Genomic DNA, 114,491 nt, shown 5'->3' on the forward strand with positions numbered 1-114,491 from the left:
GCGATCTGGCCGGGTTCGCGCCCGAGGCCGCGGCGCTGGAACTGGTCGTGGTGGGCGCCCATTACGACCCGGTCGAAGTCCTGCGCCCGGGCTGGCCCCTGCACCACGAACTCGACCAGCTGGCCGCGCGCGCGCCCGGCCGACGCGAATCCGAAGGCCGCATCGTCGCCTTCGGCGCCCACGAAGACCGCCTGCCGGGCACCCTGCCGCCCTCGCCCGACTTCGTCGGCGGCCCGCTGCGGCTGGTGCCGTTCCTGCTCGGCGGCGACCCGGACATCGCCGCGCGCGTAGGCGACGCCTTCGAAAGCACCCTGCTCGAACGCGGCATGGCCGGCGCCGACACCGCCCTGGCCGCGCAGGAGGCGTTCGGCCTGCAGGTCGAGCATGCGCGCTACCTGACCGTGCACGACCTGGCCGCGATGATGGCCATGCAGTACGAGCATGCCGGCCTGGCGCCGCTGTGGCCGATCCTGGAAACCGCGCTGCTGCAGCCCGACGGCGAGGAATGGCTGGACGCGCCGCCCGAGCCGCTGGTCCATTACGCCGACGGCGAAGCCCGCATCGCCCTGTTCTCGCCGCCGGCCTGGCATGCGCGCTACGCGCCCGAAGCGCCCTGCGACAGCGACGACGGCCGCGCCCAGCTCAATCGCCGCTACCAGCACTTCGAAGCGCGCCTGCGCCAGTTCGCCGCGGTGCTGGGCGCGCATGGCGTGCCGGCGACCTTCGTGCATTGCGACGACGGCGCGAACGCGCGCGAGCAACTCTGACCGCAGCCCCCGCTGTGGGGTAGGAGCGGCGTAAGCCGCGACCGGGATGTCTTCGAGACCGGGTTGCGCGCCGCCGCGCCGTTGCCGATCGCGGCTTACGCCGCTCCTACACGAGAGTGGTTGCTGCGCTGCATTGCGTGGAAACGCGCAAGCCGGGATTCCCCACGCTCGCTCGCCGCTTCAGCCCTTGGCGAACTCGGTCTCGAAGATCGCATAGCCCGCGTCGTCCATATCCAAGGCGCGATAGGTGCTTTGCGCAGTGGTGTTGGCACGTTCCACGTACAACCGCAGCCCGATCACGCCCGGCGTGGCCTGCGCCAACGCGGCGACGTGGCCGTGCATGGCCTGATAAACGCCTTGGCGGCGGTGCTCGGGCGCGACGTACACGCTCTGGATCCACCACCAGTCGCCGTTGCGCCAGTCGCTCCACTCGTGGGTGAACATCAGCGTGCCGGCGGCGACCGCGATGGTTTCGCGGCCGGCGACCTCGACCTCGCGCATCGCCACGAAGTAACGCGCCTTGGCCGCATCGGCCAGGCCGGCCGCGACGCCGGCGCGCACGGTGTCGGGATCGAGCCGCTTTTGCTCGGTTTCCCAGGCCATCGCGATCATCCAGTCGGCGATCAGGTCGCGGTCGGTGGGCTCGGCATCGCGGATACGCAGGCGGGTCATGGCGGCAAGTCGGCTCGTGGGTGACGCACAGGATAGCCGCGGCCGGCGCTGTGGCGCGGCCATCGCAGCCTGCGTTCGCAGCGCGATCCACGCTGGGATGCGCCGTACATCGTGCAGCGGCGCGCAAGCCATGCGCGCCGCCGCGGCGTCGGCCGGGAACTCAGTGCGAAACCGAAATCACGCCGCAGGCCACGCGCGCACCGGCATTGCCGGCCGGCTGGCTGACGTAGTCGTCGGGCGCGGCGTGCACCACCACCGCGCGTCCGGCGACGTCGTTGCCGGCGCCGCCGCCCAGGGTCACCGCACGCGCATGCACGTCGACCTTGGCCACGCCGTCGGCGTCGGCGACCAGGTTGTTCATGTCGCCGCCGTGGTGGGCGCCGCTGTCGACCTTGCCGTGCGGGCTCATGCCAGGATTGAAATGGCCGCCGGCGCTGCTGGCGTCGACCGCGCTGCAATCGCCTTTCTCGTGGATATGGATCGCGTGCACGCTGTTGGGCGCGAAGCCGCCGATCACGCCGGTCAGGCGCACGCCGTCGGCGGTCGGCACGATCGTGACCTTGCCGCTGACCAGACTGCCCGAGGCCGAGGCCAGGATCGCCTGGCCGGACTGCGCGGTGGACACCGGCTTGGGCGCCGGCGGCGCCGCGGTCTTCTTCGGCGCCGAGCCGCAGGCGGTCAGGACCACGGCGGTCATGGCGATCAGGACGGTGCGGGCGGCGATGTTCATGGCGGCTCCAGGTGCTGGCGGCGAGAGGGAAAGAGAAGGGGAAGCGGAGGCGCCACGCTAGCGCGGCAGCGGTTCAGTGCTGGTGAAACTAGCTGCGCTTGCGGCCGGAGCCGAGCTTGCGGGTCAGCGTGTTGCGGCCCAGGCCCAGGCGCGCGGCGGCTTCGCTGCGGCGGCCGCCGGTGTGTTCCAGCGCGGCCTCCAGCAAGGCGCGGTCGAAGCGTTCGCGCGCATGAGCGTGGATGTCCTGCGCGCCCTCCGACAGTCGCACCCGCGCCCACGCGGCCAGGCGCGCGTCCCAGTCGTCGTCGGTGCGCGCGGCGGCGCTGGCGCTCAGGACTTCGTCCAGGTCGGCGCGGGCGATGCTGTCGCCGGGCGCGAGCGCGGCCAGGCGCCAGCACACGTTCTCCAGTTCGCGCACGTTGCCGGGCCAGTCGTGCGCCTGCAGACGCTCCAGGGCCGCCTTCGACAAGCGCTTCGGTGCGGCCGCGAACTTGGCCGCAGCGGCGGCGAGGAATCGCTCGGCGAGCTGGCCGATATCGGCGCGGCGCTCGCGCAACGGCGGCAGGCGCAGCCGCACCACGTCGAGCCGGTGCAGCAGGTCGGCGCGGAAGCGGCCTTCGCCGACCAGCGTTTCCAGGTCCTGGTGGGTGGCCGCCACCACGCGCACATCGACCCGGATCAACTCGCGGCCGCCGACGCGGAAGAATTCGCCCTCGGCCAGCACGCGCAGCAGCCGCGTCTGCAGCGGCAGCGGCATGTCGCCGATTTCGTCCAGGAACAAGGTACCGCCGTCGGCCTGTTCGAAGCGGCCGATGTGACGGCGCTGCGCGCCGGTGAAGGCGCCGGCTTCGTGGCCGAACAGTTCGCTTTCCAGCAGCTCGGCCGGAATCGCGGCGGTGTTGAGCGCGACGAAGGGCCGCAGCGCGCGCGGCGACTCGCGGTGCAGCGCACGCGCGACCAGCTCCTTGCCGGTGCCGGTCTCGCCGGTGATCAGCACCGACAACGGCGCCTGCGCCAGCCGGCCGATGGCGCGGAACAAGGTGCGCATGGCCGGGGTGTCGCCGATCAGCGCATCGGCCGCGGCCGCATCGGCGGCTGCGGCGACCGGCTCGGGCGCGCCGCGTTCGGCGCCGAGCGCGCGCGCGGCCAGGGCGACCGCATCGTCGAGATCGAAGGGTTTGGACAGGAATTCGTGGGCGCCGCCGCGGAACGCGCCGGCGGTGCTGGCGACATCGGTGTAGGCGCTCATCACGATCACCGGCAGGCGCGGCGCCGCGGCCTTGAGCTTGTCGAGCAGGACCAGACCGTCGTCGCCGGGCATGCGCACGTCGGTGAACAACAGCTCGGGCGCACCGCGCTGGGCCAGCGCGTCGAGCACGTCGTGCGCGTTCTCGAAACCATCGACGGCGTAGCCGGCCTCGCGCAGCGCGGTGGCCAGCACGAAGCGCACGCTGCGATCGTCGTCGACCACCCAGACCCGTGCGGGCGCGGACGTGGCGTTCATGCGGACGGCGTCTCCTCTTCGATCGGCATCGGCAACAGCAAAGTGAACACGGTGTGGCCCGGACGCGAGCGGTAGGCCAGCGAGCCGCGGTGTTCGCGCGCGACCTGCTGCGCCAACGCAAGCCCGAGGCCGCTGCCCTCGGCACGGCCGGACACCAGCGGCAGGAACAACTGCTCGGTGAGTTCTTCCGGCACGCCGCGGCCGTCGTCGGCGATGTCCAGGCGCAACGCGATCGCATGCGCGGCGTCGGCAATGCGCACGCCATGCTCGGCGCGGGTGCGCAGGGTGACCTGGGTCGCGCCGGCTTCGATCGCGTTGCGCACCAGATTCCACACCGCCTGCATCAGGCGGTCGGCGTCGCCGGCGAACTCCGGCAGGCTGGGGTCGTAGTCGCGCACCAGGCGCACCGCCCAGCCGGCCTCGCTTTCGGCTAGGCGCAGCACGCGTTCGAGCACGGCGTGAATGTTCAGGGCCGCATGCGCGCGCGGCGGCGCCGGGGTCAGCAGTTGATCGAGCAGCGCGGTGAGGCGGTCGACTTCGCTGCCGATCAGGCCGACCAGCTCGCGCGAATCGCCGTTGCCGTTGTTGCCGTGGTCGAGCCGGCGCGCCAGCAACTGGGCCGCACCCTTGACCCCGGCCAGCGGGTTACGCAGCTCGTGCGCCAGCCCCTTGAGCGAAGCCGACAGCGCCGACGGCAGCAGCAGCGCCGGATCGTCGCCGGGGAACTCATCGACCGGATGCACTTCCAGCAACCAGCCGCCGTCGTCGAGCCGGCTCAGCCACAGATCGGCGAAGCGCTCCTCGCCGTCGGCGTAACGCAAGCGGGCCCGGCGCAGGCGCAGCGACTCGTCCATCGTGGTGCGGGCCAGGGCCGCGGCCAGGCGCCCGTCGCCCGCATCCAGACCGGCCAAGGGCCAGCCCGGCAAGCGCCGCACGCTGACTCCGAGCCAGCGCGAGAACGCCGCATTGCAGCCCAGGATCGCCCCGCCGGCATCGCTCCAGGCGAGCGGCGTGGTCAGGCTGTCCAGGGCCGGCGGCGGGATGGAGTCAGGGGGCATTGCACCATCTTAGTGCAAATTTGAGGCGGCTCGGCGGGGCGTGGCGAGCCCGGCGACGGTGGGCAGAATCGTAATGTTCGTACGTTTTGTACCAACCATGCGAATTCTGGATTTGCCGGCCTGACCCTATCGATTATCCGACATTGGCATCATCTGGACGATCGATCCCCTGGGATTCTCTAGGGAATAGGTAGGCAGTGTTAGTTAGAATGTAACGATGCTGAGCGAAAGCGCGAAACGCCGTATCCACGGCTTCCTGTCCGGTGAAGCCTGGAAGCGCCGGATCGCGTTGTGGAGCGGCGCCGTCGCGGTGGCCCTCGTAGCGATTGTCTTTGCCAAGCTCGGCGACGCTGCCAGCCGCTTGTTCGCCTCGGCGCTGGCATTCTCGCCTTACTGGGCACTGGTGGTCACGCCGGCGGTGTTCGCGCTGCTGGCTTGGGCCGCCCGCGGTAGCCTCAAGGGCACCCGCGGCAGTGGCATTCCCCAAGTCATCGCCGCGGTGCAGTCGCGCGATCACGGATTGCGCGAAGGCTGGCTCTCGCTCAAGGTCGTGACCGGCAAGTTGCTGCTGACCGTGGCAGCCCTGGCCGGCGGCGCCTCCATCGGTCGCGAAGGGCCGACCGTGCACATCGGCGCCGGTATCATGCATGCGGTCGGTCGCGTCATGGGTTATCGCGATCCGTACCAGATGTCCCGCTTCCTACTCGCCGGCGGCGCGGCCGGTATCGCCGCGGCGTTCAATACACCGTTGGCCGGGGTGGTATTCGCGATCGAAGAGCTCAGCGGCACCTTCGAGCACCACTTCTCCGGTGTTCTGCTGACCGCGGTGATCGCCGCCGGCGTGGTCTCGCTGGGACTTATGGGCAACTACGCCTACTTCGGTCATGCCAACGTCGCGTTGCCCTTCGGCACGGGTTGGTGGGCGATTGCGCTATGCGGCGTAACTTGCGGGTTGCTCGGTGGCGCGTTCGCGCGCCTGATCGTGGCGGCAGGAGCCGCGCGTCCGCGGTGGCTTTTCGACCAACGAGCCCGCTCGCCCGTACTGTTCGCCGCATGCTGCGGCCTGACCCTGGCGTTGCTCGGGCTGTGGCTGGGTAAGGGCATGTTTGGTACCGGCTACGAGCAGGCACGTGAGCTATTGCAGTCCGACCACGCGACGGGCGGCCTGTTCGGCGCGGGCAAGCTCGCCGCCAATTTGGCATCAAGCCTCGCCGGCATTCCCGGCGGCTTGTTCGCACCCGCATTGGCGGTCGGCGCAGGCCTGGGCGATAACCTGTCTGCACTCGCGCCCTCGGCGCCGCACCAAGCGGTGATCTTGCTGGGCATGTGCGGCTACCTCGCCGGACTAACGCAAGCGCCGCTGACTTCGGCGGTAATCTGCATGGAAATGACCGACAACCGCGAATTGATGCTGCCGGTGCTGGCGACGGTACTTCTTGCGCGTGCATGCTCGGCGCTGGTCTGCCACACGCCCATCTATAAGGCACTGGCAGCCCAACTCATCGAGCCAGACGGCAGAAACGGCACGGGGTAGAGCCCGACTGCAGCCCTGCGATGTCAAGCTGCAAGCTGACGGCCGAAGCCGACATTCGCAACATCTCATCTTTCCGTCGAACTCCCGGCGATGGGCGAAGTGTCACTCCTCAAAAGGACGCAAAACGACCGACTTGGCGAATAATGCCCCCGCCTCGTGCACCTGTCGACGTAAGGAGGCGCTGCCCAGGACATCCACGTTGGCCTCGATCCCTTGCTCGCGCAACAGCGAGGCGACCGTTTCCGCCCGCTGTCGCGCCAGCGCCGCGCTTCCACCTGAGCCCGTGACCCGCAACCGATTCACTCGCCATCGGTTGGCGGCCCAGACCGCAATCTCAACTTTGTCCTGCCCTGCCGGTTCCAACTTTGCGCTGTCATCGGCGAACCCAATCACAGGCATCGATCGCAAGGCAGGCATGCGCTCACCTATGCCAAGTCTAGCTTTCCGCCCTCTTTCGTTGGTTCGTCGTTGGCTGCATCCTGGCCTGATCGATCCAGCGCTTGCACGATCCCTCCCTCCGCTCGTACCGCCTCGAGAAATCCGCGCCCCCATTGGGCCAGATCGTGATGCCGGACGATGTCGAACAATTCGGCCAAGCGCGAAGGCGTAGTAAACATCGCTCGGTGCTCCAACGCGACATCGGACCGGGGTCTGTGGCCCGCCGTGGAGGTCTCGTACCGGACGAGCCCGCGGAAAGAATGCGGAAAGAGTTGCAGACGCTGTGACGGTCCAGCCGAGCGTCAAAACCAACCGTGGCTGCGATACCAAGCGACGGTGTCGGCCACGGTTTGTTCGAGTGGCCTGAACTTCAGGGCCAGTTCGCGTTCGCTCTTGGCGTGGTCGAAGTTGGTGCGCCCGGCTTCCTTGACCATCAACCGCACCGTGGCGAGGCTGAGCAGGATGGGCCGGCCGCTGATGCGCGCATAGATTTCCTGCACCGCCGCCAGGGCGTACAGCAGCGGCAGGGGCAAGTCGCGCGTCGGCGTTTTGACGTCGGCAATCCGGCCCAGCACGGGAACGAGTTCCCGCATCGTCATATGCCGGCCGGCGGCTAGATACCGTTCGGCGCGCCTGCCGCGCATCGCCGCTGCGATATGGGCCTGCGCCACGTCGCGCGCGTCGACCACTGAAAAGCTGCCGGGCACCAGCCCGGGCAGTTTGCCCAGCGCCACATCGTTGACGAATTGGCCCGAGGAGGTGGGGCCGATGTCGGCCGGCCCCCACATCCAGCCGGGCAGCACCAGGCTCGCGTGCATATCCGGGTGCAGCGCCAAAAAGCGCAGCACGGCTTGATCGGCCAATATCTTGCTGCGGTAGTAGTCGTCGGCATCGCCCAATTCGCGCAGGCAGGTTTCGTCGATCGGCGTGCCCGGCGCGCCATTGAGCACGCCGATCGACGAAGTCTGGACGAACCGGCGCACGCCGGCGGCGTAAGCGCGTTCAATCAACGATTCGGTCCCGTCCACGTTGATGCGTTTGAGCTGCTTCCAGTGGCTGCCGCCCTTGTAGTTGTCGCGAAAGAAGGCCGCCGTGTGGAACACGACATCGCTGCCGTGCAGTGCGGCGACGAAAGCGGGTACATCGGCCATGTCGCCCAGGACGAGTTCGACCCCCGCCAACCCAGCGAATTGTTGCTCGCCCTTGGCCAGGGAGCGGACCAGTGCCTTGACCTGGACGCCCTGCCGGACCAACTCGCGCACGAGGTTGTTGCCGAGCAGGCCGGTCGCGCCGGTGACGAACGCGGACTTCAGTTGGGGAGCACTTTGCATGGCAAGTGAAATTCAAAATTCGATTGAAATTTAATCTGCCTGGAATGATTTTGGATGTCAAGCGATATCTGAGTTGCAGGTGATCGGCAATTCATGTGATCTTTGGCGCCATGAGCGAACCCACGCCCAAAAAGCGGCTGAGCCGCGAGGAAAGCCAGGCGCAGACCCGCGCGCGCCTGATCGAAACCGCGCGGCAGCTGTTCGTCGCGAACGGTTACGCAGGCACCTCGATCCGCGACATCGCCGACCGGGCGGGTTATTCACAGGGCGCCTTCTACTCGAACTTCGCCAGCAAGGAGGAAGTCCTTCTGGAGTTGCTGCGAGGTCACATGGAGGCCGAAGCCGCGCAACTTTCCGAGCTCATGGACGGCGGCGGGCGCGCGCCCGAGCGGATATTCGGCGAGCTCGAGTCCTGGGCCGCCACCCTTAACCGCGACGTCAGCTGGTGCGTGCTGTCGATCGAACTGCAGTTGCACGCCAAGCGCAGCCCGACCTTCGCCGATAAGTACCAGCGTGTCTGGGATGCGCACCGGGCCGGGCTCGGCGGCGTGATCGGCAAGTTGTTCGCCGCCCTCGGGCGCCGGCTGCCGGCCGAACCCGAGAAGCTGGCGGCGGCCTTCATGGCCTTGGCTCACGGCTTGGCGCTGCAAGGCGCGGGGGCGCGGCCCGATCCGTCGGGAGGGTTGATCCTGCTATTTCTGCGCGGGCTGATCGCGAACGCCGAACCGGTCGACAGCGCGCCGGCCGCCTAGCCCGAGCGCGATTGATCTGGCTGCGCCTGGTGTTGTGCGGCGGCGCATCAGCAACCGTTGCCGGGCACCCAAAATTTTTGCGGCGGTATGTTTTTGGCCATCGTAGAAGCGGGAGCACCCAGATGGCTCGAATCCTTGTCGGAACGGCGAGCTGGGCCGATCCCAGCCTAGTCAAGACGAAGCGCTCCTATCCGAAGGATGTTCCTCAGCCGAGGCCGCTTCGCGGCTCGGCTCATTTCATCAGCGAGCGGTGAAACTCAAGGTGGTCCAATCGCGCATGGCTTAAGGTCATACACAATATGAAAGCCCGTCTGGCTCTACTTGCTTTCTTGATCTTCATCGCTGGATGCAGCCCACGGCCAGCCGTGGATCAAGTCACTATCAAGCTGCATGGTCAGAAACCTAATGAGGTTGTAGCGCTCATCGAAGGGAAGCTGTTAGCACATGGTTTCAACAGAACAGGCGCCAGTCAGCCCGGTCGCCCAGGCTTGCTGGAAGTCTATTCTTATGAGAGTGGACGAGAGACGTACGCGAACGTGTATGTCAATTCGCCACGCTGTGTAGGGTTTGTAACCTTGGTCGATCTGGATACGAAGGATCGGACATTCGCAAAGGCTGTTTTCCTGGACGTGATGACGGTCTTAAAGAAGGACAGGGCCTTCTCTTTCACCATTGGCGAGTGCTCGAATCCACCTCAATCGATGTGATACGGTGACGTCTGACCGTCGCGAAAATTTAGCAGAGCAAACCGCCAAAGCCCTGCTCCTGGCTTGCTCTCCACAGCGGATGAGGTGCTCAAGCCGAAGCCGCTTCGCGGCTCGGCTTGAGGGCTGTACGTCAGCCCCGCTTACCAACCATGTGATTCTGTCCAACTGCGCGCTCGGGGCCTCGTCAATTGAAGGGGGGCGAGGGTCGCAGGCACGCCAACGACGGGGCACTCCCGGCATCGCCCATGCATCAACCCTCGCGCCGCACTGCCCGCCACGACGAGTGGATGGCCGCATCGGCGAAATCGGCGGCTTCATGCGACGCGTCTGCTAGCGGCACTTCGCCTGCGGTCCGATCGAATCGACTGCGACGCCACGGGCCCGTCGGCGCAGAACCGCATGTGCGATCCATACGCCGGCCCGCATCCGATACCGATGGACGCGGCGCCGAAGGAGGCGGCGCACGGCGAACTCACGCCTTGTTTTGCGATCGCGGTCGTCGCATCCTGACACGGTGAAGAAATCGCCTCCCACCGCCGCCGAACTCGCCATCCTGCGCATCCTGTGGCGGGACGGGCCCGCGACGGTGAAGCAGGTGCATGAGGCGGTGTATGCCGGCACCGACACCGGCTACACCAGCGCCCTGAAGATCCTGCAGAACATGCTCGCCAAAGGCCTGGTCTCGCGCGACGCCGATGCGCGCCAGCACGTCTACAAGGCTTCGGTCTCCGAGCGTCCCACCCTCAACCGCCTGGTGCGCAGCTGGATGGACAGCGCGTTCTCCGGATCTTCGCTGGCCCTGGCCATGCAAGCGCTCGATGCGCGTCCGATCGATCAGAAAGAGCTGGCGGAGTTGAAAGCCGTGATCAAGCGGCTCGAAGCCGATACGGACTGACGGTGGCCTCGGTGACGCTGGCCTATGTCTTCGAGCTGCTGGCGTTCGCTCTGGTCGGGACCTTGCTGCAAGGGACCCTGCTGTGGATGTCGTGGCGTTTGCTGAGCCGCGCGATTCCCGTCTCCTATCCGGTGTTGCGCTATCGCGTCGCCGGCGCGCATTTCGCGCTGCTGGCGGCCTTGCCGCTGCTGACCGTCGCATTGTTCCACCTGTTTTTCGCAGCGATGGGCGCCGAGATTTCGCGGGAGAAGCCGTCCGTCGAGCTCCCGCCCCTGGAGAGCAGCGCAGCCTACCTGAGCATGCTGGCCGGCATCGCAGCGTGCTGGTTGCTCGGCGCCATGGTCCATTGCCTCAAGCTGCTGCGCGAGTGGGCGGGCTTGGCACGCATTGCGCGGAGCGCGGCGCCGGAAAATCTGGTCGCCGCCGTCGATCGCTTGGGCAAGAAGATAGGTGCGCGCTGCCTGGTGCAACCCTGCATAGCCGCTGTCGCCAGCCCGCAGGTCGTCGGGTTTCGCCGGGCGAGCTTGATGATCCCGAAGGATTTCATGACGGCGCTGCCCGCAGCGGAGCGCGACGCGATCTTGCTGCACGAGTTGGCGCACGCGCGCAGGCACGACTTCGCCTGGAATCTGATGCAGAGGTTCGGCCTGGCGCTGGTCTGGTTCCATCCCGCGGCGTGGGCGCTCTACAACAGCATAGCGCTGGAGCGAGAGGCCGTTTGCGACGCCATGGCGGTCGGCCAGGGCGCCTCACCGAAATCGCTCGCGCAAGGCCTGTTGCGTCTCGCAGAGCGCCGCAGCGGGCACGCGATCGCCATGGCGTCCGCCAGCGGCGCCACCCTGAGCGATCGCGTACATCGGCTGCTCGCTCCCGCGGCCGCTCCAGCCTCGTTGTTGCGGCGCACGGCGATTGCGGGCGGCGTGCTGGCTTTGTTCGGCGTCGCCGCCACGCTCGCCGAGCCGGGCCTCAACGCCGCCCGGATGCGCGAGCTGTATATCGCGAGCGGTTTCGGCCCCACGGTGGTGGTCAATGCACGCGATCCTGCCGGCGCCTTCGGCTTGCGCATCCGCCAGGGCCGGGTCGTACAAGCCTCCATCGAACGGCAGTCCGTGCCGACGGAGCGCATCATTCAAAAGGGCGACCAAGTCATCCTGCTCGGACCGAACCGGCGCCCGGCCGTCTCGCTGCGGGTGTCCGCCAACGGCAGGATTCGCTGGGACGCGCGCGGCTAGCACTGGGCCCGATGCTGATATACGATGCCCGTCGTAGATAAATACGACAACCATCGTAGAGAGATCGAATGGACCTGCTCTCCGCCTTTTCCCGCCACCGCCTGGCCGTCGGCCTGGCCGTCCTGTTACTGCCGTCGCTGGCGCCGGCCGCTCCCGACCCGGCCGATGCGGCCCGGGTATTCGCGGAGGCCGAAGTCATCTGCCGGCGCGACGGCGGCAAGCTCTGGGGGCAATCCTTGTGCGGCCCCATCCTGTTGGTCGACTACACGGACCGATCGGTCGTGGCCAACGTCGCCGATGCGCAAGGCAAGCTCATCGCCTCCGGCAAGGCTTTCACCGGCACGCTGCCCGAGAGCGTGATCATCGCCAACACCCCCACCGAATGGTCGGGCGTGCGCTGGACTCAGCTGCTGTGGCCCTTGCCCACGGAAGAGGCCAAGCGCCATGTGCTGCTCTCGCATGAGCTGTTCCACCGCATCCAGCCGGCGCTCAAGCTCACGCGCGACGAGGTCGGCAACCAACACCTCGACACGCTCGAAGGCCGCTACCTGCTGCAACTGGAATGGCGTGCATTGGCGCAGGCATTGAAAGCGCCTACACCCGCCGAGCGGCGCGCGGCCGTGTCCGACGCGCAGCTGTTCCGCCATGAGCGCTATCGCCTGTTCCCGCAGGCTTCGGTCGAGGAAGGCCACCTCGAGATCAATGAGGGCGTTCCCGAGTACACCGGCGTGAGACTGGGGCTGACCGATCCCCAGGCGCGCATCGCCTTCGCCGAGTACGACCTGTCCGCGTTCGTGCAGGCGCCGACCTTCGTGCGCTCGTTCGCCTACGCCACCGGACCGGCATACGGCTTGCTGCTGGACGAGCACGATCCGGCATGGCGTGGAAAGCTGGGCGCCGGGCAGCGCCTCGACCAGTTGCTGAGCCTGGCGATGCAGCTGCCCGATCCGGATTTCGCGACCCTCAAGACGCGGGCCGCGCGCTACGACGACGGTACGCTCAGATCGTCGGAGGAATCGCGCGACAGCCAGAAGCGCAAACACCTGGCGGAGCTGAAAGCGCGCCTCGTGGACGGTCCGGTGCTTATCGTTCCGCTCAAGAAGACCAATCGCCAGTTCAACCCGCAAACCCTGCAACCGCTGGGCGAGTTGGGCATGGTGTATCCGACCCTGCGATTGACCGGCGAGTGGGGCGCCCTGCAGGTCGAAAGCGGCGGTGCGCTGCTCACCCAGACCCAGGCGACGGTCTCCACCGACGGCGTGAACCCGTCTGCGACCGAAGGCGACGGATGGCGGCTCGATCTCAAGCCGGGCTGGTCGGTGCGGCCGGGCGATCGAGCCGGTGACCTGATCGTGGTGCAAACAGCCAGCCAGTAATTCAGCGGGCGGAACTCCGAGCGTCGCCGGAGTTCCGCCACGGTGGAAGACCGGACTAATCCCTGGTCAGGTCGCAGACAGCGCACTGACCATGACGTAATACCCATCGGGATCGCGCAGCGCGAACTCCTCGGTGCCGGTGCTCGGATTCACGCTGGGCTCCTCTTCCAGCACCGGAACCAGCGCCCGCGCCCGGGACAAGGCCTCGGCGAAATCATCGACGCGGAAAAACAAAAGCAAGCCGTTGCCTGGCGTGGCGGAATCGGGGCTGGTCAGCGAAGGATGCTCGTGGGAACCCCACGCGTGCAGGCAGAGCAGGACCGTTCCGTCCGAGTCGAGAATCTGCCCGAAGTAGGTATGGCCGGGAGCCGACGCCGGTATGCCCAGCAGCGACTGGTACCACTTGAAACTGGCAGCCACATCGCTGACGCCGATAATCGTCCAGGTGCGCTTCATGGGGCCTCCTGTGGTCCGACTGCGGTTCGAGCTTGGACGTCGCCCAGCTTATGCCACTTCTGTGATCGTCTGTTGAAACGCCGTGGCCGTGCGCTGAAGCGCACTATCCGGGCTGGCGAATCTCTAGGCCCTCGCGATCCGACTGCAGCCGCACCGATTGTTCCCGTCCCGGCAGCGCCCGCTCGACGGTGCCGCCGGCGATATCCGCGCGCAGCGAAGCGCTGTCGAAGTTGTCGGCCGATGCGCGGCGCGGCTCAGACTCGGTCGACGACTCCGGCCACGCCGGCATGCTTGGCGCAGTGCGCGCAACAATAGAACGCGCTGCCGCTTTCGATGCCGTGGCCGATGATGGGGCACTGACAGTGCGCGCAACGCGGCGCCAGTGCGTAGATCGCGCATTCGAACGAGTCGAAGGTGCCGCTGCGTCCGCCCATGTCCACCCGGAAGGCCTTGTCGTAGTCGTTGCCGCAAACGTCGCAGATCGCCATGGCATGCTCCCATTGCCGTCGTCCTGCGATCGACCCTACGCGCCGCCGGGTTAAGCGCGGCTGCTGCGGGTGTTAGCGCCGCGTGTACGTCAGGACTTGCGCGGCTCCGTCGGCGGCTTCACCCGCACCTTGTTTCCCTCGGCCAGCAGGGCGTTAGGCGCCTGCACCACGGTGTCGCCGGGGCTCAGGCCGGAGACGATCTCGATCTCGCTGCCCAGGTTGCGGCCCAGCGCGACGTTACGAAATTCCAGGGTCGAATCCTTGCGCACGCAGGCCACGCGCGGGCCGGCGCCGCCCTGGATCACCGCCGAGATCGGCACCAGCACCGCGGGCGCGGCGCGCGGCACCTTCAGCCGCACTTCGCCGACCATGCCGGCGGGGATGCGGCCGTCGGCATTGGGCAGGCGCAGTTCCACGCGCATCGATCCCAGGTCGCGCGACAGGCTCTGCGCGCTGCGCGCGACTTCGGCCTGGAAGCTCTCGCCCGGCAATTCCGGGAAGCGCACCTCCGCCTGCAGGCCGGCATGCACCTGCAATGCGGCGCTCTGCGGCACGTCGACCACGATCCGCAGCGGGTCCAGCGCGTTGATCTCGAACATGGGCGCGGCCGAGGCGGCCGAATCGGCGACCACGCGGTCGCCGCGCTCGACGTTGCGCGCCGCGACCACGCCGGCGAACGGCGCACGCACGCTCTGGAACGCGCTGCGTTCGCGTGCGCTGGTCAGGCGCGCCTCCGCGGCGGCGCGCGCGGCGGCGGCGGCGTCGCGGTTGGCCTTGCGGTCGCTGTACATCTCCTTGGAGATCGCACCGGAGCCGACCAGCACCTGGGCGCGGTCGTAGTTGACCTGGGCCAGTTCCTGATCGGCGTTGGCCTGGTTCAGATCGGCGACGGCCTCGCGCACGGCCTGATCGACTTCGGGCGCGGAGATCGTCGCCAGCACTTGCCCGGCGACGACGCGATCGCCCAGATCGGCCTGGCGCTCGCGCACGAAGCCGGTGGCGCGGGCGTAGATCTGCACGGATTCGCCGGCGTAGGCGCGCGCCGGCAGGCGCAGTTCGAGTTCGCCGTCGGCGGCCTTGGCGGCCACGGTCAGCACTTCAGGCAATGTGCTTACCGGAGCGGTCTCGGCGTCGCTGCGGCCGCAGGCGGCGAGCGCGGCGACGACGAGCGCGAGGCCCAGCGCCAGCGCGCCGCGGGGCATCAAACGAATGCGGTTGCTGCGGAAATTCATGGCACTGACCTTCATGGCGTCGCTCCTGCCCCGGCGGTGCCGGCGGCGGCTGTGGATTCGGCGTTCGCATGTCGCGCGGCGCGCCGTTTGATGTAACGGCCGAGCACGGCCAGGATCGAGGGCACCAGCACCAGGGTGGCCGGAGTGCCGAACAGCAGGCCGCCGATCACCGCGCGGCCCAGCGGCGCGTTCTGTTCGCCGCCCTCGCCCAGGCCGATCGCCATCGGCACGATGCCCAGCACCATCGCGCTGGCGGTCATCAGCACCGGACGCAGACGCACTGCGGCGGATTCGTAGGCGGCCAGTTCCGGGTCGTGACCTTCGGCGATCAGGCCGCGCGCGAAGCTGGTGACCAGCACACTGTTCGCGGTGGATACGCCGATCACCATCATCACGCCCATCAGCGCCGGCACGCTCAGCGGCGTACCGGTGACGAACAGGCCGACCGCGGCGCCGGCGATCGCGACCGGCAGGCCGGACATCGCCACCAGCGGCTGGATCCAGGACTGGAAGTTCACCACCAGCACCAGGAACACCAGCACCGCCGACATCAGCAGGCCTGCGGCGAGTTCGCCGTAGGCGCTCTGCATCTCGCCGGCCTGGCCCGCGATCTCGATGCGGTTGCCGGGCTTGAGGCGGCCTTCCATCTCGTGGGTGATCGCGGTCAGGCGGTCGTAGACCGAACCCAGGTCGGTGCCCTGCACATTGGCGAGCACGCTGATGGTCGGCGCCAGGGTGGTGCGGCCGATGCTGGCCGGCACCGTGCGCGGCGTGACCGTGGCGATGCTGCGCAACAGCACCGCCTGACCGTTGGGGCCGATCCGCAGCGGCATGTTGAGCAGGGTGTCGATGTCGCCCAGGCGCGCCGGCGGCGCCTGCACCTGCACGGTGTAGGCGATCGCGTTGACGGTGTCGGTCCAGTACACCGGCGACACCGTGCCGGCCGACCCCAGCACCGCAAGCACGGCACGGCTGGCCTGCTGGGTGTCCAGGCCAAGTTGGGCGGCGCGGGTACGGTCGATCCTGACCTGATACTCGGGCAGGTCCAGCACCTGGCGCAGGGCGATGTCGACCGCGCCGGGCACCTGCTGCAGGCGCGTCTCGATCTCGCGCGCCAGCGCCAGGTTGCCGGCGTTGTCGCGGCCGATCAGGCGCACTTCGAACGCGGCCGCAGCCGAACCGGCCAGGGTGCGGCTGGTCGCGTCCGGCGGACGCTCGAATACTTTCACCTCGGGGAATTTCTGCGCGATGCGTTCGCGCAGTTGCTTCAGGTACAGGCGACTGGGCGCATGCGGCGAACGCAGCTGCAGCATCACCTCGGCCTCGAACGAACCGACCACGGCGCTGTCGACCAGCGAAAGATTGATCGCGTCGGGCACGCCGATCTGTTCGTAGACGGTCTGCAGCTCCTGCGGCGGGATGATGCTGCGGATCTCGCGCTGGATCTGGGTCACGCGCGCCGCGGTTTCCTCCAGGCGCATGCCCGAGGGCATCCGCACCTGCAGGCGCAGCTGGCCGGCGTCGACCTGCGGGAAGTATTCGCGCCCCAGCATCAGCGCCGAACCCGCGCCGAGCGCGACCAGCAGCAGCGCCGCCAGGGTCAGCACGCCGCCGTGATGGCCCAGCCGCACCAGCAGCGCGTGGTGGCGCTCGCGCAGGCTGTCCAGCGTGTGTTCGACGCGGTGGTTGAGCACCAGCAGCCGCTTCTCCGGCGCCCAGCGCGGGTGCTTGCGGCTTTCGATGTCGGCCGGCAGCAGCAGGTAACACAGCACCGGGATCAGCGTGCGCGACAGCAGGAACGAGGCCGCCATGGCGAAGATCACCGCCAGCGCCAGCGGCGTGAACACCCAGGCCGACAGGCCGGTCATCAGCAGGATCGGCGTCAGCACGATGCAGATCGCGACCGTGGACACGAACTCCGGGAACACCACCTCGCGCGCGCTGTCGAGGATCGCGGTGCCCACGTCCTTGCCCAGGGCGATGTTGCGGTTGGTGTTCTCGACGTCGACCACCGCGTTGTCGACCAGGATGCCGATCGCCAGCGCCAGGCCGCCCAGGGTCATCACGTTGAAGGTGTAGCCCAACAGGTGCAGCATCGCCACCGAGGCCAGCAGCGCCAGCGGGATCGCCGACAGCACGATCAGGCTGGAGCGCCAGGAGCCGATGAACACCAGCACCACCAGCGCCACCAGCAGGCCGACCAGCAAGGCTTCGTGCTGGATCGAGCCGATCGCGTTGTCGACGAATACCGACTGGTCGAAGATCGGCGCGATGCGCATGCCCGGCGGCGCCGAGGCTTCGATCTCGGGCAGGCGTTCGCGCACCGCGCGCACTATCTCGACCGCGGACGCGCCGCCGAGCTTGATCAGCGCCACCGACACCGCGCTGGAACCGTCCATGCGCGCGACGTTGGTCTGCAGCGCGCCGCCGTCGCGCACCGAGGCGACGTCGCGCACGTAGATCACGCTGCCGTTGCGCGCGGCCACCGGCAGGTCGAGGAACTCGGCCGCGGTCGCCGGGCTGGTGTCCAGCGAGATCTGCAGCTCGCGCGCGCCCTCGCGGATCGCGCCCGAGGGCAGGGTCGGGCTGCCGCGCTCCAGCGCCGTGGTCACGTCGCTGGGGGTGAGGCCATAGGTCTGCAAGGCCGCGGGGTCCAGGTCGACCATGATCTGCCGCGCCGCGCCGCCGTAGGGCAGGGTCATGCGGATGCCGGGGATGGTCTGGATCTGCGAACGCAGCTGCAGGCGCGCGTAGTCGTAGAGCTGTGCTTCGGTCAGCGAGTCCGAGGACAGCACCAACTGCAGCACCGGCGTGCTCGACACGTTGTTGCGGATCACCAGCGGCGGCGAGGTGCCGGGCGGCATGCGCCGCAGGATGGTCTGCGAGACCGCGGTGATCTGGCCCAGGGCACGGTCCAGACTGACCGTGGGCTGGAAATCGATGCGCACGATGCTGGCGCCGTTGATCGACTCCGAGCGCACTTCTTTGAGATCGTCGACGGTGTTGAGGATCGCCGCCTCCGAGAACGAGGTCAGCTTGGCCGCCATGTCGGCCGCCGGCAGGCCGTTATAGGTCCAGACCAGGTTGATCGAGGGAATGCCGACCTCGGGCAGGATGTCGGTCGGCATGCGCCGCGCCGACAGCGTGCCGAACAGCAGGATCAGGATGGCCAGCACGCCGATGGTGTAGCGGCGGTTGAGCGCGTATTGAACGATCCACATCGCGACGTATCCGGGTGCGAGGGAACCGCGGCCGGGCGCTGGAGGCGGGGCGCACGGGCGCCGCGCCGGGGCGGACCCGGTCGGGTCGGGGGGAGACGGCTACGTTAGGGGTTGCGGCCCCCGCCGGGTAAGTACATTGCTGCCGAATCTTTGCCCGATCCTGCAATTTGCCTATTCCGGCACGCCGAACGGCAGAATCCGCAAACATAATCGGGGTATCCCCCATCGGATGCTGGGAGCCATGAACGCCAATACTTCCGCCGAGTCGGCCGCCCGCAACGGGTTCTGCGCCCCGCAAGCCGAGCTGGCCGACCGGATTGCCCGATCGACGGCCGACGACGGCGTCCACGCCACCGCGGTGCCGTCGCTGTACCTGATCCGTTCCAGCACCCCGACCCCCTGCAAGCCGACCCTGTACGAGCCGCGCCTGTGCATCGTCGCCCAGGGCAGCAAGGTCGCGATGCTGGCCGGCGAGACCTACCACTACGACCCACTGAATTACCTGGTGGTGTCGGTGACCCTGCCGATGATCGGCCAGATCACCCAGGCCTCGCCGGAAAAGCCCTACCTGTGCCTGCGTCTGGACATCGACCCCGAGGAGATCGCCGCGCTGATCCTCGACGCCGGCCCGCAGGCGCCGTCGGCCGGCATCGATCGCGGCCTGTATGCCGCGCGCGTCAACGCGCCGCTGCTGGACGCGGTGCTGCGGCTGATGCGGCTGCTGGATACCCCGGCCGACCTGCCGGTGCTGGCGCCGATCGCCTTGCGCGAGATCTACTACCGGGTCCTGGTCGGCGACCTCGGCCATCGCCTGTGCGAACTGGCGATGGCCGACACCCGCTCGCACCGGATCGCGCGCGCGGTCGAGCTGCTGCGTCAGCGTTACCTGCAGCCGCTGAGCATCGACGACCTGGCGCAGTCGGTGCACATGAGCATCTCCTCGCTGCACCATCAGTTCAAAGCCGTGACCACGATGTCGCCGCTGCAGTTCCAGAAGCAGCTGCGCCTGCACGAGGCGCGACGGCTGATGCTGGTCGACGGCATCGAAGCCGGCGCGGCCGCGCACAAGGTCGGCTACGAAAGCCCCTCGCAGTTCAGCCGCGAGTACAAGCGCCTGTTCGGCGCGCCGCCGCGCTCGGAGATCGTGCAGATACGCAGCAACGCGCGGCTGGCCTGAGCCGCGCGCTCAGTCCATGCACACCGCTTCGACGTTGTGGCCGTCGGGATCGATGAGGAACGCGGCGTAGTAACTCGGGCTGTAGTCCACGCGCAGTCCCGGCGCGCCGTTGTCGCGCCCGCCGGCCTCGACGCCCGCCGCATGGAAACGCTCGACCGCGGCGCGGTCGGGCGCGCGGAAGGCGACGTGGCTTTGTCCCTGGGCCTTGGCGTCCTCGTACAGCCACAGCGCCGGTGCGCCGTCCGGGCCGAGTCCGGCCCCGCCCTCGTAACGCGAGTCCAGGCGATGGCCGAGCGCGCCGAGCGCGGCTTCGTAGAAACGTACGCTCGCGTCGAGATCGCGAACCTTCAGGCCGATATGGTCGTACATGGCGGAACCTCCGTAGGTGGAGGCTCAGCTTGCGACGTAGGCGCGTATGCGTTCTTGGAGAATCTTGCGGTCGCCGCGCGCGGCGCGGCGGAAGCCGCGCGGCGACACGCCGGCGGCGCGGCGAAAAGTGCGGACGAAATTGGACAGGTCGGCGAAACCGCTGTCGTAGGCGACCTCGGTGATCGAACGGCGCGCGTCGGCCAGCAAGGGCACCGCGCGCCGCAGCCGCGCGCGCAGCAGGTACTGGTGCGGGGTCACGCCGAGCACCGCCGAGAACAGGCGCAGGAAGTGGAAGGCGCTCAGGCCGACGCTGGCGGCGGTACGCTCCAGATCGACCGCCTCGTGCGCATGCGCGTCCAGCCACAGCGCGGCCTCGATCGCACGCCGGCGGTCGCGCGCCTGCGCGTGCATCGCCCGCGCGTCGCGACCGCCGACCAGGCCCAGGTAGCGCTGAGCGAACAGCAGGCCGAGCTCGTCCACACCCAGATCGCTGCGCCCGTCGGCCGCGGCCTGGGCCAGTTCGCCCAACACCATCAGTTGCGGCAACGGCGGCAGGCCCGCGGTGGTCCAGCTGGCGCTACCGCAGCGGCGCGCGCCGGCGAGTTCGTCGACCAGCTCCGGCGCGAAGTGGAACGACAGGCATTCGTCGCCGCACAGGTGGTGGTCGTGCGTGCACAGGTATTCGTCGCCGGAGCGGCCGATCAGCACCGAGCCGGCGACCAGTTCGTAGCTGCGCCCGCGGGCCTGATAACCGAAGCTGCCGCGGCGCACGTAGGCCAGCGAGTGGCGGCCGTGCTGCTCCAGGAACGGCGCGTCGTCCGGACCGGCCTGGCAGCGGTAATCGACTACCGTCAGCGGCCCCTGCAGCAGCGTGGTCACGTGCATGCGCCGATGCTAGCACCGCGGGTATTGCGGGTGCGGGTGCGGGTGCGGGTGTTATGGGTGCGGGAAGCCGCCTACCGAAGTTGGCGGCTTCCCGACCGTCTTTGCGCGGCACCTCGGAACTTCGATCGGCCGCGCCGACCCACCTGGAAACCCACCCCTCGCAGCAGCGGCGCGGAGTCGCGCATGGCTACGGTTCGTGCCGCTACGGCGTTTGCAGTCGGACGCGATCCGCGCCGCTGCTGCGAAGAGTCGAGCGGCGCCGGCGCCGGAGGCCGGGCCGGAGGGACGCCCCTCCGGCCCATGCGCTCAGTTCTCGTACGCGGTTTCGCCGTGCGAGGTGATGTCCAGGCCTTCGCGTTCGGATTCCTCGGCCACACGCAGGCCGATCACCAGCTTGACGAAGCCGAACGCCAGCACCGACACCAGGCCCGACCAGAGCACGGTGATCCCGACGCTCAAGGCCTGCACGCCCAACTGCGCGGCGATCGAATCGTTGCCCGCGCCCAGGCCGAAGCCGCCCAGCGACGGCGAGCTGAACACGCCCGTGAGCAGGGCGCCGATGATGCCGCCCAGGCCGTGCACGCCGAACACGTCGAGCGCATCGTCGGCACGCAGCAGGCGCTTGAGTCCGTGCACGCCCCACACGCACAAGGCGCCGGCGATCGCACCGATCGCGATCGCGCCCATCGGTCCGACCGTGCCGCAGGCCGGCGTGATCGCGACCAGACCGGCCACCACGCCCGACGCACCGCCCAGCATCGACGGTTTGCCCTTCATCACCGCCTCGACCAGGCTCCAGGCCAGCGCCGCGGCGGCGGTCGCGAGCAGGGTGTTGAGGAAGGCCAGGGCTGCGCCGGCGTTGGCTTCCAGGTTGGAGCCGGCGTTGAAGCCGAACCAGCCCACCCACAGCAGCGAGGCGCCGATCATGGTGAAGGTCACGTTGTGCGGCTTGATCGCCTCACGCCCGTAGCCCACGCGCTTGCCGACGAAATAGGCGCCGACCAGACCGGCGACGCCGGCGTTGATGTGGACCACCGTGCCGCCGGCGAAATCGATCGCGCCCTTGGCGAACAGATAACCGTCCGGCCCGTACCAGACCATATGCGCGATCGGCAGGTAGGCGAAGGTGAACCACAGCGCCGAGAACAGCAGTACCGCCGAGAACTTGATGCGCTCGGCGAACGCGCCGACGATCAGCGCGCCGGTGATGCCGGCGAAGGTCGACTGGAAGGCGACGAACACGTACTCCGGCAGCGACACGCCGGCCGTGAAGGTCGCCGCCAACGTGTCCTTGTTGACGCCGGCCAGGAACAGTTTGTCGAAGGTGCCGATGAACGCGCCCGGGAAACCGGCGCTGCCGCCGCCGAACGCCAGGCTGTAGCCGTAGGCCACCCACAGCAGCACGATCAGCGAGAACACCGCCAGCACCTGCATCAGCACCGACAGCACGTTCTTGGAGCGCACCAGGCCGCCGTAGAACAGCGCCAGGCCGGGCACGGTCATCAACAGCACCAGCAGGGTCGAGGTCAGCATCCAGGCGACGTCGCCCTTGTCGACCACCGGCTCCGCGGCGGCGGCGGCGTCCTGCGCGCGCGCGGCGATCGGAGCCAGTACTGCGGCCAGGGGCAGCGCGCCCAGGGCCAGGGTTCGCAACGACCGCTCGCGCGAGCGGGATTTGATGGCATGGGTCTTCATGTCGGATCTCGCGTCAGGGTCACAGGGCATCGTCGTCTAGCTCTCCGGTGCGAATGCGCACCGTGCTCTCGATCGGCAGCACGATGATTTTTCCGTCGCCGACCTTGCCGGTGCGGGCGGCGTTCTGGATCGCCTCCAGCGCGGCATCGAGCAGGCCGTCGGGTACGGCGCACTCGATCTTGAGCTTGGGCAGGAAATCGACGACGTATTCGGCGCCGCGGTACAGCTCGGTGTGGCCCTTTTGCCGGCCGAAGCCCTTGACCTCGGTGACGGTGATGCCCGAAACGCCGACTTCGGTCAGCGCTTCGCGCACTTCGTCGAGCTTGAACGGCCGGATGATGGCGGTGATCAGTTTCATCTCGCAGCTCCGTAGGTGCGGTGGCGCATCAGAACGCCTTGGTGAGGGTGAGGGTGAACGCGTCTTCGGCGATGTTGTTGCCGTGTGCGTTGGTGTAGAGCGCCTCTTCCGCGTCCGTGTCGGTGTACGCCGCGGCGATCGAGAAGCCGTTGTCGAAGGCCTTGGTCACGCCGAGCTTCCAGTCGGTGTATTCGAAGGCTTCGTTGTTCTTGATCCACTGCTTGCCGCCGTGCAGGTTCAGCGTCCAGCCGGGCTGGAAGGTCCAGTTGACCGAGGCGTCGAGATAGCCGCTGCCGTCCGAGTCGGCGTAGCCGAACAAGTCGGTCAGGGCGTGGGAGTACTTCAAGCCGAGCGTGACGGTTTCCACCGGAGTGACGGTGGCGCCGACATAGAACTCGGCGGTGTTCGGGCTGTTGAACCCGCCCGGATAGTCGCCCGGGTACCAGTAGTACAGCGCGCCGACGTCGTAGGCGAAGATCTCGCCGGCCTTGCCGCGGTAGCCCGCGGAAACGTCCAGCTCCAGGCTGCTGGATATGTCGTCGCCGACGACGACGGTATCGGACAGCCAACTGACGTTGCTGCCCCAGGCGCCGACGTAGAAACCGCTGTCGGCGGCGTATTCGATGCCGCCCTGCAGGGCCGGCTCCTGGTTGGTCTGCGACACTCCCCTGAAGATGTAGTCGCTGGTCAAGCTCACCGAACCCGAGGTACCGGCGTGCGCGAGCGCCGGTGCGCCCAGGCAAGCGGCGAACACGGACAGAGCGAGCGCGGCGTGCGCGGTCGCGGTGGTGCTGGCGTTGGTACGAGACGACATGACGCAGGCTCCTCATAAGCGGTGGCCCCTCCCCGGTCAGTACTTCGTGCTCTTGCGGCGCGGGCGTTTCGTCGTGGCCCGGCCAATTTTTGGGACGCAGTCGCCCTGCGGCGGAGCGAGCCCGTCGTTGAGACCTCCTGGTTGTGGTGGTGGACTTGAAAAGCGAGCGGCCCGTAGCTTTCGCCACGGGCCGCCGGGTGCGTCTACAGGTGTTTCGTCATGAAGACGCTGTTCGGGTCGTCGACGTAGTCCGCGAAGGGTCCGCAGGGGTCGAAGCCGAAGCGCGTATAGAGTCTGCGCGCCGGCTCGAAACCGTCCATCGATCCCGTCTCCAGGCTCAGCCGCCGATAGGCGCGTCGCCCTGCCTCGTCGATGAGGTGATCCAGCATCGCGGCCGCCACGCCCTTGCGCAGGTGCCGCGCTGTCGTGCGCATCGATTTGATTTCGCCGTGCTCCGGATCGAGCTGCTTGAGCGCGCCGCAGCCGAGCAGTTGCCCGTCCTGCCAGGCGCTCCAGAAGCTGATCCCCGGTCGCCGCAATCCGTCCAGGTCCAGCGCGTGGATGCTCTCCGACGGCGACAGTCGGGCCATGCCCTGCAGGTGTTCGCGCAACAGCGCGATCACCTCGGGATGGTCCAGTTCGCCTGCACGGATCTGCATCTTCGCTCCTGGCGGTGGTGCGGCAACGCGGGACGGCGGCGCGGGCCGCCGTCCCTGTCGCACGTTAGACGGCGTAGTACATCTGGTACTCGAGCGGGCGAACCGGGAGCTTTCCGGAATGCGTTGAAGCGCATTCCGGCCCGGCGAGCGCCCGGTCCGACAGGACCGGGCCGGACATCCGCCGGTCCGAAGACCCGATGTTCGTACGCGGCCCAGTCATCAGACGGCGTAGTACATCTGGTACTCGAGCGGATGGGTTGCGGCGCGGAACTTGGTCACTTCCTGCATCTTCAGCGCGATGTAGCCGTCGATGAAGTCGTCGGTGAACACGCCGCCGGCCTTGAGGAAGTCGCGGTCCTTGTCCAGCGCTTCCAGGGCCTGGTCGAGCGAATGGCAGACGGTCGGAATGCCCTTCTCTTCTTCCGGCGGCAGGTCGTACAGGTCCTTGTCGCTGGGCGCGCCCGGGTCGATCTGGTTCTTGATGCCGTCCAGGCCGGCCATCATCAGCGCGGCGAAGGTCAGGTAGCCGGACTGGATCGGGTCGGGGAAGCGCATCTCGATGCGGCGCGCCTTCGGGTTGGCCACGTACGGAATGCGGCAGCTCGCCGAACGGTTGCGGGCCGAATAGGCCAGCATCACCGGCGCCTCGAAGCCCGGCACCAGGCGCTTGTAGCTGTTGGTGCCCGAGTTGGTGAACGCGTTGATCGCGCGCGCATGCTTGAACACGCCGCCGATGTACCACAGCGCCATCTGCGACAGGCCGCCGTAACCGTCGCCGGAGAACAGGTTGACGCCGCCCTTGGCCAGCGACTGGTGCACGTGCATGCCGCTGCCGTTGTCGCCGACGATCGGCTTGGGCATGAAGGTCGCGGTCTTGCCGTTGCGGTGGGCGACGTTCTTGATGATGTACTTCATCGTCAGCAGTTCGTCGGCCTTGGCGACCAGAGAATTGAACTTGGTGCCGATCTCGCACTGGCCGGCGTTGGCGACTTCGTGGTGGTGCACTTCGACTTCGATGCCGGCCTGTTCCAGCGTCTTGCACATCTCGGCGCGGATGTCGTGCAGCGAGTCCAGCGGCGCGACCGGGAAGTAGCCGCCCTTCACGCCCGGACGGTAACCGCTGTTGCCGCCTTCGTATTCCTTGCCCGAGTTCCACGCGGCTTCTTCCGAATCGACGTGGAAGAAGGTGTGGCCCATCTCGTTGGCGTAGCGCACCGAGTCGAAGATGAAGAACTCGGGCTCAGGACCGAAGAAGGCCTGGTCGGCGATGCCGCTGGACTTGAGGTAGGCCTCGGCGCGCTTGGCGACGCCGCGCGGATCGCGCGAGTAGGCCTGCATGGTCGCCGGGTCGAGGATGTCGCAAGTCAGGATCAGGGTCGGATCGGCAGTGAACGGATCCAGGACCGCGGTCGAGGCGTCGGGCAGCAGGATCATGTCCGACTCGTTGATGCCCTTCCAGCCGCTGATCGACGAGCCGTCGAACATCTTGCCGTCTTCGAACAGCGCCGGCTCGACGATCGACTTGGGGAAGGTCACGTGGTGCTGAACGCCACGCATGTCGGTAAAACGCAGGTCGACGAATTCGACCTTGTGGTCCTTGACGAGCTTTTCGACGTGTTCGAGGGACATGGACTGGATCCGGATTGGGAAGGGACAGGACGTGCGGTGCGCGGCTTTGAGCTGCTTGGCTTAAGTAAAGCAAGCAGCGTGCCAAGTTCTGAATTAACGTATATGATTGATTATCAAGAAAATTAATCTTGGCGCACCGCAGCAATGCTTCCTATTGGTGCTTTTCCGTTTGTGAATGCACCAATTTGGACCAAGCGCTCTTTAGGATATCCTGCTGCGGTTTTTGTCCCTGCCGTCCTGCCGCCCTCTCGCTTCGCACGATTCCCACTCAATGACCGATCTGCTCGCCGCGCTCCTGCTCGGCATCATCGAAGGCGTCACCGAATTCCTGCCGATTTCCAGCACCGGCCACCTGCTGATCGCGCAGCACTGGCTGGGCAGCCGTTCGGACCTGTTCAACATCTCGATCCAGGCCGGCGCGATCCTGGCGGTGGTGCTGATCTACCGGCGCCGGCTGTGGCAGCTGGCGACCGGCTTCATGCAGCCCGACAACCGCGACTACCTGCTCAAGCTGATCGTCGCCTTCGGCGTCACCGCGGTGCTGGGCCTCACGGTCAAGAAGCTGGGCTTCGTACTGCCCCACAAGGTGCTGCCGATCGCCTGGGCGCTGGTGTTGGGCGGCATCTGGATGCTGGTGGCCGAGCACTACGCGGCCAAGCACGCGCAGACCCTGGGCGAGCGCACGACGATCAGCTGGACCGTGGCGATCCTGGTCGGCGTGGCGCAGGTGATCGCGGGCGTGTTCCCGGGCACCTCGCGCTCGGCCGCGACCATCTTCGTCGCCCTGCTCGCCGGCACCACCAGCCGCGCGGCGGCGACCGAGTTCGCGTTCCTGGTCGGTATCCCGACCATGTTCGCGGCCACCGCCTACGAACTGCTGGGCGTGATCGGCACACCGGCCGCGACGAGCGAGAACTGGACCGCGCTCGCGGTCGCGTTCGCGGCCTCGGCGGCGACCGCGTTCGTGGCAGTGAAGTGGCTGCTGCACTACATCCAGAAGCATCGCTTCACCGTGTTCGCCTACTACCGCTTCGCCCTGGGTGCGGCGCTGCTGCTGTTGATGCCGTCGGGCAGCTGATCCGCGCCGCGCGCGGCGGCATCCGGCGCCTGCGGCGCCGATGCGTGTGGAATTCATCCTTCCTTTTCGTGGCCTGAACGATACTGAATAGGCTTGACCCCACCGGTCGAGCCGATGCGTTCGCATGGTTCGGCTATCGAAACGGAAAACCCCACATGAAGATGCTCGCCCCCGCACTGCTCAGCCTGGCCCTCGCCGCCTGCGCATCCAACACCGCGCCCGAAGCCACCGGCGCCGGCCGCGATGTCGACGCCAGCACCGCGAGCGCGGCCCTCAGCCTGGACGCCTACCACTGGCGCCTGACCGACGCGACCGACAGCAGCGGCAAGCCGATCGCCGCGCTCGTGCCGGACCCGAAGCGCCCGCTGCAACTGGACTTCGACCGCGGCCGGGTCAGCGTCAGCGGCGGCTGCAACCGCGCCAGCGGCAGCTACACCCGCGACGCCAAGGCGCTGAGCTTTGGCGACATGGCGCAGACGCTGATGGCCTGCGCGGACACGCGCCTGATGGAACTCGACCAAGCCATCGGCGAACGCCTGCGCGGCTCGCTGCCGGCGCGGATCGAAGGCGGGGCCGACGCGCCGCGCCTGCTGCTGACCGCCGCCAACGGCGACCGGCTCAGCTTCGAAGGCGCGCCGACGCCGGCCACGCGCTACGGCGGCGAAGGCGCCACGGTGTTTTTCGAAGTCGCCCCGCAGCGCGCGCCGTGCTCGCACCCGCTGATCCCGAACATGCAGTGCCTGCAGGTGCGCGAGCGCCGTTACCAGGCCAACGGCGTGACAATCAAGAGCGACGCCGCCTGGCAGCCGCTGTACCAGGACATCGAGGGCTACACCCACGAACCCGGCGTGCGCAACGTGCTGCGGGTAAAGAAGTACGCGATCCAGAACCCGCCGGCCGACGCCTCGTCGGTGGCCTACGTACTCGACATGGTGGTCGAGTCCGAGATCGTCTCGAAGTAGGTCCTGCCGCCGCGACTACCCCATCGCGACCACCCGGGACCGGGCGGTCGCGATGGCCGCGCTCAGGGCGCGACCGTAATGCTGGCCGCCGCGCCGGTGTCCGCCGCGACCCGTCCCGGCTGCGGCACGATGCCTTCGCCGAACTGGCTGCTGATCGCATGACGCGGCCGGCCGACGCGCTGGCCCGGACGCGGACGGCGGATCACGTAGGTCTTGGTCAGGGAGTCGTGCCAGCCGCGGCGGACTTCTCCATCGCTGAACAGCAGCGACAAGGCATCGAACGGAATCAGGCGGCACAGGCTGCGCAAGAACGCGCGCGCGAAGCCCGGCGCCCTGCCGTACTCGTCCACCACGCGGGTGTTGGTGATCAGCTTTCCGATGGTGAAACCGAACGCGCCTTCCATGAAAGCGTAGTAGACCACCGTGATCGCGGCGGTCAGCAGGATATCGGTCAGGCGGTCGATGCGATCGATCCACGCGAGCACGGCTTCGTTGCCCGACAGCGCCGCGAGCACGCCGAGCAAGGCGCCGCACAGCAGCACGATCAGCTTGTCGATCAGCCAGTTGAAAAAGCGGCGCCACTTGGTGGCGGACTCGACGTCCACCAATTCCACGACATCGGCCACCGCCGCGCTGGAGGCGCGGTACGGGTTCTGTTCTTCCATAGCGTTCCCCCTGCGAACGGGGAAAATCTAGCAGTTCCGTGGCCGGAAACAACGTCAGGCTGGGCCCGGGCTAGAGGGTGCGGGTCTGCCCGCCGTCGACGTCGACGATCGCGCCCTGCATGTAGCTGGCGGCGTCCGACAGCAGGAACGCGACCACCTGCGCGACCTCCTCAGGCGTGCCGTAGCGGGCCACGCGCAGCTGGCGGGCGAGCTCGGCCGCGGCCTGCGCCGGTTCGATGCCGCGCTCGCGCGCCAGGGCTTCGATGCGGCGCTGGGTGCGCTCGGTCGCGATCGAACTGGGATTGACCGCGTTCACCCGCACGCCGTCGGCGATGCCGCGGTCGGCCAGGACCTTGCTCAGATTCAGCAGCGCGGCGTTGACCGCGCCGCCGATCGCGAACTCGGCGCTGCCGGTGCGGCCGCCGATGCCGGCGATGTTGACGATGCGGCCCTGGGTCGCGACCAGATGCGGCCACGCCGCCCGGCACAGACGCGCCGCGCCGTGGAACTTGAGCGCGAAGCCGTCCTGCCAGTCGGCATCGGTGAACGACAGGAAGTCGCCGCGCGGCGTCGCGCCGGCGTTGTTGACCAGGGCATCGATGCGGCCGTGCCGTTCCAGCGCGAGTTCGATCACCCGTTGCGCCGCGGCGGGCTCGCTCAGGTCGCAGGCCAGCGCCAGCGAGGGCGTCGCCAGGGTATCGACCAGCGCGTCCAGCGCCTCGTGCGAGCGCGCGACCGCGAGCACGCGATAACCGTCGGCGGCGAGCTTGCGCGCGATCGCCGCGCCGATGCCGCGGCTGGCGCCGGTGACGATCGCCAGCGGATCGCCGTGGATGGGGATGCCCGCCTGTGCCGGCTGCACTTTCGACTCCTGGCTGCGATCGAAGGTGCTTACGATACGCCGGCCGCTCGGGTACCGACAGCAGAGCCGGCCGCTGGAACTTGCGCATGCGCAGCGGCGACGTCGCCGATCAGCGCGCACAGGAAACTTTGCAGGAACAGCACCTGCGCGGCGAGTTCGAGGCATTCCTCGATGGTCTGCTCCAGCCGTTGCCATTGGACCGGCAGCAGGCCCAGGTCGATGGTGTCCAGCGACACCGCGACCACGGCCACCGCCAGCCCCAGGCCCAGACGCAGGCGCGCGCCGGCATGCGCGCCCAGCATCCGCCAGACGCGCGGCAGGAACAGCAATCCGATGGCGGCGTACAGCATGACGACGAAGTCGCCCGGCGATACCCACGGCAGCAGCGGAACCGACACGCCGTGTGGCGCGAGGACGCGATCGCGTAGGCGCTCGTGCAGGGCGAAACGATCGTCCAGAGCGAAGAACAGGAACGCCGCCGCCAGCAACCACCAGGTTTGCGCATGCGGCCGCCCGTACAGCCAGGCGCGCGAACCGGCCAGCAGCGCCAGCATCGCCGTCGACGCCATCACCGCGACTTCCAGGCTGGTCATCGGCGTCTGCTCGAAATTGATCCAGAGCCAGTACTGCGGCCAGCGCAGCGCCAGAAGCAAGGCGACGAACGCCAGCGGCGCCAGCGAACTCGCCCACAGCAAGCCCAGGCGGAGTTGCGACAGCCTGCCCAGGTCCGGCGCCGTTGCGCTGCCGATCGCGGTGTCAGTCATGTCTGAATTCCCGTGCCAGCCGGACCAGCGATTCCACCCATTGCTGCAGGCCGCGCGCCATCGCTTCGTCCGAGTACCAGGCCGAGTGCCCGCTTTGGAGGATGCGGCCGGGTTCCAGATGCCGCGTCTGCGCATCGCTGAAGACGTAGTCGTCCACCGCGTATCCGGCCAGCCGCCGGGACGCGATCGCTTCGAGCACCGCGCCCGGATCGACCAGCGCGCGACGGGCCGGATTGATCAGATAGGCGCCGGGGCGCATGCGCTGCAGCTGTTCCTCGCCCAGCAAGGGCGGTGCGTTGCGCTCGCGGCTGCAGGCCAGCATCACCACGTGGGACGATTCCAGCAGTTCGGCCAAGGAGCGTGCGGCGGCATCGGGCGCCAGCGCCGGATCGGTCCATACCAGTTCCATGCCGAACGCCTGCGCGAGCGCGCCGATCCGGCGGCCGATCTGGCCGTAGCCGATCATGCCGATGCGCTTGCCGGCGAGTTCCCAGCCGCGCAGGGACACTTCGTGTGCCAGCTCGCCACGCGCGATGCGGTCGCTGAGATGGGTGCGGCGACTCAGCGTCAGCAGCATGGCCATGGCGTGCTCGGCGACGGTCTGCGCCGAATAGTCGGTGCAGCTGGCGAACGCGATGTTGCGCGCGCGCAGGTAGTCGACGTCGACCCACTCCGTGCCGGTCGCATGGACGGCGAGCGCGCGCAGTCCGGACACCGCCGCGATGCTGTCGCGATCCAGATCCGGCATGGCGCGCGGCGTCAGGCCGACGATATCGGCACCGCCGCACAGCTCCGCGAACGCGGGCCGGCTCAGCGCCGTCGGCACCGCGTGCACCGTCAATGCCGCGACGGCTTCCATGGCCTGCAGTTGCGTGCGTTCGAAACTGTCGCGCCCACGCGCCGTCATCACGGTCAGGCGCGGCAATCGGATCTGCATGGCGTCCCCCAACGCCTGGGCGGTCTTAGCTGGAAACCGCGGGGTTCAGCGAATAAGTGCCGTAGGTCGAGGCCTCGGCCAGGACATGGCCGTGCATCGCGCGCAGCACGTCGGCGGCGCCGAAGCGCTCCGGCAGATCGAGGCGCTCGACGTCGAGCGCGAACACGCGGAAGAAATAACGGTGCAGGCGCAGGTCGTTGGGCGGCGGGAACGGACCGTCGTAGCCGCGCCAGTCGCCGGCCATATCGGCGTTGCCGGCGAACCAGCCGGTGTAGTCGTTCAGGCCTTGGCGCGCGCCGCGCGGGCCGGCGGGGTCGGCTTTGCCGTGCGCGACCACGCCGTCGCTGCAGCTGCCGGCGGCGATTTCGCGCAGGTCGGCGGGCAGGTCGGCCATCGCCCAATGGCAGAAATCGGTGCGCGGCTGCTCGACCGGGATCTGCACGTCGTCGCGGCCGACCATCTCGGCGACCGTCGGCACGTCGGGGTCGATGCACAGCAGCGCGAACGAGCGCGTCGCCGCGGGCGCGTCGGTCCAGGCCAGATGCGGATTGCGGTTCGGCGCGAAGCCGTAGCCGTCGGCCGTGGGCTGGCCGGCGGCGAACTCGGCGGCCAGGCGCTGGCCGCGTTGGAAACTGTCGCTGTGGATTTGCATACCGCCTCCAGGCAGGGAATCGCATCGACCCGCGCGCATCACGGCATCGGCTGAGCGGACAAATTACTACAGGACGATGCGCGGGCCCATGTCCGAACGCATCGTGAGCAGGGCTTCCGCATTGGCCTTGGCGTCGTCGACCGGGTGATGGCTATGGCGGGTGCGACGCAGAGGCTTGGAGTTCTTGCCGGCATCGTTCACCAGCCTTTCGTAGCCGTTGTTGTCCGAGACGAACATCGGCCGGCCTTAGGCCGTTCTCGTTCGGCCTCTCCGGCGATCCGACGCGGGATGCGCGCATCCCGCGTCTGTGAAATCGCGCGCCCATCCGGACGCGGCGAACTCAGGCTTCCGGATAGCCCAGGCGCTTGGCGACCGGCGTCAGCACGGCGAAGGCCTCGGCCAGCGGTTCGGCGAACGCGCGCCAATGACCGGGGGCGAAGCGCTGCGGACCGAGGGCTTCGATCGGCGGCGGTGCGATGCCGATTTCCAGCGCCTGAGCGATCGCCACGGCGAGGCCCTGCGGGTCCTGCGAGATATCGTCGAGCTTGATCAGGCGGTGCGGGAACAGGTCCTGCTCGTGCAGCGCGGCGACCTGGTTGAGCACCATCGCCATCCAGCGCGCGCCGGCTTCCGGCGATTCCAGACGGAACGGCGCCGGTGCGCCATAGGCGAGCCAGTCCAGCAGCATGTCGCGCGGATCGCGCAGGGCGATCATCAGCACCGCTTCGGGCAGGTGCGGGCGCAGCGCCAGCAGCAGCGAGTTGTCCCACCACAGCAGCCAGTCGAAGATCGCGCCGTCGTTGACGCCGCGCGTGGGCAGCGCGGCGCGCCACAGGTTGACCAGGTAGGCCGGATCCATCGAGCCGTCGAGCAGGGCTTCGGCGGTGCCGTAGCGCTGCAGCGGGTCGTTGGGCGGGTTGGAACCGAAACGATCGGCGCGCAGCGGGCCCTGGGCGAGGTCGAAAGTCTGCGCGAGGCGCTCGACCAGCGAACCCGGCGGTCCCCACAGCAGCAGCACGCCCGGCGCGTCTTCCGGCAGCGGCGCCAGGTCGGGCCAGTTGGTGCGCGGCGTGGTCACCGGCGGCAGCGGCAGGCGCTGCGGCGCGGCTTCGGACTGCAGCTCGATCCAGGTCGCGGCGGCCGCGCCGGGCTGGCCGGCGTGGTCGAGGGTGCGGCCGAGCAGATGACGCAGGTTCAACTTGACCTGCTCGTCCGGTGCGCGCGCGAGCAGGCTCTCCACGCGCGTGACCGCGGCGTCCGGATCGGTCTGGATCAGGCTGTCGATGATGCGCAGTTCCGAACGCGTATCGCCGGGGTTGAGCTCGACGATGCGATGGGCGATAGCGTCGGCCTGTTCGCGCTCGCCGTGATGGTCGTGGATGGTCGCGCGCGCTTCCAGCGCCGGGATGTAGTCGGGCATCGCGTCGATCCAGCGCTCGACGATGCCGAGCGCTTCGTCGCCCGCGAACGGTTCGAACAGCAGGCGCGCGCGCCACAGGTCGTCGCTCTGCGGATGCGTGGCCAGGGCCGCTTCCAGCGTGTTGCGGGCGTCGTCGGCGTCGCCGAGGCGGCGCCAGACTTCGATCAGCGCCGACAGAGTGCGGCGGTCGCGCGGTTCGGCCGCGAGCGCGGCGCGCAGGCGCGGCAGGGCGCTGTCGGCGCGGCCGGCTTCGAGTTCGATCTCGCCCAGCCAACGCTGCATGCCCGGGCTGGCGTCGACGTCGACGGTGCGCGCGAGTTCGTCGGCGGCTTCGGCCGAGCGGCCCTGGCGGCGCAGCAATTCGACGATCAGCACGCGCAGCGAAGGCGCCGATGCGGGGGTGCGCTCCATCAGGCCGCGGAAGGCCTGTTCGGCGAAAGCGAAGTGGCCCTTGGCGAGGTAGGCGAAGCCGAGCGCGTGACGCAGCTGCGGTTCGTCGGGCGCGCGTTCGGCGGCGCCGCTGAGCAGGGCCAGCGCGCCGTCGGCGTCGCCGCGACGCAGCATCAGGGTGCCTTCGACCGCGGCCACCTGCGGGTGGTCCGGAGCGATGCGCGCGGCGGTACGGATCAGGCGTTCGGCCTCGTCGAGGTCGCCGCGCGAGATCGCCAGCTGCGACTGCACCACGTAGGCGGGGAACTGATTCGGGTCCAGACCGATCGCCTGCGCGAGCGCGGCCTGGGCCTGGTCGAGCTGGCGGCCGTCGAGCAGCAGACCGGCACGTTCCAGATGCAGATTGGCGTCTTCCGGCGCGATCGCGATGGCCTGGTCGATCGCGGCGATGGCGGCGTCGCGGTCGCCGCTGGAGCGGAGCGCGGCGGCGTGCAGTCGGTGCGCATGCGGGTCTTGCGGCTGTGCCGCCACCAGTTCCTGGGCGGCGGACAGGGCCTCTGCCGACGCGCCGCGGCGCAGGGCATCGAGGGTGGTCTCGTACATGGGATTGGGGACTTCAGGCCAAACCCGCATTGTAGCGGGAGGATCGTGGCCGGGCGGGCGGCGGCGTATGGGCGGCGATTGGCGCCTCTYCCGCTTGCGGGGTGAGGGGCAGCGCTTGCGAGCCACGGCTCGCGCTGCGCCGAACGCCCGACCGCTGGCGGTCGGGCCGGGGTGTGGGTTGGGGTGAGGGGCGAAGCTGGACGGAGTTTCACCGCCARGCGCTGCCCTCATCCGCCCTGCGGGCACCTTCTCCCGCSAGCGGGAGAAGGGAACGGCGGGAGCTTGGGGCTTCAGGCCGACGCAGCCGACTCCAGCCGATCGGCGATCCAACGCTCCGCAAACCCATCCAGGCGCGCGCTTTCCAGAAACCCGCAGTGCCCGCCCCAGGGCGCGATCTCGAGCTGCGCATTCGGCGGCAGCGTCAGCGCGCGGAAGCCTTCGACCGGGATCACCGGATCGTCCTCGGCCATCAGGATGCTGACCGGCACCTGCAGGCGCGACAGTCGGTCGGCGGCCACCGAATAACCGTCGAAGTAGCGGTCCAGGGTGCCGTACTCGGTGTGGCGCTCGACCATCCACTGGGTCAGCGAACGCATGCGCAGGCCCAGGGTGCTGTCGTCGAAATCGTGGAACTGCGGGAACAGCTCGCGCTTGCGCGCCAGCGAGCCGCGCCACTTGCGCTCGAAGTACCACAGGTAGATCGGCAGGCCCTGCTCCATCGCATCCATGGTCCGGGCCGGGTCCAGCACCGGGCAGATCGCGGCCGCGTAGGTCAGCGGCAGACCCGCCTCGGGCGCCTGCAGGGCCAGGCGCAGGGCGAAATTGCCGCCCAGCGAGTAGCCGGCCACCGACATCGGCCGGCGCGGGAAGCGCTGGGCCACGTCGCGGGCCGCGTGCAGCACTTCGCCGATGCGGTTGGAGTGGAACAGGCCTTCGTTGAGGTGGTGGGTGTCGCCGTGGTCGCGGAAGTTGAGCCGGAACACTTCGAAGCCGCGGCCTAGCAGCTCGGCCGCGGTCATGCGCATGTAGTTGGATTCGGCGCTGCCTTCCCAGCCGTGCAGCAGCAGCACCAGGCCGCGCGATTCGGTGCCGGCTACGACGCTGTGCAGGCCGTGCAGGCGCACGCCTTCGCCGCCGTCGATCAGGTGCTCGGTGGTGGTCGCGCCCAGTTCGGCCAGGCGCTGTTCGGCGCGGCGCCGACGCAGCGGGCTGGAGCCGAGCAGCGATTGCAGGTGCGCGTTGCGCAGCCAGCGCGGTGGGCGGTAGTCGGCGGCGGTCAGCATCGGGGCGGAGGCATGGTGGGGGCGCGCGGCTTCATCGTAGGCATCGCCGGCGCCGGGGTTCAATGCCCCATCGCCTCGACGATGCGCTGGCGCGCGAGGTCGGCGATGCGCCGGCGGCCGTCGGTCTCGCCGGGCAGGATCGGCTGCAGGAAGTGGATCTCGGCGCGGCGCGAGGGTTCGCCGAGCAGGCGCACGAAGTTGGCGAAAAAGCTTTCGCGGTTCTGGAACGCGACCACGGTCTGGGCCTCGCCATGCTCGCCGTAGCGCAGCGCGACCGGCTGCACCGGCACGCCGGCCTCGACCGCGGCCAGAAAGATGCGGGCGTGGAAGGGCCCGATCTCGCCGCCGCCGCGGGTCCCGCCTTCCGGAAACACGCCGACCGAACGCCCGGCGCGCAGGCGCGCCAGCATTTCGTGCAGCACGCCGCCCAGCGATTCGGTGCTGCCGCGGTGATGGAAGATGGTCTCGCCGCGCGCGGCCAGCCAGCCGACCACCGGCCAGCCGGAAATCTCGCGCTTGGCGACGAAGCCCATCATGCGCTGGCTGTGCAGGGCCTCGATGTCGATCCAGCTGACGTGGTTGGCGACGAACATCGCCGCGCCCGGCAGCGGCGTGCCGACCCGGCGCAGGCGGAAACCGAAGATGCGCATCAGCCCGGCCGACCAGGCGCGGATCACGCGGTGTTCCAGGCGCTCGTCGCCGACCGGGATGCCGGCGGTCAGGGGCGAGATCAGCAGCAGTACCAGCGGCAGGTCGACCAGCAGATGCCACGTCAGCAACGGCACACGGATCAGGTAACGCAGCGCGCGCGCGGCCTGCGCACCGGAGGGCGCGGCCGCGCCGGCGTGGGGAGACGGCGCATTCATCCTGTGCACGATACCGAAGCGCCGGGGGCGTGGCGAGCGCGCTCGCGCGCAACCGGCGGCGATGAGCGCTGACGGCGGTTCAACGCGCGATCACCGCCACGGTCAGGCGCGAGATGCAGACCAGGCGCGCGGATTCGTCCTCGATGCGGATTTCCCAGACCTGGGTGCGTGCGCCGATGTGCAGCGGCCGCGCGGTGCCGGTGACGATGCCGCTGCGTACGCCGCGCAGGTGGTTGGCGTTGATCTCGATCCCGACCACGCCCTGGCCTTCGTCCACCGCCATCATGCCGGCGCTGCTGCCCAGGGTTTCGGCCAGCAGCACCGAGGCGCCGCCGTGCAGCAGGCCGTAGGGCTGGTGGGTGCGGGCGTCGACCGGCATGGTCGCGCGCAGGTAGTCGGGGCCGATCTCGGTGAAGACGATGCCCAGGGGCTCCATCGCGGTATCGCGCGAGCTGGCGTTGAGCTGCTCCAGGCTACTGGGGCGGCGGAATACGGGTCGGGTAGCGGCGGCGGTCATCGCGCCACGATAGCCCAGGCGTGCGGCGCGGACGAAAAGAACGCAGGGTCAGCCGGGGGATTCCTTAGCCGGGAATCGGGGCTGCCCTGCGTTTAGGGGGTAAGACGGCGCGACTGGGGACTACAGTCGGCGGGCTCGGCCTTCTGACCGGCGCACTGCGTGGAGAGGGGCGCAGCGCGCCGGTCCCGGCTTTATGGAGCGGACCGACACACGACCAGGACGACACCGAGGGTTACGCGCAGCGGAAGCGCGGCTGGGCCCAGTCGTTGCCGGTGTAGCGGCGGCTGCTGGCGTAGCCGGAGCTGTTGCCGTAGCCGACGCCGAAGTCGCGTTCGCGGTGGACGTGGCGGACCGGGGCGACGGGAGCGTTGCGGTTCTGGCTACTCGTGGAAGAGACGTTGCGGTCGAAGAGCTTGGAGACGTTCATGGCGGTGTCCTGGGTCGGTGGGGGAGTGATAGTGCTTCGGTGTGTTGGTAGAGTACAACACCTGGCCTCTTGTTCCATATGCCGGAAGTCACCCCACCAAAGACCTGTCTGTTTGCGGCGGGCTGCAACACTGGAACTTGCTGATAGAGATGAGATTCGCGGGCCCGCGGTTGCATCGATCGGCCCATGACTGACGACCTATGCCGGGGGATGTGACCTGCTCCGGACGCGCGCAGACGCGCACCGTCCCGGACCGATGCCGGGACAGTTTCCTGAAATATCAATGATTTAGGAGGCCCTGACCGGGCGCCCGGGGCCTACAGAATCGGCGCCAGGCCCGCCCCGAAGGCGGTGAAAATACGCGTGATCAGGCGCTTGGGGCCCAGGCTGACCTCGGGAAAGTCCCCGACCGGGCGGTAGCAGGCGCGGAATCCGGGCTGGTTGCGGTACAGCGGGTGCGGGCAGTCCGGCCCGGGCACGAATTCGTAGCTGGTCGCATAGCGCATCGGCCACAGGTCGAACAGCGGCAGCTGCTCGGAGACCTTGCCCAGCGAATACTCCAGCCCCGAAAACACCGGCGGCTTGTCGCGGCGCGCGATCACCCAGGAATTTTCCGGCTTGATGTCGCGGCGGATGCTGGCCGCGAGTTCGGCGGCGAACACGGCATCGTCGATCACCACCGCGCTCTCGGTGTTGTAGCGGTCGCCGCGCGGATCGAAGTTGTGGGTGCCGACCACGCCGATGCGCTCGTCGATCACCATCGACTTGGCGTGCATGCCGATGCGCACGCCGGCGCGCTTGAGCGGCACCGGCTCGTTGGCGCGGCGGCGCGCGTAGCGCATCGCCGCGTATTCGCGCGACAGCGGCGTGCGGTACTGGGTGCGCGAGATCACGCTGGAACGATCCAGGCGCTGCTCGCGCAGCGTTCTCGGCGCCGGCTCCGGCGGCAGGTCGTCCAGGCCCAGGTCCGGCAGCGTCGCGCCGGTGGTGGCGATGTCGATCGGCGCGTCGGCCGGGAACGGCTTGTACTCGTAGATATCGAAGCCGAATTCGCGCAGGTAGCGGCGCTTGTACTTGTACGACAGGGCGTAGGCGATGAACGCGTCGGTCGCGGCCAGGCTGTTGGTCGAGACGATCACGCGCGGCGGCGCCGGCCGCTTGCGCAAATTGCGAAACATCGCCTGGGCGGCGTCCGACAGCACCAGATAGGGCGTCTGCAGCAGCACTTCGCGTTGCGCCGATTCGATCAGGCCGCGCAGCGAAGCGGAGGACTGGGCGCCGTCGATGCCGTTGCCGCGGTGCTTCTCCGGCGAGTCGGCGATGTAGCGCACCTGGCCCACCGCCAGCGCATGCGCGACCAGGCGTTCGCGCACCAGCTCGGCGTCGCCGGCATCGCGGCGCATGGCCTGGGCGCGCTCCGGGCGTTCGAACGCGGTCGCCGGCAGCTTCGGCACGCCGCTGCGGATCAGATAGGTGCCCACGTCCTTGAGGCGCTCGACCGGCACGCTGCGGCGATCGTCCCAGAAGCGCACGAAGTCCTCGTCCATCACCCGCGCGGCCGGCCCGGCCACCAGCAGGTCGCGGTCGCGGAAGTTGTACTCGTCGTCCCAGTCGTAATAGTCGTCCTGGTAGTTGCGCCCGCCGGTGATGCCGACCGCGCCGTCGACCAGCAGCAGCTTGGTGTGCATGCGCTGGTTGAGCCGGCGCCAACAGCAGGCCGCGGCCAGCAGGTACTGCGGATAGGTGATGCGAGCGCGCTTGAGCACCGGGTTGTACAGCCGGACCTCGAAGTTGGCGTGCGTGCCGGACAGTGCGGCCAGGGTCTCGATGTGCTTGAACGCGGCCAACTGGTCCAGCAGCAGGCGCACGCGCACGCCGCGGCGCGCAGCCGCGATCAGCTCGTCCAGGACCAGACGGCCGGCGTCGTCCTCGTCGTAGATATAGGTCTGCAGATCGATCGCGGTGGTCGCGCTGCGGATCAGGTTGATGCGCGCGAGCAGCGCGTCCGGGCCGTGGTCGAGGATCAGGGCGTAGTGGCGCGGCGTGTCGGGACCGGATTCGGCCAGCGCACGCGTGGCCAGGTCGCGCAGCGGCGAGGGCTGGGCGCAAGCGTCGATGGCGGTGCAGTCGATCTGGGTCGGGCGTGCGGCGACGACGATCTCGGTCGCGCGATCGCGTTGCGCCTGCGACAGCCCGGCGCAGGCCGACAGGCTCAGCGCGAGCGCGACCAGGGTGGCGCGTTGCCAGGCTTTCACGGCGCCGGACTCCGCATCAGGTCGTGTTGCAGGCGCACGCGCAGGGTGAAGCGGACCCGATCGCTCAAGGCCAGCTGCCAGCCGTCCAGGCCGTAGTCGTCGCGGCTGACGCTGCCGTGGGCGATCACGTCGCAGTCCTTGCCGGGACTCAGGCAGAGGCTGGGCGCGAGCACGAAGGTCTCCATCCGGCTGACGCCGTGCAGGGTCAGGCGGCCGCGCAGCTTGCCGCCTTCGCGCACCAGCTCGGCCGCGTGCGGCTCGGACAGGAATTCGATGCGCGGGTAGCGCGCCGAGTCGAAGAAGCGGCGGCCGCGCGCGAGCTCGGTGTAGCGGGCCGAGTCGGCGACCTTGACCGCGCCGGTGGCCAGCGCGATGCGGACCTGGTGGCGGCCGTCGGGCAGCACCGTCACCTCGCCTTCGTAACTGGGGAAGGTGCCTTCGACCCGCTGGCCCCAACGCGTGCGCAGTTCGAAACCGAAGCGGGTGTAGAACGGATCGAAACCCGACGACATCGGCGCCGGCGCCTGCGCCGCGAGCGGCGCGCAGGCCAGCGCGGAACACAGGAAGCCGATCGCGGCGAGGGTGCGTGCGGCCGTCGGGCGCTGCGGCCTCACGGCCACCAAAAGGCGCTGAGCTGGGCGACGCCCGGTTCCAGGCTGGTGTCGGCCGGCACGGTCAGCACCGCGACGCCGCCCGGAGGCATGCCGCGGTAGTCGCCGGACTGGCCGCTGTGCAGCAGCGCGGCCAGCCGTTCCAGGCCTGGGTTGTGGCCGACCAGCATCAGCCGCTCGGCCTCCACGTGCAGGTCGGCGAGCGAGATCAAGGTGCCCGGGGTGGCCTCGTAGATCGACGGTTCGATGCGCTGATCGACGTAGCCGATCGCGGCCAGCACCGCCTCCAGGGTTTCGCGGGTGCGTCGCGAGGGCGAGCACAGCACGCAATCGGGCACCAGTTTGTTCTCGGCCAGCCAGCGGCCGGCGGCCTCGGCCTCGGCCAGCCCCTCGGCCGACAGGGGCCGGTCCAGATCGGCCTGCCCTTGGGCGGCCGGCTCGGCATGGGCGTGGCGGAGCAGAATCAGTTCGCGCATGGATTGGGCCGCTTGCGAGTGGAAGGAACGGGCAACGCGTCGATGCGCGAGCACTGGGTAAGCAGGATGCCTGTCGGAGACGCAGAAAGGTAGCCATGCGGCCGCGCCGGTCGTGTGAACGCCAGGGCGCGGCACCTCATGGCCATCGCTTCGTTCCCGTCAGCGCTTACTTCTTCAGCCACTTCAGCAACGACTGCCAGTCGGCCTGGTGCTCGCGGATCTGCGCCGAGTGGTAGTCGAACAGGCTCTTGCCCAGCGCGGTCATCACCACATAGGCCTGGCTGTCGCGCAGCTGCCCGACCATCGGGTAGGGCCATTCGCTGAGCAGTTCCACCGCCTGCTGCGAGGCATTGGTCCAGGGCTTGAGCTTGTTGCCGATCAGGCCCACGCGCAGCTGGCCGCGGCGGACCCGCGGGTGCCGGGCCAGGGTGTCCAGGAACGGCACCGTGGCTTCGATATCCAGGGTCGAGGGCTGCACCGGCACGACCACCGCGTCGGCGACGTCGAGGAAGGCTTCCAGGTCCTCGGCCATGGCCCCGGCCGGAGCGTCGATCACGATCCGCTGGGTGTCCTCGGGCAGGGCTTTGCGCCAGGATTTGCGGCGGGTGCCGTCGAGCGGCAGGACCGCGCTTTCGAGCGTGGCGCGGCGTTGCGCCCAGCGCGTGGAGGAGTTTTGCGGATCGGCATCGACCAGCGCGGTGCGCAGGCCTTCTAGCGCCGACTGCGCGGCGAGATGGGTGGCGATGGTCGTCTTGCCCACGCCCCCCTTGGAACTGGCCACCAGCACGGTCTTCATGCGAGCTCCCTCTAGGCGGAAGCCGCAGCGTACACCGGGGGTGGGGCCGGGGCTATCACGGGGCGGGGGCGATTTCGACCAGGCGGCGGCCAGCCTGGATCAGGGCGCGCTGCCTGGGATCCTCGGGCAAGCCACCCGGCGGAGCGCTCGTTCGCAAGCCGCGCTCCTCCAGCCGGGCCGCCGCAGCCGCCGCTCCCCCTGCGCGCCCTAACCCACCGCCACGCGCGCCCACAGCGGCAAGGTGATCAGCGACAGCAGCAGGCCGTAGCCGACCATGGCCGCGGCCAGGCGCGGCGCGAGCTGGTGCGCGATCGCCAGCGCGCCGGCGGTGACCATCGGCGGCATCGCCGATTCCAGCACGGTCGCGCGCGCCATTTCGCCGTGCAGGCCCAGCCAGGGCACCAGCACGCAGGCCAGCGCCGGCATCAGGGCCAGCTTCAGGGCCAGGCCGGCCACCAACGGCTTGAGCTCCTCGCGTGGCAACGCCAGCTTCACCGACAGGCCGATGGTCAGCATCGCCAGCGGCAGCAAGGCGTCCGACAGGCGCTGCAGGCCGCCGGCGATCCAGCTCGGCGGTTGCGCCGGCATCACCGTGAAGCCGAGCAGCAGCGCCCACAGCGGCGGGAAGCGCAGCACCCGGCGCAGCATGTCGCGGGCGTTGGGCGCGCTGTCGCCACCGTAACGTGCCAGCACCCACAAGCCGAACGTGGACAGGATCAGGAAGGCGCCGAACTGGTCGTAGACCACCGCATAGGGCAGCGCGTGTTCGCCGATCAGGGCGCGGGTCAGCGGATAGCCGAGGAAACTGGTGTTGCCCAGGGCGACGGTCAGCAACAGCACCGCGTGTTCGTCGCGGCGCAACTTCAGCCAGCGCGACAGCGCGCCGACCGCGGCCACGGTCGCGGCCAGCAGCAGCCAGGGCACCGCGGCCACGCCCAGCAGCGCCGGCTCCAGGTGCAGGCGCGGGGCGTAGCGCAGCACGGCCGCAGGCAGGCAGACGTACAGCACCACCAGGTTCAAGGTCTGCGCCGCGCTCTCGGGCAGCACCCGCAGGCGTTGGAACAGATAACCCAGCGCCAGCATGGCCAGCACCAGGGCAAAGGCGTCGAAGGCCATCGCGGTCGCGGTCGGCGCGCCGCCGGGCGCGATCCGTCCATGGTCGCGGTTGCGGCGTGTGCGCTCAAGGGTTCTGCGGCGCGCGCGGCGGGCCGATATCATGGCGGCGACCTCGAAGACCGCTTCCATGACCGATCTGCAAGACCTGACCGCGCTGATCCGCGCCAACACCTCCCTGATCGTGATCGAGACCCGCGACGAAGGCCGCGTGGTCGAACTGTTCCGGCAGGCGCTGATGCAGGTCTGGCGCGCGCTGTACCGCTGGTCGATCACCGAGGGCCTGCGCCGGGTCGATATCGACCGCGAGGACGAAGAGACCCGGGTCGCGCCGGATATCTCCGCGACCCTGCAGGCGATCCGCGACGCCGACCAGCGCGGCATCTACCTGCTGTTCGACGCCCATCCCTACCTGGGTTACGCCAGCACCCAGCGCCAGCTGCGCGAGATCCTGCAACGTCGCGGCTGCCAGCCGCACGTGCTGGTACTGATCGGGCACAAGGTCGAGCTGCCGCCGGACCTGGACTCGCTGGCGGTGCGCTACACGCCGCGCCTGCCCGACGCCAATGCCCTGCTCAAGCTGGTGCGCGAGGAAGCCGAGAACTACATGCGCGAGCACGGCGGCCGCCGGGTCGAGGTCGACGCCGAGGTGGTCAAGCAGATCGTGCGCAACCTGCAGGGCCTGGACCCGGTCGACGCGCGCCGGATCGCGCGCCACCTGATTTTCCGCGACGGCGCGATCGCCGCCGACGACCTGCCAGAACTGGCCAAGCTCAAGTTCGAGCTGCTCAACCGCTCCGGCCACCTGCATTACGAATACGACAGCGCGCGCATGGGCGACGTCGCCGGCGCGCGCCGGCTCAAGCGCTGGGTCGAACAGCGCCGCGGCGTGTTCACCGGCGGCGAGCCGCCGCCCGGGCTGGACCCGCCCAAGGGCATGCTGCTGCTGGGCGTGCAGGGCTGCGGCAAGTCGATGCTGGCCAAGGCGGTCGCGGCCGGTTTCGGCGTGCCGCTGGTGCGGCTGGATTTCGGCACCCTGTACGACAAGTTCCACGGCGAGACCGAGAAGAACCTGCGCGCGGCGCTGGCCTCGGCCGAGCAATTGTCGCCGTGCGTGCTGTGGATCGACGAGATCGAGAAGGCCCTGGCCGGCGACAGCGGCGACGGCGACGGCGGGGTGTCGCGGCGCGTGCTGGGTTATCTGCTGACCTGGATGGCCGAGCGCAAGTCGCGGGTGTTCCTGGTCGCCACCGCCAACCAGATCGACGCGCTGCCGCCGGAACTGCTGCGCAAGGGCCGCTTCGACGAGATCTTCTTCGTCGACCTGCCCGACCCGTCCGCGCGCATCGAATTGTTCGCCCTGCACCTGCGCAAGCGCTCGCTGGCCGCGGAAGGTTTCGACCTGCCCGCGCTGGCGACGGCCAGCGACGGTTTTTCCGGCGCCGAGATCGAGCAGGCCATCGTCGCCGCGCTGTACGCCGCGCACGCGGCCAACGGGCCGCTGTCGGATTTCCAGCTACGCGCCGAGCTCAAGCAGACCCGTCCGCTGTCGGTGATGATGGCCGAGCAGGTCGAAGGCCTGCGCGAGTGGGCGCGCTCGCGCACGGTGCCGGCGGATTGAGTTTTTGGGAAGCGGGGGCCGCGACGACGCGGTTCGCCTGCGGCTCACCGCATCCTACGACTGGGTTTTGCGCTTCACGTAGACCCAGGCCCGGCGCCCCGACAGCAACGGCGCTTCGACGCGTTCGTAGTCGTCGACTTCGTAGGCGTCGGCCTGGGCCAGCTCCTTGGCGCTGATCGCGAACACCGTGCCCGGCACCGTGTCGGCGGGATCGCCGCTGTATTCGACGATCGGGTGATAGGCCTCGCCGCTGGTCGCCACGACCTGGGCGTCCTCGATCCGGATCGAACTGCGGCGATACCCGCTGAGCGCATCGCTCTCGCCGTGCAGCGAGCGCCCGAAGGTCGCGCGCTGTACCTCGGCCAGTTGCAAGGTGCCGTAGGAAAACAGCGCGATGTCGCGATCGTCGTTCATGCCGATACGGCCGCGGCTCAATAGCCCGCGGCCTGGCCGTCCTTGCGCGATTCGCTGGCGCCGACATAGCCGCCGTTGGGATTGACCATGATCGCCTGGTAGCCGCCGTAGGGACCGTTGGCGAAGCGCACGCTGTGGCCCTTGCGCATCAGTTCGCGCACGGTCTCGTACGGGTAGCCGGTTTCCAGGTCGAGCTCGCCGCCGTCGCTCATCACCGTGGCCTGCCCGGCCGGGTCGGTGGAGCCGTCGTGCTGGATGCGCGGCGCATCGCCGGCTTCCTGCAGGTTCATGCCGAAGTCGATCAGGTTCATCACGATCTGCGCGTGCCCCTGCGGCTGCATCGCGCCGCCCATCACGCCGAACGACAGCCAGGGCTTGCCGTCCTTGGTCACGAACGCGGGAATGATGGTGTGGAACGGGCGCTTGCCCGGCGCGAACGAGTTGGGGTGCCCTTCCTTGAGCACGAACTGCTCGCCGCGGTCCTGGAAGATGAAGCCCAGGCCCGGCGCGGCCATGCCGCTGCCCATGCCGCGGTAGTTGGACTGGATCAGCGAGACCATCATGCCGTCGGCGTCGGCGACGGTCAGGTAGATGGTGTCGCCCTCGTCCAGCTCCTTGGGCGTGGCCGGCTGCACTTCGCGCGCGGCCTTGTCCATCGAGATCAGCTTGCGGCGCTGCTGCGCGTAACGCTTGGAGATCAACTGCTCGACCGGCTGCTTGCCGAACGCCGGGTCGGCGTACCAGCGCGCGCGGTCGGCGAAGGCCAGCTTCTTGGCCTCGGCGAACAGGTGCACGTGTTCCGGGCTGCCGAAGCCGTAGCGCGTGAGGTCGTAGCCTTCCAGGATGTTGAGGATCTGCAGCGCGGCGATGCCCTGGCCGTTGGGCGGCAGTTCCCACACGTCGTAGCCGCGATAGTTGCTGCTGACCGGCTCGACCCATTCGCCGTGGTGCGAGGCCAGGTCGTCGTAGCTCAGGTAGCCGTCGTTGGCCTTGAAGTAGGCGTCGATGGTGCGGGCGATGTCGCCCTTGTAGAACGCGTCGCGGCCGCCGTTGGCGATCTTCTCCAGGGTCGCGGCCAGGTTCGGGTTCTTCCAGGTTTCGCCGGTGCGCGGGGCGCGGCCGTCGATGGTGAACTGCTCCTTGAAGCCGGGCCACTTCGACAGGCGCGGCACCGAGGCGTTCCAGTAGTAAGCGATCACCTCGTGCACCGGGTGGCCTTCGCGGGCGTAGCGGATCGCCGGGGCGAGGTCGTCGGCCATGGGCTTGCGGCCGAAGCGCTCGTGCAGGGCGAACCAGGCGTCGACCGCGCCGGGCACGGTCACCGGCAGCGGGCCGTAGGACGGCACGTCGCTCAGGCCGCGCTTGCGGAACTCGGCCAGGCTCAGCGATTTCGGCGAACGGCCGGAGCCGTTGTAGCCGTAGAGCTTCTGGGTCTTGGGATCCCAGACGATCGCGAACAGGTCGCCGCCGATACCGCTGCCGGTGGGCTCCATCAGGCCGAGCGCGGCATTGGCAGCGATCGCCGCATCGACCGCGCTGCCGCCCTGCTTCATCACGTCCAGCGCGATCTGGGTCGCCAGCGGGTGCGAGGTCGCGGCGATCGCGTGCGGGGCATAGACCTCGCTGCGGGTCGCGAAGGGCTTGCCGGTGACGCGGTCGGCGGCCGGCGCGGGCGCGGCGTGGCCGGCGGCGAACAACGCACACAGCAGGACGAGCGGGAAACGGTGAGGCAGGCGGCGTGAGGTCATGGCGCGGCTCCGCGGATCGGACCGCGACGATAACGCAGACCGGCGCGGCCGGGAGCGACGCAGTCGGGCGGATCGCGACCCGACGCCGGCGTATGCGGCGCCGATCCTGCCCGGCCCCATCCGGCCGGCGGGAAACCCGTGCGGATTCACTCCGACGGCAGTTGCGCGGCCGCCAGCCGCAGACGTTGCAGGGCGGCGTCGAGATAGTCCGCCAGCGGCGGGATCGCCAGCCATTCGCCCTGGCGGCCGGCGTTTTCCAGCGCCTCGGCGACTTGAGCCAGCTCGGCGGCACCGACCATGCGCGCGGCGCCTTTGATCTTGTGCGCCTGGCGAGTCAAAGCCACGGCGTCGCCGCCGTCGCGCGCGGCGTGCAGCGCGACCAGGTCCTGCACGGTCGCGGCCAGGAACTCTTCGAGCACCTCGCGTGCCTCGGCCGGCGAGCCGCCGGTGAGCGCGCCCAGCACGTCGCGGTCCAAGGCCTGGACCTGGCCGAATTGCGGCAGCACCGCGGGCGCGGCCGGCGCCACGGTCGCGGCGGCGGCGGCGGCGTCGTTGTTGCCCAGCGTGTGCGGCAGCCAGCGCTGCAGGCAGGTCGCCAGCACCGCCACCGACACCGGCTTGGTCAGGTAGTCGTCCATGCCCGCGGCCAGGCAGCGTTCGGCCTCGCCTTTCAGCGCCGAGGCGGTCAGGGCGACGATAGGCGTACGCGCCAGACCCTGCGTTTGCTCGATCTCGCGGATCGCGGCGGCCAAGGCGTAACCGTCCAGGCCGGGCATGTGCACGTCCGACAGCAGCAGCGCGTAGCGGCCGCTGCGCCAGCGCTCCAAGGCCTGCAGGCCGTCCTCGGCCGACTCGCTGGCGTAGCCGGCCAGGGCGAGCTGGCGCGCGATCACCATGCGGTTGGTCGGATGGTCGTCGGCCAGCAGCACCAGGCTGCGCTCGCGCTCGGCCTGCTCGGGGCTGGGCATGGGCCGCAGCGCGACCGTGGCCGGCGCGCTGGCTTCCGGATCGGACGGCAGTTCCGACTCCGGCGCGCGCGGCAGGGTCACGATCAGACGCATGGTCGTGCCCAGGCCGGGGCGGCTTTCCATGCTGACCTCGCCGTCCATCAGCTCGGCCAGTCGGCGGCAGATCGCCAATCCCAGGCCGGTGCCGCCGTAGCGGCGCGTGGTGTCGCCTTCGGCTTGATGGAACGGCTGGAACAGATGCCGCTGCTGTTCCTCGCCGACGCCGATGCCGGTGTCGGTGACGCGGAAGCAGAGCGTGTCGCGCACCGTGCCGTCGGCGTCCTTGGCGCTGGACTGCCACTCCAGCGCCGCCTGCACCAGGCCTTCGGCGGTGAACTTGAGCGCGTTGGAGAGGAAATTGCCGATCACCTGGCGCAGCCGCAACGCGTCGGCGCGGTGCGCCGGCCCGATCCGCGGGTCGATCTCGCACAGCAGGTTCAACCCCCGGCTCGACGCCGCGCCGGCGTAGTTGGCGACCGTGCTGCGCAACAGTGCCGGCAGGCCGACCACGGTCGGCGACAGTTCCAGGTGCCCGGCTTCGATCTTCGAGAAATCCAGGATGTCGCCGATGATCTGCAACAGGGAGGCCGACGACTGCTGGATGATGTTGAGCGCGCGGCGCTGGTCGGGGTCCAGGCGCGAATGCGCGAGCACTTCGATCATGCCGGTCACGCCGATCATCGGGGTGCGGATCTCGTGGCTCATCGCGGCCAGGAACGAGGACTTGGCGCGGCTGGCCTCCTGCGCGCGCGCCTCGCTCGCGCGCAGTTCGCGCTCGAGCCGGCGGATCGCGCTGAGATCGGCGGCCACCAGCAGCAGGCCGCCGTCGGCGCCGTCGGCGTCGCTCATCGCGGATACCGCCAGCAGGGCAGGCACCCAGGTGCCGTTGCGATGGCGTAGCGTGGCCTCGCGCGGCGCGGCGCGCATCGACGCCAGTTCGCGCAGCGCGGTCCAGTCGGCCTGCACCGGCCGGCCCAGGCGGTCGCCGAGTTCGTAGGCCAGGGCCTGCAGCGCCTTGGGTTCGAACAGCGCATGCAGGCGTTCGCGCGCCAGCAGGTCGGCGGCGCGCCAGCCCAGCAGTTGCTCGGCGAAGGGATTGACCAGGGTGAAGCAGCCCTGCGCGTCGACCGCGACGATCGCGGTCTGGGCCGCGTCCAGCAGCGAGCGCTGGAAGCGCTCGCGCCGCTCCAGCTCGGCGCGGGTGCGCTCGTTGCGGATCAGCTGGCCGGTGAGTTCGTTCTCGAAACCCAGCACGTCGCGGCGCATGTCCAGGAACACCTGCATCACCATCGCCAGCTCGCCCCGCGGCTGGTGCCTGGGGGTGGCGGTGTAGTCGTGCTCGCGCATGCGCCGCGCCAGCCAGGTCAGGCTTTCGATGCCGCGGTAGGCATTGCGCAACACGCGGCGCCCGACCACGGCCGCGACCAGCAGGGCCAGCACCGACAGCCCGATCCGCAGCGCGCTCACGCGCCGGCTGCGCTCGATATCGGCGTGGACCACGCTGTCGGCTTCGACCATTTCCAGATCGGACAGCAGCTTCAGGCGCTGGGTCAGCGGGTCGATGGCCGGGTACAGGCGCGTGTCGGCGAACCGGCCCAGGGCCGGCATGTCTTCGCGCTGCAGGATCGCGCGCAGTTCGGCCGCGGCCGCGTCGGCGGCCACGCGCGCCTGGCCGGCGGCGCGGAAATGCACCTCCTCCTCGGCGGTGCGCGGCAGCCGTTCCAGCACCGCCCAGCTTTCGTCGATGCGGGCGCGCGCGCCGTCGATGGTGGCCACGCCTTCGCGCCAGGGCACCAGGTAGTTGCGCACCCGGAAGGTGGTGTCGACCACGTCCAGGCCGTAGGCGTCGGACACCATCTTGATCCGGCGCAGACCGCGCAGCGAATCGTTGCGCAGGCTCAGCAGCGATTCGCGTGCGCGGTACTGGGCGACTTCATCGATCACCAGCACCGTCGCGCCGGTCAGCAGCAGCAGGCCGAACAGCGCCCACAGCTGACGTCGGATGCTGAGCGTGCCCAACCAGGCGCGCATGCGCTGCGCTCTACTCCGGCCGCCGCCAGCGGCCGAGCACGACCGGCAGGTCTTCGCCGGGCACCGGTTCGGCGATCAAATGGCCCTGGGCCATGCCGCAGCCCAGTTCGGCCAGCATCTGCCAGTCGTCGACGGTCTCCACGCCCTCGGCGACCACGTCCAGGCCGAGCTTGCGCGCCAAGTCCAGGCTGGCCTCGATCACCGCGCGCTTGCGCGGCTGCTCCTTAGCGCCGGAGACGAAGCCCTGATCGATCTTGAGTTCGGTGAACGGAATCTGCGACAGCTGCGCCAACGAGGAATAGCCGGTGCCGAAGTCGTCGATCGACAAGCCGAAGCCCTTCAGGCGCAACCGCGCGAGCACATTCAGGCCGCGCGCGGCATCGGTCATCAGCGAACTCTCGGTGATCTCCAGCACCACCTCTTCCGGCGGCACACCGGCGACGCGCACCAGATGCTGGAAACGGTCGGCCGCGCCGGCGTCGGCGAGCGTCGCCGGCGAAACATTGATCGACAGGTTCAAACGGATGCCCTGCCGGTCCCAGGCGCGCTTCCAGCGGCAACCCTCGACCAGCATGTGGTCGGTCAGCAGGTCGACCAAGCCTTCGCGCTCCATCATCGGCACGAAGTGCTGCGGGCGCACGATGCGGCCGTCGGCGCGGCGCCAGCGCGCCAGCGCCTCGACCCCGACCGCCTTGCCATTGCCGAACTCGACCTGGGGCTGGAACCACGGCCCGATCTCGCCCGCGGCCAGCGCTTCGCGGATCAGCTGCGGCGTGACCTCGACCGGCTCGTCGTCCTCTTCGGCATGCAGCGCGTGTTCGTAGCCTTCCAGCGCCTGCTGCAGTTTGGCCCGGGTCAGCGGCTTCTCGACGTTGCCCAGCATGCGCAAACCGTAGGCGCGGGCCATGGTCTGCACGGTGTTGAGCAGGGCCGGATCGAGCGCACTGACCACCGCCACCGAACGCGCCAGGCTGCGCTGGGCGACGTGGTCGATGAACTCGATGCCGTCCATGCCGGGCATGTCCAGGTCGACCAGGATCACGTCCGGCGGCGAGCGCACTTCCTCGAGCAGGCGCAACGCGCCGGCGCCGTCGGCGGCTTCGAATACCTGCTCGACGCCCAGCTCGGCGAGCATGCGCAGCGCCATGCGGCGCTGGAACCCATGGTCCTCGACCACCATCACGCTGAGCGCCGTAATCGACATGCCGTTCCCTGGAAAGACTGCCGCCATGGCCGTGGCGCGGTGCGCCGCGATCGCAACGGACCGGCGGCTGCGCAGCCACGCGGATCGGCTGCATTCGCGCCGACTGTATCCGCGCATAGCGTCCAACGGCAACGGCGCCGACGAACGGTCGCGGCCGTCGCACGGGCGACGGCGCGGCGATGGCAGGTCCGTCCGGACAGCCACGCGCGCCGGCTGCGGGCGCGCTGCACGCGGCACAAAAAAAGCGGAGCCGAAGCTCCGCTTTTCGATTCGATCCGTGCGCGATGCGTTACGGATACTTCGGCGGGTTCGCGGCCCAGGCCGCCTGCACTTCCGCCAGGGTCTTGCGCTCGGCTTCGGTCCAGCCCGGCAGCAGGCGCGCGAACTGCGCGCTGTCGACCCACTGGGTCGGCTCGGTGCGCACGGCGGCGGCATACCACTGCACGGCTTCGTCCTTGCGGCCCAGCGACCACAGCGCCAAAGCGAAAGTCGGCGGCATCCACGAGGCGGTGACGCCGCGGGCGGCGTACAGCGTGCGCCACTGTTCGAACGCGGCCTTGTCGTCGCCGGCGCGGTACAGATCCCAGCCGTAGTTCCACATCACCGCACGCCAGATGCCGTCGCTGGCGTCCAGGCCGGACAAGGCACGCGCGTACAACTGACGTCCGAGGTCGACGCGGCCGCTTTCCATGGCCAGATGCGCGAGCTGCGCGGCTTCGGCGTCGGCGCCGGCCTTGCGCTCGAGGATGCGGCTCAGCTTCTGCATCGCCGCTTCGCCGGTCTCGCGCACGACCACCACCGGCTTGGTGGTGTTGGTGTCGGCATCGAAGTAGAACTCGACGGGCTTGGGCAGCGACGGCGCGGTGGCGGTCTGGGCCGCTGCGGTTCCGGATACGGCCAGCACGGCCGTCAACAACACACTACGAATACGCATGATCGATGGATCCCCCTGATACCCACATATGCTAACCCGAGCGGGACAGGGATCGCGCCGTTCATCACGCTTTTTGCGGCAAATCGGGCCTTGCGCGGCCCCGACGCGCGTCGGGGCCGCGCATTCAGCCTCAGCGCGGCCGCAGGGTCACCCGCTCGATCGCCCACAGCGGGTCGTGGCTGCCGCTGGCGAACACCAGGCACAGGTCGTGGGTGCCCGCAGTCGGCGCGACTTTTCCGCGCAGCGTGGTCAGGCCGGCGGTGCGGCGCGCCGAACCCAGCGGCAGCACCGCGATCGGCGCGCCCTCGCAGCCGTCGGCGCGCACTTCCAGCGCGCCTTCCGGGCCGTTCGCGGGGCGGCTGACGATCTTGGGCGTGTCGCGCCACAACTGGTAGTTGTACGGCAGCTGGCCGACCCGGACCTCGATCGCGCCGACCTGGTCCAGCGCGGCGCCTTCGTAGATCCAGCACGGGTCGAACACGTCGGCGAGCAGGGCCGCGCGCGGCGAGCGTCCGCCGATGCCGTCGGCCGGGGCGTCGTCCTCCATGCGCAGGTTCAGGCCGCCCTTGCACTGGCGCAGGCGATTGCCGGTGCGCTGGGTGAGTGCGGCCATGTCGGCCGGGGCGTAGCGGCGCGGCGCCGACAGCGCACGGCCGTCGACGTAGGTCGCGGCCTGGAAAGTGGTCGGCGGGCGCAGCGGCAGGGCCGTGTCGTACAGCGGCGAGGCGTTGCTGAGCGGGCCCTTGCCCTCGACATAGCGAATCTGGCCGAAACCGACCTGGTTGCTGAGCTTGACCCGCGGCTGGCCCTGGGCGTCGCGTTCGGCCTGGTAGCGCACCGCGAACGCGGCGTCGGAGGCCTGCACGTTCTGCGCCTGGTAGCGCGCCATCTGCGGCACCAACCGGCGCAGGAAGCTGTCCCAGTCGCGCGCGCCCTTGGGCGACCACACCGCTTCGGCCAGCGCGGCGGTGCGCGGGAACAAGGCGCGCTCGGCTGCGTCGAAGCTGCGGCGGTGTTCGGTCCACAGGTTGGCCTGGGCGCCGAGCACGTGCTTGGCCTGCTCGGGCGTGAGTTCGGTCGGCACCGGTTCGAAGCCGTACACGGCCTTGAGCGTGATCGCGGCCAGACGGCCGGCGGGTTCGTCGTCGTTGTCGCTCTGGACGTGGTCGAAGTACAGGTCCGGCGCCGGCGACAGGATCACGTCGTGGCCGGCGCGCGCGGCTTCGATCGCGCCCTTGGTGCCGCGCCAGGACATCACCGTCGCGCGCGGCGGCAGGCCGCCTTCGAGGATCTCGTCCCAGCCGACCAGGCTGCGGTTGCGGCTGCCGAGGTATTTCTCGATCCGGGCCACGAACCAGCTCTGCATCGCCATCTCGTCCTTCAGCCCCAGCGCGGCCTTCTGCGTCTGGATGCTGGGCGAGGCCTGCCACTGGTCCTTGGCCGCTTCGTCGCCACCGATATGGATGTAGCGGCCGGGAAACAGCGCGGTGACCTCGGCGAGCACGTCCTGGAGGAAGCCGAAGGTGGCGTCGTCGGTGTTGAATAGATAGGTGTGCACGCCCCAGTCCGGCGACACCGGCGGCGGCGCCTTGAGCACGTCGCCCACGCCGTACTCGGGGTAGGCGGCGATCGCGGCCTGGGCGTGGCCGGGCATTTCGATTTCCGGGACCACAGTGACGTAGCGTTCGGCGGCGTAAGCGACCACGTCGCGGATCTGGTCCTGGGTGTAGAAACCGCAGTACGGCAGCGGCGCGCCGGTGACCGGATCGTGGCCGGACGCGCCGGCCGGAATGCGGCAGGCGCCGACTTCGGTCAGCTTGGGATACTTCTTGATCTCGATCCGCCAACCCTGGTCGTCGGTCAGATGCCAGTGGAAAGTGTTGAGCTTGTGCAGCGCCATCTGGTCGATCAGGGTCTTGACCTGCTCGACGCTCTGGAAATGGCGCGCCGAATCCAGCATCAGCCCGCGCCAGGGGAAACGCGGCGCGTCCTCGATGCGTTGCGCGGCGATCTGCGCCGTGCCGCGGCCGCCGTCGGCGGTGGCCAGCTGCCACAGCGTGACCGCGCCGTAGAACAGGCCGGCCGGCGCGCGCGCCTGGATGCGCGCACCTTCCGGGCCGATGTCCAGGGTGTAGGCCTCGTCGCTGGGCAAGGCGGCCTGGCGGTCGATCGCGAACACCACGGTGTGCGCGGCCTCGCCCTGGGCCTGGCCGCTGGCGTCCACGCTCGGCGCGAAGCCGCGCAGGCGCTGCACACGCGCGGCGAAGTCGCGCGCGATGCGCGCCGCTTCCTTGTCGCCGTTGGCCGCCTGCAGACGCGTGCCCGCGTCCAGGGCGAACCTGCCCTCGCGCAGCTCCACCTTGGCCGGCAACGGAATCACCGGGGTGGCTTGCGAGCGCTGCGCGGCCGGCACCTCCACCGCAGCGTCCTGGCCGCCGCGCTGGCAGGCCGACAATGTGATCGCCGTCACCATGGACAGCGCTACCGCCGCGGCCACAGCCGCGCGCATGCGTTTACCGCTCATCCCCGCCCCCTTTTGTCCGTCCGACACTCATACAACAAGCGGGCCCGGCGTAACCGGGCCCGCTGTCGCAGCTGAACGCTGTCACCTTACCGCCAAGCCCGTAGGGTGTGGTGAGCTGCAGGCGAACCGCACCATCGCGCCGGCGGGACCGTTCGCGACGGTGCGGTTGTCACCGCACCCTACCGCCCGCTTCTTCGCATCAGTAGTTGAAGCGGAAGTTCAGATAGTACTGGCGGCCGTTCTCGTACACCGAACGAGGACGGTCCTTGGTGGCGTAGTACGTGGTCTTGGGGTTGTTGAGATTCATCGCGTCCAGGCTCAAGGCCATGTGGTCGTTGATCTTGTAGCCGAACGAGGCCGACACGGTGTCGATTTCGTCCTGGTAGAACGCCGAGGCGCGATCCAGGCCACTGTAGAACTCGGAGCGGTAGGTGTAGTTGACGCGGGCGTTGAAGCGGTCGTTCTCGAACCACAGGCCGACGTTGTAGGTGTTCTCGGACGTGCCCAGCATCGGCGTGCCGTCGTCGGTGTCGGATTCGGCGTAGGTGTAGTTGGCGAACGCGCCGAAGTAGTCGCCGATCGGGCCTTCCCAGGCCAGCTCGAAGCCGTTGACCTTGGCGTTGGAATTGACCGGGATGGTCACGTCGTAGTCGACCATCGCGCCGTTGGGACGCTGGGCATCGATGGTCAGGTACTGACGGCGCACGTTGGCCAGCGACACGTAGTTGTCGATGTTCATGCTGAACACGCCGAAGGAGAACAGAGCGCGCTCGCCGTAGTACCACTCCACGGTCGCGTCGAGGTTGGTCGACAGGATCGGGGCGAGGTTCGGGTTGCCGCCGGTGCCGGTGCCGACGCCGTTGACCGCGGCCGGCGGGAGCAGCGAGACCGCGCCCGCGATCGCCGAGAAATCCGGGCGGGTCAGGGTGCGCGAAGCGGCCAGGCGCAGGACCACGTCCTCGGTGATGTCGAGCTTGAGGTTCGCGCTCGGCAGCCAGTCCTTGTACGTGTTCTTGGTCAGCACGGTCTTGTACGCGCCGAACGCGGACGTGGTGATCGCGGCCGGATCGGTGGCCGAGGTGCTCACGTAGTTGGTGACGTCTTCCTGGGTTTCCACGTAACGCAGGCCGACGTTGGCCGTCCAGCGCTCGCCCTGGAAGTTGATCTGACCGTAGGCGGCCGTGCTCTGTTCTTCGAGACCGTAGGCGCCGAGGAAGTAGAAGCGCGAGACCGGGTCGCGGTTGGCCAGGCGGTTGAACGCGGCCAGGCTTTCCGGCGAGAAGTACCAGATGTTGCGCGGGAAATTGCCGCCGATGCCGTTGGCGAAGTCGCCTGGGTAGTTGCTGTAGCCCTGCGGCCAGTTGGCCGGATTGAACGGGTCCTGCGGCAGAGCGAAGTTCGGGCCCTGCGCGGTGACCTGGTCGAGGTTGCGCTCGTGACGCGCCTGGCGCACGCCGAAGTCGATCGAGGTCACCAGGCCGCCGTCGAAGAAGTAGGTGCCGTCGATCTGGCCCCAGTCTTCCTTGTCTTCGACATCGATGTCCTGGAAGCCGAAGATCCAATCCAGGCGGTAGTCCGTGTTCGGGATGCCGGGCGCGCCGGTGTTGGCGTTGCCCAGGTGCCAGTCGGCTGCGCCGACGCCGTTGAGGCCCCAGCCGCCGCCGCTGTTGAGGCCCACGTCCCACTCGGCCACGTCCTGCACCGGGGTTTCGCCGTGGCCTTCGGAAGTGCCGGCCTGGGCCGAGAAACGCAGCTTGTCGCTGACGTCCCACTTGCCTTCCAGGCTGAAGAACTCGGTGCTGGATTTGGCGCCCGGACGCGAGATCTGGTCGTAGATGCCGAAGGCGTTGGACGGATCGGCGCCCGGGGTCGGCGCGAAGTTGGCCGAGACCAGGGTGTTGTTGCGCACCACATAGCCCGGCAGCGGCACCTGGCCGTTGGTGCCGTTGAGGCCGTTGATGATGCGGCTGCCCCAGATCATGTAGTTGCGGTTGTAGTTGTCGGCCTTCATGTCCGAACGGAAATAGTTGGCTTCCAGTTCGAAGTTGTCGGCGGGCTTCCACTGCGCGGTGAACATGCCGCCGGTGCGCTTGCGCTCCTGTTCGAACAGCGCCGAACCCAGCAGGGTCGGGAAGAACACGCCGACCAGGTCAGGATGGGCGACGCCGGCGGCGGTGTTGGCGCCGATCTGCTCGTAACCCAGCAGCTCCTGACCGTCGCGGCGCAGGTGACGCTCCTCGCTGAACGCCTGCACGGTGATGCCGAAGCTGCCGTCGTCGTTCTTCCAGTTGCCCAGCACCGAGATCTGCGGATCGGTCTTGCTCGGCTGCTCGGCATAGACGCCGCCGACCGAGCCGAAGATGCTGAAGCCCTTCTCGAAATTGAGCGGGTTGCGGGTGACGATGTCGACGCTGCCGACCGCGCCGCCTTCGACCAGCTTGGCCTCGGACGACTTGCGCACGATCACTTTGTCGACCAGTTCCGACGGCAGCAGCGAGTAGCTCACGCTGCGGCCCACGGTGCCGGTCTGGTTGAGCACGAACCAGTCGCCGGTGGCGATGTTGTGGCCGTCGATCAGGGTCTGGGTCAGGCTGGGGCTGGTGCCGCGCATGGAGACGCGGTCGTTCTCGTCGAACGCGCCTTCGTTGGCGCTGGCCGCCGAGATGTTGACGCCGGGCACGCGCGCGAGCGAGTCGGCGACGTTCTTGTCGGGCATCTTGCCGATGTCTTCGGAGGTGATGACCTCGACTCGGGTGACGTCGTCGCGCTTGGTATCCAGCGACTGTTCGATCGCGCCACGGATGCCCTTGACCACGATGGTGTCTAGGTCCTTGGCGTCCTGCGAAGCGGCGGTTGCGTCCTGGGCCACGGCCTGGCCGGCAAAGGCGAGGGCCGCGACGATACTGACGGACAGAATGGTCTTGCGAACTTTCATTGGGTTCTCTCCCTCGGGCTATGGTCCTCTCCGCCGCTCGATCTGCGTCGATTGGGCGAAGCCTGGTACGTCCTGTTCCAGCGCCGTTGGTGCCCGGCGCCGGCAATTCAGCGGATAACGCGAAGCGCGCTGCCGGGCTCAGGCCTCATTGGCGTGCTCCAGGTACCAACTGGCGGCGCCGATGACGCCGAGTTGTTCGTTCTCGATCAGCCGCACCGGCACGCGCTCCAGCACCGGGCGCATCGCGCCCTTGTTGAGCAGGCGTTCGCGGAAGCTGCTGGCGTCGAGGAAATCCTTGAGCTGCGGCAGGATGCCGCCGGCGATGAACACCGCCTTGGCGCCGCTGATCACGGCCAGGTCGCCGATCACGCTGCCCAGCAGCGCGCAGAAGGTCAGCACCGCCTCGCGCGCGAGCGCGTCGCCGCGGCGCGCGGCCTCGGTGATCGCGGCCGGCGCGCGCAGGCTGGGATCGACGCCGTCGATCGCGCACAGCGCGTCGTACAGGTTGACCAGGCCGGGGCCGGACACCAGGTGTTCGGTGGATACATGCGCGCCGCGCTGCTGCATCCAGCGCAGGATTTCGATTTCGCGCGCGCTGCCCGGCGCGAAGGCGGTGTGGCCGGATTCGGTCGGCAGGATCACGGTGGCACCGCGGAACGGAATCCGCACCGCCGCGCCCAGGCCGGTGCCCGGGCCGATCACCAGCACCGGCCCCGGCGCGGAATCGCTGACGCCCGGGGTGAGCAGGGTCGAGTCGCCGGGCGCCATGCACTGGGCGGCATGCGCGGCGGCCTGGAAGTCGTTGATGAACTGCACTTCGCGCAGGCCGAGCTCGCGGCGCAGCTCGGACAGCGAAATCCGCCACGGCAGATTGGAATTGATCACCGCGTCGTCCAGGACCACGCCCGCGCAGGCGATCGCGACCCGGTCGGCGCCGGCGCCGGCGCCCGCACCGGCCAGGAAATCGGCCAGGATCGCGGACAGGCTGGGGTAATCGGCGCACACGTACTTGCGGTGCGCCAGCACGGCCACCGCGGACTCGCCCGCGGCGCCGGCCCGGACCAGGCCGACCCGGGTGTGGGTGCCGCCGACGTCGGCGGCGATGAACGGAGACACGGCCGGGGCCAGTTTGCTGGCAGCGCTCATGCGGCCCGCACCGGCCGTGCCGAGACGGTGTTTTGACCGCCCGCCCTTTCGGCGCGCCAAGACTGCGCCGCGCGGGGCGAAAACGCCGTCCGCTTCGAATCCCACTGCATCGCTTCCTCCGTTGATCCCGGCCAGCCCCCGGCTGGCGGGGCCGAGATTGCCCACGATCTGACAACGTTGTCAACTTGCGGTCACGCGGCCCTAACGAATGCCCGAAAAGTACAGGATGCCGGGGCTTTCCCTGCTGCGGCGCAACATAGCGGAGCGCCCCCGCCAGCCCCGCCCAGACTAGGTTTGCGCTGCCTTCTGGCTTGTCGGACAAAGTTGTGACACCGTTGAGCCAACGGATGTCGTGCAGGTCAAATACGACATGGCCGTAACGCCGCGGGGCGCTCCCCGCGTTCCTGGAGGGGAGTCCTGATCACATGTCCACGCCCAATACCGGCGGCCCGCCGCAGCGCTATCTCGGCTCGATCGCGATCGTCGGCGCGCTGTTCTTCGTCTTCGGCTTCGTCACCTGGCTCAACGGCCCGCTGATCTCGTTCGCGCAGCTGGCGTTCGACGTGAGCGAATCGCTCGCGTTCCTCATTCCGAGCGCCTTCTACATCTCGTACTTCTGTCTTGCCCTGCCCTCGTCTTCGATTCTCAAGAAGACCGGCATGAAGAAGGGCATGGCCCTGGGCCTGTTCCTGATGGCCGTCGGTGCGGCCGTATTCGCGCACTACACGACTCAGCGCATCTACCCCGGCGCAGTGACGGGCGTGTTCGTGATCGGCGCGGGTCTGGCGATTCTGCAGACCGCGGTCAATCCCTACATCAGCATTCTGGGACCGATCGAAGGCGCGGCCCAGCGCATCGCGATCATGGGCATCTGCAACAAGCTCGCCGGTTGGGCGGCGCCCTACGTCATCGGCACGCTCGTCATGCATGGCATGGGCGACGTGGCCAGCCAGGTCGCAGGCGCCGACGCCGCGACGAAGGCGGCAGTCCTCAACGAGTTCGCCGCGCGCATCCATACCCCTTACATGATCATAGCGGGGCTGCTCGCCCTCTTCGCGGTGGGCATCCTGTTCTCGCCATTGCCGGAAATTCAGGCCGAAGAAGTCAACGCCGAGGGCTCGGAGGCCATGTCCGGCGCCAAGCCGATCGGACTGCTCCAGTTTCCTCATGTTTGGTTGGGCGCCCTGTGCATCTTCGTATACGTGGGCGCCGAGGTGATGGCCGGCGATGCGATCGGCACCTACGGCCGTGCCTTCGGGCTGCCGCTGGACGAAACCAAGCTGTTCACTGGCTATACCCTGGGGGCGATGCTGGCCGGCTACATCGTCGGGCTCATCCTGATTCCGCGATTCGTCTCTCAGGAACGCTATCTCGGCCTTTCTGCGATCCTGGGCGTGGCGCTCACCATCGGCGCCTATTTGACCCAGGGCATCGTCTCGGTAGGCTTCGTCGCCGCGCTGGGCTTCGCCAACGCCATGATGTGGCCGGCGATCTTCCCGCTCGCGATCCAGGGCTTGGGACGACTCACCGAGAAGGGCTCGGCATTGCTGATCATGGGTATCGCAGGCGGCGCGGTCATTCCGCAACTGTTCGTGCATCTGAAGCAGCACTACGACTTCCAGGCCGTGTTCGCGCTGCTGATGATCCCCTGCTACCTCTACATCCTGTACTTCGCCCTGCGCGGCCACCGCGCCGGCCTGCGCCGCGCGGCGGCGGTCGGCACGCCCTCGGCACAACGCGCGTGACCTGGACGCGGCGGGCCGGCACATCCGGTCCGCCGCGAACGCCGATACCATGGGCGCCCGATACCGGCGCCAGGTCACTCAGGACTCATGCAGCAAGCGGATACGAGCTCGGCCGCGACACCCGCGGGCGACACGCAGTACACCAAGGACTGGTTCCAGTCCCATGTGCGCAACTGGGAGCGCTGGCTGGACGGTTTCCGCGACCGCCCGGGGCTGCGCTTTCTCGAGATCGGCAGCTTCGAAGGCCGCTCCACGGTGTGGCTGCTGCAGAACGTCCTGACCCAGCCCGACAGCCGCATCGACTGCATCGACCTGTTCCGCCCCGATCCGCTGCAGGGCGACTACCACCAGCGCTTCCGCGCCAACGTCGCTCCATGGAAGCAGCGGGTCGCCGAATTCAAGGGACCCAGCGCCGAGCAGCTGGGCCGCGTGACCGGCCCCTACGACCTGGTCTACGTCGACGGCTGGCATACCGCGTTCGGCGCGCTCGCCGACGGCGTGATGTCCTGGCCGCTGCTCAAGGTCGGCGGGCTGATGATCTTCGACGACTACCTGTGGATGCCGCCGGCCTACTACGAGGCCAGCAAGCCTAACAAGCTGGTGCGCGAGTTCTGGCGCGCGCTGGGCAAGCGCTGGCAGGACCGGGCGATCGCGCGGATCGCCGCGCAGACGCCCAAACTGGGCATCGACGCCCTGCTGCGCACGCTGGAAGGCCAGTACGAACTGGTCGAGCGCGGCTATCAGCTGGCGATCCGCAAGACCCGCGGCTTCGACGACGTGACGCTGGAACTGGACACCTGAACCCGGCCGCGCGCCTGTGCCGAAGCCGGCGGCCCGCGGGCGCCGCTTGCGTCGCGTCGGCGCCCGAGTAGGCTAGGCGACACGCCTGCGCGTTGCGAACGCCATGGCGGCTCCGATCGACTACCCCGAGGCAGCGGTGCGCCGACCCACGATCAAAGACGTCGCCGAACGCGCGCAGGTCTCGCTGAAAACCGTCTCGCGCGTCATCAACGACGAGCCCAGCGTGCACGCCCGCACCCGTGCGCGGGTCAACCAGGCCATCGCCGAACTCGACTACCGCCCCGACCCGTCGGCGCGCAGCCTGCGCAGCGCGCAGCCGTATGCGATCGGCGTGGTCTACGACAATCCGAACCCGTACTACATCATCAGCGTGCAGAACGGCGTGCTCGCCGCCTGCCGCGAAACCGGCTACGGCCTGCAGATCCATCCCTGCGATTCCTCCTCGCCCTTGCTGGCCGCCGACCTGATCGACCTGGTCCAGGGCGCGCGCCTGGCCGGCCTGGTGCTGGCGCCGCCGATGTCCGAGCGCATGGAACTGGTCAGCGAACTGGTCGCGCACGGCATCCGCCTGGTGCGCATCGTCTCGGCCGCCGAGGACCCGCAGGACGGCGCACCCTGCGTCTGGGTCGACGACCGCGACGCCGCCTACGACATCACCGAGCACCTGATCCAGCTCGGCCACCAGCGCATCGGCTTCCTGTGGGGTGGGAAATCGCACCGCTCCAGCTGGGAACGCTACAAGGGCTACGCGCAGGCCCTGGCCGACTACGGCATCGGCGAAGACGAGGACCTGGTGCTGCCGGGCGACTATTCCTTCGACGACGGCTTCCGCGGCGCGCGCCGCTTGTTCGCCCTGCCCAACCGGCCGACCGCGATCTTCGGCAGCAACGACGAGATCGCCGCCGGCGTGCTCGCGGCGGCGAAGTCCAGCGGCATGCACGTGCCCTACGACCTGTCGATCGCCGGCTTCGAGGACAGCCCGTTCTCCAAGCAGTCCTGGCCGACCCTGACCACCGCGCGCCAGGCCACCGAGGAGATCGCGCGCCACGCGGCCTACCGCCTGATCGCCGACCTGCGCCGCGAGACCGACCAGCCCTTGCAGATGCCGGGCAACGAGGGCTTCAGCCCGATCCTGGTGGTGCGCGGCTCGACCGCCCCGCCGCGGCCGGAGCGCGGCTGAGGCGCGACGCGAATCGCCGCGCGCTTGGCTTTGGCGTTCGCCTCCCGGTCCGCCGCGCGGTCCGCCTTGGGGTAGGAGCGGCGTAAGCCGCGACCACGTCGCAGCCGAAAGTTTCGCGGTCGCGGCTCACGCCGCTCCTACAGGAAGCGCCGCATCGCCGGGCCGGGCCGGGCCGAATCAGCGCAAGGCTAGCGCGCTTCGCCTTGGCATCCACCTTGCGGTTCGCGCTTTGGGGTAGGAGCGGCGTAAGCCGCGACCACGTCGCAGCCGAAGGTTTCGCGATCGCGGCTTACGCCGCTCCCACAGGAAGCGCCCGTGTCGCTGCGCCGCGGCGCGCGCCGAACCAGCGCACGGCAAGCCCGCTTCGCTTTGGCGCCCGCCTTGCGGTTCGCGCTTTAGGGTAGGAGCGGCGTAAGCCGCGACCGCGTCGCGGCCGAAGGTTTCGCGGTCGCGGCTTACGCCGCTCCTACAGGAAGCAGCGGTGTCGCCGCGCGAATCAGCGCAGGGCACGCGCTTCAGTCGGCGGTCGTGCGCTGTCAGCCGCGCAGCTTCGCCGCCGCGCGCGCCAGGGCTTCGATCTGCGCCCAATCGCCGGCCTTCACGGCGGCGGCCGGACATACCCAGGAACCGCCGACGCAGGGCACGTTGGCCAAGGCCAGGTAGTGCGGGGCGTTGTCGGGTCCGATGCCGCCGGTGGCGCAGAAGCGCAGCTCCGGCAGCGGGCCGCCGATGCCGCGCAACGCGCTCACGCCGCCGATCGATTCGGCCGGGAAGAACTTGAGGTAGCGGTAGCCGTGGTCGGCCAGGGTCATCGCTTCCGACGCGGTCGCCGCGCCGGGCAGCCAGGGCAGGTCGGTGGAGGCCGCTGCGGAGATCAGGGCCGCGCTCGCGCCCGGCGACACCGCGAAGGTCGCGCCGGCCTTCTGCGCCGCGGCGAAGTCGGCCGGCCGCCGCACGCTGCCGACGCCGACCGAGGCGCCCTCGACTTCGTTGGCGATCGCGCGCACCGCGTCCAGCGCGACCGGCGTGCGCAAGGTCACCTCGATCGCAGGCAAGCCGCCGGCGACCAGCGCGCGCGCCAGCGGCACCGCGTGGTCGAGTTCGTCGATCACCAGCACCGGCACCACCGCCGCCAGCGCCAGCACGGCGGCGATGCGTTCCTGCAGATCGTGGATCGAATTCATCGCTGGCTCCGTGAAAATCAGAAAATCATTGCGGGGTGCAGCTGCTACTGAGTACGGCTGTTGCTGAGTGCAGCTTTCGCGAAGTGCGGCCATCGCGGATGCCGCCGTCGCGCGGACCGCGTCGGGGCTACGGCAACACGCGACACGCTCGCTTGCCGCTCAGGCTAGCCGCCATCGCCGTCCGCGCTCAAGCGCGCGCGGCGACTTCGTCGATGTGCTTGAGCAGGTCGGCCGGGTCCTCGTAGACACGGAACGCACCGGCGCGCTCGAGTTCCTCCTGGCCGTAACCGCCGGAGAGCAGGCCCACGCCCAAAGCGCGCGCACGCCGCGCGGCCAGCAGATCCCAGATGCTGTCGCCGACCACGATCGAATGCTCGATGTCCGCGCCGAGCTTGTCGGCCGCGGCCAGGAACAGATCGGGGTCGGGCTTGGCGTGACGGACCATGTCGCGGGTGATCACCGGCACTTTGTCCGGATCCACGCCGAGCGCGAGCAGATTGTGGCGCGCCGTCTCCATGCGCCCGCTGGTCGCGATCGACCACGGAATATCGTTGTCGCTGAGGTAGGCCAGCAGCTCGATCGAACCCGGCAGCGGCCGGATCTGCGCAGCCTGCGCGGCGTAGGCCTGTGCGTGCAGACGGTGCAGGCGCTCGACCCGCTCCGGGGTGATGTCGATACCGGTCTCGCGCAGCAGGATGTTGGTGAACAGCCCGCCGCTCATGCCGATCTTGCGGTGGATGCGCCACACCGACAGCGGGATGCCGTCGGCGTCCAGCGCCTGCTTCCAGGCCAGCACGTGCTGATAGACGCTGTCGACCAGGGTGCCATCGAGGTCGAACAGGAAAGCGGTGCGGACGGGGGCAGGCATGTTGCGCTCCAGGTGCGGCGGTCAGGTGCGGCGGTACGGGTGAAAGGTGATTCTATGGTCGCCCAGCTTCAGTTGCGTCGGGTTCTCTGCCGTCATTCCCGCGAAGGGAATGACGGCCGCAAGCGCGAGCGAACGCGAGTCGCGGTATCGACGATCAAAGCGGCGTCGGCGCGAACACGCCTGCGCCCCGATCGGCCGGCGCGGCATAGTCGCGGAAGGCGGCGAACAGTTCGCGGCCCAAGCCGACGTGGTGGGTGGACAGGTCGACCACCGCGTCGGCGCGCTGGGTCCAGTCGTCGTCGGTCCGCAGGCTCAAGGTGCCGGCGACCGCATCCACGCGGATCACGTCGCCGTCGCGCAGTTTCGCCAGCGGCCCGCCGCAGGCGGCTTCCGGGGTGACGTGGATCGCGGCGGGCACCTGGCCCGACGCGCCGGACATGCGGCCGTCGGTGACCAAGGCGACGCGGTGGCCGCGCTTCTGCAGCACGGTGAGGGTGGGCGTGAGCTGGTGCAGTTCCGGCATGCCGTTGGCGCGCGGGCCCTGGAAGCGCACCACCGCGACCACGTCGCGGTCGAGTTCGCCGCGCTCGAAGGCCTGCTTGACCTCGTGCTGCTCGGCGAACACGCGGCACGGCGCTTCGACAACCCAGCGGTCCTCGGGCACTGCCGAAACCTTGATCGCGGCGGTGCCGAGTTCGCCGACCAGCACGCGCAGGCCGCCGTCGGCGCGAAACGGCTCGGCGACCGGACGCACTACGGAGGGGTCGCCGCTGCGTCCGGTCGCCGGCACGTAGGCGATGCGCCCATCGCCTTCGAGCCTCGCTTCGACGCGGTAACGGTCCAGGCCGGGGCCGGCCACCGTTTCCACATCGCCATGCAGCAAACCAGCGTCGAGCAGCTCGCCTATCAGGAACGCCAGACCGCCAGCGGCGTGAAAGTGGTTCACGTCGGCGCTGCCGTTCGGGTACACGCGCGCCAGCAGCGGGATCGCCGAGGACAGCGCATCGAAATCCTCCAGCCGCAGTTCGATGCCGGCCGCGGCCGCGATCGCGATCAGGTGCAGCAGGTGATTGGTCGAGCCGCCGGTGGCATGCAGGCCGATCACGCCGTTGACGATGGCGCGCTCGTCGACGATGCGGCCGATCGGGCGGTAGTCCTCGCCCAGCGCGGTGATCTGCGCCGCGCGCCGCGCGGCCTGCGCGGTCAGCGCGTCGCGCAGCGGGGTGTTGGGATGGACGAAGCTGGAGCCGGGCAGGTGCAGGCCCATCAGTTCCATCAGCATCTGGTTGGAGTTGGCGGTGCCGTAGAAAGTGCATGTGCCCGGGCCGTGGTAGCTGCGCGCCTCGGCTTCCAGCAGTTCGTCGCGGGTCGCCTCGCCGGTGGCGTAGCGCTGGCGCACGCGCGACTTCTCGTCGTTGGGCAGGCCCGAGGTCATCGGCCCGGCCGGCACGAAGATGCCCGGCAGGTGGCCGAAGTGCAGCGCGCCGATCAGCAGGCCCGGCACGATCTTGTCGCACACGCCCAGGTACAGCGCGGCGTCGAACATGTCGTGCGACAGCGCGATCGCGGTCGACATCGCGATCACGTCGCGCGAGAACAGCGACAGCTCCATGCCTTCGCGGCCCTGGGTGACGCCGTCGCACATCGCCGGCACGCCGCCGGCGACCTGTGCGGTCGCGCCGGCTTCGCGCGCGGCGGCCTTGAGCAATTCGGGGAAACGCTCCAGCGGCTGGTGCGCCGAGAGCATGTCGTTGTACGAGTTCACGATGCCCAGGTTGGGCGCATGGCCCGAACGCAGCGCTTGCTTGTCGCCGCTGGCGCAGGCGGCGAAACCGTGGGCGAGGTTGCCGCAGGACAGGCGCCGGCGCTGCGGTCCGCTGCCCTGGGCGGCGTCGATGCGCGCCAGGTAGGCGGCGCGGCGGGCGCGGCTGCGTTCGACGATGGCTTGGGTGACTTGCGCGACTACGGGGTGCAATGAGGTATTCACGGGGACTCGTTGGCTGCTAGGCGCTGGCGATGGAGGTCCGGATCGGTGCGCCGGCCGGCATAGGGCGACAGCGCGCCGCGGGCGGGAGGGGACGAATCCGCGGCGACGCTGTCTGTGGGGTCCGCAGCGATCACGGACTCCAGTACAGGGTCGGCGGCGAGGGCGCGCCCGCCAGCACCGAACGGATCGGCAACGCGCAACGCGGATCGCGCTGCGCGACGTCGAGCACGGCGCGCTTCTTCGCGCCCTCGATATGCAGGTATAGCGCCGGCGCGGTGAAGATCGCGCTCAGGGTCAGGCTCATGCGCGGCTCGGGCATGGCCGCGGTGCGCACCGCGATCACCGGCGCGCGGCCGCGCGGCTGCAGACCGATCTCGCGCAGCGCCGGGTTGTCGCTGCCCAGGTCGGGAAACAGCGAGGCGACATGGCCGTCGTCGCCCATGCCCAACACCGCCACGTCCAGCGGCAGGCCTTCGTTGGCGATCTTGGTCAGCACCGGCATCAGCGCCGCTTCCGGGGTTTCGGTCGGGCGGTACATCGGCAGCAGGCGTGCGGCGGCGGCGTTGTGCTGCAGCAAGTAGTCGCGCAACAGCTTCTCGTTGGAACGCGGATGCTCGGGCGGCAGCCAGCGCTCATCGATGGGCAGCACGGTCACCCGCGCCCAATCCAGGGTCTGGGTCGCCAGGGCTGCGAAGAAGCGCTTGGGCGTGTTGCCGCCGGACAGCGCAATGCAGGCCTCGCCGTGGCGCGCGAGCGCGCCGCGCAGGTCGGCCGCGACTTGCTTGGCCAGGGCCTGCGCCAGTTGTTCGGCATCGTCGAACGAGCGCTCGTGCAAAGGCAGCGGCAGCGGTTCGATCACGGTCAAGCGCTCAGCCTGCATCTTCATGCCAGGTCCTCCCGTCGCGTTCGATCAGGGCGACTGCGGCGCTGGGGCCCCAGCTGCCGGCGGTGTAGGGACGCGCCGCCTCGGCGCCCGCGGCCCAGGCGGCGCGGATCGGATCGATCCACTTCCAGGCCGCGTCGACTTCGTCGCGGCGCATGAACAGCATCGGGTTGCCGCGCACCACGTCCATCAGCAGGCGTTCGTAGGCGTCGGCCTGACGGCCGCCGAAGGCCGCGGCGAAGCTCATGTCCAAGGGCACGTGGCGCAGGCGCAGGCCGCCGGGGCCGGGCACCTTGTTCATCAGCCACAGCTTCACGCCCTCGTCGGGCTGCAGACGCAGCACCAGTTTGTTCGGCGCCAGGCGGCTGGACGGGTCCTGCTCGGTCAACTCTTCGAAGATCGAATGCGGCACCTGGCGGAAGGTCACCACGATCTCCGATACGCGCTCGGCCAGACGCTTGCCGGTGCGCAGGTAGAACGGCACCCCGGCCCAGCGCCAGTTCTTCACTTCGGCCTTGAGCGCGACGAAGGTTTCGGTATGCGACTGCGCACCCAGTTCCTGCGCATAGCCCGGCACCGCGCGGCCGTCGACCGCGCCGGCCTTGTACTGGCCGCGCACGGTGTACTGGGCGGCATTGCCGTTCTCGATCGGGCGCAGCGCGCGCAGCACCTTGAGTTTCTCGTCGCGGATCGCGTCGGCGGCCAGCGAAGACGGCGGCTCCATCGCGACCAGGCACAGCAGCTGCAGCAGATGGTTCTGGACCATGTCGCGCAGCGCGCCGGATTTGTCGTAATACGGTGCGCGCGATTCCACGCCGACCGTTTCGGCCACCGTGATCTGGACGTGGTCGATGTGCTCGGCCTTCCACAGCGGTTCGAACAGGGCATTGCCGAAGCGCAGCGCGGTCAGGTTCTGCACCGTCTCCTTGCCCAGGTAATGGTCGATGCGGAAGATCTGGGTTTCGGCGAATACCCGGCCGAGCGCGTCGTTGATGGCGTCGGCGCTGACGCCGTCCTTGCCCAGCGGCTTCTCCACCACCACCCGCGTCTTCGGCCCGACCAGGCCGTGCGACTGCAGGCGGTCGCCGACGATGCCGAACAGGTCCGGCCCGACCGCGAGGTAGAACACCCGCACCCGCTCGTCGCCGGCGAACTCGGCCGCGAACTCCGGCCAGGCCGCGTCCGAGCTCAGGTCCAGGCGCCGGTACAGCAGCAGCGACAGGAAACCGTCGATCGCGTCGGACTCGCGCGCATCGAGATTGGCGAACTTGGCCAGGGCCTCGCGAACCCGGCCGCGGTAGTCGTCGTCGCTCTGGCTGTCGCGCGCGATCGCGACGATCCGGGTGCCGGCGACGATCTGGCCGTCGGCGTAACGGTGGAACAGCGCCGGCAGCAACTTGCGCAGAGCCAGGTCGCCGGTGCCGCCGAAGATCACCAGGTCGAACGGGGCCAGCGGCGCGGAATGCGGCGCCTGGGACGGGGACGGCACGGAATACACGCTCATGGACGGGCTCGGACTGGTATGGGCAAAACCATACCAGGAAAGATACCAGTGAGATACCAGTTACGCAAATACACGCGAAATCAACCGTTTATATGGCTGCGCCGTACCTCAGTTGTCGCTAGTGGTCTGAAACTGGTATCTTTTAGGCATGGAGCCCTACCTCGTCAGCGAGTTCCGCCGTCAGGCCCAGGCGCGTCGCGCGCCGGCCTACCAGCACCTGCGCCGGACCCTGCAGCACGCGATCGAGAACGGCGAGCTCACCGCCGGCCAGGCCCTGCCCGGCGAACGCGAACTGGGCAAGCTGCTGGACCTGTCGCGGGTCACCGTGCGCAAAGCCATCGCCGGCCTGGTCGCCGACGGCCTGCTGGTGCAGCGTCAGGGCGCCGGCACCTTCGTCGCCGAGCGCATCGTCAAATCCTTCTCGCGCCTGACCAGCTTCACCGACGACCTGCGCGCGCGCGGGCTGGACCCGCGCTCGACCTTCCTGGAACGCGGCGTCGGCGAAGTCACGCCCGAGGAGGCGATGGCGCTGAACCTGTCGCCGGGCGCGTCGGTGATCCGCTACTACCGCCTGCGCACCGCCGACGGCGTGGCCCTGGCGCTGGAGCGCACCGTGGTGCCGCTGGCGGTGCTGCCGGACCCGGCCCTGGTCGAAAACTCGCTCTACGAAGCCTTCGCCAAGCTCGGCATCCGCCCCGCGCGCGCGCTGCAGCGGCTGCGCGCGATCGCTTTCGACGCCGAACAAGCGCGCCTGATGGGCCTGCCCGAAGGCGCGCCGGGGTTGTTCATCGAGCGCCGCACCTTCCTCGACGACGGCCGCGTCGTCGAGTTCACCCGATCCTTCTATCGCGGCGATGCCTACGACTTCGTCGCCGAACTGCAGAGCGAAACCACGCCGTGAGCACACAGACCCTGCTGGAACCGACGAGCACGCGCATGTACGCCGAGGCGCAGGAAGCCGGCGACGCGGTCGCGCGCCAGTTCGCCGCCAATGCCGATGCCGTCGACGACCTAACCGAACATCTGCGCAACCGGCCGCCGCGCTTTATCGTCACCTGCGCGCGCGGCAGCTCCGACCACGCCGCGACCTACGGCAAGTACCTGTTCGAAACCCAGCTGGGCTTGGTGACCGCCTCAGCTTCGCCGTCGGTGGGCTCGGTCTACGCGATCCGGCCCCAGCTTCAGGACGCGCTGTTCGTGACGATCTCGCAGTCGGGCAAGAGCCCGGACCTGATCCGCAACGCCGAGATCGCCAAGGCCGCCGGCGCGCACGTGGTCGCCCTGGTCAACGTGCTCGACTCGCCGCTGGCCAAGACCGCCGACACCGTGCTCGGCCTGCACGCCGGCCCGGAAACCAGCGTCGCGGCGACCAAGAGCTACCTGTGCTCGCTGGCCGCGCTGCTGCAGCTGACCGCGCGCTGGAGCAACGACGCCGCGCTGTTCAACGCCGTGCATTCCTTGCCCGACGCGCTGCGCCAGGCCTTCGCGCAGGACTGGTCGGCGCTGGTCGAAGGCCTGGTCGATGCGCGCAACCTGTTCGTGGTCGGACGCGGACTGGGTCTGGGCGCGGCTCAGGAAGCCGCGCTCAAGTTCAAGGAAACCTGCGGCCTGCACGCCGAGGCCTTCAGCAGCGCCGAGGTCAAGCACGGGCCGATGGCGATCGTCGGCCCGGGTTTCCCGGTGCTGGCCTTCGCCCAGGACGACGGCACCGGCGACGGCACGGTCGCGGTGGCCGAGGAATTCCGTGCGCGCGGCGCGCCGGTGTGGCTGGCCGCGCCGGGCCGCACCGGACCGGGCACCCTGCCGATGCCGGCCTCGCTGCATCCGGCGATGACGCCGCTGCTGACCGTGGCCAGTTTCTACAAGGCCGTGAATGCGCTGTCGGTGGCGCGCGGCCACAATCCGGATCTGCCGCCGCACCTGAACAAGGTCACCGAGACGGTCTGATGTCCGCGTCCGCCACCACCGCCGCCACCGCCTTCGTCAACGGCCGCGTGCTCAGCGAGCGCGGTTTCGAATCCGACCTGTGCGTGATCGTCGAAGACGGCCACATCGTCGCCGTGGTCCCGGGCGTCGCGCCGGCCGGCGCGCAGGTGGTCGATCTGCAGGGCCGTTACCTGGTCCCCGGCTTCATCGACACCCAGGTCAACGGCGGCGGCGACGTGTTGTTCAACGACGTACCCACGGTCGAGGGCTTGCGCCGGATCGCCGAAGCGCATCGCAGGTTCGGCACCACGGGCATGATGCCGACCCTGATCAGCGACGACGTCGCGGTGATGCTGCGCGCGATCGAGGCGGTGCGTGCAGCGATCGCGCAAGGCGTACCCGGCATCCTGGGCATCCATCTCGAAGGCCCCTACCTGGCCAGCGCCCGCAAGGGCGTGCACAACCCCGACAAGTTTCACACCCCGGACGCGGACGAACTCGACCGCATCGCATCGCTGGGCGTCGGCAAGACCATGCTCACCCTGGCGCCGGAACGCTTCGACAATGCGACCCTGCAGGCCCTGGCCGCACGCGGCGTGCTGGTCTGCGCCGGCCACACCGCCGCCGACTACCCGCGTTTGCGCGAGGCCTTCGCCCACGGCGTGCGCGGCGTGACCCACCTGTTCAACGCGATGACGCCGATGGGCAGCCGCGAACCCGGCGGCGTCGGCGCGGCGATCGAGGACCCGGACAGCTGGTGCGGCGTGATCGTCGACGGCGAGCACGTGCACGACGCCTCGCTGCGCATCGCCATCGCCGCCAAGCCGCGCGGCAAGATCATGCTGGTCACCGACGCGATGCCGCCGGTCGGCGGCGAACGCGAAGACTTCGTGCTCTACGGTCAGACCATGACCTGCCGCGACGGCAAGTGCAGCACCGCCGAAGGCACCCTGGCCGGTTCGGCGCTGGACATGGCCGGCGCGGTGCGCAACACCGTGCGGCGCCTGGGCCTGCCGTTGGACGAAGCCTGCCGTATGGCGTCGACCTACCCGGCCGAGTTCCTGGGGCTGGGGCACGAACTGGGCCGGATCGCACCGGGCTATCGCGCCGACCTGGTGGTGCTGGACGAGGCGCTGCAGGTCGCCGGCACCTGGATCGGCGGCAAGCCTTGACGCCTTTGTAGGGTGTGGTGAGCAAAGCGAACCGCACCATCGCGCTGCGCCGCTGCCCGTCGCCCCCTCCAAAGCACGTCCGCGCAATCTCAAGCACTCCGCGAACCCGAATACGATGCGGTTCGCTGCGCTCAGCGCATCCTACGGCGACTGGGTAGTTTTCCGGCACCAGGAACCAGACCCGCGCGCGTACGCGATCGCCGGTCTCCACATGCGGCACATCGAGAAACTCGTGGGTAGCGGAGGTGCAGATATCCGCGGTGATGGCGTACAGCGGCCGATAGCCTGAAAAGACCCGCTTGACCTGGCCGGCCCGGGTGAGCGCGGTCAGTTCGAACAGCACCGTGGCGTGAGCGGGAACAAGCGGACGGCTCATGCGCTCGGCCGCTGCGCGGCCGTACTTTCGACGGGAGCCAATTCCGAAGCCTTCACGTCCGCCAGCCAGCGGGCGCGTCCACCGTCGGCTACGCCTTCAACGATGAACATCGGCTCGTGCGCCGGCAGTATCGGGTAAACGTGAACGACCACGCCGATGTCGCCCATCGCCGGCGGACGGCCGTCGCCGAAGCTTCCGTCCACGCGCTCGACAGGAATCGGGGCGACAATGCGAACCAGGGCGTGCTCCGCAATCCTCATGGCAGCGCACTCATGCCCGCTCTCCCGATCTCGCCGTCAATCGCGCGATCGCCGAGATCCCCGCCTCCATGCGCAGGCGTGCCGACGGATTTGCCGAGTGCACCGCGATCGCTGGCGGGTGGAAACCGCCCAGCGCCACCGCTTCCTCGATCCAGGCGATCACGTCGTAGCCGGTGCCGCGGGCGTCGTCGCCGAGATCGTGATCCAGACTGAGTTCGGTCACTGTGCCCTGGCGCAGCAGGGCGATCGCCTCGTCGGGCCAATAGACCCGTACCCAGCCGTCGGGGGTGGTCCGTTCGTCGTCGAGATATACGCGCATGGCCGCGACCTTAGCCGCTGCCCGGCGCGAACGCGACCGCCCGTGCGTAACCGGTTCCAGCGGCGTTGCCGTCCACGCGGGAAGTGCCTGGGAGCCCATACGGTGGCGGCCGGTATGCCGCATTGGGTCACCTGGAAGCCGATTTGCGCACAAAGGCTATAATTCCGAGTCTTTGCTCGGACCCGGCGGTCGTCGGCTCCCGGCCGGACGCCGCCGTCCTTCCCCCGCCAGCCCACCCGCGGCACCGCCGCGAGAGCCCGCCATGACCAGCACCGCAGAACTCAGCTCGCCCTCGTCGGCGAACACCTCCCTGACCAACAGTGTCCTCGACCCGGACTACGGCCTCGAGCACAAGTACACCCGCCAGGAAGGCCGCATCTACCTGAGCGGCGTGCAGGCCCTGGTGCGCCTGCCGCTGATGCAGCGGCTGCGCGATCAGGCGGCCGGGCTCAACACCGGCGGCTTCATCTCCGGCTACCGCGGCTCGCCGCTGGGCGGTTTCGATCTGGAGCTGTGGCGCGCGCGCAAGCATCTGGAAGCGGCCGGCGTGAAGTTCACCCCCGGCCTCAACGAGGACCTGGGCGCGACCATGGTCTGGGGCACCCAGCAGACCAATCTGTTCCCGGGCGCCAAGGTCGAAGGCGTCTACGGCATGTGGTACGGCAAGGGCCCGGGCGTGGACCGCACCGGCGACGTGTTCAAGCACGCCAATGCCGCCGGCACCGGCAAGTACGGCGGCGTGCTGGCGCTGGCCGCGGACGACCACGCCTGCCGCTCCTCGACCCTGCCGCACGGCTCGGAAGGCGAGTTCGTCAGCGCGATGATGCCGATCCTGAACCCGGCCGGCGTGCAGGACATCCTCGACATGGGCCTGATCGGCTGGGCGATGTCGCGTTACACCGGCCGCTGGGTCGGCTTCAAGACCATCGCCGAGACGGTCGAGTCCTCGGCCTCGGTCGACGTCAACCCGCTGGCGCAGCAGATCCTCATCCCCGACGACTTCCAGCTGCCGCCGGGCGGCCTCAACATCCGCTGGCCCGATCCGCCGATGGATCAGGAAATGCGCCTGCACCAGTACGCGGTCAAGGCCGCGCAGGCGTTCGCGCGCGCCAACAAGATCGACCGCATGGTCATCGACTCGCCGAACGCGCGCCTGGGCATCATCACCACCGGCAAGAGCTATCTCGACGTGCTGCAGGCGCTGGAGTATCTGGGCCTGGATGCACGCGCCTGCGCCGACCTGGGCATCCGCGTCTACAAGGTCGGCATGACCTGGCCGCTGGAGCCGGTCGGCCTGCGTGGGTTCGCGCGCGGCCTGCAGGACATCCTGGTGGTCGAGGAGAAGCACGCCTTCATCGAAAGCCAGATGAAGGAGTCGATGTACAACTGGGACGGCGGCCAACGCCCGTCGATCGTCGGCAAGTACGACGAGAACGGCGACTGGATCCTGCCCTCCACCGGCGAACTGACCCCGGCGCGCATCGCCGGCGTGATCGCGCGCCGCATCCAGCGCTTCCACGACAGCGAGCACATGCGCGACGTGCTGCGCTGGATGGAAGAGAAGGAATCCGAGCTGGCCCTGCCGCGCGCCGCGTTCCCGCGCGTGCCGCATTACTGCTCGGGCTGCCCGCACAACACCTCGACCGTGGTGCCGGAAGGCTCGCGCGCGCTCGGCGGCATCGGTTGCCATTACATGGTGACCTGGATGGACCGCAGCACCGACACCTTCACCCACATGGGCGGCGAAGGCGTGACCTGGTCGGGCCAGGCGCAGTTCACCGACACCCCGCACGTGTTCCAGAACCTGGGCGACGGCACCTACTTCCACTCCGGTTCGCTGGCGATCCGCCAGTCGGTCGCCACCGGCGTCAACATCACCTACAAGATCCTCTACAACGACGCGGTCGCGATGACCGGCGGCCAGCCCGTCGACGGCACCCTGTCGGTGCCGCAGATCGCGCACCAGGTCCGCAGCGAAGGCGTGCAGACCATCGTGCTGGTGTCCGACGACCTGGCCAAGTGGAGCAAGCGTGAGATCTTCCCGGGCGAGATGGAGTTCTACGACCGCAAGGAACTCGACGAGGTGCAAAAGCGCCTGCGCGAAGTGAAGGGCGTCAGCGTCCTGATCTACGACCAGACCTGCGCCACCGAGAAGCGCCGCCGCCGCAAGCGCGGCAAGATGGTCGACCCGCAGAAGCGGGTGATGGTCAACACCCTGGTCTGCGAAGGCTGCGGCGACTGCGGCAAGAAGTCGTTCTGCGTGTCGGTGCTGCCCAAGGAAACCGAATTCGGCCGCAAGCGCGAGATCGACCAGTCCAACTGCAACAAGGACTACTCCTGCGTCAACGGCTTCTGCCCCAGCTTCGTCACCGTGCACGGCGGCGGCCTGAAGAAGAAGAAAGGCAGCGCCAAGGACCGCCTGGCCGACCTGCCGATGCCGCAGCTGCCGGCGCTGGACCAGCCCTGGAACATCCTGATCACCGGCGTCGGCGGCACCGGCGTGGTCACCATCGGCGCGCTGCTGGGCATGGCCGGGCACCTGGAAGGCAAGGGCGCGTCCGTGCTCGACCAGACCGGCCTGGCCCAGAAGGGCGGCGCGGTCACCACCCACATCCGCATCGCCAGGACCCCGCAGGACATCCACGCCGTGCGCATCGCCGCCGGCGAGGCCGACCTGGTGCTGGGCTGCGACATGGTCGTGGTCAACGATTACTGGGCGCTGTCGAAGGTGCGCGCCGGCCGCAGCGCGGTGGTGCTCAACAGCTACGAAGCGATGCCGGGCACGTTCACCACCCGTCCTGACATGCAGTTCCCGGCGACCGACATCATCGCCGCGGTCAAGGTGGCGCTGGGCGGCCAGGACCCGCACGTGGTCGACGCGACCCAGCTGGCGACCGCGCTGATGGGCGACGCGATCGCGACCAACCTGTTCATCCTGGGCTACGCCTGGCAGCGCGGCCTGGTGCCGATCGCGTTCGATGCGCTGATGCGCGCGGTCGAACTCAACGGCGCCGCGATCGACATGAACAAGACCGCCTTCGCCTGGGGCCGCCTGGCGGTGATCGACCCGGCCGCGGTGGCCGAAGCCGCCGGCCTGGTGCGCAACGCGCCCACCCGCGCCGAGGCCACCCCGGGCGACCTGCCGCATCTGGCGCCGGGCGAGTGGGAAGGCAACGAATGGGGTGCGACCTCGGCCCCGCGCGCGACCCGCAACGAAGACGAACTGCGCCACGTGCCGGCCCAGGCCGACAGCGACAACGTCGCCTTCCTGCCGCTGGACGACCTGCGCCTGTCGCGCTCGCTGGACGAGCTGATCTCGCGCCGCGTCGCCTTCCTCACCGACTACCAGGACGCCGCCTACGCCAAGCGCTACTCGGACTTCGTCGCCCAGGTGCGCGCCGCCGAAGCGGCCAAGGCGCCGGGCTCGACCGATCTGGCCGAGGCGGTCGCGCGCTACTTCTTCAAGCTCATGGCCTACAAGGACGAGTACGAAGTCGCGCGCCTGTACACCAGCGGCGAGTTCCAGCGCCGCCTGCAGCAGCAGTTCGACGGCGACTACACGCTCAAGTTCCACCTCGCCCCGCCGCTGCTGGCCAAGAAAGACGCGCAGGGCCGCCTGATCAAGCAGGAGTTCGGTCCCTGGGTGTTCACCGCGTTCAAGTGGATGGCCAAGCTGCGCAAGCTGCGCGGCGGCAAGCTCGACATCTTCGGCTACACCGAGGAGCGCAAGATGGAGCGCCAGCTGATCGCCGACTACGAACGCACCGTCGGCGACCTGCTGGGCACGCTGGACAACGGCAACGCCGGCCTGGCCGCCGAGATCGCTTCGATTCCGGAGCACATCCGCGGCTACGGCCACGTCAAGGAAGCGCACCTGCACAAGGCCAAGGAGCGCGAGGCGGAGCTGATCAAGCAGTACCGCAATCCGCTGCGGATCGTGCAAGCGGCGTAAGCGGCTTCGGCGGTCGCAGTACCAAGAAAGCCTCGCGGATGCGGGGCTTTCTTTTTTGGCGCGATGGAACCTTGCGACTAAGCCGGGGTTCGATCGCGGCTTACGCCGCTCCCACAGGAGGCGGTGCGTTCATGCGGCGGCGGGTTTGGCGAGGCGGGTCGGGCGCGGTTGCAGTTGGCCGCCGCAGTTGGGGCACACCCCGCCCAGGGGACCTCGCACGCAGTCGGCGCAGAAGGTGCATTCGTAGCTGCAGATCAGCGCGTCGGCGCTGTCGTGCGGCAAGGCCGCGGCGCAGCGTTCGCACTGGGATTTCATTTCGAGCATGCAGGCGGCCTCGGTCGCGGCGGATGCGCGCAGCCTAGCGCGCGAAGGTGGCGACGGCGAGGATCGAATGCGCCGGGTCGCTTTGCCGCGGCGGCTTCGGGGTAGGAGCGGCGTGAGCCGCGACCGCGAAGCTTCGGCCACGGCGCGGTCGCGGCTCACGACGCTCCTACCCAGGGCGGACGCAAGGCGAACCCAAGGCGAATGCGACGCGGCTTGCGGCCGCGGCCTATTTCGGCGCGAGTATCTTCGACAGCCGGTCGGGCGTGCCCGGGATGCGTTCCAGGCGCGGGTACTTGAGGCCGTCGCGGTAGTCGATGCGCACCGTCTTCACCATTTCGCCCTGCTTCACCACCAGCTCGATCGGCTGGCCTTTGTCCTTGGCGGCGGTGATCGCATCCTTCAGGCGTTCGCCCTCGAAGGCGTAGCCGTTGACCGCGAGCAGCGTGGAGCCCGGTGCCAGGCCGGCGTTGAAGGCCGGGCCGTCCCAACGCACCGACGACAAGGTCGAGTCCTTGTTCGACACGATCAGGCCCAGCGACCAGTTCAGGTCGGTAACCTTGCGCACGCCTTCGGTCTGCTTGACGTAGTCGCTGGGCTTGTCGCTGTAGACCAGTTTCCAGCCGCTCGCGGCCAGGCCGTCCAGCGGCGCGGCATTGGCATCCAGGCGTTCGCGCAGGAAGCCGGCCCAGTCGTGCCTGGCGACGCCGTTCAGGGTCGCGACCACGTCGTCGAAGGTGTAGGTCTTGACCGCATAGCTGCCGTCGTCGACGCCGAAGAACGCGGCGGCGAAATCGTCGAGCGAGCGCTTCTCGCCGCTGAGTTCGCGCAGCTTGGCGTCGACCGCGAGCCAGATCAGTTGGCCGGCGGAGTAGTACTCCTCGCTGAGCTGCTGGCTGCGATAAGGCTGCGGCCGGCGCAGGCCGATGATGGGATCGTTGGTGGTGTCCTGGACGTTGCGCCAGGCGAAACCGGGGCGGTCGGTGGTGTAGGCCGCCACCGTCACCGCCAGCACCTCCAGCGCGGTCTGCTCCTTCCACATCCGGGCGCGCGCGGTCAGCACATAACCCCAGTATTGAGTCTGGCCTTCGTAGACCCAGAGCAAGCTGTCCTGCATGGGCACGTTGAAGTTCGGCGTGGCCAGGTCGGCCGGACGCCGGAACTTGCCGTTCCAGGAGTGGGTGTACTCGTGCGCGAGCAGATCGCGGCCGACGACGTTCTTGTCCCAGTCGGTGAAGTACTCCGGGTCCAGACCGTTTTCGCTGGAGCGGTGGTGCTCCAGGCCGATGCCGCCGAGCTGGTCGGACAGCGAGAACAGGAAGTCGTAGTGGTCGTAGTGCTGCGAGCGGAACAAGCGCGTCGCCTGTTCGACCATGCGCCGGTGCGCGGCGATCTGCTCGGGCTTGGCCTCGAGATACTTGGGATCGTCGGCGACTACGTTCAAACGCACCGGCACCTTGGCGCCGGGGGCGAGATCGATCTGCTGGTAGTGGCGGCCGGCGAACAGCGGCGAATCGACCAGCGTGTCGAACGGGACCGGCTTGTAACGCAGGGTGTCGCCCTCGCGCGCATCGACTTCCAGCGCGGTGCCGGACTGCCAGCCCGCGGGCAGCTTCAGCGAAGGCGCGATCCGGATGCGGCCGGCGTCGTGGCCGGCCGGGTACAGCGCGACCGCGTTCCACTGCAGGCTGAGCATGTCCTGGCTCATGACCACGCGGCCCTGGTCGCCGCCGGTCGGCGAGAGGTAATCGAACGCGAGTTCGATGGTGCTCACGCCCTCGGGCACGACCAGCTTGAACGCGTAGACGTCGAGCGGGTCGCGCTTCCAGGCGATGCGTTGGCCGTTGCCGGTGACGACCAGGCCGGCGAGCTTGTTGATCGGGCCGGTCGGCGAATGGTTGCCCGGCAGCCACTGCGGGTAGAGCAGGGTCAGCGGCCCGGGTTGCACCGGGATGCGCTGCCTGGCGTGGAACACGCGATGGGCAAGATCGGTGGCGTCGACCTCCAGCGTCAGCGTGCCCGGATACGCGCTGTCCGGCACCGGCTTGTCGGCCGACGGCGCGGTCTGTGCGGCGGACGACAGGGGCAGCAATGCCGCGATCAGCAGCGGCAGCATGGCGGGCGACGGACGGACGGGCATGGAGACGGCTCCGGCGTAACGAGGACGATCCCGCATCCTACGTGCGCTGGCCGCGCGCTCCCCTCCCATAGGTCACGTTTCGCGGCCGGTCGGCGCGGAATGCCGCCTCCGGCACAGTCGGCAGACCGGCACGGACCGAGGGCCGTGCGAGCAAGGTACGTCGCTCCCATGGAAAGCCTGCAAGGCCACGGCCGGTCGAGCCGGCCACAGCCGTGCGCGCTTACGGGGCGCGCTGGAACTCCAGCACCGCGCCGCCCTGGCGCAGGGTCAGGATCTTGGCCGGGCCGGGCTCGGGCGCGAACTCCAGCACCGCGCCGACCGAGTCGATCGCGAAACGCGTGGGCGAGGTCGCGGCCAGCGCGAACGGCGGCTGGCCGGACATCTGCGCCATCAGCTGCTCGCCCTGCTGGAACACGTTGAGCTCCATCGCCTCGCGCGTATAGCGCCCGACCACGCGTTCGCGCGCGGCCGCGGGCAGCGCGATCGCGACGGTCTCCGCAGGCAGCGGCTCCTGGGTGCGCGGCGAGAAGTCGCCCTCGCCTTCGCCGTTGGGGTAGTAGCGGGTACCGGTCACAGCGCCGCCGGCGTCGCGTTCGAAGCGCAACCGGCTCAGGCCGTCCTCGTACAGGAATTCGTCGGGGCCGATCGCGGTGAGCTGCATGCGCTGGCCGCCGATGCGCTGCGAGATCAGGCGCCCGTCGACGATGCGCATCGCCCGCGCGGTGTTCGCGTCGGAGCGGTACACGCCTTCCAGCGGCCGCAACTGCGCCAGCGTCGGCGCCGTTGCGCCGGGCTCGGGATACGCCTGGCCGATGGCGTAGGCGGCGATCTTGCGCGCGAGCACACTGGGGCTGCGCTTGCCGGGCGCGACGCTGTCGTTGTTCTGCACGATCGCGACCGTCACGTCGCTGCCCGGCACGTACAGCAGAAACGACTGCGATCCGAAGATGCCGCCGCCGTGCGACAGCAGCTCGCCGCCGCGCAGGGTGGTGTGGGCGATACCGTAGCCGTAGCGATCCTTCTGCGCGGCGCCTTCCGGCGCGATCATCCGCGCATAGGTGTCGCTGCGCAGCACCTTGCCTTCATGCAGGGCGCGGTTCCAGCGCAGCAGATCGTCGACGGTGGACACCAGCGCGCCGGCCGCATGCGGCTGGCTCATGCTGGCGTACATCGCCGGCGCCAGCCGGCCGTTGCTGATCGTGTAGCCCTGGACCTGGCCGGGGATCAATGCGTGATCGTCGCCCCAGCGCGTGTGCGCCAGGCCCAGCGGCTGGAACAGCGCCTGCTGCAGGTATTCGTGCCAGGGTTGGCCGCTGGCGGCCTCGATCACCGCGCCCACCAGCACGTAGCCGGAATTGTTGTAGGCCCACTGCGCGCCGGGCGCGAAATCCACCGGCAGGTTTTTGAAGGTGTCGATCAGCTGGGCGGTGCTCAGGTCCATGCGGATCGGCCCGGCCATCACGCCCGGAATGCCGGTGTAGCTCTTCACGCCGGAGGTGTGGTTGAGCAGCTGGCGCACGCTGATGTGCGCGCCGTTGGGATAATCGGGCAGGAACTTCGAGAGCGGATCGTCCAGGCCGACCTTGCCGGCCTCGACCAGCTTGAGCAGGCCGGCGGCGGCGAATTGCTTGGTCACCGAGCCGATCCGGAACACGCCGTCGGGAGTGAGCGGCACGCCCAGCTCGACGCTGGCCTCGCCGCGCGCGCCGCGGAACAGCACCTGGTCGCCGCGCGCCACCAGCAGCGCCGCGCCGGGGCCGTCGGTCGGGTAGTTGTCCTGCAATTGCTGCTGGGCGTAGCGGGCGACCTCGGCCGCGGACGGCGGGGCGGCGGCGGCACAGGGCAGGGACAGGCCGATCAGCGCGAGGGACAGGATCCAATGACGCATGCGGGAAGGCTCCATGACAAGGCGGCGGCCGTGAGTAGGGCGCACTTTCGCCGCGCGTCCCTGCCGTCGCGCCGACCATACCGGGTGCCGATCAGGCACCACCAGTGTCGGAAGATCAGCGCCGCCAGACCAGGCAGCGGTTGTTGGCCGGCATGGGGACGTCGGCGATCAGGCCCAGGCCGATGGCGCGCGCGAGCGCGTCGACGGCCTCGAAATCGCGGATGCCCGAGACCGGGTCGCGCGCTTTCAGCCAGCCGTCGAACTCGCGGTTGCTGTCGCTGGTGTAGTCGCCGCGGTAGTTGAACGGACCGTAGACCACCACGGTCGCGGCATCGGCCAGCACGGTGGCCAGCCCGGCGAACAGCGCCTGCACCTGCGGCCAGCCCATGATGTGCAGGCTGTTGGCGCTGAACGCCGCGCCGTAGCCGCGGATCAGGGCGACCGGATCGGAAGGAATGGGCGGCGGCGGAGCGAAGCCGGGCGCCGGCTCGGTCACCGCGGCCAGTTCGAACGGCGGCGGCGTGTTCGCCAGCGCGGCCTCGTCCAGCCAGGCGCGGATGCCCGGCAGGTATTCGGCGCGATCGGAGCATTGCCAGGTCCAACCCGGCATCGCCGCGGCGAAGTGCACCGCGTGCTGGCCGGTGCCGCTGCCGATTTCGAGCACGCTCGCGCGCGCCGGCAGGTAGTGCCGCAACACGGCCAGGATCGGCTCGCGGTTGCGCTCGCACGAGGGCGAATGCGGCTTGTCGGTCATGCGCCCGGGCCCGCGGCGCGCATCACGCGTGGGCGCCCGCGCGCGCCAGACCGGCGACCAGGCTCAAGGCCACCGCCTCGGCGGTCTTGATGCCGTCCACGCCCGCCGAGAGGATGCCGCCGGCATAGCCCGCGCCTTCGCCGGCCGGGAACAGGCCGCGGGTGTTGAGGCTGTGGCCGTCTTCGCCGCGGGTGATCCGCACCGGCGACGAGGTCCGCGTCTCCACGCCGGTCAGGACCGCATCGTGCAGGGCGAAGCCGCGCAGTTGTTTGTCGAAGGCCGGCAGCGCCTCGCGGATCGCGTCGATCGCATAGCCGGGCAGCGACGCGTCCAGGCTGCCCAGACGCACGCCCGGCGTGTACGAGGGCCGGACTTCGCCCAATTGCGTGGACGCGCGCCCGGCGATGAAGTCGCCGACCAGCTGCGCCGGCGCTTCGTATTCGCCGCCGCCGAGCTCGAACGCCAGCGCCTCCCAATGCCGCTGCAGGGCGATGCCCGCGAGCGGGCCCTGGCCGTACGCGGCGTAGTCCTCCGGGGTGATCCCGCACACGATCGCCGCATTGGCGTTGCGTTCGTTGCGCGAGTACTGGCTCATGCCGTTGGTGACCACGCGCCCGGGCTCGCTCGCCGCGGCGACCACGGTGCCGCCCGGACACATGCAGAAGCTGTAGACCGAGCGGCCGTTGCGGCAGTGGTGGACCAGCTTGTAGTCGGCCGCGCCGAGGATCGGATGCCCGGCCTGCGGACCGAAGCGGGCGCGGTCGATCAGCGATTGCGGATGCTCGACCCGGAAGCCGATCGAGAAGGGCTTGGCTTCGACGAACACGCCGCGCTCGTGCAGCATCGCGAAGGTGTCGCGCGCGCTGTGGCCCAGCGCCATCACCACGTGGTCGGCGCGCAGCTGCTCGCCGCCGGCCAGGGTCACGCCGCGCACCTGGCGCACCCCGGCCGCGTCGGTCTCGACCAGCAGGTCGTCGACCCGGTGCGAGAAGCGGATTTCGCCGCCCAGCGATTCGATGGTCGCGCGCATGTGCTCGACCATCGACACCAGCCGGAAGGTGCCGATGTGCGGCTTGCTGACGTAGAGGATTTCCTCGGGCGCGCCGGCCGCGACGAATTCGGTCAACACCTTGCGGCCGTGATGCTGCCTGTCGCTGATCTGGCTGTAGAGCTTGCCGTCGGAGAACGTGCCGGCGCCGCCTTCGCCGAACTGCACGTTCGACTCCGGGTTGAGCACTTTCTTGCGCCACAAGCCGAAGGTGTCGACGGTGCGTTCGCGCACGGCCTTGCCGCGCTCCAGCACGATCGGGCGGAAGCCCATCTGCGCCAGCACCAGCGCGGCGAACAGGCCGCAGGGGCCCATGCCGATCACCAGCGGCCGCAGCGGCAGCTGCGCCGGTGCGCGCGCGACGAACTTGTAAGCGGTGTCCGGGGTCGGGCCGAGCTTGACCGGCGTCGCCGCGGCCGGCGCGGTCGCGGCGCGCCGCAGCAGTTCGGCCTCGCGCGGGGTGTCGACGTCGACCGAGTAGATCAGGGTGATGCCGCCGCGCTTGCGCGCGTCGTAGCTGCGTTTGGCGACGGTGTAGCCGGTCAGTTCGTCGGCGCCGATGCCCAGGCGGGCCAGGATCGCCTCGCCCAGCGCGGACTCGGCATGGTCCAGCGGCAGCTTGATGTCGGTGAGTCGGAGCATGGGCCAGGGCCTGAACGGTGGCGCATTTTAGCGGGTCGCGCGTGCGGGCCGCGGCTTGGCCGCAGCGGACGCAGGCCGATGCCCGCGTATCGGCTGGCTGAACGTCTCACAGGCTGAGACGGGCTGCGGGTCCACTGGCGGCTGTCCGATCCGGAATCCGGCCATGCCCAGCGCCCTCGCCCTCGCCCACGACGCAGACCCTTCGCACCCGCTCGCGCGCCAGCGCGGCGACCGCATGCCGGCGAACGGCGAGGCCCTGGGCGATGCCCTGATGCGGCGCTACGCCGACCGGATCACCGGCAGCTTCACGATCCCGGGCCGCGCGGGCACGTACGCGCCGATCCCGGACGAAGTGCCGGCCGCGTTGAAGGCGGCCCTGCGCGCGCGCGGGATCGAGCAGCTCTACAGCCACCAGGCCGAGGCCTGGGCCGCGAGCCAGGCCGGCGAACACGTCGCCGTGGTCACCCCGACCGCCTCGGGCAAGTCGCTGTGCTACACCCTGCCGGTCGTGGCCGCGGCCATGGCCCAGGGCAGCAAGGCGCTGTACCTGTTTCCGACCAAGGCGCTGGCCCAGGACCAGGTCGCCGAACTGCTGGAGCTCAACCGCGCCGGCGAGCTCGGGGTCAAGGCCTTCACCTTCGACGGCGACACCCCCGGCGACGCGCGCCAGGCGATCCGCCTGCACGGCGACATCGTGGTCTCCAACCCGGACATGCTGCACCAGGCGATCCTGCCGCATCACACCAAGTGGGCGCAGTTCTTCGAGAACCTGCGCTACGTGGTCATCGACGAGATCCACACCTACCGCGGCGTGTTCGGCAGCCATGTCGCCAACGTGCTGCGCCGGCTGCAGCGGGTGTGCGCGTTCTACGGCGCGAGGCCGCAGTTCATCCTGTGCTCGGCGACCATCGGCAACCCGCAGGCGCATGCGCAGGCGCTGATCGAGGCGCCGGTGCGGGCGATCGTCGAGTCCGGCGCGCCGGTCGGCGACAAGCACGTGCTGCTGTGGAACCCGCCGGTGGTCAACGCCGACCTCGGCCTGCGCGCCTCGGCGCGCTCGCAGAGCAACCGCATCGCCCGCATCGCGATCAAGTCCGGGCTCAAGACCCTGGTGTTCGCGCAGACCCGGCTGATGGTCGAGGTGCTGACCAAGTACCTCAAGGACGTCTTCGACCACGACCCGCGCAAGCCGGCGCGGATCCGCGCCTACCGCGGCGGCTACCTGCCCAGCGAACGCCGCGAGGCCGAGCGGGCGATGCGCGACGGCCGCATCGACGGCATCGTTTCGACCTCGGCGCTGGAACTGGGCGTGGACATCGGCAGCCTGGACGCGGTGGTGCTCAACGGCTATCCGGGCTCGGTCGCCGTGACCTGGCAGCGCTTCGGCCGCGCCGGCCGCCGCCAGCGTCCGTCGCTGGGCGTGCTGGTCGCCAGCTCGCAGCCGCTGGACCAGTACGTGGTGCGGCACCCGGAGTTCTTCGCCGACAGCCCGCCCGAGCACGCGCGGATCGCGCCGGACCAGCCGCTGATCCTGTTCGACCACATCCGCTGCGCGTCCTTCGAGCTGCCGTTCCAGGTCGGCGAGGCCTACGGCCCGATCGACCCGCAGGTCTACCTGGAAGCGCTGGCCGAGACCGAGGTGCTGCACCGCGAGGGCGAGCGCTGGGAGTGGATCGCCGACAGCTACCCGGCCAACGCGGTCAGCCTGCGCTCGGTCGCCGACGGCAACTTCGTCGTGGTCGACCGCAGCGACGGCCGCCAGACCATCATCGCCGAGGTCGATTACTCGGCCGCGGCGCTGACCTTGTACGAAGGCGCGATCCACATGATCCAGTCGACGCCCTACCAGGTGGAGAAGCTGGACTGGGACGGCCGCAAGGCCTACGTCACCCGCACCCACGTCGACTACTACACCGACTCGATCGACTACACCAAGCTCAAGGTCCTGGAGCGCTTCGACGGCGGCGCGGCCGGCCTGGGCGACAGCCACCACGGCGAGGTCCACGTGGTCCGGCGCGTGGCCGGCTACAAGAAGATCCGCTACTACACCCACGAGAACATCGGCTACGGCCCGGTCAACCTGCCCGACCAGGAACTGCACACCACCGCGGTGTGGTGGCAGCTGCCGCAGGCTGTGCTGCGTTCGGCCTTCGCCTCGCGCCAGGACGCGCTGGACGGTTTCCTCGGCGCCGGCCACGCCCTGCACGTGGTCGCCACGGTGGCGGTGATGGCCGACGCGCGCGATCTGCAGAAATCGGTGGGCAACGGCGACGGCGCCTGGTTCGCGAGCAGCGACCGCAACGGCCGCGGCCAGCTGCGCGGCGTCGAGGGCGGCGAGGTCGTGCTGGGCGAGGTGCAGCAGTTCGTGCCCACGGTCTATCTGTACGACAACTTCCCCGGCGGCGTGGGCTTGAGCGAGCCGCTGTGGACGCGCCAGGCCGAACTGCTGGCGCGCGCATCCGAACTGGTCGAGCGCTGCGACTGCCGCGCCGGCTGCCCGGCCTGCGTCGGCCCGGCCCTGGCCGCCGACGAACACGAGGGCGCGACCACGCCGAAATCGCTGGCGCAGCGGGTCCTGGCGCTGCTGCGCGAGGACGTCGCGGCATGAGCGTCAGCGCCGACAAGCTGCGCATGCTGCAACGCCAGGCGCGCGGCGCGGCGCCGCCGCCGCCCGTACCGATGCCCGCACCGGCAGCGCCGCCGGACGCGCAGCACAGCCTGGAGCAACTGCGCCGCCTGCTCGGCGTGCGCGAACGCGCACCGGCTGCGTGGGCGCCGCCGCGCGCGCCGCTGGACCGCGACCTTCCCGGCGAGGAGATCGCGCCCGGCCTGCGCCTGATCCAGGACCACCTGCCCTGCGAACTTCCGGCCCAGGCGCTGTCGCTGGCCTTCGCCAAACGGCCGCAGGACTGCGTCGATCCGCAGCGGCTGCTGTTCTTCGACACCGAGACCACCGGCCTGGCCGGCGGCACCGGCACCCGCGCCTTCATGGTCGGCGCCGCGGACTGGCACCGCGACCCGCAGCGCGGCGACGGCCTGCGCGTGCGCCAGCTGCTGATCACCACGCTGTCGGCCGAGGCGGCGATGCTGCGCGCGTTCGCCGACTGGCTGCAGCCCGACACCGTGCTGTCCAGCTACAACGGCCGCTGCTACGACGCGCCGCTGCTGAAGACGCGCTACCGGCTGGCCCGGCTCGAAGACCCGCTGATCGAACTCGACCACGTCGACCTGCTGTTTCCGACCCGGCGCCGTTACCGCGGGCGCTGGGAGAACTGCCGCCTGGCGACGATCGAGCGCGAGCTGCTGCGGATCGTGCGCGAAGACGACCTGCCTGGCTCGCAGGCACCGGCCGCGTGGCTGCAGTACCTGCGCGGCGGCAGCGCCGGCCTGCTGCGCCGCGTCGCCGCCCACAATCATCAGGACGTGGTGACCCTGGCGCGGCTGCTGCAGGGCCTGGTCGACGCCGAAGCGCAGTCGCCGCACTAGCGCGGCGCCTTCATGCGCCGCACACGGCGCGCGCCGCAGGCTGCGCGCATCTCACTCAATGGAGCCGTGCCATGTCGCGCTTCGTCCTGCCCATCCTTGTCCTGCTGTCGATGGCCGCCTGCGCCACCACACCGCCGCCGCCCGGCTCCGCGACCGTCCCTAGCGGCCAATGCAACGCCGAAGGCGCGCGCTGGGCGATCGGCCGCGGCATCGACGACGACACCACCAACCGCATCCTGCGCGACACCGGCAGCCGCGACGCGCGCGTGCTCAAGCCCGGCTCGGCCGCGACCATGGACTACCGCGCCGACCGCATCAATATCGATCTCAACGACCGCGGCGCGATCACCGGCCTGCGCTGCGGCTGACGCGCAGCGACCCGCGCGCGCCGCGGCACGGCGCGCGCTTGTTCGAAACGACGGCCAGTGGCCCCGGGTTAATCTGCGGCACAGCCACGCGCGAGCACCCTGACCGCGCCCACCACCCGGAGCCCCGCCATGACCTCTTCCCGTATCGCGCTCGCCTCCTGCGCCCTCGCCGTGGTCGCCCTGACCGCTTGCACCAGCCAGGCCAACCCGCCGCAGATGTCGCGCCCCTTGCCGCCGGAAGTGATGACCTGCAACGCCGACGCCGCCAAGTCCGCCGCGCTGGGCAAGACCGCGAGCGCGGACGTGGTCGAGCGCGCGCGCAGCGAAGCCGGCGCCAAGAGCGCACGCGTGCTCAAGCCGGGCCAGATGGTGACCATGGAGTTCCAGGAAAGCCGGCTCAATATCGACGTCGACGACAAGAACGTCATCACCAACCTGCGCTGCGGCTGAGCCCGCGCGCCGGCGCCGGCGCGCGCTAGACTCGGCGACGACCCCCAACGGAGTTCCGCATGCGTCGCGCGCCCTGGCTGATCGCCGCCGTCGTCCTGCTCGGCCTGTGGCTGTGGTCGCAACGAACGGCGCAGGCGCCTGTCGCGCAGGCGCCCGGCGCCTCATCGCATTCCGCGCCGGAACCCGGCGCGTCGGCGCAGGCGCAACGCGCGCCCGACACCGGCTACCCCGCTTTCCTGCCGGTCGAGGCCCACGCGGTGCTGGACCGGATCGCGCGCGGCGGCCCTTACGAGCATCGCCAGGACGGCGGCACCTTCCAGAACCGCGAACGCCGCCTGCCCAGCCGGCCGCGCGGCTACTACCGCGAGTACACGGTCGAGACCCCGGGCTCGAACGATCGCGGCGCACGCCGCATCGTCACCGGCGGCGATCCGCCCAGCGAGTACTACTACAGCGACGATCACTACCGCAGCTTCCGCCGCTTCGATCCGCAGGGAGCGTCGCGATGAACGCGCTCGAACTGCGCGCCCTGCTCGCCGACCCGGCCCAGGCCGGCGCCTACTTCGTCGATGCCCGCGACACCGAGGCCATGGCCGAGGCCGGCGCCGCCCTGGAATTCGCGGTCGCGCGCATCGACCTCGACGGCTGCGCCGACAAGGCCGAGCTGCTCAGGCGCATGGCCGCGGCGCTGAGCTTCCCCGACTGGTTCGGCCACAACTGGGATGCGCTGGCCGATTCGCTCGAAGACCTGTCCTGGCTGCCGGCGGCCGGTTATCTGCTGCTGCTCGAACGCGCCCAGGACTGGCAGGCCCAGGCCGGCGACGACGCGGCGGCCTTGCTCGACATACTCAACGAAGCCTCGGCGCAATGGGCCGAGGCGCGCAAACCGTTCTGGGCCCTGTTCCCGATGCCGAGCGATCGCTTGGACGCGATCGCGCCCTGAACGCAGGGCCGATCGGGACGTTCGATGGTGCGGTTGCCGGCGCACCCCCGGCCGGAACGTGATCCGTAGGCCGCGGTAAGCCGAAGGCGCACCGCACCGACGCCATCGGCCGTACCGCACGACGCTCGCCGCGCGCGCACCGGGTTCAACGGCGCTCGTCGTCCTTGTCCTTGCCCTTCAGGTCGATCTTGTCTTCCTTGTCGCCCCAGCGCGCTTCCTGCTTGCGCTCGCACCACGACGGCACCGGCTCGCCGGGGCGGTCGGGCTGGCTGGCGCATTCCGGGCGGGCGTCGACGGCGGCGTTGGTGTCGAGGTAATCGGGCGTACTGGCGCAGGCGCCCAGCAACAGCAGCGGCGCGAGCAGGCAAAGACGCAGGGACATGACGGGCTCCGTGGCGGACGAAAGCCCGACCTTGCCGCAGCGCGCGCCGCCACGGCAAGGGCCCAAGGTCAGGCGACTTCGGCGACCACGTTCGCGGGGGCGTTGCGTACGCGCGCATAGCGCCAGGCGATCAGCACGCCCAGGACCAGCAAGGACGAGGCGATGAACCACGGCACGCCCGGCAGGTGCACCGGCGTGGCCTTGCCGATGAAGTAGCCGAAGCTGCCGGCGAACAGGGTCGGGCCGATGATGCCGGCCAGGCTGATCAGGCTCATCAGCGCGCCCTGGATGCGGCCCTGCACGTCGGCGCCGACCTGGCGGGTGATCAGCGCCTGGGTCGCCGGCGCCGCCATGGCCCACAGCGCGCTGATCGGCAGCCCGACCAGGAACATCCAGCCGCTGCCGGCGAAGCCGTAGATCATGAAGCCGATCGCGCCGCAGCCCAGGCCCAGCAGCAGCGTGCGGCGCTCGCCGAAGGCCTTCACCGCCCGCCCGATCAGCACCACGTTGACGATCACGCTGAGCACGCCGACCACGCCCAGGACGAAGCCGACTTCCTGCTCCTTCCAGTGATACCGGTAGTCGGCGAACAGCACGAACACGCTGGGATAAACGTAATGGGCGAGGTTGGCGATGAACACCACCGCGGCCAGGCCGAACACCTGCGGATAGCGCTTGAGCAGCATCAGCGAGCCGACCGGATTGGCGTGCGACCAGTCGAACCGGGCGCTGCGGCGTTCCGGCGGCAGCGACTCGGGCAGCACGAACAGGCCGTAGCAGAAGTTCAGCAGCGCCAGCCCGGCCGCGAACCAGAACGGCAGGCGCATGTCGTAGTGACCGAGCTGGCCGCCGATCACCGGACCGATGATGAAGCCCAGGCCGAACGCGGCGCCGATCATGCCGTAGCTCTTGGCGCGCTCTTCGGGCTGGGTGACGTCGGCGATGTAGGCGTTGGCGGTGCTGAAGCTGGCCGAGGTGATGCCGGAGATCACCCGCCCCACCAACAGCCACGGCAGGGTGTTGGCCAGGGCCATGAAGATGAAATCCAGGCCCAGGCCCAGGCACGACAGCAGGATCACCGGACGCCGGCCGTAACGGTCCGACAACGAGCCCTGGATCGGCGCGCACACGAACTGGATGAAGGCGAACAAGGTGCCGAACACCGCGATCCAATAGGCCGCATGTTCGGTGTCGCCACCGGCGAATTTTTTGATCAGGCCCGGCAGCACCGGAATGATCAGGCCGAACGACAACACGTCGATCAGCACGGTAACGAAGATGAAGACGAGCGCGGCGCGGCGCGCGCCGGGAACGGATGCGGTCACGTGGGGGGCGTCGAAACGGAAGCGATGGCGCAGTCTAGCGCGCGCAGGCGAACGCGAGCCGTGCCATACGCCTCGCAGGGATGGTTTCCGACGTTACTAATTGCTCGCGACGCGACGAAATTCATCATTTCGATCAGTCACTTGGCTGCGATCCGCCGAGCCCGTCGCAGCCTCGCGAGCGGCGTGCGCGACGAGCGCGCCGAAGCGCTCGCCGGACGAATTGCCGCAGCGCACAAATTATGATTTATTCGATTCACGCTCGGTAAGGACACGCAGGTACGGGACCAGTCCCGCGCCCTCGGCAGCTCTGCCCCAGCGCGCAGCCAGCAAGCGATCCATCCGCGTTCTTGCATGCCTTTGCGGGCATGCCCCCCCAAGAGCTTTCCGGAGATGCGATGCAAGCCAAGCAGCAAACGATGCTGTACGACCCACGCGACGAGCGGGACAGCTGCGGCTTCGGCCTGATCGCGCAGCTCGACGACCGCCCCAGCCGCGCGCTGGTCGATCGTGCGCTGGAAGCGCTCGCGCGCATGACCCACCGCGGCGGCATCGCCGCCGACGGCCTCAGCGGCGACGGTTGCGGCCTGCTGATCCGTCATCCCGACAGTTTCCTGCGCAGCCTCGCGCGCGAAAGCGGCATCGCCCTGGGCGCGCATTACTGCGCCGGCCTGGTGTTCCTGCCGCACGACGAGACCGACGCCGCGCATGCCCGCGCGACCCTGGCCCAGACCCTGGAACACGAGCAGCTCAACGTCGCCGGCTGGCGCGTCGTGCCGGTCGACACCGCGTCCTGCGGCGAACTCGCGCGCCGCACCATGCCGCGGATCGAGCAGGTCTTCGTCGAAGCCGCGACCCCGTTCGATCCGGCCGGCTTCCAGCGTTCGCTGTTCCTGGCCCGGCGCCGCGCCGAGCAACGCCTGCGCGAGATCCAGGACTTCTATGTGGTCAGCCTGTCCTCGGCCAGCATCGGCTACAAGGGCATGGTCCTGCCCGACCGGCTGACCCAGCTGTATCCGGACCTGCGCCGCGACGACCTGGTCGCCAGCGCGGTGGTGTTCCACCAGCGCTTCTCGACCAACACCACGCCGCGCTGGCCGCTGGCGCAGCCGTTCCGCCTGCTCGCCCACAACGGCGAGATCAACACCATCGCCGGCAACCGCGCCTGGGCGCAGGCGCGCGCGCACGCCTGGCGCACGCCGACCCTGGACCTGCGCGAGTTCGACCAAGTCGTGGGCACCGACGGTTCGGACTCGCAGAGCCTGGACAACATGCTCGAGGTGCTGCAGGCCGGCGGCATGGACCTGCTCAAGGCGATGCGGATCCTGATTCCGCCGGCCACGCAGTCGCTGGAATACAAGGACGCCGACCTCGCCGCGTTCTACGAGTACTACGCGCTCAACACCGAACCCTGGGACGGCCCGGCCGGCATCGTCACCTGCGACGGCCGTTACGCCGCCTGCACGCTCGACCGCAACGGCCTGCGCCCGGCGCGCTGGCTGCGTTCGCGCGACCGTCATTTCCTGATCGCCTCCGAAGCCGGCGTGTGGGAACTGCCGGCCAGCGAGATCGAGGCCAAGGGCAAGCTCGGCCCCGGCGAGATGATCGCCGCCGATCTCTACCAGGGCGAGTTGCTGGATTCGGAGGCGATCGACCGCATCAACCGTGCGCGCGCGCCGTACAAGCGCTGGCTCAAGCAGGGCATGACCTACCTGCACAGCGAGCTGATCGATCCCAACCTGGCCGCCGAGCCCTTCGATCCCGACACCCTGGCCGGGTTCCAGAAGCTGTTCCAGCTCAGCCGCGAAGAGCGCGAGCAAGTGCTGCGCCCGCTCGCCGAGACCGAGCAGGAAGCCACCGGTTCGATGGGCGACGACGTGCCGATGGCGGTGCTGTCGCAACAGGTGCGGCCGCTGTACGACCATTTCCGCCAGGCCTTCGCCCAGGTCACCAACCCGCCCATCGACCCCTTGCGCGAGGATTGCGTGATGTCGCTGGCGGTGCAGCTGGGCCGCGAAGGCAACGTCTTCGTCGACGGACCCGGCAACGTCGGCCACATCCACCTCAACTCGCCGGTACTGGCGCAGCGCAAGCTGCGTCAGCTGCTGGCGCTGGCGCCGTTCGACAGCTCGCACCGATTCATCGACCTCAACTTCGACCCGGCCGAAGGCCTGAAGGCGGCCCTGCACCGGGTTTGCGCCGAGGCCGAGGCGGCCGCGCGCGAGGGCGTGGTGCTGCTGATCCTGACCGATCGCCGGCCGCGACGCGACGCGCTGATGCTGCACGCCCTGCTCGCCACCGGCGCGGTGCACCAACACCTGGTGCGTACCGGCCTGCGCTGCGAATCCAATCTGATCGTCGAGACCGGCACCGCGCGCGATCCGCACCACTTCGCCTGCCTGCTCGGCTTCGGCGCGACCGCGGTCTATCCGTATCTGGCCTACCAGACCCTGCACGACCTGGGCGTGCGCGGCATCCTCAAGACCAAGCACGGCGAAGTCGCCCAGATCGGCCGCAGCTACCGGCGCGGGATCAAGAAGGGCCTGCTCAAGATCATCTCCAAGATGGGCATCGCCACCATCGGCAGTTACCGCGGCGCGCAGCTGTTCGAGATCATCGGCCTGGACCGCGAGGTGGTCGAACTGTGCTTCGACGGCGCGCCCTCGCGCATCGGCGGCGCCGGCTTCGCCGAACTGCAGGCCGATGCCGCGCACCTGGCCGCACAGGGCTGGGATGCGAATCGCCTGCCCGAGATCGGCGGCCTGCTGCGTTACGTGCCCGGCGGCGAGTACCACCTGTTCAATCCCGACGTGGTGACGCGCCTGCAGCGCGCGGTCGGCAGCGGCGAATGGTCCGACTGGCAGTCCTACGCCGAAGCGGTCAACGAACGTCCGACCGCGGCGCTGCGCGACCTGCTGCAGCTGCGCAGCGAGGGCGCGACTCCGATTGCGGTGGACGAGGTCGAACCGGTGTCGGCCATCGTCAAGCGCTTCGACTCGGCGGCGATGAGCCTGGGCGCGCTGTCGCCGGAAGCGCACGAAGCGCTGGCGATCGCGATGAACCGGCTCGGCGGGCGTTCCAATTCCGGCGAAGGCGGCGAAGACCCGGCGCGCTACCGCACCGACAAGGTCTCGAAGATCAAGCAGATCGCCTCGGGCCGCTTCGGCGTGACGCCGGAGTACCTGGTCAACGCCGAAGTGCTGCAGATCAAGATCGCCCAGGGCGCCAAGCCCGGCGAAGGCGGCCAGCTGCCCGGCCACAAGGTCAACGAGCTGATCGCGCGGCTGCGTTTCGCGATGCCCGGCATCGGCCTGATCTCGCCGCCGCCGCACCACGACATCTATTCGATCGAAGACCTGGCGCAGCTGATCCACGACCTGCGCCAGGTCAATCCGCAGGCGCTGATCTCGGTCAAGCTGGTCTCGCACGCGGGCGTGGGCACCATCGCCACCGGCGTGGCCAAGGCCGGCGCCGACCTGATCACCGTGTCCGGCCACGACGGCGGCACCGGCGCCAGCCCGCTGTCGTCGATCCGCTACGCCGGCACGCCCTGGGAACTGGGCCTGGCCGAGGCGCGCCAGGCCCTGGTCGCCAACGACCTGCGCGAACGGGTGATCCTGCAAACCGACGGCGGCCTGAAGAGCGGGCTGGACGTGGTCAAGGCCGCGCTGCTGGGCGCGGAGAGTTTCGGCTTCGGCACCGCGCCGATGATCGCGCTGGGCTGCAAGTACCTGCGCATCTGCCATCTCAACAACTGCGCCACCGGCGTCGCCACCCAGGACGACCAGCTGCGCCGCGAGCATTTCACCGGCCTGCCCGAGCGCGTCGAGAATTTCTTCCGCCTGTTGGCCGAAGAAGTGCGGCAGTGGCTGGCGACGCTGGGCGTACGCACGCTGGGCGAGATCGTCGGCCGCACCGACCTGCTGCAACAAATCGAAGGCGACAGCGCGCGCCAGCAGCGCCTGGACCTGGCTCCGCTGCTGGCCGGCTCCGGCCTGAGCCACGGCGGCCATTGCGGCATGCCGGCCCCGGCGCTGGAACCCGAGGGCCTGTCCGCGCAGCTCGAAGCCGAGCTCGCGCCGGTGATCGCCGACAAGCGCGGCGGCGAGTTCGCCTACCCGATCCGCAATACCGACCGCAGCATCGGCGCGCGCCTGTCGGGCCGGATCGCGCGCCTGCACGGCGACCGCGGCATGGCCGATGCGCCGATGACGCTGCGCTTCACCGGCACTGCGGGCCAGAGCTTCGGCGCGTTCCAGGCCGGCGGCCTGCGTTTCGAACTGGAAGGCGAAGCCAACGACTACGTCGGCAAGGGCATGGCCGGCGGCCGCATCGTGCTGCGCCCGCCGACCGGCGCGCGCTACGTCGCCCACGAGACGCCGATCCTGGGCAACACCTGCCTGTACGGCGCCACCGGCGGCGAGCTGTACGCGGCCGGCCGCGCCGGCGAACGCTTCGGCGTGCGCAACTCCGGCGCCACCGCGGTGGTCGAGGGCGCGGGCGATCACTGCTGCGAGTACATGACCGGCGGCGTGGTCGCGGTGCTGGGCCGCACCGGCCTGAACTTCGGCGCCGGCTTCACCGGCGGCATGGCCTACGTGCTCGACACCGAACGCGATTTCGTCGACCGCTACAACCACGAGCTGATCGACATCCTGCGCATCTCCGCCGACGGCTTCGAGCACCACCGCTCGCACCTGCGCGACCTGCTGGACGCCCACGCCGAACTCACCGGCAGCGTGTGGGCGCGCCGGATCCTGGACGAGATGCGCGACTACATGGGCAAGTTCTGGCTGGTGAAGCCCAAGGCGGCGAGCTTGGAATCGCTGGCCGAAACCCTGAGGAGCGCGGCGTGATTTCGACCTCTTTCGTTACAGGCGCCAATACTCTTTGGTTCAGTCTTGCGGACGCAACGGCAAAGACGATGCCGCCGGATATCCGTGCGTCGCGCTACAAACCGGTAGGCCCGCCCTCCTCGGCCGAGGGTGAAATGGCGAGCCTGCGGACCGCAGGTTCGTGCGCCGCTGCACGCCGCCAGGCGATGCGACAACGAAGCCCACGGGGTCAGGCAGGATGAGCAAGAAGCAGGTGTTCCAATTCCGCGAAGCGCCGCGCGAGATGCCGACGCGGATCCCGCTGGCGCTGCGCCAGGGCGGCGACTGGGGCGAACTCTATGGCCGTTTCGGCGAAGCCGAGGCCAAGAAGCAGGCCGGGCGCTGCCTGGACTGCGGCAATCCCTACTGCGGCTGGGCCTGCCCGCTGCACAACTACATTCCCAACTGGCTGGAACTGGCGCGCGAAGGCCGCGTCGACGAAGCCGCGGCGCTGTGCCACGAAACCAATCCGCTGCCCGAGATCTGCGGCCGCGTCTGCCCGCAGGACCGCCTGTGCGAAGGCAGCTGCACGCTCAACGACGGCTTCGGCGCGGTCACCATCGGCGCGGTCGAGAAGTACATCGTCGACAAGGCGCTCAGCGGCGGCTGGCGCCCGGACCTGTCGACCGTGCAGCGCCTGGGCAAGCGCGTGGCCGTGGTCGGCGCCGGCCCGGCCGGGCTGGCCTGCGCCGACCGCCTGGCGCGCGCCGGCATCGATGCGGTGGTGTTCGACCGTTACGAGGCGATCGGCGGACTGCTGCACTTCGGCATCCCCAGCTTCAAGCTGGAGAAGTCGGTGATCGCGACCCGGCGCGAGGTGCTCGAAGGCATGGGCGTGGAGTTCCGGCTCGGTGTCGAGATCGGCCGCGATGTCGCCTTCGACAGCCTGCTGGCCGACTTCGACGCGGTGTTCCTGGGGCTGGGCAGCTACCGCTACACCGACGGCGGCCTGCCGGGACAGGATCTGGCCAACGTGCTGCCGGCGCTGCCGTTCCTGGTCCAGAACGGGCGCCTGGTGCAGGGCGCGGAGCGGGTCGAGGGCCGCGCGATCGCGGGCTGGGAAGACCATATCGAACTGCCCGACCTGCGCGGCAAGCGCGTGGTCGTGCTCGGCGGCGGCGATACCGGCATGGACTGCGTGCGCAGCGCGGTGCGGCTGGGCGCGGCCGAAGTCAGCTGCGTGTACCGCCGCGACGAGGCCAACATGCCCGGCTCGGCGCGCGAGGTCGCCAACGCGCGCGAAGAAGGCGTGCGCTTCCTGTTCAACCGCCAGCCGCTGGCGCTGCTCGGCGAAGACCGGGTCAGCGGCGTGCGCGTGGCCGAAACCGTGCTCGGCGCGCCCGATGCGCGCGGTCGCCAACGCGCCGAGATCGTGCCCGGCAGCGAGTCGGTGCTGGACGCGGACGTGGTCGTGATCGCGTTCGGCTTCCAGCCCGATCCGCCGGCCTGGCTGGCCGCGCACGGGATCGAACTGGAGAACGACGGCCGCATCCGGGTGCCGAACAAGGGCGGCTGCAAGTCGCGCGGCGGTGTCGCGGCGGCGACGCGTCCGTTCCAGACCACGCATCCGCGCGTGTTCGCCGGCGGCGACGGCGTGCGCGGCGCGGATCTGGTGGTGACGGCGGCGTACGAAGGGCGCGAGGCGGCGGCGGGGATCGTGGCGCTGCTGCGGGAACAAGTGCCGGCGGCGGCGCGCGAGGTTGAAGCGGCGGCGGTGGGCTGAGGGTTACGACGCGGGGTCGTTGTCGCGGCCCTCACCCCAACCCCTCTCCCGCAGGCGGGAGAGGGGCTTAGCGACGGTGCCGGCAGGATGAGCGGGCCGCTGTTAGCGCCCCGGACCGACGTCGATGAAGCGCAGGAATTCCGCACGCGTGCGTGCGTCCTCGCGGAAGGTGCCGAGCATCTTCGAGGTGATCATGCTGACGCCGCGCTTGTGCACGCCGCGCGTGGTCATGCATTCGTGCGCGCCCTCGATCACCACGCCCACGCCGAGCGGCTGCAGCACGTCCTGGATCGACTGCGCGATCTGCGCGGTCATCTTTTCCTGGACCTGGAAGCGGCGCGCGTAGGTTTCGACCACGCGCGCGAGCTTGCTGATGCCCACGACCTTGCCGTTGGGCAGATAGCCGACATGCGCCTTGCCGATGATCGGCGCCATGTGGTGTTCGCAATGGCTTTCGAACTCGATGTCGCGCAGCACGATCATTTCGTCGTAGCCGGCGACCTCCTCGAAGGTGCGCGCCAGGTACTCGCGCGGATCGTCGTCGTAGCCGCTGAACCAGTCGCCGTAGGCCTCGACCACGCGCTTGGGCGTGTCGAGCAGGCCCTCGCGGGCGGGGTCTTCGCCGGCCCAACCCAGCAGCGTGCGGACGGCCGCCTCGGCCTGCTCGCGGGTCGGCTTGTTCTTGTCGTCGGCCATGACGCAGCCTCAGCAATGGGGGATGGGCATCCTACTCCACTGCGCTCGGGCATCGGAAACACACAGCGTTCCGCGACCGGCGCGGCGCGGTCGGCTCAGCCCGGCTCCGGCGTCGGCAGCGTCGCGGCCGGCGCCACCCCGACCGTGTTGCGGCCGGCGCTGCGCGCGCCGGCCAAGGCCTGTTCGGCGCGATCGAGCAGGCTCTGCACCGATTCGCCGCGCTGCGCCATCGCCAGGCCGACGCTGGCGCTGGCCGCGATCTCGTGGCCGTCGATGCGGAACGTACGCTGGCTGAAGGCGTCGGCGAGGCGGCGGCCGAGCAGTTCGCAGTCGACGCGCTCGCATTCGGCCACCACCGCGAAGCTGTCGCCGCCCATGCGCGCGATGGTGTCGTCCGGACGCAGCACCCCGCGGATCCGCGCCAGCGCCTGCTGCAGCAGCGCATCGCCGATGGCGCGGCCGTAGCGGGCGTTGATCTCGCCGAAGCGGTCCAGGTCCAGCAGCAGCAGGCCGTGATGCTTGAGTCCCAGGCTGCCCGGTGCCGACCAGGTTTCTAGCAGCAGCCGCAGCGCGGCGGCATTGAGCGTGCCGGTGAGCGGGTCGCGGTCGCCGGATTGGCGCGCCAGCAGTGCCAAGCGGTGACGGTTGGCCGCGTGCTGGCTCAAAGCCAGGGCCAACACGCCCGATTCCAGCACCGCCGCCAGCGCCAGGCCGCGGTCGGCCCATTCGGCGCGGCCGACGCCGAAGGGATAGGCCGCGAGCACGCCGACGAACAGCAGCAGCGGCGTCCAGCCCAGCAGGTAGTAGCCCGCGTACGGCGCGCCGCGGCGCCAGGCCATGATCGCGGCGACGAACATCAGCGGAATGCCGACCAGCAGCAGTGCGTTGCCGCCGATGTACCAAAAGCCGTGCACGCGCTCGCGCAGCACCAGCAGCACCGCCAGCCAGGCGAGGTTGGCCCACTGCACGGTGCGAACCAGGATCGCCAGGCGCGGCAGCAGGCGCGGCAGTTCTAGGAAACGCAGGCTGAAACCGAGCTGGAAGACCGTCGCCAACGTGGCCAGGGTCCAGGTCACGGTCAGGCGTCCGCTGGCCAGGCCGGCCAGGCCCCACATCTCGGCCGCATCGCCCGACACCATCAGCAGATAGATCGCAGCGCAGGCCAGGTAGGCGCCGTAGGCCAGGTAGACCAGGTCGCGGAAGGCGTACCAGATGGCCAGCATCGCCACCGCCATCAGCATCATCGCGGTGAACGCGGCGACCATGAAACGCGAATCGCCGCGCTCCTGGCGCGCGAGTTCGGGCACGGTCGCGAAACGCAGGCTCAGCGCCTCGGCGGTGTTGCCGCCCACGCGCAGGTAGGCGACGTCGCCGCGGGTCCAGCCGTTGGGCAGCGGCAGCACCCAGCCGCGCCGCAGCAGCACCGGGCCGCCGTTCTCGGCGTCGTTGACGATGCGCGGCGCCGCGCCCGGCGGGTAATAGGTGACCGGGCCGCGCGCACGCGCGCCGCGCAGCACCAGCAGCCGGCTTTCGCTGGCTGCGATGCTGCGGTCGGTGGTCAGGCGGATCCAATAGCCGGCCTGGCGCCGTGGCATGGTCAAGTAGACCAGGTCGCCGGGCTCCTCGGCGGTGGAGCGCGCGGTCACCGGTGCGGAGGCCGGCGGCCCGTCGAGTTCGCCTTCGGTCAACAGCAGCTCGGCCTTCAGGGCCTGCGCTGCAACCGGGGCGCTGAAGGCGCAGGCAAGCGCCAGCGTCAGCGCCAGCCACGCGCTGCCCCAGATCCGACGCGTCCCTCGATTCCCCAACGGCATGCGCGGAGTCTAACGTCTGCGGGCGGCCGCGGCCGCTTCGTGCCGGCGCGCGACGCCGGCCTGACCGTGCTCATCGCGGCGGCGCGAAAACCTCAGCCGCGCTCCGCCGACCGTCGCGGCGGCAGCTGCCGCTGCCGGTCGGCGGCGTGCTGGGTCAGGGCGATCATCAACACGCCGGTTTCCAGTACCACCGCCAGCAACAGGCCGCGCTCGGTCAGGTAGGAATCGCCGAAGCCGAAGGCCTTGGCGGCGATCAGACCGGCGAACAGCATCAGCGGCGTCCAGCCGATCAAGTAATAGCCCGCATACCGGGCGCCGCGCCGCCAGGCCGCGACCGCGGCGTACACGATGGTCGGAATCGTCAGCAGCAGCAGGCCGTTGCCCGCCATGTACCAGTACTGGTAGACGTGGTCGAAGGCCAGGACCAGCGCCGCCAGCGCGATCGCGTTGGCCCATACGATCGCGCGCAAGGCGGTCGCCGCCCGCGGCAGCAGGCGCGGCAACTCCAGGAAACGCACGCTGAAGCACAGCTGGAACATGGTGGTCAGGGTGGCGACGAACCAGGGCGCGCCGTCGCGCTGCGCCGCCGACCCCACCCACTCGTCCGGCAGCTTGATCCAGCCCGTCATCATCAACAGGTAGGCGGACAGGCAGACCATGTAGCCGCAGTAGTACAGATACATCGGATCGCGCGACGCGACCCAGAAACCGGCCACCACCAGAGTCATCGTCAGCATCAGGGCGTAGACGACGATCGCGAAGCGGCGGTCGCTTTCCAGCTCGCGCGTCAGCTCGTCGCGATCGGCCAGGCCGATGTCGAGCGTCGTATCGTGGCGCGCGTCGAGGCGCCCGTAAGCCGCCACGCCGGCCTTCCAGTCGGCCTCCAGCGGCAGCGCCCAGCCGCGTCGCAGCAGCATGGGGCCTTCCTCGCGCACATAGCCGATCAGCGCTATCCGCGTCGAGCCGGGCGGGTAATAGCCGACGTAGCCGTAAGCGCGCGCGCTACGCAAGACGATGACGCGCCGGCTGGCGGCGGCGACGTCTCGATCGACGCTGAAACGCAGCCAATGCCCGTGCCGGTTGCGCGGCAGATCGATGCGCACCAGAGCATCGGCATCGGCCGTCGTCCAGCGCTGGGTCGCGTTCGCGGTGTCCGGGCGCGCCCAGCCGCTGCCGTCGGCGTCCAGGCGTTCGACCGTCAGCGTCTGCGCAGGGGCCGCGAGCGCGAACAAAGCGGCCAGCGCGAACACCATCGCGATCCATGCAGCGCCCACTTTCCTTGGCATAGCCGATCTCACCGTCCGCGTGGCTGGAGTCTAACGACTCACGTCCGCGCCGGCTTCGCCAACAGCGCGCGCCGATGGCGCGCGGCCGCGCGCTGGGTCAGCGCCATCATCAGCACGCCCGATTCCAGCACCACCGCCAGCACCAGGCCGTGTTCGTCCCAGCCGAAGCTGCCGAATCCGAAGGTCTTGGCGGCGATCAGGCCGGCGAAGACCATCAGCGGCGTCCAGCCCAGCAGGTAGTAGCCGGCGTACTCGGCGCCGCGCCGCCAGGCCGCGATCGCGGCATAGACGAGGGTCGGGATGACCAGCAGCAGCAAGCCGTTGCCGCCCAGATACCAGTAATGCTTGGTGGCCCGATAGGCGAACACCAGCACCGCCAGCCAGGCCAGGTTCGCCCACACGATCGCGTGCAGCACGCGCGCGGCGCGCGGCAGCAGCCGCGGCAAGTCGAGGAAGCGCACCGTGAAGGCGATCTGGAACACGGTGGTCATGGTCGCCATGAACCAGGGGATGGCTTCGCGGCGCACGTCCTGGCTGGCCCAATGCTCGGGTACCTCCAGCCAGTTCGACATCATCAGCATGTACACCGAGATGCAGACCAGATAGCCGAGGTAGTACAGGTACACCGCCTCGCGCGACATCGCCCACAGACCGGCCACGGCCAGGGTCATCAGCAGCAGGGCGGCGTAGGCGGCTATGGTGAAGCGGCGCGCGCCTTCGCGCTGGCGCGCGAACTCGGCGCGGGTCGACAGGTTCACGCTCAGCACGACCGGAATTTCGCCTTGCATGCGGATGTAGGCGGTATCGGCGCGTTTCCATCCCGCCGGCAGAGGCAGGGCCCAGCCCGGGCGCAGCAGCAGGGACTCGTTGCCGCGCACCAGGCTGGGCAGGGTCAGCCGGTCGGATCCGGGCAGGTAGTAGCCGATCAATCCATACACGCGCGCACCCTGCACGCCGATGACGCGCTGTTCGCTGCCAACGATGTCGGCGTCGACGCGCAGGCGCAGCCAATGCCCGCCGCGGTGCCGCGGCAACTCCAGGTGTGCCGGCGCCTCGGGATTCGCACTGGTCCATCGCGCCCGCACCGGCGCCGCGTCGGGCAGCGACTTCTGCGCGCCCTCGACCCGCAGCCATTCCACCGTGAGCGTCTGCGCGGCGGCGGGGGCGGCGAATGCCCAGGCCAGCGCGAACCACAGCGCGGGCCCCGCCCACTTCCCCATCCTGCGCATGCTTCCGAATCCCCGTGCGACCGCGACGGGGAGTCTAGCGCCTGCGCGGCGGGAGGCGAAAAGAAAACCGACGGGGCGACAGCGGCGCACGCGAGGGGGAGGGACCTGCGCCGCTCGCCGACCCGTCGGCGAGAAAGAAATGCAACGACCGCGCGAGGCGACCCCGAACTGACGGGTCGGCACCGCACCGCGGACGGCGCTGCATCGTTCGAAACCGGCGCCGGGCGCGGATCGGAATCCGCGCCCGGCTCACGCGGATCCGGCCGGGGCCGTCATCCGCGCACGGTGGAGAAAACCGGCCCGCCACCAGGAGGCGGGCCGTGCGACGGCCGGGCCGACCGCCGCAAAACCATGGCCTCAGCGCCGGGCGACGTCCTCGCGCAGCGGCGTGCGCGACGACCAGCCGCCGGCCAGCGCTTTGTACAGCGCGACCGCGCCGGTGACGCTGCGGGTACGGCCGTCGGCGAAGGCGTCCTGGGCCTGCAGCTGGGTGCGTTCGGCGTCGAGCACTTCGAACAGGTCGGCGGCGCCGGCCTCGTAACGCACCCGCGCCAACTGGGCGGCCTTGGCGCTGTCCTGCGCCGCGCGTTCCAGATGGCCGTCCTCGATGCGCGCACGGCCATAACGCACCAGCGCGTTCTCGGTGTCTTCCAGCGCCAGCAGCACGGCCTGCTGATAACGCGCGAGCTCGCCGGCGGCGTCGGCATCGCTGGCGGCGATACGCGCACGCACACGGCCGATATCCAGGAACGACCAGTCGATGCCGAGCGCGACCAGGCGGGTTTCGCTGGCGCGTTCGAACAGCGCGCTGCTGTCGATCGCCTGGCTGCCGATCAGCCCGCCCAGGGTGAAGCGCGGGAACAGGTCGGCGGTGGCCACGCCGATGCGCGCGGTGGCCGCGTGCAGACGGTGTTCGGCGGCGGCGACGTCGGGACGGCGGCGCAGCAGCTCGCCCGGCGTGCCCGCGTCCAGTCGCGCCGGCAAGGCCGGCAGCGGCTGCTGCGGTTCGAGCTGGGCGATCAGGGCGTCGGGCGTGCGCCCGGTCAGCACCGCCAGGCGGTGCATGGCGACGGCGACCTGGGCTTCCAGCGCCGGCACCCGCGACAGCGTGGCTTCGAGCTGGGCGCGGGCGCGCGAGGTGTCGAACTCGGTGCCGCGGCCGGCGGAGAAGCGCGCATCGACCAGGCGCAGGGTTTCGCGCTGGTTATCGGCGTTTTCGCGCGCCACCCGCAGGCGTTCCTGCAGGCCGCGCAGATCGACGTAACCGCCGGCGACTTCGCCGACGATCGTGACCTGCATCGCCTGCAAGTCCGCAGCGGTGGCCCAGGTGTCGGCGCGCTGCGATTCGACGTTGCGGCGCACGCGGCCCCACAGGTCGAGTTCCCAGGTCGCGTTGACGCCGGCGCTGTAGCTTTCGTTGTCGCGACCGCTTTGGGCCACGCCCGGCAGCTGGTCGGCGCTGGAACGCGCGTCCTGGGCGTTGGCGCTGGCGGTCAGGGTCGGGAAGCGGTCGAACTTGGCGCCGCGCAGCAGGGCGTTGGCGCGGTCGTAACGCGACAGCGCGATGCGCAGATCGTGGTTGGCCGACAGCGCGTCCTCGACCAGCTGGGTCAGCATCGGGTCGTTGAAGCCGCGCCAGAATTCGACGTCGGCTTCCGGTGCCGCGGTATCGGCAGCGCCGGAATCCGCGACCGCGACGGTCTCGCCGGCGCGGGCGAAATTGTCCGGCGTGGCCAGGGTCGGGCGCACGTAGTCGGGGCCGACCGCGCAGGCGCTCAGCAGCGCCGCGGCGACGCCGAGCGCCAGAGTACGGATCACCATGGCAGGGTTTCCTCCAAGTGGTAGTAGCCGCCGCTGGGGCCGGCTTCGTCGATCAGGGCCAGGCGCACGCTGGTGCGCGCGCCGTCGGGGATGCTCATGTCGCCGTTGGCGTTCATGTCGGTCTTCACCGAGCCGGGATGGAGGGTGTTGACCTTGTGCGGGGTGTCGCGCAGCTCGTAGGCCAGGTGCGCGGTCCAGGCGTTCACCGCGGTCTTGGAGACGTTGTAGGCCGGCACCTTGTAGTGATAGATCGGCGAGGCCGGATCCTGGTGCAGCGCGATCGAGCCCAGGATGCTGGACACGTTGACGATGCGCGCGGCCGGCGCCTTGTGCAGCAGCGGCAAGAAGGCCTGGGTGGTCGCGATCAGGCCGAACAGGTTGGTGTTGAAGGTCTCCAGCCAGACGTCCAGGCTCTGCTGCGAAGGCTTGAGCTGGCCGTCGTCGCGGAACACGCCGGCGTTGTTGACCAGGATGTCGAGGCGGCCGTGCTTGGCGGCGACCTCTTCGGCCGCCGCGGCGATGCTGCTGTCGCTGGTGACGTCCAGCGCGATCGCCTCGACCGGCAGGCCCTGCGCCTGCAACTGCAGCGCGGCGTCGACCGCCTTGCCGCGATCGCGTCCGGCCAGCAGCACATGCACGCCTTCGGTGGCGAGCTGGCGCACGGTCTCCAGGCCGATGCCGCGAGTGGCGCCGGTGACCAGCGCGATCTTGGAAGCGTGTGGGTTAGCCATGGGGAAGTTCCTTGTTTCGTGGGGGACGGACCGGATCCGGTCCGAGGGCCCGGCGGTGGAAGAATCCACCGCCAGACCTTGCAGCGTGGGCGTGCGCCGATCAGGCATGCGCGGAGGCGACGTGATCGGCCGAGTGGTTCACCAGCGGCTTGCTGCCGGCCAGCTTGCGCAGGGCGACGTAGAACACCGGGGTCAGGAACAGACCGAACAGGGTCACGCCCAACATGCCGGCGAACACCGTGATGCCGGTGACCGAGCGGATTTCCGCACCGGCGCCATGCGACAGCACCAGCGGCACGGTGCCGGCGATGAACGCGATCGAGGTCATCACGATCGGGCGCAGACGCAGGCGGCACGCTTCCAGCGCGGCTTCGACGATGCCCTTGCCCTGCAGTTCCAGCTCGCGGGCGAACTCGACGATCAGGATGGCGTTCTTACAGGCCAGGCCCATCAGCACCACCAGACCGACCTGCACGAACACGTTGTTGTCGCCGCCGGTCAGCCATACGCCGAGCAGCGCGGACAGCATGCACATCGGCACGATCAGGATCACCGCCAGCGGCAGGGTCCAGCTTTCGTACAGCGCGGCCAGCACCAGGAACGCGAGCAGGATGGCGAGTGGGAACACGATCATTGCGGCATTGCCCTGGCTGGCCTGCTGGTAGCTCAGGTCGGTCCATTCGATTTCCATGCCGTGCGGCAGCACCTTGGCGGCCACGTTCTTGACCACGTCCATGGCCTGGGCCGAGGACATCACGCGCGGATCGACGTCGCCGGCGATGTCGGCGGCCGGGTAGCCGTTGTAGCGCAGCACCGGGTCGGGGCCGTAGGTCTGCTTGACGCTGACCATCGAGCCGATCGGCACCATCTCGCCGCGGTCGTTGCGGGTACGCAGGTTGGCGATGTCCTCGACGCTGTCGCGGAACGAACCGTCGGCCTGGGCGATGACCTGCCAGGTGCGGCCGAACTGGTTGAAGTCGTTGACGTAGGCCGAGCCCAGATAGGTCTGCAGGGTGTCGAACAATTCGGTCAGCGGCACGCCCTGGGCCTTGGCCTTGACGCGGTCGACTTCGGCGTCGAGCTGCGGCACGTTGGCCTGGTAGGTGCTGTTGGCGTAGCCCATGCCCGGGGTCTGCATGACCGTGCCCTGGAACCCGCTGACCGCGTTCTGCAGCGCGCCGTAACCCAGGTTGCTGCGGTCCTCGATGAACATCTGGTAGCCCGCACCATTGCCCAGGCCGAGGATCGGCGGCGGCATCAGGGCGAAGGTGAAGCCTTCCTGGAAGCCGCCGATCTTCTGGTTGAGCTCGGCGGTGATCTCCACCGCGCTACGGCTGCGCTCGGCGAAGGGCTTGAGCGGCAGGAACGCCACGCCGGTGTTGGGCGTGTTGGTGAACTGCACCGCGTTCAAACCCGGGAAGGAGATCGTGTTCTGCACACCGTCGATGCCGCTGGCGATGTCGGTGACCTTCTTCAGCAGGGCGTCGGTACGCGCGATCGACGAGCCTTCCGGCAATTTCACCGCCGCGATCAGGTACAGCTTGTCCTGCAGCGGGATGAAGCCGGCCGGCACGATCTTGAACATGAAGCCGGTCGCGACCAACAGCACCGCGTAGACCACGAACACCGCGCCGCGCTTGCCCAGCGTGCGTTTGACCGCGCCCTGGTACTTCTGCGAACTGGAGGCGAAGAAGCGGTTGAACGGACGGAAGATCCAGCCGAACAGGCGGTCGATCAGGCGCGAGGGTGCGTCCTTGGCGGCGTCGTGCGGCTTGAGCAGGCGCGCGGCCAGGGCCGGCGACAGGGTCAGCGAGTTGATCGCCGAGATCACCGTCGAGATGGCGATGGTCACCGCGAACTGCTTGTAGAACTGACCGGTCACGCCCGACAGGAACGCCATCGGCACGAACACCGCGCACAGCACCAGCGCGATCGCGACGATCGGGCCGGACACTTCCTTCATCGCCTGGTGCGCCGCGGCCAGCGGAGTCAGGCCTTCCTCGATGTTGCGTTCGACGTTCTCCACCACCACGATCGCGTCGTCGACCACGATGCCGATCGCCAGCACCAGACCGAACAGGGTCAGGGTGTTGATCGAGAAGCCGAGCAGGTACAGGGCGGCGAAGGTGCCGACCACCGAGACCGGGACGGCCAGCAAGGGGATGATCGAGGCGCGCCAGGTCTGCAGGAACAGGATCACCACCAGCACCACCAGCGCGATCGCTTCCAGCAGCGTGGTGACCACGGCCTTGATCGAATCGCGCACGAAGATGGTCGTGTCGTAGACCGCCTCGTACTTGATGCCTTCCGGGAAGCTCTTGGACAGGCGATCCATGTTGGCGATCACCTGCTCCTGGATCTCCAGCGCGTTGGCGCCCGGCGACTGGAAGATACCGATGCCGACCGCGTTCTTGCCGTCCAGCTGCGAACGCAGGCTGTAATCGCCGGCGCCCAGTTCCAGGCGGGCGACGTCGGACAGGCGCACGATCTCGCCGTCGGCGCCGCTCTTGACCACGATGTTGCCGAACTCTTCCTGGCTCTGCAGGCGGCCCTTGGCGTTGATCAGGGTCAGGAAGTCGCTGTTGGGCATGGGCTCGGCGCCGAGCTGGCCGGCCGAGACCTGCACGTTCTGCTCGCGCATGGCGCGCAGCACGTCGCTGGCGGTCAGGCCGCGCGAGGCGACCTTGTCCGGGTCCAGCCAGACGCGCATGGCGTAGTCGCCGCCGCCGAAGATCTGCGCGTCGCCGACGCCCGACAGGCGCGCCAGCGAATCCTTGACGTGCAGACGGGCGTAGTTGCGCAGGTACAGGGTGTCGTACTTGCCGTTGGGCGAAGTCAGGTGCACCACCATCAGGAACACCGGCGACTGCTTCTGGGTCGTCACGCCTTGCCGGCGCACGTCCTCAGGCAGTCGCGCCAGCGCCTGGCTGACCCGGTTCTGCACGCGCACGGCGGCATCGTCGGGATCGGTGCCGGGACGGAAGGTGACGGTGATCGCCAGCACGCCGTCGGAACCGGCGACCGACTTGATGTACATCATGTCTTCGACGCCGTTGATCGCTTCTTCCAACGGCGTGGCGACGGTTTCGGCGATGACCTTGGGGTTGGCGCCCGGGTACACCGTTCGCACCATCACCGACGGCGGTACGACTTCGGGATATTCGCTGATCGGCAGGATCGGTATCGCGATCAGGCCGGCGGCGAAGATCACGATCGACAGCACGGCAGCGAAGATCGGCCGATCGATGAAAAATTTGGAAAAGTCCATAACGGATTCCTTGGTGCGGCTTGCAGCCGCATGAGTCCCCGGCCGTCGCCATGGCGACGGCCTTGATTGCGAAATCCTCTGAGCGCGTCAGGCTTAGCTCGTCGTCCCCGCGCAGGCGGAGATCCGGAGCCGCTGACGTTCTCGCCCGAAGCGCCCCGGATCCCCGCGTTCGCGGGGATGACGGATCAGGGCGTCCGGAGGATCCCAGGGTTCAGCGTGTCGCGATCACTTCGCCCCGGCGGTGCTGGCGACGGGCTGACCCGGCACCGGTGCCGGCGCGCCCATCGCGATGGTCTTCGGAGCCACCGGCGCGCCGGGGAAGAAGATCTTCTGCACACCGTGCACGATCACCTTGTCGGTCGGCGCCAGGCCCGACTGGACCACGCGCAGACCGTCGATCATGCGGCCGAGCACCACGTCCTTGCGGACCGCTTCGCTCTTCTGGCCGAGCACGTAGACGTACTTGCGGTCCTGGTCGGTGAGCACGGCCTTGTCGTCGATCAGCATGGCCTTGAAGTCGCCGCTGCCTTCCAGCTGCACGCGCGCGAACATGCCCGGCGTGAACTGGCGATCCGGGTTGGCCACCACCGCGCGGGCGCGGATGGTACCGGTGGTCGGATCGACCTGGTTGTCGGTGAAGTCGACCGCGCCTTCGTGCGGGTAGCCGGCTTCGCTGGCCAGACCGACGCGGACCGGGTTCTTGTTGTCGGCGCGCTCGCCCTTGCGGGCCAGGTCGTTGTAGCGCGAGTAGGTCTGCTCGTCGCTTTCGAAGTAGACGTACATCGGATCCTGTGAGACCAGGGTGGTCAGCAGGGTCTGATCGGCCTGGGCCAGGTTGCCGACGGTGATCAGCGCGCGGCCGGCGCGGCCGCTGATCGGCGCACGCACTTCGGTGAAGGTCAGATCCAGCTGGGCCGAGGCCACCGCGGCTTCGGCGGCGCGCACGCCGGCGTTGCCCTGGGTGGTCGCGGCGCGGCGGGTTTCGAACTCTTCGCGCGAGATCGCCTTGGCCTCGACCAGGGTCTGGGCGCGCTGGTCCTGGGTCTGGGCCAGGCGCGCTTCGGCGCGCGCGCGTTCCAGCTGGGCCTGGGCGCGGTTGAGCTCGGCGCGGTAGCGGCGCTGGTCGATCACGAACAGGAGGTCGCCTTTCTTGACCTCCTGTCCTTCCTTGTAGGCGACGCGTTCGACGTAGCCGCTGACGCGCGGGCGCAGTTCGACCGATTCCACCGCCGCGACGCGGCCGGTGAATTCGTCCCACTGGCGGACCTGCTTGCTCAGCACCTGGGCGACGCTGACGTCGGCCGGCGGCGGCATGCCGCCGCCTTCGGCGGCCTGGCTGCCGCAGCCGGCCATCGCCAGGGCAATGACGACGCTCGCGGCGAGCGCGAGTACGGGGAGCCCGGGGCCGGCGCGGCCGGAGCGGGCGAGGACTTTGCGAGGGCTCATTGTGGGTAGGGTTCCTGGTTGGTTTTCGAAGAAGTGATCGCTTTCAGCAGTGCGCGAGCGTCTTGCAGACAGCGTTGCGCCTTGGAGTCGGCAGGGCTATCCGGATCTTGCGTAACGGTCGCTGGCGTCGCGTTCGTCGCGGCGGCTGGCTGGAAGCGCGCGGTCTGGGCCGCGGGTGGGACGGGTTCGCGGTCGATGTCGTCCGACAGGTCGACCGCGTAAGGCGGCAGCGTCGAGGGGCCCGGCGCGCGCGCATAGGTAACGATGGCACGCGCCGGCTCGCTGCGCTGCTCGGCCTGTTCGATCAGGGCCAGCGCACGCTGGCCGATCGACAGCGCGCTGGGCCATTCCGGGCAGGCGTGGCCATCGTTGAGTTCGGTACGCACCGGCATGTCGACCGCGAGCAGTTGCACCCGCACCGACATCTGCCGGGCTTCGTCGTGCAGCACGCGCGCGAGCATGCGCAGCGCGGCGGCGCCGATCGAGCGGTGGCCGTAACCGGCCCAGGGGTGCTCGCTGCCGGGGCCGCCGATCAGCACGTAGCTGCCGCCGCGATCGCCCTCGGCGAGCAAGGGCAGCAGGTGACGGGCCGCGGCCAGGTGCGGCAGCAGGTCTTCGTCGAGCTTGCGGCGCAGGAACGCGGCCGGGTGGTCGAGCAGGCGGCCGCGCTCGTTGCTGCCGCAGACCGCGGCGACCACGCCGGCCAGCGGGCGCCCGAGCTTGCGCAGGGCGCGCGCGAGCTTGGCGCCGTCGGCGTCGCTGGCGACCGAGCCGCTGATCACGGTCAGGTCGGCCTCGGGGTAGGCCGCCTGCAGCAGCTTGAGCTCACGGCCGCCGCGGGCGACCGCGATCACCGGCCAGCCGGCCTTGACCGCCGCCCGGACCACGCCGCGGCCGACGCCGCCGGTGGCGCCCAGAATCACCAGGGGGGATTTCATTGTCCCGCTCCCGGGATTTTTTCTCCCGTCAGCGGGATGATTTCGCGGCGAGTGTGGTGCGACAGCAGGGCGCCCACCGCCGGCAGCACCAGCATCGCGGTCGGCAGGGCGACCGTGAAAGCCAGCACCCAGGCCAGCATCCAGGCCTCTTCCGCGCCTTCGGACAGGCCTTGGCGGAAGACGATGGCGGCCAGCACGATCAAGGCTGACATCGCTATCATCATCAGCGGCAGGAAGGCGAGGCGGGCTTGGCGGGCGGTCAACATGGCGGCGGGAGGGGGTTTCGGGTGTGCCGCAGAGATTAGGCGCACGAACGGCACTTGATTAGCCGTTGATTCAGGGAATAATTGTCCCGACATCGGGCTAATGCCCCGCTCGGCTCCCCCAGCCGGTCCGAGACGGCCCTTCCCGTCATCCCAATCCGGAGGCCCCCATGGCCCGCGATCTCAACGACACCCTGATCTTCGTCAAGGTGGTCGAGCACGGCAGCTTCATCTCCGCGGCGCGCGCGCTGCGGCTCCCCAAGACCACGGTCAGCCGCAAGGTCCAGGATCTGGAGACGCGCCTGGGCGCGCAGCTGCTGCACCGCACGACCCGCAAGCTCGGCCTGACCGAGGCCGGCAACATCTACTTCGAACACTGCCAGCGCATCGCCCGCGAACTGGACGAAGCCGAAAGCGCGGTCGGCCAGCTGCAGGGCGGCCCGCGCGGCTGGCTGCGCTTCACCGCGCCGTACTCGGTCGGCATCACCTGGATCGCGCCGCTGCTGGGCGAGTTCCACGCCCGCCATCCCGAGGTGCGACTGGAGATGCTGCTGACCAACGAACCGCTGGACATCATCGACAAGGAGATCGACGTCGCCCTGCGCGTCGGCGAGCTGCCCGACTCCAACCTGATCGCGCGCCGCCTGGCGGTGTTCCGCACCCAGGTCTACGCCAGCCCGAACTACCTGGCCCGCCACGGCGAGCCGCTGCACCCGGACGATCTGCAGCACCACCGCACCCTGGCGATGCAGAAGTCGCGGCGCAACGGCGCCTACGTATGGACGCTCAGCGACGGCGAACGCAACATCGACTACCGGGTCGATCCGGTGCTGGTCGCCAACGACCCCGGCGCGCTCAAGGGCGCGCTGCTGTGCGGCGAAGGCCTGATGCTGGCCAGCGACGTCACGGTCAAGGCCTACGCCGAACAAGGCTATGTGCAGCGCGTGCTGGCCGGCTGGACCGGTCCGGAGATGGACTTCAACGCGGTGTTCCCGCGCGGCCAGGTGCAGTCACCCAAGGTGCGCGCGTTCGTCGACTTCCTGGTCGAACGCCTGAACTTCGACGCCGACTACATGCAGGTGCTGTGCCCGGACCGCCAGCGTTTCCGCAAGGCCTCCGAGGACGCCTCCGCGGCGATCGCGGCCGAACTGGCCAAGGTCGCCAAGCAGCGTCCGAACAAGGCCGCGCCTTCGCCGGAAGTCGAAGTCGAAGCGATCGTGGCCGGCGCACGCCACGACGAAGACGCGGAACTGGCCTGAGCCGGATCCGCCAGGTGCGGTGAGCACGAGCGACCCGCACCATCGCACCGACCGCACCGACCGCTCGCCATGAGCCCCCTCTCCCGCTTGCGGGAGAGGGCTGGGGTGAGGGGAATGCAGCCCAAAGGCGCAAATGCTTCTGCCCCACCCCCACCCAAACCCACGCGCAACGCCTAGCGCAACCTCCCCGCCAACCCCGACACCCGCATCGCATGCCGCGACAGCGCCGCGCGCAGGATCGCCTCGCTGGCGCACAGATGCAGCTCGCGCCTCGCGCGGGTCATCGCCGTGTACAAAAGTTCGCGCGACAGGCTACGCGCGTCCTGGCGCGGAAGTTGCAGCCACACGCTGTCGAATTCCGAACCCTGCGACTTGTGCACCGTCATCGCGAACGCGCCGGTGTGCGCCGGCAAGGCGGCCGGATAGAAACCGCGCACGCCCTCGCTGCCGCCGGCGAACCAGGCGATCGGACCCTCGCTCTCGCGCGCGCCGTCGGCCGCGCGCAAACAGACGCCGATGTCGCCGTTGAACAGACCGTGGCGGTAGCTGTTCTCGGTGATCAGCAGCAGACGGCCCTGGAAATACGCCGGCCGGTGACTGCCGGCCAGCGCTTCCTCGATGCGCGCATTCAAGGGCGCGGCGCCCTGCGCACCGTCGCGCAGCGCGGTCAGCAGACGCACGCGCGCGGCCAGGGCCAAGGCCTGCGCAGGATCCTCGACCGCGGCCAATGCGCGCCATTCGCCCAACAGCCGCTCGCGGCCGGGGCCGGACAAAGGATCGATCGCATCCTCGTGGAAGCTCACGCCGCGCAGTTCGCCGCTGCGCAACAGGGCCAGGGCGGTGTCGGCGTCGCCGGCGCGCGTGGCTTGCGCCAGCGGCGCCAGGTCCAGGCTTTCGGCCTGGCGGTAGCCGCGTTGCAGATGCACGCGATGCCCGGCCAAGGGCGCGGTCGGCAGGCCGTCGTCCACGGACAGGCTGTCGCCGAGCAAGGGCTGCAAGGCCTGCGCTATCGATGCCGGCAAGGCTTCGTCTTCGCCCGCGGCATCGACGATCGCGGCCAGCACGTCGCCGGCTTCGACCGAGGGCAGCTGGTCGCGGTCGCCCAGCAGGATCAGGCGCGCACCGTCGGGCACGGCCTCGACCAGCTTGCACATCAGCGGCAGGTCGACCATCGAGGCCTCGTCGACCACGATCGCGTCGTACGGCAAGGGATCGCGGGCGTCGTGACGGAAGCGCGGGCTGTCGGGCAGCGTGCCCAGCAGCCGATGCAGGGTGCGCGCTTCCACCGGCAGGGCTTCGCACAGCGCCGCATCGACGCCCGCCACGAGCCGCAGCGACGCGGCAGCGGCGCGCAGGCTTTCGGCCATGCGCTCGGCGGCGCGGCCGGTCGGCGCGGCCAGGGCGATCCGCGGCGGCGGCGCGCCGGACTGGCGCGCCTGCGCGATCAACAGCAGCAGCAAGCGCGCGACCGTGGTGGTCTTGCCGGTGCCCGGCCCGCCGGTGACCAGCAGCAGGGCGCGCGCCAAGGCCAGCGCCGCCGCGCGCGCCTGGCGGTCGCCGTCGCGCGCTTGCGGAAACAGGGCCGCGAACAAGGGCGCCAGCGCTGCGGCATCGACGCGCGGCGGCGCTTGCGCGGCCAGCGCGCGCAGGCGCGCGGCCAGGCGGCGTTCGTATTCGCGATAACGGCGCAGGTAGAGCAGGCCGCGTTCCAGCACCAGCGGCGCGCCGACGTCGGCGGGCGTTTCATCTGTAGGGGTGGCGATCCAGGACGAGGCCTGCAGCGCCGCCAACCACTGCTGCGGCTCGGCCAGGACGACGTCCGCGACTTCCTCGCCGGGCCGCTCGGGATCGAACGCGGCGTGACCGTCGGCGATCGCGCGCGACGCCAGCGCCGCACCGGCCAGGACCAGTTCCGGCGTGGCCGGATCGAGCCGGCGCAGCGACTGCGCCAGGGCATGGTCGACCGTGCGCAGGCGGCCGCGTCGCAGCAGGGCGTCGATCAGGCTCATGCCGCGCCTCCGCCGAACAGTGCATCCAGCGCTTCGACCAACGCGCGCGGCGGTATCTGGGCATGGATGCCGTCGCCTTCGGCTGCGCTGCGGATCGGGTCCAGACCGCGGCAGAACAGATAACGGGTGCCGCCGAAATCGCGGTCGTAGTCGTAGTCCGCGCCCAGCCGGAACCGCAGCCAGCGGTGCAGGGCCAGGGTGTAGATCAGCGATTGCAGGGTGTACTCGCTGTCGTCCATCGCGCGCTCGATCGCGGCGGCATCGTAGGACGGCAGGCGGTTGGTCTTGTAGTCGAGCAGGTAGTAGCGGCCCTCATGCACGTAGACCAGGTCGATCTTGCCGGTCATCAGGCCGTCGAGGCGGCGCCGGTGGCCGAAGGCCTGGCGCGCGCGCAGCCAGCCGTGCGCGTGCAGCAGATCCAGCAACGCCGCGGTCGAAGCATCGTTGAGCGCGAAATGGAATTCCATTTCGGCGCGCAGCGCGTTCGCCGGCAAATCGGCCAGGCGCGCGCCTTCGGGCAGGGCCGCGGTGAGGGTCGCGCCGACCAGGCGCGCCAGGGTATCCAGGCCGCCGCCGTCGATGTCGGCATCGGTGTAGCCCTGCTCGTGCATCGCCGTGCGCAGCAGCGGCTCCTGTCCGTCCGGCACCAGGCCGAGGCGGCGCCAGTGTCGCCATGCGGCGAAATCGCAGCGCTCCAAAGCGGTGTGCACGGCGTTGCCGAAACGGCTGCCGGAGAAACGCAGCTCCATCACGTCGATGGGCAGCTCGTGCGGCGCGGGCAGGATCAGCGGTTCGGGTTCGTCCTCGGCGCCGCGCTCGTCCTGCACGCGGTTGCCTGCGTCCTCGCGGGTGAGCTGGGTGAAGCTGTGCACCCACCAGTCGCGCGACAGGCCGCGGCGCAGCGTGCGCGCCGGCGGCACCGCCCCGCCCGCTTGCGGCGGCAGCGGCAGCGGACGCGGTTCGGGCGCGCCGTCGTCCACGGCGATGTCGTGGCCGTCGCCGGTGGCGAGCGCGGC

General features: G+C 69.5%; 93 protein-coding genes and 2 pseudogenes (2 of these 95 cut by a window edge). 28 read left to right on the plus strand and 67 right to left on the minus strand.

From position 1 onward, the window contains the following. Nucleotides 1-767: the 3' portion of a hypothetical protein gene (locus ASD78_RS10655; RefSeq protein ID WP_056101167.1), read on the plus strand. 148 nt of this gene lie to the left of the window's left edge; 767 of the gene's 915 nt are visible here — the last part of the coding sequence; its start codon lies off the left edge, out of view; it ends in the stop codon at nt 765-767. Nucleotides 768-947: 180 nt separating this feature from the next. Here ASD78_RS10655 and ASD78_RS10660 read toward each other — a convergent pair whose 3' ends face one another. From ASD78_RS10660 to ASD78_RS10675, 4 genes are all read right to left on the minus strand, one after another. Next, nucleotides 948-1,439: a GNAT family N-acetyltransferase gene (locus ASD78_RS10660; protein WP_056101170.1), complete on the minus strand. Its 492-nt coding sequence runs from the start codon at nt 1,437-1,439 to the stop codon at nt 948-950. A 160-nt stretch (nt 1,440-1,599) separates the two neighbouring features. Further along, on the minus strand, nt 1,600-2,169 hold the full coding sequence (locus ASD78_RS10665) for a superoxide dismutase family protein (RefSeq protein ID WP_056101173.1): 570 nt from the start codon (nt 2,167-2,169) through the stop codon (nt 1,600-1,602). 88 nt (nt 2,170-2,257) lie between these two features. After that, nucleotides 2,258-3,673, minus strand: a complete 1,416-nt coding sequence (gene ntrC, locus ASD78_RS10670; RefSeq protein ID WP_056101178.1) for a nitrogen regulation protein NR(I) — start codon at nt 3,671-3,673, stop codon at nt 2,258-2,260. Continuing rightward, complete coding sequence (locus tag ASD78_RS10675) at nt 3,670-4,731, minus strand: ATP-binding protein (protein WP_056101182.1); 1,062 nt, start codon at nt 4,729-4,731, stop codon at nt 3,670-3,672. The genes ntrC and ASD78_RS10675 overlap by 4 nt, the downstream gene beginning before the upstream one ends. A 217-nt stretch (nt 4,732-4,948) precedes the next feature. Between ASD78_RS10675 and ASD78_RS10680 the strand changes: the two genes are divergently transcribed. Next, the gene (locus ASD78_RS10680) at nt 4,949-6,265 is read left to right on the plus strand and encodes a chloride channel protein (RefSeq protein ID WP_056101185.1); all 1,317 of its coding nucleotides are present in this window, start codon (nt 4,949-4,951) and stop codon (nt 6,263-6,265) included. A gap of 102 nt (nt 6,266-6,367) precedes the next feature. Here the strand turns inward: ASD78_RS10680 and ASD78_RS10685 are convergent, their stop codons facing one another. After that, nucleotides 6,368-6,682, minus strand: coding sequence for a hypothetical protein (locus ASD78_RS10685; protein ID WP_156087707.1), 315 nt, complete (start codon nt 6,680-6,682; stop codon nt 6,368-6,370). A gap of 323 nt (nt 6,683-7,005) precedes the next feature. Further along, on the minus strand, nt 7,006-8,034 hold the full coding sequence (locus ASD78_RS10690) for an SDR family oxidoreductase (RefSeq protein ID WP_056101191.1): 1,029 nt from the start codon (nt 8,032-8,034) through the stop codon (nt 7,006-7,008). Nucleotides 8,035-8,144: 110 nt separating this feature from the next. Here ASD78_RS10690 and ASD78_RS10695 point away from each other — a divergent pair, with 110 nt between their 5' ends. The 5 genes from ASD78_RS10695 to ASD78_RS10710 all read left to right on the plus strand — a co-directional run bounded on the left by ASD78_RS10695 (nt 8,145) and on the right by ASD78_RS10710 (nt 12,996). Further along, nucleotides 8,145-8,786 (plus strand): TetR/AcrR family transcriptional regulator, encoded by a 642-nt coding sequence (locus tag ASD78_RS10695; RefSeq protein ID WP_056101194.1) that lies wholly within the window; start codon nt 8,145-8,147, stop codon nt 8,784-8,786. A gap of 299 nt (nt 8,787-9,085) precedes the next feature. After that, nucleotides 9,086-9,493 (plus strand): hypothetical protein, encoded by a 408-nt coding sequence (locus ASD78_RS20730; RefSeq protein ID WP_156087708.1) that lies wholly within the window; start codon nt 9,086-9,088, stop codon nt 9,491-9,493. 514 nt (nt 9,494-10,007) lie between these two features. Beyond that, nucleotides 10,008-10,388: a BlaI/MecI/CopY family transcriptional regulator gene (locus ASD78_RS10700; protein ID WP_056101198.1), complete on the plus strand. Its 381-nt coding sequence runs from the start codon at nt 10,008-10,010 to the stop codon at nt 10,386-10,388. Nucleotides 10,389-10,399: 11 nt separating this feature from the next. Beyond that, a complete protein-coding gene (locus ASD78_RS10705) occupies nt 10,400-11,620 on the plus strand; it encodes a M56 family metallopeptidase (protein WP_156087709.1) in 1,221 nt (406 codons plus the stop codon). Nucleotides 11,621-11,688: 68 nt separating this feature from the next. Further along, nucleotides 11,689-12,996 (plus strand): hypothetical protein, encoded by a 1,308-nt coding sequence (locus tag ASD78_RS10710; RefSeq protein WP_082575554.1) that lies wholly within the window; start codon nt 11,689-11,691, stop codon nt 12,994-12,996. Nucleotides 12,997-13,062: 66 nt separating this feature from the next. On the opposite strand, the gene ASD78_RS10715 is transcribed toward ASD78_RS10710, so the two are convergent. From ASD78_RS10715 to ASD78_RS10730, 4 genes are all read right to left on the minus strand, one after another. Next, on the minus strand, nt 13,063-13,452 hold the full coding sequence (locus tag ASD78_RS10715; RefSeq protein ID WP_056101204.1) for a VOC family protein: 390 nt from the start codon (nt 13,450-13,452) through the stop codon (nt 13,063-13,065). Nucleotides 13,453-13,706: 254 nt separating this feature from the next. After that, complete coding sequence (locus ASD78_RS10720) at nt 13,707-13,940, minus strand: hypothetical protein (protein WP_056101208.1); 234 nt, start codon at nt 13,938-13,940, stop codon at nt 13,707-13,709. Nucleotides 13,941-14,029: 89 nt separating this feature from the next. Beyond that, nucleotides 14,030-15,187 carry an efflux RND transporter periplasmic adaptor subunit gene (locus ASD78_RS10725; RefSeq protein WP_056101211.1) on the minus strand — a complete coding sequence of 386 codons (1,158 nt, stop codon included), beginning with the start codon at nt 15,185-15,187 and terminating at the stop codon, nt 14,030-14,032. Then, the gene (locus tag ASD78_RS10730) at nt 15,184-18,393 is read right to left on the minus strand and encodes an efflux RND transporter permease subunit (protein WP_082575555.1); all 3,210 of its coding nucleotides are present in this window, start codon (nt 18,391-18,393) and stop codon (nt 15,184-15,186) included. Before ASD78_RS10730 ends, ASD78_RS10725 begins: the two co-directional genes overlap by 4 nt. Nucleotides 18,394-18,634: 241 nt before the next feature. On the opposite strand from ASD78_RS10730, the gene ASD78_RS10735 reads away from it, so the two are divergent. Then, entirely contained in the window at nt 18,635-19,570 is a 936-nt protein-coding gene (locus ASD78_RS10735; RefSeq protein ID WP_056101213.1) for an AraC family transcriptional regulator, read from the plus strand. Between the two features lie 9 nt (nt 19,571-19,579). Here the strand turns inward: ASD78_RS10735 and ASD78_RS10740 are convergent, their stop codons facing one another. The 7 genes and pseudogenes from ASD78_RS10740 to glnA all read right to left on the minus strand — a co-directional run bounded on the left by ASD78_RS10740 (nt 19,580) and on the right by glnA (nt 25,979). Continuing rightward, the gene (locus ASD78_RS10740; protein ID WP_055905251.1) at nt 19,580-19,939 is read right to left on the minus strand and encodes a VOC family protein; all 360 of its coding nucleotides are present in this window, start codon (nt 19,937-19,939) and stop codon (nt 19,580-19,582) included. Between the two features lie 24 nt (nt 19,940-19,963). Beyond that, the gene (locus tag ASD78_RS10745; protein WP_056101216.1) at nt 19,964-20,824 is read right to left on the minus strand and encodes an AraC family transcriptional regulator; all 861 of its coding nucleotides are present in this window, start codon (nt 20,822-20,824) and stop codon (nt 19,964-19,966) included. 306 nt (nt 20,825-21,130) lie between these two features. Beyond that, nucleotides 21,131-22,405: pseudogene (locus tag ASD78_RS10750) on the minus strand (ammonium transporter); the annotation flags it as partial. Between the two features lie 133 nt (nt 22,406-22,538). Next, the gene (locus tag ASD78_RS10755; RefSeq protein ID WP_055905257.1) at nt 22,539-22,877 is read right to left on the minus strand and encodes a P-II family nitrogen regulator; all 339 of its coding nucleotides are present in this window, start codon (nt 22,875-22,877) and stop codon (nt 22,539-22,541) included. A gap of 28 nt (nt 22,878-22,905) precedes the next feature. Further along, nucleotides 22,906-23,691 carry a TorF family putative porin gene (locus ASD78_RS10760; RefSeq protein ID WP_082575556.1) on the minus strand — a complete coding sequence of 262 codons (786 nt, stop codon included), beginning with the start codon at nt 23,689-23,691 and terminating at the stop codon, nt 22,906-22,908. Between the two features lie 203 nt (nt 23,692-23,894). Further along, nucleotides 23,895-24,350 (minus strand): GNAT family N-acetyltransferase, encoded by a 456-nt coding sequence (locus ASD78_RS10765; RefSeq protein ID WP_056101219.1) that lies wholly within the window; start codon nt 24,348-24,350, stop codon nt 23,895-23,897. 219 nt (nt 24,351-24,569) lie between these two features. Continuing rightward, nucleotides 24,570-25,979, minus strand: a complete 1,410-nt coding sequence (gene glnA / locus ASD78_RS10770; protein ID WP_055905262.1) for a type I glutamate--ammonia ligase — start codon at nt 25,977-25,979, stop codon at nt 24,570-24,572. Nucleotides 25,980-26,250: 271 nt separating this feature from the next. Here glnA and ASD78_RS10775 point away from each other — a divergent pair, with 271 nt between their 5' ends. Next, complete coding sequence (locus ASD78_RS10775; protein ID WP_055905265.1) at nt 26,251-27,057, plus strand: undecaprenyl-diphosphate phosphatase; 807 nt, start codon at nt 26,251-26,253, stop codon at nt 27,055-27,057. A gap of 155 nt (nt 27,058-27,212) precedes the next feature. Then, on the plus strand, nt 27,213-28,019 hold the full coding sequence (locus ASD78_RS10780) for an META and DUF4377 domain-containing protein (protein WP_056101222.1): 807 nt from the start codon (nt 27,213-27,215) through the stop codon (nt 28,017-28,019). Between the two features lie 62 nt (nt 28,020-28,081). On the opposite strand, the gene ASD78_RS10785 is transcribed toward ASD78_RS10780, so the two are convergent. The 16 genes from ASD78_RS10785 to ASD78_RS10855 form a co-directional block, all read right to left on the minus strand. Continuing rightward, a complete protein-coding gene (locus ASD78_RS10785) occupies nt 28,082-28,684 on the minus strand; it encodes an RDD family protein (RefSeq protein ID WP_056101225.1) in 603 nt (200 codons plus the stop codon). A gap of 70 nt (nt 28,685-28,754) precedes the next feature. Then, the gene (locus ASD78_RS10790; protein WP_056101228.1) at nt 28,755-29,546 is read right to left on the minus strand and encodes an SDR family oxidoreductase; all 792 of its coding nucleotides are present in this window, start codon (nt 29,544-29,546) and stop codon (nt 28,755-28,757) included. A gap of 29 nt (nt 29,547-29,575) precedes the next feature. Beyond that, on the minus strand, nt 29,576-30,310 hold the full coding sequence (locus tag ASD78_RS21210) for a hypothetical protein (protein WP_056101230.1): 735 nt from the start codon (nt 30,308-30,310) through the stop codon (nt 29,576-29,578). Continuing rightward, nucleotides 30,303-31,247: an NAD(P)-dependent oxidoreductase gene (locus ASD78_RS10800; RefSeq protein ID WP_056101235.1), complete on the minus strand. Its 945-nt coding sequence runs from the start codon at nt 31,245-31,247 to the stop codon at nt 30,303-30,305. The genes ASD78_RS21210 and ASD78_RS10800 overlap by 8 nt, the downstream gene beginning before the upstream one ends. 25 nt (nt 31,248-31,272) lie before the next feature. Then, complete coding sequence (locus tag ASD78_RS10805) at nt 31,273-31,899, minus strand: YbhB/YbcL family Raf kinase inhibitor-like protein (protein ID WP_056101238.1); 627 nt, start codon at nt 31,897-31,899, stop codon at nt 31,273-31,275. 66 nt (nt 31,900-31,965) lie between these two features. Then, entirely contained in the window at nt 31,966-32,136 is a 171-nt protein-coding gene (locus ASD78_RS20735) for a hypothetical protein (RefSeq protein ID WP_156087710.1), read from the minus strand. A 103-nt stretch (nt 32,137-32,239) separates the two neighbouring features. Continuing rightward, nucleotides 32,240-34,312 carry a tetratricopeptide repeat protein gene (locus ASD78_RS10810; protein ID WP_056101241.1) on the minus strand — a complete coding sequence of 691 codons (2,073 nt, stop codon included), beginning with the start codon at nt 34,310-34,312 and terminating at the stop codon, nt 32,240-32,242. A 290-nt stretch (nt 34,313-34,602) separates the two neighbouring features. After that, nucleotides 34,603-35,592, minus strand: coding sequence for an alpha/beta fold hydrolase (locus ASD78_RS10815; protein WP_156087717.1), 990 nt, complete (start codon nt 35,590-35,592; stop codon nt 34,603-34,605). A gap of 62 nt (nt 35,593-35,654) precedes the next feature. Continuing rightward, nucleotides 35,655-36,461, minus strand: a complete 807-nt coding sequence (locus ASD78_RS10820; RefSeq protein WP_055905291.1) for a lysophospholipid acyltransferase family protein — start codon at nt 36,459-36,461, stop codon at nt 35,655-35,657. Nucleotides 36,462-36,540: 79 nt separating this feature from the next. Further along, nucleotides 36,541-36,978, minus strand: coding sequence for a hotdog fold thioesterase (locus ASD78_RS10825; RefSeq protein ID WP_055905294.1), 438 nt, complete (start codon nt 36,976-36,978; stop codon nt 36,541-36,543). 232 nt (nt 36,979-37,210) lie between these two features. After that, a complete protein-coding gene (locus ASD78_RS10830; protein ID WP_056101243.1) occupies nt 37,211-37,405 on the minus strand; it encodes a hypothetical protein in 195 nt (64 codons plus the stop codon). 317 nt (nt 37,406-37,722) lie between these two features. Further along, nucleotides 37,723-39,660, minus strand: coding sequence for a phospholipase D family protein (locus ASD78_RS10835; RefSeq protein ID WP_082575558.1), 1,938 nt, complete (start codon nt 39,658-39,660; stop codon nt 37,723-37,725). Continuing rightward, nucleotides 39,657-40,274, minus strand: a complete 618-nt coding sequence (locus ASD78_RS10840; protein ID WP_235565850.1) for a YceI family protein — start codon at nt 40,272-40,274, stop codon at nt 39,657-39,659. The genes ASD78_RS10835 and ASD78_RS10840 overlap by 4 nt, the downstream gene beginning before the upstream one ends. Further along, a complete protein-coding gene (locus ASD78_RS10845; RefSeq protein ID WP_055905299.1) occupies nt 40,271-40,747 on the minus strand; it encodes a histidine phosphatase family protein in 477 nt (158 codons plus the stop codon). Before ASD78_RS10845 ends, ASD78_RS10840 begins: the two co-directional genes overlap by 4 nt. A gap of 166 nt (nt 40,748-40,913) precedes the next feature. After that, nucleotides 40,914-41,543, minus strand: a complete 630-nt coding sequence (locus ASD78_RS10850) for a ParA family protein (protein ID WP_055905302.1) — start codon at nt 41,541-41,543, stop codon at nt 40,914-40,916. A 207-nt stretch (nt 41,544-41,750) separates the two neighbouring features. After that, nucleotides 41,751-42,659, minus strand: coding sequence for an AEC family transporter (locus tag ASD78_RS10855; RefSeq protein ID WP_056101448.1), 909 nt, complete (start codon nt 42,657-42,659; stop codon nt 41,751-41,753). A gap of 127 nt (nt 42,660-42,786) precedes the next feature. On the opposite strand from ASD78_RS10855, the gene ASD78_RS10860 reads away from it, so the two are divergent. Further along, nucleotides 42,787-44,277 (plus strand): AAA family ATPase, encoded by a 1,491-nt coding sequence (locus tag ASD78_RS10860; protein WP_056101246.1) that lies wholly within the window; start codon nt 42,787-42,789, stop codon nt 44,275-44,277. 54 nt (nt 44,278-44,331) lie between these two features. Here ASD78_RS10860 and ASD78_RS10865 read toward each other — a convergent pair whose 3' ends face one another. The 8 genes from ASD78_RS10865 to ASD78_RS10900 form a co-directional block, all read right to left on the minus strand. Continuing rightward, nucleotides 44,332-44,691 carry a gamma-glutamylcyclotransferase family protein gene (locus tag ASD78_RS10865; RefSeq protein ID WP_056101451.1) on the minus strand — a complete coding sequence of 120 codons (360 nt, stop codon included), beginning with the start codon at nt 44,689-44,691 and terminating at the stop codon, nt 44,332-44,334. Nucleotides 44,692-44,708: 17 nt separating this feature from the next. Further along, the gene (gene ggt / locus ASD78_RS10870; protein ID WP_055905308.1) at nt 44,709-46,439 is read right to left on the minus strand and encodes a gamma-glutamyltransferase; all 1,731 of its coding nucleotides are present in this window, start codon (nt 46,437-46,439) and stop codon (nt 44,709-44,711) included. 146 nt (nt 46,440-46,585) lie between these two features. Further along, nucleotides 46,586-49,477 carry an ATP-binding protein gene (locus ASD78_RS10875; protein ID WP_056101249.1) on the minus strand — a complete coding sequence of 964 codons (2,892 nt, stop codon included), beginning with the start codon at nt 49,475-49,477 and terminating at the stop codon, nt 46,586-46,588. Between the two features lie 10 nt (nt 49,478-49,487). After that, complete coding sequence (locus ASD78_RS10880; protein WP_056101252.1) at nt 49,488-50,681, minus strand: EAL domain-containing response regulator; 1,194 nt, start codon at nt 50,679-50,681, stop codon at nt 49,488-49,490. Nucleotides 50,682-50,970: 289 nt separating this feature from the next. Then, complete coding sequence (locus ASD78_RS10885) at nt 50,971-51,615, minus strand: tetratricopeptide repeat protein (protein WP_235565851.1); 645 nt, start codon at nt 51,613-51,615, stop codon at nt 50,971-50,973. Between the two features lie 130 nt (nt 51,616-51,745). Further along, nucleotides 51,746-54,139, minus strand: coding sequence for a family 20 glycosylhydrolase (locus tag ASD78_RS10890; protein ID WP_156087711.1), 2,394 nt, complete (start codon nt 54,137-54,139; stop codon nt 51,746-51,748). A gap of 199 nt (nt 54,140-54,338) precedes the next feature. Beyond that, nucleotides 54,339-57,074, minus strand: coding sequence for a TonB-dependent receptor (locus ASD78_RS10895; protein ID WP_056101258.1), 2,736 nt, complete (start codon nt 57,072-57,074; stop codon nt 54,339-54,341). A 138-nt stretch (nt 57,075-57,212) separates the two neighbouring features. Then, on the minus strand, nt 57,213-58,220 hold the full coding sequence (locus tag ASD78_RS10900; protein ID WP_055905330.1) for a glucokinase: 1,008 nt from the start codon (nt 58,218-58,220) through the stop codon (nt 57,213-57,215). A gap of 425 nt (nt 58,221-58,645) precedes the next feature. Here ASD78_RS10900 and ASD78_RS10905 point away from each other — a divergent pair, with 425 nt between their 5' ends. From ASD78_RS10905 to ASD78_RS10915, 3 genes are all read left to right on the plus strand, one after another. Beyond that, entirely contained in the window at nt 58,646-59,965 is a 1,320-nt protein-coding gene (locus ASD78_RS10905; RefSeq protein ID WP_056101261.1) for a sugar MFS transporter, read from the plus strand. Nucleotides 59,966-60,052: 87 nt separating this feature from the next. Then, nucleotides 60,053-60,766: a class I SAM-dependent methyltransferase gene (locus tag ASD78_RS10910; protein ID WP_056101264.1), complete on the plus strand. Its 714-nt coding sequence runs from the start codon at nt 60,053-60,055 to the stop codon at nt 60,764-60,766. Between the two features lie 136 nt (nt 60,767-60,902). Then, the gene (locus tag ASD78_RS10915; protein WP_055905803.1) at nt 60,903-61,946 is read left to right on the plus strand and encodes a LacI family DNA-binding transcriptional regulator; all 1,044 of its coding nucleotides are present in this window, start codon (nt 60,903-60,905) and stop codon (nt 61,944-61,946) included. A 536-nt stretch (nt 61,947-62,482) separates the two neighbouring features. Here ASD78_RS10915 and eda read toward each other — a convergent pair. From eda to zwf, 5 genes are all read right to left on the minus strand, one after another. After that, on the minus strand, nt 62,483-63,130 hold the full coding sequence (gene eda / locus ASD78_RS10920; protein WP_056101267.1) for a bifunctional 4-hydroxy-2-oxoglutarate aldolase/2-dehydro-3-deoxy-phosphogluconate aldolase: 648 nt from the start codon (nt 63,128-63,130) through the stop codon (nt 62,483-62,485). A gap of 187 nt (nt 63,131-63,317) precedes the next feature. Further along, complete coding sequence (locus ASD78_RS10925; RefSeq protein WP_055905341.1) at nt 63,318-63,998, minus strand: HAD family hydrolase; 681 nt, start codon at nt 63,996-63,998, stop codon at nt 63,318-63,320. Between the two features lie 154 nt (nt 63,999-64,152). Next, nucleotides 64,153-65,985 carry a phosphogluconate dehydratase gene (edd, locus tag ASD78_RS10930; RefSeq protein ID WP_056101269.1) on the minus strand — a complete coding sequence of 611 codons (1,833 nt, stop codon included), beginning with the start codon at nt 65,983-65,985 and terminating at the stop codon, nt 64,153-64,155. A gap of 130 nt (nt 65,986-66,115) precedes the next feature. Next, nucleotides 66,116-66,871 carry a 6-phosphogluconolactonase gene (pgl, locus tag ASD78_RS10935; RefSeq protein WP_056101272.1) on the minus strand — a complete coding sequence of 252 codons (756 nt, stop codon included), beginning with the start codon at nt 66,869-66,871 and terminating at the stop codon, nt 66,116-66,118. Further along, the gene (gene zwf, locus ASD78_RS10940; protein ID WP_055905350.1) at nt 66,855-68,372 is read right to left on the minus strand and encodes a glucose-6-phosphate dehydrogenase; all 1,518 of its coding nucleotides are present in this window, start codon (nt 68,370-68,372) and stop codon (nt 66,855-66,857) included. The genes pgl and zwf overlap by 17 nt, the downstream gene beginning before the upstream one ends. Nucleotides 68,373-68,520: 148 nt before the next feature. On the opposite strand from zwf, the gene ASD78_RS10945 reads away from it, so the two are divergent. From ASD78_RS10945 to nagA, 3 genes are read left to right on the plus strand one after another with little or no spacing between them, the layout of a single operon-like run. Then, a complete protein-coding gene (locus tag ASD78_RS10945; protein WP_055905353.1) occupies nt 68,521-69,273 on the plus strand; it encodes a GntR family transcriptional regulator in 753 nt (250 codons plus the stop codon). Nucleotides 69,274-69,308: 35 nt separating this feature from the next. Further along, nucleotides 69,309-70,319: an SIS domain-containing protein gene (locus ASD78_RS10950; protein WP_055905806.1), complete on the plus strand. Its 1,011-nt coding sequence runs from the start codon at nt 69,309-69,311 to the stop codon at nt 70,317-70,319. Further along, the gene (gene nagA, locus ASD78_RS10955) at nt 70,319-71,470 is read left to right on the plus strand and encodes an N-acetylglucosamine-6-phosphate deacetylase (protein ID WP_056101275.1); all 1,152 of its coding nucleotides are present in this window, start codon (nt 70,319-70,321) and stop codon (nt 71,468-71,470) included. Before ASD78_RS10950 ends, nagA begins: the two co-directional genes overlap by 1 nt. Nucleotides 71,471-71,842: 372 nt before the next feature. On the opposite strand, the gene ASD78_RS10960 is transcribed toward nagA, so the two are convergent. Both ASD78_RS10960 and ASD78_RS10965 read right to left on the minus strand, forming a co-directional pair. After that, a complete protein-coding gene (locus ASD78_RS10960) occupies nt 71,843-72,106 on the minus strand; it encodes a hypothetical protein (protein WP_056101279.1) in 264 nt (87 codons plus the stop codon). Between the two features lie 10 nt (nt 72,107-72,116). Further along, nucleotides 72,117-72,425 carry a cyclic-phosphate processing receiver domain-containing protein gene (locus ASD78_RS10965; protein WP_056101282.1) on the minus strand — a complete coding sequence of 103 codons (309 nt, stop codon included), beginning with the start codon at nt 72,423-72,425 and terminating at the stop codon, nt 72,117-72,119. A 262-nt stretch (nt 72,426-72,687) separates the two neighbouring features. On the opposite strand from ASD78_RS10965, the gene ASD78_RS10970 reads away from it, so the two are divergent. Beyond that, nucleotides 72,688-76,377: an indolepyruvate ferredoxin oxidoreductase family protein gene (locus ASD78_RS10970; protein ID WP_056101285.1), complete on the plus strand. Its 3,690-nt coding sequence runs from the start codon at nt 72,688-72,690 to the stop codon at nt 76,375-76,377. A gap of 129 nt (nt 76,378-76,506) precedes the next feature. On the opposite strand, the gene ASD78_RS10975 is transcribed toward ASD78_RS10970, so the two are convergent. The 5 genes from ASD78_RS10975 to ASD78_RS10995 form a co-directional block, all read right to left on the minus strand. Beyond that, nucleotides 76,507-76,692: a DUF1272 domain-containing protein gene (locus tag ASD78_RS10975; protein ID WP_200944165.1), complete on the minus strand. Its 186-nt coding sequence runs from the start codon at nt 76,690-76,692 to the stop codon at nt 76,507-76,509. Between the two features lie 235 nt (nt 76,693-76,927). After that, nucleotides 76,928-78,838: a M61 family metallopeptidase gene (locus tag ASD78_RS10980; RefSeq protein ID WP_082575560.1), complete on the minus strand. Its 1,911-nt coding sequence runs from the start codon at nt 78,836-78,838 to the stop codon at nt 76,928-76,930. Between the two features lie 220 nt (nt 78,839-79,058). Next, nucleotides 79,059-80,726 (minus strand): serine hydrolase domain-containing protein, encoded by a 1,668-nt coding sequence (locus tag ASD78_RS10985; protein WP_055905368.1) that lies wholly within the window; start codon nt 80,724-80,726, stop codon nt 79,059-79,061. A 115-nt stretch (nt 80,727-80,841) separates the two neighbouring features. Further along, entirely contained in the window at nt 80,842-81,480 is a 639-nt protein-coding gene (locus tag ASD78_RS10990) for a DUF938 domain-containing protein (RefSeq protein WP_056101291.1), read from the minus strand. A 22-nt stretch (nt 81,481-81,502) separates the two neighbouring features. Further along, nucleotides 81,503-83,170 (minus strand): NAD(P)/FAD-dependent oxidoreductase, encoded by a 1,668-nt coding sequence (locus ASD78_RS10995; protein ID WP_056101294.1) that lies wholly within the window; start codon nt 83,168-83,170, stop codon nt 81,503-81,505. Between the two features lie 235 nt (nt 83,171-83,405). Here ASD78_RS10995 and ASD78_RS11000 point away from each other — a divergent pair, with 235 nt between their 5' ends. From ASD78_RS11000 to ASD78_RS11025, 6 genes and pseudogenes are all read left to right on the plus strand, one after another. Continuing rightward, complete coding sequence (locus ASD78_RS11000) at nt 83,406-85,778, plus strand: DEAD/DEAH box helicase (protein ID WP_156087718.1); 2,373 nt, start codon at nt 83,406-83,408, stop codon at nt 85,776-85,778. 119 nt (nt 85,779-85,897) lie between these two features. Beyond that, nucleotides 85,898-86,656: pseudogene (locus ASD78_RS11005) on the plus strand (ribonuclease H-like domain-containing protein); the annotation flags it as partial. Nucleotides 86,657-86,727: 71 nt separating this feature from the next. After that, on the plus strand, nt 86,728-87,024 hold the full coding sequence (locus ASD78_RS11010; protein WP_056101300.1) for an I78 family peptidase inhibitor: 297 nt from the start codon (nt 86,728-86,730) through the stop codon (nt 87,022-87,024). Nucleotides 87,025-87,153: 129 nt separating this feature from the next. After that, nucleotides 87,154-87,474, plus strand: coding sequence for an I78 family peptidase inhibitor (locus tag ASD78_RS11015; RefSeq protein ID WP_056101303.1), 321 nt, complete (start codon nt 87,154-87,156; stop codon nt 87,472-87,474). A 59-nt stretch (nt 87,475-87,533) separates the two neighbouring features. Further along, nucleotides 87,534-87,983 carry a ribonuclease domain-containing protein gene (locus ASD78_RS11020; RefSeq protein WP_056101306.1) on the plus strand — a complete coding sequence of 150 codons (450 nt, stop codon included), beginning with the start codon at nt 87,534-87,536 and terminating at the stop codon, nt 87,981-87,983. Beyond that, on the plus strand, nt 87,980-88,417 hold the full coding sequence (locus ASD78_RS11025; protein WP_055905388.1) for a barstar family protein: 438 nt from the start codon (nt 87,980-87,982) through the stop codon (nt 88,415-88,417). Before ASD78_RS11020 ends, ASD78_RS11025 begins: the two co-directional genes overlap by 4 nt. A gap of 145 nt (nt 88,418-88,562) precedes the next feature. Here ASD78_RS11025 and ASD78_RS11030 read toward each other — a convergent pair whose 3' ends face one another. Next, nucleotides 88,563-88,799, minus strand: coding sequence for a hypothetical protein (locus tag ASD78_RS11030; protein WP_055905391.1), 237 nt, complete (start codon nt 88,797-88,799; stop codon nt 88,563-88,565). Nucleotides 88,800-88,867: 68 nt separating this feature from the next. Beyond that, nucleotides 88,868-90,124, minus strand: a complete 1,257-nt coding sequence (locus ASD78_RS11035) for a TCR/Tet family MFS transporter (RefSeq protein WP_055905394.1) — start codon at nt 90,122-90,124, stop codon at nt 88,868-88,870. Nucleotides 90,125-90,184: 60 nt separating this feature from the next. Between ASD78_RS11035 and ASD78_RS20740 the strand changes: the two genes are divergently transcribed. The 3 genes from ASD78_RS20740 (at nt 90,185) to ASD78_RS11045 (ending at nt 96,718) form a co-directional block, all read left to right on the plus strand. Next, a complete protein-coding gene (locus tag ASD78_RS20740) occupies nt 90,185-90,367 on the plus strand; it encodes a hypothetical protein (RefSeq protein ID WP_156087712.1) in 183 nt (60 codons plus the stop codon). Between the two features lie 152 nt (nt 90,368-90,519). Continuing rightward, a complete protein-coding gene (gene gltB / locus ASD78_RS11040) occupies nt 90,520-94,977 on the plus strand; it encodes a glutamate synthase large subunit (protein ID WP_056101309.1) in 4,458 nt (1,485 codons plus the stop codon). 217 nt (nt 94,978-95,194) lie between these two features. After that, on the plus strand, nt 95,195-96,718 hold the full coding sequence (locus ASD78_RS11045; RefSeq protein WP_056101312.1) for an FAD-dependent oxidoreductase: 1,524 nt from the start codon (nt 95,195-95,197) through the stop codon (nt 96,716-96,718). Between the two features lie 102 nt (nt 96,719-96,820). Here the strand turns inward: ASD78_RS11045 and folE are convergent, their stop codons facing one another. From folE to ASD78_RS11095, 10 genes are all read right to left on the minus strand, one after another. Then, nucleotides 96,821-97,414, minus strand: a complete 594-nt coding sequence (folE, locus tag ASD78_RS11050; RefSeq protein ID WP_055905403.1) for a GTP cyclohydrolase I FolE — start codon at nt 97,412-97,414, stop codon at nt 96,821-96,823. A 95-nt stretch (nt 97,415-97,509) separates the two neighbouring features. Continuing rightward, nucleotides 97,510-99,225 (minus strand): diguanylate cyclase, encoded by a 1,716-nt coding sequence (locus ASD78_RS11055; RefSeq protein WP_056101314.1) that lies wholly within the window; start codon nt 99,223-99,225, stop codon nt 97,510-97,512. 92 nt (nt 99,226-99,317) lie between these two features. Beyond that, on the minus strand, nt 99,318-100,511 hold the full coding sequence (locus ASD78_RS11060) for a 7TM-DISM domain-containing protein (protein WP_082575562.1): 1,194 nt from the start codon (nt 100,509-100,511) through the stop codon (nt 99,318-99,320). A 38-nt stretch (nt 100,512-100,549) separates the two neighbouring features. Then, nucleotides 100,550-101,740: a 7TM-DISM domain-containing protein gene (locus tag ASD78_RS11065; protein ID WP_082575563.1), complete on the minus strand. Its 1,191-nt coding sequence runs from the start codon at nt 101,738-101,740 to the stop codon at nt 100,550-100,552. 357 nt (nt 101,741-102,097) lie between these two features. After that, entirely contained in the window at nt 102,098-103,561 is a 1,464-nt protein-coding gene (locus ASD78_RS11070) for an efflux transporter outer membrane subunit (protein WP_055905415.1), read from the minus strand. Then, on the minus strand, nt 103,555-104,292 hold the full coding sequence (locus tag ASD78_RS11075) for an SDR family oxidoreductase (RefSeq protein WP_055905419.1): 738 nt from the start codon (nt 104,290-104,292) through the stop codon (nt 103,555-103,557). The genes ASD78_RS11070 and ASD78_RS11075 overlap by 7 nt, the downstream gene beginning before the upstream one ends. A gap of 100 nt (nt 104,293-104,392) precedes the next feature. After that, nucleotides 104,393-107,560 carry a multidrug efflux RND transporter permease subunit gene (locus ASD78_RS11080; RefSeq protein ID WP_055905423.1) on the minus strand — a complete coding sequence of 1,056 codons (3,168 nt, stop codon included), beginning with the start codon at nt 107,558-107,560 and terminating at the stop codon, nt 104,393-104,395. A gap of 225 nt (nt 107,561-107,785) precedes the next feature. Further along, on the minus strand, nt 107,786-109,006 hold the full coding sequence (locus ASD78_RS11085; protein ID WP_056101322.1) for an efflux RND transporter periplasmic adaptor subunit: 1,221 nt from the start codon (nt 109,004-109,006) through the stop codon (nt 107,786-107,788). Beyond that, nucleotides 109,003-109,944: an SDR family oxidoreductase gene (locus tag ASD78_RS11090; protein WP_056101326.1), complete on the minus strand. Its 942-nt coding sequence runs from the start codon at nt 109,942-109,944 to the stop codon at nt 109,003-109,005. Before ASD78_RS11090 ends, ASD78_RS11085 begins: the two co-directional genes overlap by 4 nt. Beyond that, nucleotides 109,941-110,210: a DUF2798 domain-containing protein gene (locus ASD78_RS11095; RefSeq protein WP_055905432.1), complete on the minus strand. Its 270-nt coding sequence runs from the start codon at nt 110,208-110,210 to the stop codon at nt 109,941-109,943. Before ASD78_RS11095 ends, ASD78_RS11090 begins: the two co-directional genes overlap by 4 nt. 167 nt (nt 110,211-110,377) lie before the next feature. Here ASD78_RS11095 and ASD78_RS11100 point away from each other — a divergent pair, with 167 nt between their 5' ends. Then, nucleotides 110,378-111,466: a LysR family transcriptional regulator gene (locus tag ASD78_RS11100; RefSeq protein WP_055905435.1), complete on the plus strand. Its 1,089-nt coding sequence runs from the start codon at nt 110,378-110,380 to the stop codon at nt 111,464-111,466. A gap of 173 nt (nt 111,467-111,639) precedes the next feature. Here the strand turns inward: ASD78_RS11100 and recD are convergent, their stop codons facing one another. Both recD and ASD78_RS11110 read right to left on the minus strand, forming a co-directional pair. Beyond that, the gene (gene recD / locus ASD78_RS11105; RefSeq protein ID WP_056101330.1) at nt 111,640-113,475 is read right to left on the minus strand and encodes an exodeoxyribonuclease V subunit alpha; all 1,836 of its coding nucleotides are present in this window, start codon (nt 113,473-113,475) and stop codon (nt 111,640-111,642) included. Next, nucleotides 113,472-114,491 carry the final stretch of an exodeoxyribonuclease V subunit beta gene (locus tag ASD78_RS11110; RefSeq protein ID WP_056101334.1) on the minus strand. It continues 2,676 nt past the right edge of the window, so the window shows 1,020 of its 3,696 coding nt (coding positions 2,677-3,696); its start codon lies off the right edge, out of view; it ends in the stop codon at nt 113,472-113,474. Before ASD78_RS11110 ends, recD begins: the two co-directional genes overlap by 4 nt.

Origin of the sequence: Lysobacter sp. Root667, from assembly GCF_001427715.1 — a bacterium.
Lineage (GTDB): Bacteria > Pseudomonadota > Gammaproteobacteria > Xanthomonadales > Xanthomonadaceae > Lysobacter.

What these genes read in the sequence shown, in the direction of transcription:
- ASD78_RS10660 (WP_056101170.1), bottom strand. Translation starts at nt 1,439, where the DNA reads ATGACCCGCCTGCGTATCCGCGATGCCGAGCCCACCGACCGCGACCTG.
- ASD78_RS10665 (WP_056101173.1), bottom strand. Translation starts at nt 2,169, where the DNA reads ATGAACATCGCCGCCCGCACCGTCCTGATCGCCATGACCGCCGTGGTC.
- ntrC (WP_056101178.1), bottom strand. Translation starts at nt 3,673, where the DNA reads ATGAACGCCACGTCCGCGCCCGCACGGGTCTGGGTGGTCGACGACGAT.
- ASD78_RS10675 (WP_056101182.1), bottom strand. Translation starts at nt 4,731, where the DNA reads ATGCCCCCTGACTCCATCCCGCCGCCGGCCCTGGACAGCCTGACCACG.
- ASD78_RS10680 (WP_056101185.1), top strand. Translation starts at nt 4,949, where the DNA reads ATGCTGAGCGAAAGCGCGAAACGCCGTATCCACGGCTTCCTGTCCGGT.
- ASD78_RS10685 (WP_156087707.1), bottom strand. Translation starts at nt 6,682, where the DNA reads ATGCCTGCCTTGCGATCGATGCCTGTGATTGGGTTCGCCGATGACAGC.
- ASD78_RS10690 (WP_056101191.1), bottom strand. Translation starts at nt 8,034, where the DNA reads ATGCAAAGTGCTCCCCAACTGAAGTCCGCGTTCGTCACCGGCGCGACC.
- ASD78_RS10695 (WP_056101194.1), top strand. Translation starts at nt 8,145, where the DNA reads ATGAGCGAACCCACGCCCAAAAAGCGGCTGAGCCGCGAGGAAAGCCAG.
- ASD78_RS20730 (WP_156087708.1), top strand. Translation starts at nt 9,086, where the DNA reads ATGAAAGCCCGTCTGGCTCTACTTGCTTTCTTGATCTTCATCGCTGGA.
- ASD78_RS10710 (WP_082575554.1), top strand. Translation starts at nt 11,689, where the DNA reads ATGGACCTGCTCTCCGCCTTTTCCCGCCACCGCCTGGCCGTCGGCCTG.
- ASD78_RS10715 (WP_056101204.1), bottom strand. Translation starts at nt 13,452, where the DNA reads ATGAAGCGCACCTGGACGATTATCGGCGTCAGCGATGTGGCTGCCAGT.
- ASD78_RS10720 (WP_056101208.1), bottom strand. Translation starts at nt 13,940, where the DNA reads ATGGCGATCTGCGACGTTTGCGGCAACGACTACGACAAGGCCTTCCGG.
- ASD78_RS10725 (WP_056101211.1), bottom strand. Translation starts at nt 15,187, where the DNA reads ATGAAGGTCAGTGCCATGAATTTCCGCAGCAACCGCATTCGTTTGATG.
- ASD78_RS10730 (WP_082575555.1), bottom strand. Translation starts at nt 18,393, where the DNA reads ATGTGGATCGTTCAATACGCGCTCAACCGCCGCTACACCATCGGCGTG.
- ASD78_RS10735 (WP_056101213.1), top strand. Translation starts at nt 18,635, where the DNA reads ATGAACGCCAATACTTCCGCCGAGTCGGCCGCCCGCAACGGGTTCTGC.
- ASD78_RS10740 (WP_055905251.1), bottom strand. Translation starts at nt 19,939, where the DNA reads ATGTACGACCATATCGGCCTGAAGGTTCGCGATCTCGACGCGAGCGTA.
- ASD78_RS10745 (WP_056101216.1), bottom strand. Translation starts at nt 20,824, where the DNA reads ATGCACGTGACCACGCTGCTGCAGGGGCCGCTGACGGTAGTCGATTAC.
- ASD78_RS10755 (WP_055905257.1), bottom strand. Translation starts at nt 22,877, where the DNA reads ATGAAACTGATCACCGCCATCATCCGGCCGTTCAAGCTCGACGAAGTG.
- ASD78_RS10760 (WP_082575556.1), bottom strand. Translation starts at nt 23,691, where the DNA reads ATGTCGTCTCGTACCAACGCCAGCACCACCGCGACCGCGCACGCCGCG.
- ASD78_RS10765 (WP_056101219.1), bottom strand. Translation starts at nt 24,350, where the DNA reads ATGCAGATCCGTGCAGGCGAACTGGACCATCCCGAGGTGATCGCGCTG.
- glnA (WP_055905262.1), bottom strand. Translation starts at nt 25,979, where the DNA reads ATGTCCCTCGAACACGTCGAAAAGCTCGTCAAGGACCACAAGGTCGAA.
- ASD78_RS10775 (WP_055905265.1), top strand. Translation starts at nt 26,251, where the DNA reads ATGACCGATCTGCTCGCCGCGCTCCTGCTCGGCATCATCGAAGGCGTC.
- ASD78_RS10780 (WP_056101222.1), top strand. Translation starts at nt 27,213, where the DNA reads ATGAAGATGCTCGCCCCCGCACTGCTCAGCCTGGCCCTCGCCGCCTGC.
- ASD78_RS10785 (WP_056101225.1), bottom strand. Translation starts at nt 28,684, where the DNA reads ATGGAAGAACAGAACCCGTACCGCGCCTCCAGCGCGGCGGTGGCCGAT.
- ASD78_RS21210 (WP_056101230.1), bottom strand. Translation starts at nt 30,310, where the DNA reads ATGACTGACACCGCGATCGGCAGCGCAACGGCGCCGGACCTGGGCAGG.
- ASD78_RS10800 (WP_056101235.1), bottom strand. Translation starts at nt 31,247, where the DNA reads ATGCAGATCCGATTGCCGCGCCTGACCGTGATGACGGCGCGTGGGCGC.
- ASD78_RS10805 (WP_056101238.1), bottom strand. Translation starts at nt 31,899, where the DNA reads ATGCAAATCCACAGCGACAGTTTCCAACGCGGCCAGCGCCTGGCCGCC.
- ASD78_RS20735 (WP_156087710.1), bottom strand. Translation starts at nt 32,136, where the DNA reads ATGTTCGTCTCGGACAACAACGGCTACGAAAGGCTGGTGAACGATGCC.
- ASD78_RS10810 (WP_056101241.1), bottom strand. Translation starts at nt 34,312, where the DNA reads ATGTACGAGACCACCCTCGATGCCCTGCGCCGCGGCGCGTCGGCAGAG.
- ASD78_RS10820 (WP_055905291.1), bottom strand. Translation starts at nt 36,461, where the DNA reads ATGAATGCGCCGTCTCCCCACGCCGGCGCGGCCGCGCCCTCCGGTGCG.
- ASD78_RS10825 (WP_055905294.1), bottom strand. Translation starts at nt 36,978, where the DNA reads ATGACCGCCGCCGCTACCCGACCCGTATTCCGCCGCCCCAGTAGCCTG.
- ASD78_RS10830 (WP_056101243.1), bottom strand. Translation starts at nt 37,405, where the DNA reads ATGAACGTCTCCAAGCTCTTCGACCGCAACGTCTCTTCCACGAGTAGC.
- ASD78_RS10845 (WP_055905299.1), bottom strand. Translation starts at nt 40,747, where the DNA reads ATGCGCGAACTGATTCTGCTCCGCCACGCCCATGCCGAGCCGGCCGCC.
- ASD78_RS10850 (WP_055905302.1), bottom strand. Translation starts at nt 41,543, where the DNA reads ATGAAGACCGTGCTGGTGGCCAGTTCCAAGGGGGGCGTGGGCAAGACG.
- ASD78_RS10855 (WP_056101448.1), bottom strand. Translation starts at nt 42,659, where the DNA reads ATGGCCTTCGACGCCTTTGCCCTGGTGCTGGCCATGCTGGCGCTGGGT.
- ASD78_RS10860 (WP_056101246.1), top strand. Translation starts at nt 42,787, where the DNA reads ATGACCGATCTGCAAGACCTGACCGCGCTGATCCGCGCCAACACCTCC.
- ASD78_RS10865 (WP_056101451.1), bottom strand. Translation starts at nt 44,691, where the DNA reads ATGAACGACGATCGCGACATCGCGCTGTTTTCCTACGGCACCTTGCAA.
- ggt (WP_055905308.1), bottom strand. Translation starts at nt 46,439, where the DNA reads ATGACCTCACGCCGCCTGCCTCACCGTTTCCCGCTCGTCCTGCTGTGT.
- ASD78_RS10875 (WP_056101249.1), bottom strand. Translation starts at nt 49,477, where the DNA reads ATGCGCGCCTGGTTGGGCACGCTCAGCATCCGACGTCAGCTGTGGGCG.
- ASD78_RS10880 (WP_056101252.1), bottom strand. Translation starts at nt 50,681, where the DNA reads ATGTCGATTACGGCGCTCAGCGTGATGGTGGTCGAGGACCATGGGTTC.
- ASD78_RS10885 (WP_235565851.1), bottom strand. Translation starts at nt 51,615, where the DNA reads ATGCGTATTCGTAGTGTGTTGTTGACGGCCGTGCTGGCCGTATCCGGA.
- ASD78_RS10890 (WP_156087711.1), bottom strand. Translation starts at nt 54,139, where the DNA reads ATGAGCGGTAAACGCATGCGCGCGGCTGTGGCCGCGGCGGTAGCGCTG.
- ASD78_RS10895 (WP_056101258.1), bottom strand. Translation starts at nt 57,074, where the DNA reads ATGAAAGTTCGCAAGACCATTCTGTCCGTCAGTATCGTCGCGGCCCTC.
- ASD78_RS10900 (WP_055905330.1), bottom strand. Translation starts at nt 58,220, where the DNA reads ATGAGCGCTGCCAGCAAACTGGCCCCGGCCGTGTCTCCGTTCATCGCC.
- ASD78_RS10905 (WP_056101261.1), top strand. Translation starts at nt 58,646, where the DNA reads ATGTCCACGCCCAATACCGGCGGCCCGCCGCAGCGCTATCTCGGCTCG.
- ASD78_RS10910 (WP_056101264.1), top strand. Translation starts at nt 60,053, where the DNA reads ATGCAGCAAGCGGATACGAGCTCGGCCGCGACACCCGCGGGCGACACG.
- eda (WP_056101267.1), bottom strand. Translation starts at nt 63,130, where the DNA reads ATGAATTCGATCCACGATCTGCAGGAACGCATCGCCGCCGTGCTGGCG.
- ASD78_RS10925 (WP_055905341.1), bottom strand. Translation starts at nt 63,998, where the DNA reads ATGCCTGCCCCCGTCCGCACCGCTTTCCTGTTCGACCTCGATGGCACC.
- pgl (WP_056101272.1), bottom strand. Translation starts at nt 66,871, where the DNA reads ATGAAGATGCAGGCTGAGCGCTTGACCGTGATCGAACCGCTGCCGCTG.
- zwf (WP_055905350.1), bottom strand. Translation starts at nt 68,372, where the DNA reads ATGAGCGTGTATTCCGTGCCGTCCCCGTCCCAGGCGCCGCATTCCGCG.
- ASD78_RS10945 (WP_055905353.1), top strand. Translation starts at nt 68,521, where the DNA reads ATGGAGCCCTACCTCGTCAGCGAGTTCCGCCGTCAGGCCCAGGCGCGT.
- ASD78_RS10950 (WP_055905806.1), top strand. Translation starts at nt 69,309, where the DNA reads ATGTACGCCGAGGCGCAGGAAGCCGGCGACGCGGTCGCGCGCCAGTTC.
- nagA (WP_056101275.1), top strand. Translation starts at nt 70,319, where the DNA reads ATGTCCGCGTCCGCCACCACCGCCGCCACCGCCTTCGTCAACGGCCGC.
- ASD78_RS10960 (WP_056101279.1), bottom strand. Translation starts at nt 72,106, where the DNA reads ATGAGGATTGCGGAGCACGCCCTGGTTCGCATTGTCGCCCCGATTCCT.
- ASD78_RS10965 (WP_056101282.1), bottom strand. Translation starts at nt 72,425, where the DNA reads ATGCGCGTATATCTCGACGACGAACGGACCACCCCCGACGGCTGGGTA.
- ASD78_RS10970 (WP_056101285.1), top strand. Translation starts at nt 72,688, where the DNA reads ATGACCAGCACCGCAGAACTCAGCTCGCCCTCGTCGGCGAACACCTCC.
- ASD78_RS10975 (WP_200944165.1), bottom strand. Translation starts at nt 76,692, where the DNA reads ATGAAATCCCAGTGCGAACGCTGCGCCGCGGCCTTGCCGCACGACAGC.
- ASD78_RS10980 (WP_082575560.1), bottom strand. Translation starts at nt 78,838, where the DNA reads ATGCCCGTCCGTCCGTCGCCCGCCATGCTGCCGCTGCTGATCGCGGCA.
- ASD78_RS10985 (WP_055905368.1), bottom strand. Translation starts at nt 80,726, where the DNA reads ATGCGTCATTGGATCCTGTCCCTCGCGCTGATCGGCCTGTCCCTGCCC.
- ASD78_RS10990 (WP_056101291.1), bottom strand. Translation starts at nt 81,480, where the DNA reads ATGACCGACAAGCCGCATTCGCCCTCGTGCGAGCGCAACCGCGAGCCG.
- ASD78_RS10995 (WP_056101294.1), bottom strand. Translation starts at nt 83,170, where the DNA reads ATGCTCCGACTCACCGACATCAAGCTGCCGCTGGACCATGCCGAGTCC.
- ASD78_RS11000 (WP_156087718.1), top strand. Translation starts at nt 83,406, where the DNA reads ATGCCGGCGAACGGCGAGGCCCTGGGCGATGCCCTGATGCGGCGCTAC.
- ASD78_RS11010 (WP_056101300.1), top strand. Translation starts at nt 86,728, where the DNA reads ATGTCGCGCTTCGTCCTGCCCATCCTTGTCCTGCTGTCGATGGCCGCC.
- ASD78_RS11015 (WP_056101303.1), top strand. Translation starts at nt 87,154, where the DNA reads ATGACCTCTTCCCGTATCGCGCTCGCCTCCTGCGCCCTCGCCGTGGTC.
- ASD78_RS11020 (WP_056101306.1), top strand. Translation starts at nt 87,534, where the DNA reads ATGCGTCGCGCGCCCTGGCTGATCGCCGCCGTCGTCCTGCTCGGCCTG.
- ASD78_RS11025 (WP_055905388.1), top strand. Translation starts at nt 87,980, where the DNA reads ATGAACGCGCTCGAACTGCGCGCCCTGCTCGCCGACCCGGCCCAGGCC.
- ASD78_RS11030 (WP_055905391.1), bottom strand. Translation starts at nt 88,799, where the DNA reads ATGTCCCTGCGTCTTTGCCTGCTCGCGCCGCTGCTGTTGCTGGGCGCC.
- gltB (WP_056101309.1), top strand. Translation starts at nt 90,520, where the DNA reads ATGCAAGCCAAGCAGCAAACGATGCTGTACGACCCACGCGACGAGCGG.
- ASD78_RS11045 (WP_056101312.1), top strand. Translation starts at nt 95,195, where the DNA reads ATGAGCAAGAAGCAGGTGTTCCAATTCCGCGAAGCGCCGCGCGAGATG.
- folE (WP_055905403.1), bottom strand. Translation starts at nt 97,414, where the DNA reads ATGGCCGACGACAAGAACAAGCCGACCCGCGAGCAGGCCGAGGCGGCC.
- ASD78_RS11055 (WP_056101314.1), bottom strand. Translation starts at nt 99,225, where the DNA reads ATGCCGTTGGGGAATCGAGGGACGCGTCGGATCTGGGGCAGCGCGTGG.
- ASD78_RS11060 (WP_082575562.1), bottom strand. Translation starts at nt 100,511, where the DNA reads ATGCCAAGGAAAGTGGGCGCTGCATGGATCGCGATGGTGTTCGCGCTG.
- ASD78_RS11065 (WP_082575563.1), bottom strand. Translation starts at nt 101,740, where the DNA reads ATGCGCAGGATGGGGAAGTGGGCGGGGCCCGCGCTGTGGTTCGCGCTG.
- ASD78_RS11070 (WP_055905415.1), bottom strand. Translation starts at nt 103,561, where the DNA reads ATGGTGATCCGTACTCTGGCGCTCGGCGTCGCCGCGGCGCTGCTGAGC.
- ASD78_RS11075 (WP_055905419.1), bottom strand. Translation starts at nt 104,292, where the DNA reads ATGGCTAACCCACACGCTTCCAAGATCGCGCTGGTCACCGGCGCCACT.
- ASD78_RS11080 (WP_055905423.1), bottom strand. Translation starts at nt 107,560, where the DNA reads ATGGACTTTTCCAAATTTTTCATCGATCGGCCGATCTTCGCTGCCGTG.
- ASD78_RS11085 (WP_056101322.1), bottom strand. Translation starts at nt 109,006, where the DNA reads ATGAGCCCTCGCAAAGTCCTCGCCCGCTCCGGCCGCGCCGGCCCCGGG.
- ASD78_RS11090 (WP_056101326.1), bottom strand. Translation starts at nt 109,944, where the DNA reads ATGAAATCCCCCCTGGTGATTCTGGGCGCCACCGGCGGCGTCGGCCGC.
- ASD78_RS11095 (WP_055905432.1), bottom strand. Translation starts at nt 110,210, where the DNA reads ATGTTGACCGCCCGCCAAGCCCGCCTCGCCTTCCTGCCGCTGATGATG.
- ASD78_RS11100 (WP_055905435.1), top strand. Translation starts at nt 110,378, where the DNA reads ATGGCCCGCGATCTCAACGACACCCTGATCTTCGTCAAGGTGGTCGAG.
- recD (WP_056101330.1), bottom strand. Translation starts at nt 113,475, where the DNA reads ATGAGCCTGATCGACGCCCTGCTGCGACGCGGCCGCCTGCGCACGGTC.